Raw genomic sequence first — 115,343 nt, 5'->3', positions numbered from 1 at the left:
TTTTATCTCACTGGAAATTGTTGAAAGACCGGGGGCCTGACGCATGGGCGAGTTATGAGTTTTGACAGGATTTATCAGAACTGAATATGGGATTTTGGACGATATTTTTACCAATGACGGCAGGTGTGGCTGTAATATCGCTTTACCTGCTTTTTTATGTATGGAGAAAGGAGCATTTCCACAAGCTGAAGATCAATGAAAAAACAGCTCCGCCTTCAATTATGAAATGGGAAATAGGTTTTTCCCTGATTTCCTTTTTTGTATTTGCGCTGGCAGGGTGGGCAATGGATGTTGCGGTAGCAAAAGGCTATACCACTATCTATGTTGATGCCGATCAATATGGCTGGATTTATCTGGTAATTTCGCTGGCTTTGGCTTTTCTCATCCACGACACCTGGTTTTACTGGTCGCACCGGTTTTTACACTGGAAACCTGTATATCGTGTGGTTCATTCGTGGCACCATCGGTTTCACAATCCCAATCCTTTTACTGCTTTTGCTTTTCACCCGGTGGAAGCTGTGGTGCAGATCGGGGTCATACCGCTGATAAGTTTTATTTTACCGGTTTATGAAGGGGTATTGATCTTCTTTTCGACTTTCGTCTTTTTTATGAGTGTGTATGGGCATCTGGGTTTTGAGCTGAGAGCCAATAAGAAGGGGGTTTTTAAGGTATTTAACACTGCGATTCACCACAATCAGCACCATCGGTATTTTCACTGCAATTACGGCATCTATTTCAACTTCTGGGATCGTATGATGAAAACCAACCACGCTACGTATCCGCAGGCGTTTATTGATTTTGGGGAGAAAGTTGCCGGGGAAAAGCACAAAACTTATTCTCCGAAGGAATAAGTCATACTCAGCCGCAATCTGTTTCGTACACCAATATCCTGAATCAGCGGAGTCAATACACTGGCATCCATTCTGAAAAAACCTGCCTGGAAACCTATACCTGTAGTGATCTGATAAGTCGGGTTTCGGCCAGGATCCATTCTCTCTCGATAGGTTAGTCCCTGGCGAAGGAAAAATCGCATATCTTCTCCAAACCGGAAGCTTTCCTGTAAGCCAATGGAATGTACATGGGTGTAACCAGGTATATACGAAATCTGATATCCTAAAGACAGGGCGGAAAACACCCCTTCGTTTTTCTCCCAGTCCAACAATACGCCTGCGCGGTTGATCGGACCGATGACGGCCATGCCTGTATCTATCGGGAAAAAATCTATTGAAGGCCCGAGACCGGTTTGCGATACGGCGGCTCTAAGCCATAATTGCTGTAAACCAGACTGGTAAATGGGTTTCTGAAATTGAAGTCCCCATTGCCCTGAAAGTGCATGTGTGACATGGTTGTTGTCTTCACATATCCAGTTGAAATTCGAACGTAATGCTGAAAAACCCACTCCGGCAGTCAGCCAGTCATTGATTTTCCAGCTATATTGAATTCCCACTTTTCCGGATAGGGCAGAGGTAAAAAGCGGTCTGGAAAGTGGACAGGTTACGGTAAAGCCCGACCTGATGCCTGTATTAAATCCGCCTAATATTACGCTCATCCGGTGGCGGGGGCGAATGGAAAAATTGAGATTTCCTTCTATCTGGTTAAACCCGGAAAAAACCCGGGAGAACTGAGGGTAATAATGAATCTGAAAGCTGGTGGCGTCGTCTGGCCCATGTAACAATGCAGGATTCATCCGGCTGTGGTTTCCCATAAGATTTCCGGGCAAAACCACCCCTAATCCGCCCATTCCTTCGATTACGGCATCGGGGTTTGACTGAATGAGGGGCATTGTGGCCAGTATCCTTGTCGGACTATTTTGTGCGAATAATACTGCTTGAAACAGCAGCAGGAAAATTAATAAGTATTGTTGTTTCATGTGTCGGTTTGTTTAAGCTTCACATAAGACTTCCCGGTTGGCCGGAGATTCCATCGGCGTTTTGCAAAACGGACAAGGCCGGAGCGTGCCGTCATAGTCCAGCAAAAGGTACGAAATACCGCCCCCGCATTTCACGTACTTTCTGGAAATACCAGGATATGTCAATACAGGGTAGTCGTCAAATGGAAGCGAAAAGTTGTATTTAAAAAAACATTTATCCAGAATCTTTTTTTCTTCCTCCCGCAATTCTACATCCTGACCTGCAAAATGGCCTACGGCTCTGGGCTCAAGAATATTGACTGAAGGCACATTCCAACTGCGCATAAGTGCCATAAAATCATCCATTCCACCCGAAGAAATATATTCTCTCGAAGGGCAGATATTGACGCTAACAAAAAGCCCGGCTTCCATACAATTACGGACAGCATTTTCCACCCAGAAAAATGATCGAGAGTTACCCCGGAAGGCGTTGTGTTCTTCCGGAATATGGTGATCAAGGCTAACGGCTACACCTTCAAGACCGGCAAGTTTTAGCTGAACAGCTTTTTCAGGGGTAAGGCCATAGCCGGAAGTATAGATCCATTGGCTGGTTTGAGAAAATTTCTCAATCAGGCAGAGTAAATCTGCAAAGCGGTTGAGCGGTTCGCCCCCACTGTACACGATCTGGCTCACCCCATAATCGACCATGGATCGAATTTTTTGCTCATAATCTTCCCTGCTCAGAATATCCTTCTGATTGAGTGTATCCCACTCACTGCAATGTGCGCACTGCAACGGGCATTTTTTGGTAATGGCTACCAGCAGGCGGCGGAGTACCCCTTTGTTTTGGCCGGAGGGAAAAACTTCTTCCAGGTGATGGTGAAAAAACTTCCGGAAAGCCGGGGATGGCCAAAGCGGATGGAACATGTCCCAGCCATATTTCCCATTGATTTTAAAGCCTTTGCTGAGTTTTTTCCCGGCGAGCACCTGCGCACCATGTTGTTGAAGGGCCCGCAAGGCGCGAAAGGCTTTCACCGGATTTTTATACAGTTTCAGCCCTTCTCTGTAAATATCGAGAAACATCAGAACCTGAACGGCTCTGAATTCGAAGTTTCGAACGGGACGATAGCTCATGGTTTTGTACTTGTCAGGGCCTGGTTTTGTTGAATCTGATTTAGCAATACAGACAATTCCTGGGTTACCGTTTTTTGATGAGCCCGCATATAGCGGATAAAGGCTTTGTCCGGTTTATTTTCATAGTTGCGAATATGATGGTAGTAGCCTGTACCCCGAAGAACATAGATTTCTTCTGCGGAAGCTGTGTTGGGGAAAGTGAGGGTAATGGCAGAACCAGCATCTGGCTGAAGAGCGTACTGCTGGTCTATACTTTTGATTAATCCGCTGACATCTTCTCCCTTTTCATTGATGGCAGAAACCAGTGGTACTTCTTCAAAATCAGTTATTTCCGCCCAGTTATCTGCAATTCCAATCTCATCGATTTCCCAAAATTTGTAGGCGCATTCGAGCCGGATATTGACCATTTCTCCCGACACCTGTGAGAGGTCAAGCGGCAGGCCCATTCGCTTTTGTTTATTTACTCCCGCATTATGGAAGGTCCCTGCTTTTTGCCAGCCGTTGTCGGTTTCGATAAAGACATTCATGGAAAGTCCTCGTTCGGCGGTACGGGCTTCGTATTTTTCGCGGGGCACCTTGTCCATCATGGTATTCCAACGGTCAAACTGATCGCCAAAGGCGTTGAAAAAAACCTCAGCGATGGATTCGAGCCATTCGGTCTGACGGGCATTGATCACCAGGAGGGGTTGCCCGTTGGGGAAATCACTTTTGGAGAAGGAGAATGTGGCTGTATTGAGTTGGCTGCCCATCGGGAAGTCGGAGAAATCGAAGTGGCTGGTATCAGCGGCAGAGACCAGCGGAAGGAGGTTTTTCCCATTCAGACTGATGGCCGAAACTGGAGTATGGGGTTGGGAATAGGCGACCAGTTGGTCGTCGGTATTGATGGCGAATTCTGTATTGGGAATGCGTTTGGTGCGCAGAAGCGAAACCTGATTGATAAACTCTTCTTCGGGAAGTTCGTTGGCGACGGTAATTTCGATATTCGGGCCGGATCGGTTGAGATCGTGAAGAGGGAGGAAATCGGTTCGTTCGAGCGATTTTGAAATTGCCCCGGTGAAGAGTGAGCCTTGGCTGGTTTGTATGCCGTCGGGGGAAAGGGTATAGACTTGCGGGCAGTTGCAAGCAATCGCGAGTACAATGACGGATGCAGTAACAAAACTCACCACACCCAGAGCCGCATTGACATAAATATTTAGCCCAGTGGCGGGAAAGTAGATTCTTGCGGAGTCGATATGACCAATGGGAAGAATGACCGACTCTTCATCCATACCTTGATTTACATAAAGATTAGTAGCATGGAGGAATTCACTGCGATATTGTTTGGGAATATTTTTCCGGCGAAATACGTTGGACTCAGGGAAGTAGAAGGGGTAATTGACTTTTTCTGTTTTGAGATTAATATAATCTTCCTCGTATCCCAGTATGGAAAGATAATACACCCCCTCCGGAGTATGCGCTAAGGTGTAAGGACGAGTATTTTGTTGATTTGAGATGATAAAAGATTCCCAATCTGGAATTTCCTGATAGGGTATTTTTCCCAAGTCTGATTCCTGTATGCTTTTTTTCTTATAAAAAACGATACATCCGGAGAAAGACATAGGAAGGAAAATGGCCATAATAATGGTCCATGCCAGTGTTTGTGTTTGGGTTTTCATAAAACGTCAGTTAATACGCTACCTTATAAAAGTAGAAAACATGTCGTTGTCGTTGAGCGGAGAGGAGTTTTTCATCCGTTTTGGCAATTTTCTCATAACCCCAGGCCAGGAAATAATTACCGTACCAGTATTCGATATCGCTGTTGTAATCCTGTTTAATCCGGTCGGTCATAAACTCAGTCTGGATTTGTCGTATTTTTCTACTTTGAATGATTTCCCCGCCTTTGATCAATCTGGACTGGATCAGGCCTTCATTGTTGAAAACCATAGTAGTAGTAGAGTCTTCCTCATCATAAAACACCTGAACCCGCTGTTCGAGTTTGTCAGAAATGATATTCCAGATGGGGAAGGAATTGTCCCACCGCATCGTTCCTTTTAGCTTATCGAATCCCGCGGTGATGGCATGGGTATATCTGTATCCGAGGAGGACATTGCCTCTGCCGGGGCGCGAATAGCCCGTTTCGCCGCTGAGCGGATTAAAGGAGCTGTTCATCTCCTGATAGACCGGGTAATAAGCTTCGGCTACGAGGAGATATTCGTCGGGAGTTTCAATGATATCGTGAATGAGCAGGCTGACATCGAGGATCAACTCTTTGGTAGCTTTTTTCTTTTTGGCGCGTTTGGCAGCTTTTTTCTTCCTTTTCTGAGCCTTCTTTTTGACCTTTTTTTCAATTTTTTTGCCGTAGGCTTCAAAGAAGTTTTCAAACTCACTAAAGTTGTAATACTGAATGAATTTTTGAGAGCGGTAGGAAAATTTTGCGATATAGATACCCTGTGCTTCGCCCTCCAGCTTGGTATGGGTGATCCAGGCACCAAATCTTTTCCCTAGTTTCTGGTCAAAATAAGGCGCGGCATAGGTTCCGATTACCAAAAACTCTTCCCGGTTGATATGGCGGATACGCCCGGTAAGGAGTCGGTTGGGGCCTTTCGGATTGATTTCCAGATTTCTGATGAGCTTATCCTGTGCGTATTCTTTGATATATACCTTGTCTTTCTTCCGTTGGGGCGAATGATTGATGACTACACTCATACTTCTGGCGACCTCATTAGGGGAAAGACTTTGAACGGAGGAAGCCTTGTAGTAATCAAATTTTTCTTCCAGCGTTTTATCCAGATAAATATCAGAGCGCATCAGCACCATTTTGGGATTGTACTGGAGAATACCCAGGAAAATCGGGAAAACAGCGGAAACTGCAGCACCTCTGCCAATTTTTTCGAGTTTGCCCATTTCTGTTTCGCCACCGATGTAGGCCATATTTTTAATGACACTAAAATCGTTGATTTTTACCCTGTATGGAATTACCCCCTCGGTTGAGAAAATTTCGCCGGTTTCTGCGTTGAGGCTGATAATCTGGAATGGCGTTTTCATGCGGGACTTGGGGGGCATAAACAATGCATGAACAGCTACGCCGTCAAAATATTCACGTTGATAAATCAGGCCTTTGGATATGGATGCTTCCCTTTCCCAAATCTGCACAAAGTCAGTGGTAAACTTGGTGAAAGTCCAGATCGGATTTTTCTTTTCATCCGTTGTGTCGGACTGATGGTACAGGATGAGACCGAGATCTCCTGTTGCCGCAACATAGTATTTATCAGAATACCCTTCCAGTGCTATTTCCAACCTGAGATCTGGTTCCGGTTCCTGAGAAAAGCCAAATAAGCATCCGATTGTAGTAATCCCGAGTACAATAAGTTTTTTCATATTTCTAAAATAAGAAATCTTCATAAACCTAGATAATTTTGTTGAAAAGACTCGTAAAAGCTTAACTTTATTGGTACTAAACAACAGAAATCCTCAAAATGGAATACCGGCAGTTGGGAAAATCGGATTTGAATGTAAGTATCATTGGTTTGGGCTGTATGTCTTTGGGTTATGATCATAAACTAAATGCCCAAATCTTGCATCGCGCTATGGATTTGGGAATCAATTTCTTTGATACTGCAGATATTTACCAGACGGGTTTTAACGAAGAAACGCTGGGAAAAGCTATGAGGGGTGTTCGACAGCAAGTGTTCATTGCCTCCAAAGTTGGGAATGTACCCCGGCCTGATGGTTCCGGGTTGGACTGGAACCCCAGCAAATCACATATTATCGAATCTGTGAAAGGCAGTCTTCGGAGGTTGCAGACCGATTATCTCGATTTATACCAGCTACATGGTGGTACCATCGATGACCCGATGGATGAAACGATAGAGGCATTTGAGCAATTGAAGAAAGAAGGGCTGATTCGCTGGTATGGGATTTCTTCTATCCGGCCCAACGTTATCCGTGAATATGTCAGTCGCTCCGCAATGGTTTCCAATATGATGCAATACAGTCTGCTTGATCGGCGGCCAGAGGAGGAAGCATTGGACTTGTTGCACGAAAATCAGATCAGCGTAGTGGTGCGTGGTGCAGTTGCTAAAGGTCTTTTGGCGGGAAAACCGCCGGCCAGTTATCTGAGTGCGAGCATCAAAGACGTAACCCATGTGCAAAATTTTTTGAAGGAAGTTTCCTCCTCAGAACGAACACCTGCACAGTCGGCCATACGGTTTGCCCTGGCACATCCGGCGGTTGCCACCCTTGCTTTAGGTGCAAGTAATCTTGCACAATTGGAGGAGAATGCTGCCGCTGCAAAAAGCCCTGCCCTTAGCGACGCCGAACTTAAATTTCTGATGGAGCGGGCACCAATGGAGATTTATGAATTGCACAGGTAAGACCGAATGTAATTTGTCCGATAACATCAGGTAATGTAAATTTGCCTTTCAGGGATCGCAGCGGTTTGAAAACCAGATTTCCGTGATCCTTTTTTCATTCTCCCTAATAGATAATCATATACATCGAGATTCAATCATATGTCAGCAACCACATACGACGTTACCATTATTGGCTCAGGCCCAGGCGGATATGTTGCCGCTATTCGCAGTGCTCAACTCGGCAAAAAAACCGCAATCATTGAAAAATATCCCACTCTCGGAGGTACCTGCCTGAATGTGGGTTGTATTCCTTCAAAAGCCATGCTTGATTCTACGGAACATTACCATTCCGCCGTGCATAAGTTTGCCGAACATGGGATCAACGTACAGGGGCTGTCCTTTGATCTTGCTCAAATGGTAAAACGCAAAGGCGATGTGGTCAGTCAGACTACCGCAGGCGTAGCTTTTCTGATGAAAAAAAATAAAATCGACGTATTCACTGGCCATGGATCATTTGTCGACAAAAATACAGTCAAAGTAACCAAAGCCGACGGGACAGAAGAACTGGTTCGCTCTGAAAAAATCATTATCGCTACTGGCTCCAAACCTGCCAGTCTGCCCGGAATAGAAATTGACAAAAAATGCGTTATTTCCTCTACCGAGGCATTGGAGCTGACGACCCTTCCCAAACATCTGATTGTCATTGGCGGTGGTGTGATAGGGGTGGAAATGGCTTCTGTTTTTGGCAGATTAGGGTCGGCAGTGACGATCCTCGAATACGCAGACCGGCTGATACCTGGGATGGACAGCTCATTGGGCAAAGAGCTCAACAAGGCCCTCAAAAAAGAAATTACGGAATATCAGGCGCTATTTAACCACAAGGTAACCGGCACTGCTGTAGCAGATGGACAGGTTACGGTTACCGCAGAAAACCCCAAAGGCGATACGGTGACATTCACCGGTGATATCTGCCTGATGGCAGTTGGCCGCAGACCTTATACCGATAATCTCGGATTGGAAAATATAGGCATTCAGACGGAAAGAGGTCGTATTCCGGTCAATGAACATCTGGAAACATCCGTACCCGGTATTTATGCCATTGGCGATGTCATCAAGGGTGCGATGCTTGCACACAAAGCTTCGGAAGAAGGTGTGTTTGTCGCAGAAACTATTGCCGGACAACACCCGCACATCAACTACCGGGCAATTCCGGGTGTGGTTTATACCTGGCCTGAAGTCGCGGGCGTCGGCTACACGGAAGAAGAACTTAAAGCAGAAGGCATTCCATATAAAAACGGAAATTTCCCATTCAAGGCTTCGGGTCGTGCGAGAGCGAGTATGGATGATAAATTCGGATTTGTAAAAATCCTTGCACATAAAGAAACAGATGAAATGCTTGGAATGCATATCATTGGCCCCCGGGCGGCAGATATGATCATGGAAGGCGTATTTGGATTGGAGTTTCGCGCTTCGGCGGAAGACATTGCCATTTTCTCACACCCACATCCAACCTTTTCCGAATCAATCAAGGAAGCGGCTATGGGTGCAACAGGAGATCGGATGGTGCATTTATAAGAAGTCAGAAGTCCGATTTATCAGGGCAGAAGATCATTCACTTTTTAAATCGGATATATTACTTCTCAATCAGTTATGACACATGGCAGAAAAGGTAGCAGGAAAAGCATTTGATAAAAACGTCGCCAAAAGGCTGCTGCGTTATGTGCGGCCGTATAGCAGATTGTTTGCGCTGGCTTTGTTTATCACGGTACTGCTGGCAGTAATTTCTCCGCTGCGACCCATTTTATTCCAGTATATGCTTGACAACCAGGTGGTTGCAGGCGATTATGCGGGCTTGCGGTTAATGGTTTTACTTGTGGCTGGGCTGATCATAGTGGAGGCCGTGGTGATGTATTCCAATACGTATCTCACTGCGTGGTTGGGGCAGAGTATCATCCGCGATGTGCGCAATCAGGTATTTACCCATATACTCAACCTCCGGTTGAAATATTTTGACCAGACGCCCATTGGTCGTATGCAAACCCGTACCATCAGCGATGTGGAAACCCTCAACGATGTGTTTTCCTCCGGTTTGGTCCGCATCATGGGAGAATTGCTTCAGTTAATCGCCATCCTGATCGCGATGTTCTATGTGAGCTGGAAGCTGACAGTAGCAGTGCTTATTACGCTGCCATTACTGATTATTGCTACGATTGTATTCAAAAATAAAGTAAAAGTAGCATTCCAAAATGTGCGAAATGCCGTCAGCGAAATGAATTCTTTTCTGCAGGAACACCTTACCGGTATGCCTGTTATCCATATTTTCAACCGCGAGAAGGTGGAAATGGAAAAATTCAGACATATCAATCGCGACCTTCGGCGTGCAAATGTAAACTCAGTCTTGTATTACAGCATATTTTATCCCGTAGTGGAGATTGTTACAGCCATTACGTTGGGAGTATTGGTTTGGTATGGAGCCGGAAAGGTCATAAGTGCCGAATTGCAGTTTGGTGAGCTTGTCGCCTTTATCATGTTTCAGACCATGTTTTTCCGCCCGATCCGAATGCTGGCCGATCAGTTTAATGTCCTGCAAATGGGTATGGTAAGCGCGGAAAGAATATTCAATACGCTGGACACCGATGAGTTTATCCCTAATACCGGAAAATTAACGGAACTGGGCTCTGCATCAGAAGGAATAAATATAGAATTCCGGAAAGTTTCATTTGCCTATAATGAGCCAGAGTATGTTCTGAAGGAGATCGACCTTCGGGTGAATGCCGGTGAGAAAGTCGCGTTGGTGGGTGCTACCGGTTCTGGTAAGTCGACCATCATCAATCTGCTGAGTCGGTTTTATGAAGTTCAGCAGGGGAATATTCTGGTAAATGGGGTGGATATCAAGGAATACGACCTGAGTTTTTTGCGTCAGCTTACGGGAGTTGTTTTGCAGGAAGTGTTTTTATTTTCCGGGAGTATTTACGACAATATCACGCTCAACAACAACCAGATCCCGTTGGAAACGGTGATGGAAGCTGCCCGTAGGGTAGGGGCGCATGCGTTTATTTCCAATCTACCCGGGGGGTATGACTACCACGTTCAGGAACGTGGGGCGACCCTGTCTTTGGGGCAGCGGCAGTTGATTGCATTTGCACGGGTGATGACCTATAATCCGCGTGTCCTCGTCCTCGACGAAGCAACTGCCAATATCGATACAGAATCAGAAGAAGTCATTCAGCATGCCATAGATACTGTGCTCACGGGCCGCACGTCTATCATCATTGCCCATAGGCTCTCCACTATTCAGAAAGCTGACAAGATTGTTGTGTTGAAAAAAGGCCGGATTATTGAGTCAGGGTCGCACCAGCAACTCCTCGAACAGGGCGGGGCTTACTTTGCACTGCACCAAATGCAATTTGCTTCCTAAGCGGTTGTGCAACTGACGGGAATAGTTGTTTGTCTCTTATACTGAAACATCGGATCACGATTGCTCAGACATCCTGCACGGTTGTACATAGCAGGTGTTTTAAGTGAATCTGAACCGCGATATTTCCGATATAAACAGTATAAACCTTTTACAACAACAAACATGAAAATTTCCCAAACACTTCAATTCCTGGCCCTTGCATTGGTGCCTATACTGTTTACGTCCTGCGCTTCCTCGATTCACTACAGTGCGAGTACGCTGCTGGATGAAACCAGTCTTCATCATGAAATTGCCATCGTACCTGTGGAGATCAATTTTTCTGGTCCGGTTTCCACAAGACTGACATACGACGATTACCGCCAGCTTGATATACAGGAGAGCCATTTTTATCAGGAATCACTGTACAATTCCTTGCTTCGCAAAGCCAATAAAAACGTAAAAGTGGATATCCAGTCCATCGAACGCACGAATGCGATTCTCCGGGATCAGAAAATATCTGTACAAGACTCCTGGTCAATGGATCCCGCCAAACTGGCCGAAATTCTGAAAGTAGATGCCGTAGTAAAAGTACGGATAGAAGAAAGCCGTTATCTGACCAATGCAGCTGGGTTTGGGCTTGAACTGGGCAGAGCGGTGATATTTGGCCCATATAACGGACCACTGCCAGCCGGCCCTGTCAAAACCGCCGATGTTCGCGCAAGTTGTTCGATATTTGACGGCGACTCAGGAGATTTGTTGTGGAAGATGGGGGTAGATCAGGATGCAAACTGGAGCTATACACCCTCCGAAATCATCGAAAGCCTCAACCGGCGTATTGCCCGGAAGTTCCCCTACAAGTGGTAAATACCATAAGTTTTGGATCGCCAAAGCTGCTTAATCAAAGATGATACATTGTTTAAATAAAGAATTCGTTTCTCCCAACAGAGAAGCGAATTTTTTTGACAATCAGAGACTTTACCACTTAAGGTAACGGGTTTCTATTCTACCCTGCATTTTGTGAGCAGCAGCGCGGATGAAATTTGACTGATTTCGAAGGAGTGCATTTTATCGTTTTTAACGGTTTACAACGGTTTTCCAAAAAACAAAAACAAACCCAAAACCTCCGCGAAAATCTGCGTTTCCTCTGCGAAAATCTGCGTCCCATGTCTCTCCAGTTTGTCATGGACAAGGAAACGGTTTCCAAAAACGAACCCAAAACCTCCGCGAAAATCTGCGCTTCCTCATATGTTTGCAACTTAATGAAACTGATCTTCGATCTGAGATGATAGGGTTCACGCAGAGGACGCAAAGGAATCGCAAAGTAACGCAAAGGGGGTTGGGACTTCCGCGTTACTTACTGTCTGATCTTGCTGATGCGTGGTACTCTGCGGCTTCTGCGAAAATCTGCGTTTCCTCTGCGAAAATCTGCGTCCCATGTCTCTCCAGCTTGTCATGGACAAGGAAACGGTTTGCAAAAACAAACCCAAAACCTCTGCGAAAATCTGCGCTTCCTCATATGTTTGCAACTTAATGAAACTGATCTTCGATCTGAGATGATAGGGTTCACGCAGAGGACGCAAAGGAATCGCAAAGTAACGCAAAGGGTGTTGTGCCTTCCGCGTTATTTCCTGTCTGATCTTGCTGATGCGTGGTACTCTGCAGCCTCCGCGAAAATCTGCGTTTCCTCTGCGAAAATCTGCGTCCCATGTCTCTCCAGTTTGTCATGGACAAGGAAACGGATTGCAACCGTTTCAACCGGGTTTATCCGATTTTCTCTCAATCAGAATGTGGTTTGCAAAACTTGAATTTCATCCTCTTTACTGTACCTTCCCGTCCAATATTTGTTTCTTTCGTCTCTGCTTTTGAAGGCCATATAGTCTGGGGCCGGAGTACTTATTTCTCTCATCTGAAATATAAAATATATAGGCCTTGGCCTGGAGAATTGCTTTTTTCTTAGCTTCTTCAATTGCTTCCAATCATCATTTGAATGAAAAATCAGCAAGCCCTGATCGTGAATTTTTTGTTGCTGGTAAGTCCCGGATATTCATACTATATTATATCCCGACCGTAACTACTCTCACCCAAACCCCGCTACTAAATGGAAAAATACATTAACGCAGGCTATTTTCTTATTAAATCAAAACTTCTGCGTTTTGGAACGCTCGAAGGAACCGTTGTCAAAACGTGTAGTGGCTGTATCAATACCTCTGCCTTCGATATCTGGTGTTTGTCCTGGGTAAAAGATGCGCTCAATGAGGAAAGTAAACTTGAACTGGGGTTGTCTGATTCCCAAATTAACGATATCCATAAATGGACAGATATCAGGTTTGACCGTGGAGAATTAGGCTTTGGTAATGTATTTCCCGATCTGGAAACAGCACGTACATTTAAAGAATTATTTTTCGCCGGTAGAAATGATATCGAAATGCTTGGATTGTACCTTCCCCAAACAGATGCAGACCGGCTGACTGAAGACTTCAAAGAAGGAAACAATTCACTGCCTTTCAATCAAAATAATGGAAAATTTGGACTTAGGCTTAACCTGCTTAAACAGATCGAGGAAAAAGAAACTGAAGATGCTGCGTTTTTAGGTTATGACTTCATCGGGGTTGAAGGTGATGGATCATTCCATTCCTTTTATTGCCATAATATCACCGAAATCCTGATCGATATGTTCGCTTTAACACTCAATGAAAACGGACTTTTTGAGGAAATAACTCAGCCAGATCAAATACGTGAATATTTGAACAGCCCAAATGCTGGGGTTGAACCAGTGCCATGGTATATTGCGAAAGTGAAACGAATAACTACCTGACATCAACTTTTTTGTAACAACATCCGGATCGTCGTAGTTGTAATCCCTGCAATCAATTACTTTTCTTAACAAATGAATAAATCATCCTTATTTCAACCCGCTTCGATGGGTTCTACACATATACAAAACCGGATATTTATGGCTCCGCTGACCCGAAGCCGGGCTGCAAATGCCGATTTCGCTCCGACAGAATTGCATAAAACATACTATAGCCAGCGGGCTGGTGCTGGTCTTATCATTACGGAGGGCACTGTCGTATCCAGTCAGGGTGTCGGCTATCAAAATGTCCCGGGCATCCATACCGATATACAGACAGAAAGTTGGAAACAGGTCACCGAGGCTGTTCATGCCAAAGGCGGAAAAATATTCATGCAACTGTGGCATGTCGGCAGAATATCACATCCTGACTTACAAAATGGCAAAATCCCCGTGGCTCCTTCCGCCATCAATCCCAATATCGAAGTGTATACTCCGGCTGGTAAAAGACAATCTGTTGAGCCGCTTGCACTTTCTCAGGGCGAGATAAAAGCCATTGTCCAGGATTTTGCAAAGGCGGGAGCCAACGCAATGAAAGCGGGGTTTGACGGTGTAGAGATTCATTCCTCCAACGGATATCTGTTTCACCAATTCTTTAGCAATTGTAGCAATCAACGCATGGATAACTATGGTGGAACTTATGAAAACAAAGCCAGAATTCTGTTTGAAACAATCGACGCGCTTTCAGCAGTTGTGCCCTCTGATAAAATTGGCTTGAGACTTAATCCCATGATGCACGGCAGTATGGGAATTGTAGTCGATGAACACACCGCTCCCACTTTTGAGTATATTATAGATAAATTGAATAATTATAACCTCGCTTATCTTCATCTGAGCCGGCCATGGACCGCAAAAAGTGAGCAATATTTTATTGAAGATGTCATTGGCCATTTTCGTAAAATCTATCGAGGTTTCCTCATCGCTAATGGTAACTATAACCCAACCTCAGCCGCTGAGGAAATCTCCGCAGGAAGAGCCGATGCGATAGCTTTTGGAAGACCATTTATTGCAAATCCCGATCTGACTGATCGGATTAAAAACGATTGGCCGCTGGCTGTACCCGACCCAAAAACCTTCTATACGCCGGGAGAAAAGGGCTACACCGATTATCCATTGTTTCAATAATTAATTTCGCACTTTCTTGTGATTTTTACGTTAACTAAATACATTGTATTATTGATAATAAAATTATAATATAATAATTGTTTCGAAACCGAAAAAGGTGTGACTGTTCAGGAGAAAAAAGAGTTTTGCAGTAAATGGGCAGATAGCGAAGTAGCCCGCAAATCGCTGGAAGATCTTGATTATTTTTCCTGCCTATATGGGCGTTATGAGGCAAAAATGATCCGCTACATTCGGCGATTGGTTTTTGTGAGCCAGGAAGAAGCCGAGGATATCCTGCAAGAATCTTTTATCAAGGTATGGCGATACCTCAACAGCTTTGATTCCGCAATGAAGTTTTCCAGCTGGATATATCGGATCGTTCACAACGAAGCTATTTCGTTTTGGCGGAAAAAAAAGTCTTTTGGCAAAGACCAACAGGTGACTTTGGATGAAAACCTGTACAAAAATGAATCAGGCGAGACTGAAAATCCAGCGGAAACGGAATATAGGGACCTCCTTACACATGAAGTGCTGGATCTATTGCCATTAAAATACAGAACGGTTTTGGTACTAAGATTTATGGAGGGAATGAGTTATGGAGATATCTCTGATGTCCTGAAAATGCCGGAAGGCACGGTGGCAACACAAATCAACCGGGCAAAAAAAGCATTTGCTAAAATTGCCGGAAAAAAACATTATTCTTTTGATCTTCAATAAAACAGGTCATGGAAAATTCGAGAAAAATTGTTGAAACCATAAAGGGGAAAAACATAAAGCCAATCCCCCGGGGTTACTTTGTCGCAAAGGGCATATTGGCCTGGCTGGCTTTTGCCGTTTCGGTACTGATCGGTGCAGCAGCTTTTTCGGTAATTTTATTTTCCATTCAACAGACGGATTTTAACCTTATTTCTCATCTTCAGCACTCCCGTTTTTCTTTTTTCCTGGGAGTGCTTCCGTTTTTTTGGATTACCATACTGATTGTTTTTCTGATCGTTGGATTTTTCAGTGTCTATCATTCAAAAAATGGGTATAAACTCAGATGGTCTGTCCCTGTGGCAAGCAGTGTGGCGTTAAGTGTGCTGTTTGGTACATTATTTTTTATCTCTGGCGGCGCTGCCCGACTGGAAAAAACATTCGCCCTCAGGATGTCTTTGTATGAGAGTATTCAGGAAAAGAAAGTTAAAATCTGGATGATGCCTGAAGCGGGTTTTCTTGCAGGGAAAATAGATACGGTAAGCGATAGTTTATTTCAAATGACTGACTTTTCCGGCAAAGCCTGGCAAGTTGATTTTCGAAATGCTTTTGTAGCCCCCGTTGTTTTGCTGGAAAATGGTGAAACGGTAAAACTGGTAGGAAAACCTACCGGGACTCATCAATTTAGGGCTGAGGAAGTTCGCCCGTGGGGTGGTCCCGAACACCGAAAAAAAAGTGAAAGAAAATAAAAGGCTTCGCGTAGTAACAAATGAAACAGATTGAGAGGTTCAATTTGAAGTGTTACCATAAAATCATTTGTTATGAAAAAGTTGAGATATTCCGGCATACTGTTTATTACCCTGCTATTTTTAGCGGCTGGTTTTACTTCCTGTGGTCAGTCCAAGGAGAATGTGTTGCCTGAAAACACGTTGATGCTGACCGATATCGAAATCACTTCCTTGCAGTTTATGCACGAGGAAGAAAAGCTCGCTCGCGATGTGTACACTTATTTCAACCAAAAGTATAACCTGACTATTTTTAATAACATTTCTTCGAGCGAACAAAAACACATGGATGCGGTTCGCACCATCATGGAAAAATACGGCGTAGCAAATATCGCATCTACAGAGATTGGAGTTTTTACCAATCCTGATTTGCAAACTTTATATAACAACCTGATCGCTCAAGGCGATGTGTCGCTCGTAAGTGCGCTCACAGTTGGTGCCACGATAGAAGACGTTGATATCCGGGATCTTACAGCGGCCGTAGCCGCTACGGATAAAGCCGATATTGCCAATGTTTATGCCATGCTGACTTGTGGTTCACGAAACCATATGCGCGCCTTTACCAGCAACCTGAATTCGCGCGGAGAGACTTATACGCCTCAGTATATTACGGTAGATGATTATAATACCATTATCAATGGCAGCCACGAAATGTGTGGGATGTAACGAAGTGGAGGATTTTACATCTTCACAATACGAATAGTCGCAGCAGCGTCTCGTGTAGTGAGTCGGAGCAGATAAATGCCTTTGCAGAGGTCAGGTATTTCGTCAGGGGAAAACACCCACGAAACCTCTCCCTGCAAAGGCATTTTATTTTCTTTTTGGGCAACAAGACGCCCGCTGATATCAAAAATAGAAGCCGTAACCGGGCTGGGGGTGTTGATAAAAAACGACACGATGAATTGATCTTCGAAAGGATTGGGAAAAACAACCAGCCGTTGACGGAGTGCCAGGTCATCGGCTATTCCGACGGTCGTATTTATTTTGAAGTTATCCAGATACAGATGCTGCCCTTTACGGCTAATGCATTGGAAACGGATTCGCAGTGCGTCATTTCCCAGGTGATTTCCCAACGAAATCACTGCCGTACGCCACTCATTGGAATTGTTCGGGACAAAAGCTTTGTCTTTCTCGAACCCCGGCACGGTTGCCAGTTGTTCTCCTTTTTTTTCAAACAAAAGATAACCAAAAGAAAGCCCACAATCATCTGATAGCCAGACGCGGAAAATATCGGCCCGGTTGGTATCAGCACTTCGCGCTTTATATGCATAATCAAAACGCAGGCTGGCATTGGTGGCAGTGGAAAGGTTAATCACCTGAGAAATCAGGGCTTCCGAAGTTCCGCATGATGCTGTGGTAAAATTGGGCATAACGGCACACGATATACCTTCGCTGGAGGTCAAAGTTGTTTTAAGCCACGAGCCAGCTGTATCTTCATCTTCTCTTTTCCACCCAGGCGGTACAAAAACCAGGCCTTCAAACCCTTCATTTTGAGGGGGGATGGTGCCTGCCCCGGATACCTGAATATAGGAGGTGCGGGTAACCTGATCATTGCCACCAGTATTGGAGGCGGTAAGTGTAACCGGATAGACGCCCGGTATATTGTAAGTAATAAGGGGCTGTGGATCAGCAGAAACAGAAGGCGAACCTCCGGGAAAAGACCATAATAAAAAATCCACACAACCGTCTGACAAGTCGGTAAACCTTACTGATTGTCCGGCGCAAATTGTCGTGGTATTGCTGGAGAAGGCGGCTGTAGGTCTGGTGCGGATTACCTGGGTTGTATCACAGCCTGTTGCTGCAAGGTTGGCCGGAGTGAAGAAATTTGCCCGGGTAGATAGCAGGAAAAACCGCATTCTTGCTACCTGGCCTTTGGTAAAATGGTCCATGCAAACATCATCAGCGAAGTTCATATAATTGCTGACCAGATCATTTTTGTCACAGGGAATATCTGTGCAAGAGTTGACCGGGTCTGCCGGGCACCCAAATACTGCGGTCAGCTCGGAGGGGGTATCACAGATTAAATCTCCTTCCGAAAGACAATTGACCGCACTTGTCCCATTGCAGATTCCATCGGTTTCGAAGGTGTGAAACAATCCCATAAAATGCCCCACTTCATGGGTAGCGGTTCGGCCTTTGTCAAAAGGAGTGATCACAGATCCCGTCGTGCCGAAGTTTTTGCCGCGAATGACGATACCGTCTGCCACCGGGTTGGGGCTGCCGGGAAAGGACGCATACCCCAGCACGTCTTTCCCGGCATTATCGAAAATATTTTTTACCACCCAGATATTGAGATACATAGTGTCATTCCAGCTGATAATGGATCGCAGAATGGCATCATTGGTAAGGGTATGGTTGGTGAATACACTTTGCGTGCGCGTAATACCCGTAGTGGGGTTTCCGTTGGGGTCAATACTTGCGAGACAAAACTGAATACCAGCATCTTTACCCACCCCATACCCCGGAGATCCCAAAATCCTTCGGTAGTCTTCATTTAGCACCTGGATCTGACTGTGAATTTGTGCTGCGGAGATATTGGAAGTCGTGTCATTATAAATAACATGAACCACTACCGGGATAATCGCAACATCACACCCTGCACGTTGCCCATAATAAGCAGGCATATTCCCGGCATATCGGAGATACCGAAGGGACTGTTCCGAAAGTATCGGGGCAAATTCAGGATAGGCGTACTGGGTCTGCGCAAAATATTCGGAAAAACCACATCTTGAAATATCTGGCGATTGCGCGCAGATATGACTGACAAAAAGCAGAATAAAAAAAACGGGGGTGAGGGTACGTAAAGCCATAAAACGCAGTTGTGCAGCTACATGACAGCCTGGAGACAGAACGGAATTACTTGAGATTCCATACAGTATTATTCGCTAGTTCATATCCTACGATACCATCTTCTTTTGTGAAATAAAAAGCCACAGGGTCACTGGATCCGGCGGCATAGGAGCCTGGGTCTGCTTTACAGGAAAAAACCTTATTGAATTTTTTCCCGTTGAGCGTGACCGTTTCGGTCAGTATCCTTTCAGGGATGCCTGTGATTTCACAAATCAGTCGGTTATTGAAAGAGATAATAATCAAATCCGGGATATCCTGAGGATTATCACGAGGGGTAAACTGAATGAAATCTTTCTTTACTACAAGATTAAAGACAGATACCCCATTGGAAGAGATCATTTGAGTGTAGAGATACCCGCTTCGGAATGTTTCACAACAAAACCCACACTTTGATTCCTCATCGCAGTTGAATAATTGTTCTTCCAATCCCATCTCCACATCTTCCCAAACAAAAACTTCTTCCTGTCCGTTACTTCCTGAATAGACCCGTGTAGCGGCAATGGTAAATGCCGTCCAGCTATCAGATGATTCATCCAGCAAATAATCGCCCAGGTCACCTTTTTCACAGGTAGGGCAACAGCTCCCCAAAAATACCGCTGCTGCGGCCAGACACACTAAAATTCCAAATTTCATATCAAATATTTAAAGTATTTCAAATTAGCAATTTGCGTTTTTTTTTCAACTAAACTATCCTTATCATTACTGTTATGGCACAAACTCCTATCAAATATCTGGACCCGATTGCAGTCAGTAAGCTCAAAAACATTGAGGTAAAGGCAAAAATGATCGTGGAGGGTTTTATTACTGGTATGCATAAAAGTCCATATCATGGGTTTTCTGTAGAGTTTGCCGAGCACCGTCCCTACAACGCCGGCGAATCGCTTCGGAATGTTGACTGGAAGGTATACGGTAAGACGGATAAGTTATTCTCTAAGAAATACGAAGAAGAGACCAACCTGCGTTGCCAGGTAGTGCTGGATGTGAGCGATTCTATGCGTTATCCTCAACAAGGGATGACCAAACTGGAATATGGTGCCTACCTGGCTGCGGCACTGCAATATCTGATGATTGGTCAGCGGGACGCTGCGGGGATGACGCTTTTTGATGAAGAGATTTCTTTTTATGCCCCGGCAAAATCCAAATACTCCTGGCTGATACCTATTTTCCGCAAACTTGAAGAGGTGGCGGCAAGTAAAGAATATTTTACCAGAAAAACTGCCACCGCCCGCATCTTGCACCAGGTGGCGATGAAATTTCACAGAAGGTCATTTGTCGTATTGATCACAGACCTGTTTAATCACATGGAGGCAGAGGAGGAGCTTTTTAAAGCGCTCAGACATCTTCGCCATGCCAAACATGAAGTGTTGGTATTCCATCTGCTGGATCGTAAAACAGAGGAAGATTTTGAATTTCCTAACCGACCGGTCATTTTAAAAGATCTGGAAACCGGTGAAAAAATAGAAGTTTCTCCCCACCAGATCCGGGATCGTTATAAGGAAATGATGAAATCATACAAGGCGAGATTCAAGCAGCGGTGTTATGAGTTTAATATTGACTTTATTGAAGTCGATATTGCCCGGTCTTATGAAAAAGTTCTGACAGACTACCTTGTAAAAAGACGAAGTTTGAAGTAGTTTTGTAAATCATACATTATTTACCAAATTTTTCCCGGAAGCCATTCTGGCAGAATATGAAATTTTTTTTAACTACCATTTTCACTTGCTTTTTTTTCTCCCTGTACGCACAGTTTCAGACAAGTTCCAATAATCCGGAAGCTATGGCTTTCTACCGGAGTGGAGAAAAGCTGTTTCTGGCCAAAAACTATGACGAGGCAAAAAATTTTTACCGGAATGCCATCGCAGTAGATGCAAATTTTGTTGATGCCTACAACCGACTGGGTGAATCCTATCGGATTATGGATCAGATCGACAGTTCGTTATACTATTACCAACAATCCCTGGAAGTGTATCCGCGGGGGTTAAAAGCTCACCAGGAGCTGGCTGCCGCTTTTCAGCTTAAAGGAGACTTTGAGGCGGCGATTGATCAATACAAAGAATTGTTGCGCCATTATCCCGACTATCCGCAGGCTTATTATGGAATCGCCCTGGTTCATTTCAACCAGCGGGAGTTTCCTGACGCCATCAGGGCCAGTGAAGCCGCCATGCGCATATATCTCAGCGGAAAAAGTTATGAAAATGCTGCGGATGCCCGTATGCTGGCTGGCCAGGCTTACATGAACCTCGGGGATTACGAAAAGGCTGTTCAGTATTTCAAAGCCAGTAAAAAACAAGTGGGGGACAAACCTTATTACTATTATTATCTGGGCTTCTGCTATCTCCGAATGGGCAATAAGGATAAAGCCAGTGAAAACCTCGCGCAGGCTGAGGTAATGGGCTATAAAATTCCGGTAAACGTTAAAGATGAATTGAATCAGTAGCGGGTATTCATTATTCGACCAGCTGCCCGACGACTCTTAGCCTTCGGAAAACAGACGCTGTATGAGGCGCATCTTCTAATTCTTCCGTCAGATCCTGACCAGACCAGTGCCGGTAATGATAGCCATTGGGCCAGTGAAAATTTCCGGTAACATCGTAGATGAGACCTTTATAGGCAATCCAGACTTCTTCCCGGTCTGTGCCGTTGCGCAGTGCCAGTTGGGATCGGGTATAGGTTTCCATTCTAAAAAAAGAGGCTGCTTCATTTTTTTGAAGCAGCCTGTGCAAAGGTATAAAAGAAACGCAGATTAATGCGCCATTTCTTCCTGAAACAATTCCATTGCAATCTGGACGGCATTGGTAGCGGCCCCTTTTCTGAGGTTGTCTGCTACGATCCACATGTTCAAACCGTTTTCGACAGAATCATCTCTGCGGATGCGTCCTACAAAAACCTCGTTTTTGCCATGACTGATTTTAGGTGTTGGGTACACCAGTTTTCCTGGATCATCCATAACGATGATTCCCGGGCTGTTTGCCAGGAGCTCGCGAATTTCAGCAACGTCAAATGGTTTTTCTGTTTCAATATTCACACACTCCGAGTGGCCACCGATGACAGGGACCCTTACTGCGGTTGCGGTTATTTTAATGCTGTCGTCATTGAGAATTTTGCGGGTTTCATTTACCAGCTTCATTTCCTCTTTGGTGTAGTCATTTTCGAGAAACACATCACACTGCGGGATACAGTTGAGGTCAATCGTCGTCGGGTAAACGGATTTCACCTCCTTGTTACCCGCCCTTTCCCCAAATAATTGATCCACAGCAGCTTTTCCGGTACCGGTTACGCTCTGATAGGTTGAGATCACCAGTCGTTTGATTTTATATTTTGCGTGAATAGGAGCAAGCGCCACGACCATTTGAATGGTCGAGCAGTTGGGGTTTGCGATTAGTTTGCGGCCCTGAATGGCATCCATATTGACTTCGGGTACAACCAAAGGAATATGAGGTTCCATTCGCCATGCAGAGGAATTGTCAACCACAGTTGTACCCACCGCTACAAATTGGGGTGCAAATTCCTTGCTGGTGTTGCCTCCGGCAGAAAAGAGCGCAAGTTCGGGACGTTTGGAAATACCGGTCGCCATATCTACGACCTTATATTTTTTCCCACTAAAGGTAACTTCTTTACCTACAGACGCGGCTGAAGCCACTGGAATTAACTCAGTGACGGGAAAATTCATTTCCTCAAGGGTACGTAGCATTTCTGTACCCACAAGCCCTGTTGCACCAACAACTGCTACTTTCATGATGGTTTAAAAATTATGAGTGTTTAAAGGCGCAAAATTATGGAATAAAATTTAGGATAGTCAATAAAAAATAAATTTCCCTCAAAAAATGAGGGAAATTGTTATGGATTTTTTAAGAAAATCTACAATGTGTATCAAAATTCCAAGAAGGGTTATACAAATTTATCCCCTTCTTTGGTTTTTACATCGCTGACGATCTGTTTGATAAATTGTTCGTCATCCTTTTTACAGATGAGCAAAGCGTCATCGGTATCGACGATAATAAACCCATCCAGGCCTTTCAGTATGACCAGCTTTTCTTTATTGGTGGTTTTGATCACGTTGTTATAAGATTCGTAGGCAATCGCATTGGCCGACACAGCGTTTTCGTGATAGTCTTTTTCCATATTGTCATGGACGGAGCCCCAGGTACCCAGATCGCTCCAGCCAAAGTCGGCGGGGATAACAAATACATTGGGTGCTTTTTCCATGATACCGTAGTCTATCGAAATATTCTTGCACGTACCATATGCATTGCTGATGGCCGGTTTTTCCTCCTCTGTATAATAGGCATCTTCAATTCCTTTGAAAAGTTCTGCCATTTCGGGCAGATGGGTGGAAAAAGCATGCAGTATGGTACTGGCCGAGAAGAGGAAAATACCGCCATTCCATACGAAGTCGCCACTTTTCAGGAAAGTTTTGGCGAGTTCCAGCAGGGGTTTTTCTGTAAAGGTTTTCACCTTAAAGTACCCACGCTTTTCATCATCTTCGAGAAACTGTATATACCCATAACCCGTGTCGGGGCGGGTAGGGGTAATGCCGAGAGTCATAATGATCGGGTTTTGGGTGCAGGCATCAAGACCCAGGAGAATTTTTTCCCTGAAAATATCTTCCTTGGCTATGAGGTGGTCAGAGGGCGCAACGACAAAAACCGCGTTCGGATTGATTTTGTTGATTTTGTAACAGGCATAAGCAATACAGGGTGCCGTATTGCGGCCAATAGGTTCGAGCAAGACCTGGTCATCCGTGATATCGGGGAGCTGGGTTTTGACCAGGTCGTAGTAACGGTCATTGGTAACTACATAAATATTCTCCGCAGGGACGAAAGCCGCAAAACGGTCAAATGTCTCCTGGATCAGCGTTTTTCCTCTGCCGAGGATATCGTGAAACTGTTTGGGAAACTTTGTCCGGCTCATAGGCCAGAAACGGGAGCCGATTCCCCCTGCCATGATGATTATGTAGTGATTGTGATTATACATGAAGAGTTATCTATAAAATAAAATCTGAAAGTACATAAATGCCTGTCCTTTTATTTCCTCTCCAATGTGAATGGGTGAATTTGACTGCTCAATCGCAGCAATGGGGGGGAAATCTGCCTTCAGGCATGAGTCTCAAATATAGATGATTTTGGGGATTGAAAAACAGACAATTTCAATATTTCGGAGTCAGAACGAATCTGCATCAAACACTCTCAATTATTACACCCTTACTTTTTCGCAAACCGACAAGGACGGTCTATAGCTTACATGCCACGCATTGAATAAAACTATAATCGTTAATTTTATGTGTTACAAAGTTTTAGAATCCGTATTAATCCTGTTAAACCACAATCGCTATTCAATACTTTTACCAAACTGCTATGGTACAATCACCCGGCAAAACGCAAAGGAATACGACCATCGTATGTGTGTGGGCTATTACAATTCTGTTGCAGATAATTCCCCGTCTGGGGTATGCACAGGTAAATGCAAACTTTACAGCGAATACCCGATCGGGTTGTAGTCCGCTTACCGTAAGCTTCACAGATTTATCTTCAGGAAATATTCATACCTGGCTTTGGGACTTTGGCAATGGCAATACCTCCACATTTGACAATGTGATCGCCATTTACACAAATCCGGGAACTTATTCGGTATCGCTGACCGTGCGCGATACCATCAATGGGTTTGTCAGTATCAAGACCGAGACGGCTTATATTACGGTTTATGAAGACCCTGTCGCCGATTTCACGGCTGATTTACTCAGTGGCTGCGCCCCTCTTACGGTAGCCTTCTCGGACAATTCGACTTCAAATGACGGAAATATAACATCATGGACCTGGGATTTTGGAGACGGAAATCTTGGAACTGGTGCGAATCCCGGACATACTTATAATACTGGAGGGACATATTCTGTAACGCTGGTCGTCGTGGATGACAATGGTTGCCGCGATACCCGTATTGCCAATGATCTGATCGCTGTAACGGAAGTAGCCGCAGTCAATTTTACTGCTAACCGGCAAACGGCCTGTAGCGCCCCGCTGACTGTGCGGTTTACTTCTTCTGTGACGCCTTCAGGCAGTTATACTTATTTGTGGGACTTTGGTGATGGCACAACTTCTTCCGCGGCAAACCCCAATCATACCTATTCTGTCAATGGCGATTATACCGTATCGTTGACGGTCTCCGATGCAACGGGTTGTCAGACGGTGCAAACGAAAGATGATTTTATCATCATCAACCAGCCAAACTCTGATTTTGTGGTCCTCAATCCCGCTTCCTGTACAGGCATTCCTATTCAGTTTGCCAATAACTCCACGGGGGCAGATTCTTATCTCTGGACTTTTGGCGACGGCACGACTTCCACCGCCACCAATCCCACACATACTTATTCAATTCCTGGTACATATACGGTTTCTCTCACAGCCACAAATTCTGCGGGTTGTAGTGATTTTTCTGTCCAGACCAATGTGATTACCATTAACCCGGCACCTGCTGTGACCTTTTCTGCGACCAACAATATCGGTTGTAACAACCCACTTGTCGTACCTTTTCAAAGCAATACAGTGGGGAATATTGTATCATGGAACTGGAACTTCGGCAACGGCAATACTTCCAATTCTCCCAATCCGACAACTACCTATACTAATCCGGGTATATACACCGTGTCGCTTACCGTTACCAGCAATTTTGGTTGCCAGGCTACCGAAACAATCCCGGCATATGTGCAGCTTCGTGAGCCCACGGCACAATTTACCATGAGCCGTACCGAGGGTTGTATTCCCCTCACTGTTGATTTTATCGACCTGAGTACTTCGCCCGCAGACCCGATTGTCTCCTGGGTATGGAATTTTGGGGATGGAAATGTTGTGACTGGTCAGAATCCGAGCCATACCTACACAAATCCCGGTCAGTATACGGTGACGCTTACCGTTACGACGCAAAGTGGCTGCCAGGATATACAAATCTTCCAGTTTATCGAAGCCGGAACGCCTCCGATAGCCAATTTTGATGCAAATCCACTCCTAGTCTGCGTTGGGGCGGATGTGAATTTTACGGATCTCTCTCAAGGTACGGTAACAGCATGGTATTGGAATTTTGGGGATGGAAATGGATCCAATGTACCTAATCCGATTCATCAGTATCAGGATACGGGTTTATTCGACGTAGTACTTATTGTCGAATATTACGGCTGTTTTGATACATTGATCCGCAATGATCTGATTCGTGTGGTCGGCCCTATTGCAGATTTTACCATGTCACCCAATACCGGGTGCAATCCGCCCACGACGATTTACTTTTTTGACCAGTCTATCAATGCATCCAGTTGGTTTTGGACTTTTGGCGATGGTACAACTTCCAGCCAGCAAAATCCCACCCATGTATATACGACAACAGGTACATATACAATTACACTTGTAGTGGACGATGATATGTCGGGGTGTACAGACAATTTCCAGGATCAGATTACGATTACTGAACCCCAGGCTGCCTTTACCGCCAATCCACTATTTGGTTGTTCGCCTCATGTAGTAAACTTTACGAACAGCTCATCAGGCGCAACCAATTATTTCTGGAGTTTTGGTGACGGGGCAACCTCCACTGCCGCCAACCCTTCGCATACCTATACGCTCAATGGCGTGTATGATGTCAGGCTGATCGCTTCCGATGGCGTTTGTGCAGATACACTGATTCGGCAGAATTATATAGATGTCACCGGGCCTGACCCGGACTTTACTACGAATAACACTACCGGTTGTGCGCCGCTTCCGGTAAGTTTTACCAGTACCTCCACGCCAGCATCCGGAACGACAATTACAAATTATCTGTGGAATTTTGGCGATGGTGGCACTTCGACATTGCAGAATCCGGTTTATTCGTATGCTACCCCGGGTCTATATACTGTATCACTTACCGTATTGGATTCCGACGGATGTCTGGCAACGATATCCCGTCCGAATATTATTAATCCCACCTTTCCCACAGCCGATTTTACCTCGGCAGACACCATTGCTTGTCCGGGTGCATTTGTCCGGTTTACCAATCTCAGTTCAGGCAGTGGCCTTTCTTATTTGTGGGATTTTGGAGATGGTACGACTAGTACCGCAGTAAACCCCGTTCATTTGTTTCCGGCAAATTCGAGCTACACGGTAACTTTGACAGCGACAGATATCAACGGATGTGCGGATATAACGGGTAAAATCAATTTTGTCACCGTTGGCCAGCCTACAGCGGCATTTTTTGCGGACAATACGAGCGCTACCTGCCCGCCGCTTACCGTTCATTTTACGGATCAGTCAAGTGCAAATATTGTCACCTGGTTTTGGGATTTTGGAGATGGCAGCACTTCCATTCTGCCCAACCCCTCAAAGATTTATGCCACCGCAGGAAACTACGACGTTACACTGATTGTAACGACTTCCCAGGGTTGTAAAGATACACTGGAAAGAGCAGGTCTTATCAATATTTCGGGGCCGACAGGTGCTTTTACTTTTAGTCCTACGACTGGTTGTAAACCACTTGCTGTAAATTTCAGCGCAACTGCTCCCAATCCTTTGTGGACATATGAATGGGACTTTGGGGATGGTACCGGCAGTGTAGGCGCTTCGACTTCTCATACCTATGTCGTGGATACTACGGCAAGTCCCGTTATGATCATCGAAGATGAAAATGGATGTCGCGTACCCGTAACCAATAGCGACAGTATCAATATTCTCCCGTTGCCGCAGCCAAGCTTTGTTGCGGATATTACCCAGGTATGCCTTGGTCAAACCGTTTCATTTGCCAATACCTCTATATCCAAACGGGCGATTACCAGCTTTTTCTGGGATTTTGGAGACGGAACCAGTTCGACAGCGATCAATCCGTTCCACACCTATAGTGATACCGGAACCTACCAGGTATTACTACATCTGACAACGGTAGATGGTTGTTCCAATTTTTCGCCAACCCCTGTTTCAATTCGGGTAACACAACCCCCTACAGCTTTTTTCAGGGCTACGCCCAATGAAGGCTGTGAGCCTTATGCAGTTGCTTTTGCAGATAGTTCCTATGGCGTATATCCTTTGGTAAGCTGGACATGGAATTTTGGAGATGGAAGCGGAATTATGGGGGGACAGACGATTATTCCCCATATCTATACTACAGCGGGCGTTTATAATGCCAACCTGACCGTTACCGACAGCAAAGGTTGTATAGGCACTACCAGCAGATCGGTAAGGGTAAATCCGTTGCCTCCGGTCAATTTCAGTGCATTCCGCTATGGATGTGCGCCGATTACGGTGGCTTTTTCTGACCTTACTGTAGGTACCTCTCCTTCTGTCGCATGGTTGTGGAATTTTGGCGACGGGACAACGTCGACGTTAAAAAATCCGACACATATCTACCCGGTAGATGGCAATTATAGTGTCAGTCTGACTGTAACCGACAGTAAGGGCTGTTCCTTCACCCTTACCAAACCTGACTATATCAAACTGGAGCATCCTGTTGCGGCGTTTACTTCGAATGCAGGGATAAATTGCCCGCCTCAGACAGTGCGTTTCAGAGACCGCTCGGTTTCAGATACAACCATTACCTGGTTTTGGGACTTTGGGGATGGCACAACCTCCACGCAGCGAAATCCGACACATACCTATTATGCATCCGATACATTTGATGTGATGCTGATTGTAACCAATATTTTTGGTTGTTCAGATACGATTATCGCGCCCCATCATGTGATCAATTACCCACGACCCACCGCCAGCTTTACGGTTTCTGATACCGCAAACTGTGCCCCTCTGAATGTGGTCGTAACCAGTACCAGCATACCTAGTGGTGCTCCGCTTTCCGGTTATCAGTGGGACTTTGGGCTGGGTAGCGGGTCGGGCACGCCTACGGCCAGCTATCTTTACACTACGCCTGGCAATTATTCCATTCGCCTGATTATTTCTGATGTAAATGGATGTAAAGACACGGCCTCACATCCGGTGTATATAAATCCCAATCCAACTGCAGATTTTATTGCAGGTGATACCGTGGGGTGTTCTATTACAAGTATTGGGTTTACTGATCTTTCTTCAGGGACGAATGCACCCGTCTGGTGGTACTGGACTTTTGGCGACGGCAATGTCAGCACAGCCCAGAACCCGGTAAATACCTATTTTAACGATGGCACTTATACTGTCAGCCTGACGGTCATGGATGTCAATGGCTGCCGGGATTCCGTTACCAAAACAGACTATATATTTCTTGACCACCCAACGGCCAACTTTACTGCCAATGACAACCAGATTTGTCCGGGCGAAACCATCAATTTTACAGATGTTTCGACTGGTATGTCAAATTTTGCCACATGGAAATGGAACTTTGGCGATGGCGGGACATCGACCCTTCAGAATCCGTCTCACACCTATACGACGCCGGGTTTTTATAATGTAACATTGATTGTCTCCGACCTGCTCGGTTGTAGTGATACAATCGTAAAACCACTGTTTATCCGCGTATTTTCGCCTCCGGTGTCTGATTTTACTGCTTCACCTCCTCAGGGCTGTACGCCATTGACCGTGCTGCTTTCAGATGCTTCAATTACTGGTTCTGGCTCGATCGTAAACTGGAACTGGAATTTTGGCGATGGCGTAGGGTCTGCCGTCATTCCCAATCCGACTTATGTGTACAACAATCCCGGAGGTTATATCGTCAGACTTACTGTTACCGACGCCAATGGTTGTAGCAGTCAGTCCACGGAGATTGTCGAAGCGCTCGAATCTCCAGTTGTGGATTTTATCGCGAATCAGACCGTAGGATGTTCGCCTACACCGATATTTTTCTCCGACCTAACGACAACGGCTGCCATAAAGATTTCGTGGTTATGGGATTTTGGCGATGGTACGACTTCATCACTGGCTACGCCTACCCATACATACACCAGCGATGGGGATTATTCTGTAAAATTAGTCGTAACTGATCAGAACGGTTGTAAGGATTCGCTGACGAAGGTCAACTATATTCGCCTTTCTCATCCGGTGGCAGGTTATACTTTTGATCAGAACCGGGTGTGTCCCAATATTCCTGTGGGGGTGACTTTTACCGATGCTTCGGTACCTGATACGACAATTGTTACCTGGTTCTGGCAATTTGGAGACGGCGGTACTTCCAACCTGCAGAATCCCTCTCATTCTTACAGCAGCCCGGGTATCTACACGACGACGCTGACAGTTACGAATGTTTTGGGCTGTCAAAGTACATTTTCACAGGCCAACCAGATTGAGGTGTTGACTCCACCAGTCACACAGTTTACGATGTCGGACTCGGCAGATTGTAATCCATTTACCATCAGCTTTACGGATATTTCTGTACCTGGCGATGCAAATATAGTGGCATGGAGCTGGGATTTTGGAAATGGTGCAACTTCACTGGCGCCCAATCCTTCCTATACCTGGACAACTCCCGGTGTTTATAATGTGACATTGACTACTACGGATAACAATGGCTGCCAGACAACTTCCAGCAAGTCTGTCCGTTCGTGGGAAATTCCTGTCGCAGATTTTCGCAGTGCAGATACACTGGGTTGTGCCCCACAGACTGTACGGTTTATCAATCAGACTTCCAGCCCTTACAATATTGTCTATACGAAATGGTTTTTTGGAGATGGCGACAGTGTCGAATACATCACAAATCCTGTGCATACTTATGCCAGCGATGGCATTTACAGTGTCACTTTGATTACGGAAGACATTCACGGTTGTCGTGATACGCTCGTTCGGCCCAATTATATCCGCCTTTCCCATCCGACTGCACAGTTTAACTGGGATCAGAATACCGTTTGTCCGGGCATTCCGATCGGCGTTACTTTCACGGATCTTTCGATTGCCGACACGACGATTACCAGCTGGTTCTGGACATTCGGAGACGGCGGTACTTCCAATCAGCAGAATCCCAGCCATTCATACAGCCTGCCCGGAACATACTCGGTCACGCTGATCGTGAGGAATATTCTCGGCTGTGCTGATACAACCACGGTTGTGAATACAATCACTGTACTGAATCCGCCAGTGGCGCAATTTACGGTTTCTGATTCTGCCGACTGTCTGCCTTTCCCGGTAACATTTACCGACGGCTCTGTGGCAGGTGCGGCGCCCATTGTGTCGTGGAACTGGGACTTTGGAAATGGAGCCACTTCGCTGATTTCCAATCCGACCTATACCTACACGACGGCGGGAAGTTTTAATTCCAGCCTGACTGTCACTGACGCGAATGGTTGCCAGAGTATAAAAACAAAACGAATCGATGTTTTTGGCATTCCTCAGGCGGCTTTTACTGCCAATGATACCCTCGGTTGCGCACCGCTGCCGGTTGCATTTACCGACCTTTCCTCAGGCCCCAGCCCGATCAATCAGTGGTTGTGGACATTTGGAGATGGGAATACCGCCGTAGTGAAAAACCCCTTGCATACCTATAATGGAAATGGAAACTACACCGTTTCGCTGAAGGTTACGGATACGAAGGGTTGTACCAACACAGTCACCAAACCCAACTACGTAAAACTGACCAATCCGGTGGCAAATTTCACCTGGAACAGAGCTTTTATTTGCCCCGGTACGATTGTTGACTTTCGGGATGTTTCGCTAGCGGATCATCCGCTCACTACCTGGTTGTGGGACTTTGGCGATGGTACCACTGCCAGCACCCAACATCCCTCGCATATGTACACCACTGCGGGCATGTACACCGTAACGCTGACCGTTACCAACGCGCTGAACTGTTCTGATACAGAAGTCAAAACCGCCATTATTCAGGTGATCCAGCGGGCAACAGCACAATTTACTCCTTCCGTAGATCAGGGTTGCGAACCTTTACAGGTAGTCTTTACCAATACAACGGTTGCGGGCAGTACGCCAGTCGTCAGCTGGTTGTGGAATTATGCCGATGGGACAACATCTGCGCTGATGCAGAGTCCGCATACTTTTACGCCGGCAGGCGTGTACCCGGTCAGCCTGACGGCAGTAGATGCCAATGGTTGTCGCGATACATTTGTCAGGGATATCACGGTTTTTCTCAGACCTACCGCCAATTTTGTAGCGAGCGACAGCACCGATTGTGCGCCGACAGATATTACCTTCTTTGATCATACGAGCAGCAACTATGTCCTGACCAACTGGTTGTGGAATTTTGGCGATGGCAATACTTCCACTTCACCTGTTCCGGTCAATTCCTATGCAAATGACGGGGTATATCCTGTCTCACTCATTGTTACAGATGTCAACGGTTGTAAGGATACATTGGTCAAACCCAACTATATCCATCTTTCACACCCGGTGGCGAATTTTTCTGTAGACCAGAATAAGGTTTGCCCGGGAACCACATTGCAGTTTACTGACATTTCAGTGCCGGATACGACGCTTATGACCTGGCTGTGGGACTTTGGTGACGGTACGACTTCCAGTACCCAGAACCCCGGTCATGTATATAGTATTCCGGGATTTTATACGGTAACATTGACCATTACCAATGTCAATAACTGTAGTGATACCCGTGTCCGGACCAATATGATTGAGGTATTCACACCGCCCACACCTTCATTTGCCGCTTCGGATACTTCTGATTGTTTCCCGATGGAGGTAACGTTTAATGATCTTTCGGTCGGCAATTCTGCAGCGCTTGTCGGTTGGTTGTGGGATTTTGGAAATGGCAGCACATCTACCATCCGAAACCCGCATACTTCCTATCCAAATCCGGGTTCATACAATGTTACGCTTACAACTACAGACAACAACGGATGTACCGCAAGTCATTCGCTGGTTATCAATTCCCTGTACAGACCTACAGCCAACTTTATCAGTACTGACAGTGTCGGTTGTGCAGGCAGTGTAGCGTTTGCAGATCTTTCTACCGGAAATCAGCCCATTGTGGCGTGGTTGTGGAGCTTTGGAGATGGTACGACCAGTACGTTGAAAAATCCGGCGCATAGTTATCCTGGCACCGGCATATATACGGTAAGTCTGATTGTATGGGATATGGCGGGTTGTTCAGATACACTGGTAAAACCCGACTATATCAACCTGACCCGTCCGGTGGCAGCGTTTACACAGGATATAGATGTGACTTGTCCGGGGGGAATAGTTACCTTCCGCGATATATCCACGCCTGATTATCCGCTGATCGGCTGGTTCTGGAACTTTGGCGACGGAGGGACCTCGACGCAACAAAATCCGGTGCATATGTTCAACCAGCCCGGATTGTATACGGTCAGCCTGGTAATCACCAATTCTATGGGTTGTCAGGACACCGCATTTGGTCAGGTGGAAGTATTACAGCCACCTGTAGCGTCGTTTATTCCTTCGACGATAGATGATTGTACACCGGTAACGGTTTCATTTACCGACAACTCGCAGCCTACCAATTCTCCGATTATCATTTGGGAATGGAATTTTGGCGACGGAAGTCTTTCTTCAGCGCAGAGCCCGATCCATACCTATACAAATGCCGGTCAGTACACCGTAACTTTGCGTGTGACAGATGGCAACGGTTGTATCAGTGATACCAGTATGATGATCAATGCCCGTCAATTGCCTATACCTGATTTTGTGGCAAATAAACGTGTGGGCTGTGCGCCAGAGAGTATTCAGTTTACGAGCATTTCCACCAGCGCATTTCCGATTATCAGTTGGTGGTGGAACTTCGGTGACGGCAATACCGCTACGGGTCCGAATCCTTCGCATACCTATGCCAGCGACGGTCTTTATACCGTTCAGTTGGTTGTGCTGGATGCCAATGGTTGTTCTGATACCCTGACGCGCCCCAACTATATCCGCCTTACCCATCCTCAGGCAAACTTCACCTTCTCTCCAGGTACAGGTTGTCCGGGGCTGGTAGTGAATTTTACGGATGTATCCATTGCAGATACGACCTTGAACCAGTGGCTGTGGAATTTTGGCGATGGCACAACTTCCACATTACCCAATCCCCAGCATGTGTACAATAGTCCGGGTACATATTCGGTAAGCCTTACGGTTACCAATGTGCTCAACTGTACAGATACCGAGGTGAAAACCAATATTATCGTAGTTCGCACGCCGCCGCTGGCAGGTTTTATGCCCGCAGACACTGCGGCTTGTATGCCTTTTTCGCTACAGTTTTTTAATACTTCGGTTCCTTCGGGTGCAGCCATCACAAATTATAACTGGGACTTTGCCAACGGTAATACATCCACAACGCCCAATCCTTCGCAAAACTTTTCGATGTCGGGCAATTATGATGTAAGGTTGATTATTCGTGATGCCAATGGCTGCCGGGATACAGCTATCCATACCGTTACCGTACATCCGCTGCCGGTGCCCGATTTCAGTGCTACCGACAGTATGGGTTGTGCGCCGTTTACGGTGGTATTTACGGACCAGACGATTGGGAATGCACCATCGGTGAGTTGGTTGTGGGACTTTGGAGATGGCAGCACTTCGAGCCAGCCATTTCCGACACATACTTATACCAGCGATGGAAACTATACCGTATCTCTGACCATTGTGGATGCTAATGGCTGTAGCGGAACAACCACACGGCCTATGATCAGACTGGACCACCCTGTGGCAGATTTTACCGAAGACAAACATGTGATATGCCCGGCATCTCAGGTAAACTTCACCAATACTTCCCTGGAGGATACAACGATTGCCACCTACCATTGGAGCTTTGGCGACGGACAGACCAGCAGCCTGCCCAACCCTTCCCATGTGTATGCCAGCAGTGGGACTTATACAGTCAGCCTGACGATAACCAATATTTTCGGTTGTTCGGATACCCGTACCAAAGTGGACACGATCATTGTCAGAAATGGCCCCAATACGCTTTTTGTACCTGATGGTATCCAGGGTTGTACACCGTTTAATGCCAGCTTTACCGATTTTTCAACAGGTAATGGTTCACCTATAGTCAACTGGAACTGGAACTTTGGGGACGGTGGCATTTCTTCTGCACAAAATCCTAATCATACCTACCTGGCGCCGGGGACTTACAATGTTACACTGACAACCACCGACAACAATGGTTGTACCAGCAGTTTCAGCCGACCGGTTATTTCGCTTACCCTGCCCACCGCCAACTTCATGACTGTGGATACGATTGATTGTTCGCCGGTAACGATTATGTTTAATGATCTTTCGGGCGGTAACTATCCGCTGGTAGGATGGCTATGGAACTTTGGTGACGGGGGAACTTCGACCTTACAATTCCCCACCCACACTTACAATCATGATGGAAACTACGATGTAAGTCTGGTCGCAGTGGATGTAAACGGATGCCGCGATACATTGGTGAAACCCAACTATATCCATCTTTCCAACCCGCAACCTGCTTTTACCTATACTCCTGCGGTGGGTTGTCCGGGAATGATGGTCTCCTTTACTGATCAGTCCATTGCCGATACAACGCTGGTAAGCTGGTTGTGGACCTTTGGTGATGGAACGACATCGATCGTGAAAAATCCGACCCATGTCTATCACACACCCGGCCAGTACACTGTAACCCTGACCGTAACCAATGTGCTGGGTTGTACCAAAACGCACGTGATAAGTAATGCCATTACGGTTTCGACTCCTCCTGTTGCAGGATTTAGTCTGCCTGACTCCATCGGTTGTACACCTTTCAGCCTGAATATCAATGACCAGACACAAACAGTTTCTGCGCCGATTGTAAGCTGGCTGTGGGATTTTGGAAATGGTGATACCTCACATCAACAGGAACCGCTGTACACCTATATGGTTCCCGGGACTTATGTTGTTACGATGTTTGTACAGGATGCCAACGGCTGTACCGATGTGGTTTCCCGGACGGTGGTTTCTACAGATCAACCAGTAGCCGACTTCAACACCCGCGATACATTGGGCTGTGCACCGCATACTGCCGATTTCCGCAATTTCTCAACAGGTGCGTACCCGGTTACAGGCTGGTTGTGGGACTTTGGCGATGGGTCCGGATCTACTGACAGAAACCCAATCCACACCTATATGCAGGACGGCGTATATACCGTGCGACTGATCGTATTTGATGAAAATGGCTGTACAGATACGCTTACCCGCCTGAATTATATCCGCCTTTCTCATCCCGATGCAAACTATACGGCTGACATTGTGAATGGATGTGTGAATTCAACCGTACACTTTACCAGCACATCGCTCGCTGATACGACGTTGACCGGCTGGGTCTGGAATTTTGGCGACGGTACAGGATCCGTGCAGCAGAATCCTACCCATACCTATACACAAAACGGAGACTATACGGTCACGCTTATCGTTACCAATATTCTCGGTTGTAAGGACACAATTGTGCGGGATAATTTTATCGAAATATATGAGTCTCCGAATGCCGTGATTTCTGCCTCCGACACCACCAGTTGCGGGCCATTTACGGTCAATTTCGAGGACTGGAGTTCTAGTCCCTACGGCATCAATCAATGGCAGTGGATGATCAATAATACACCTGTTGCCATTTCCCAGAATATGTCCTACTTCTTCCAATCCGTAGGCAGTTATCGGGTTACACTGGTGGTTACTGATCAAAACGGTTGTGTGGACTCGACACATCAGATGGTGTATTTGCGTCCATTGCCATTGGCAGACTTTACCGCTTCCGATACGATCGGCTGTTCTGAGAAAACCATTACCTTCCGCGACCTGACGTGGCATATTCCTTCCGTATGGCAGTGGGATTTTGGGGACGGACAGCAGTCAAATCAGCAGAACCCTGTGCATACCTATACGCAGGATGGAATCTATACCATCAACCTGTATGTGGAAGATGCCTTTGGTTGTGCCGATGAAATTACAAAAATCAACCATGTGGTACTGGATCATCCAGACGCAGATTTTACTGTAGATTATGAATCGGGTTGTCCGCCTATAGCAGCCACTTTCCATGCTACGGGAAGCGGGTTGCGGGGAATAGCAACCTGGCGCTGGAACTTTGGTGATGGCAGTGCGGCCACTTCACTGAAAGACTCCGTCGTGCATGCCTATACACAGGCTGGCACCTATCTGGTTACACTGACAGCAATAGATTCGCTGGGCTGCGAGGTTGTGATTTCGAAACCCAACCTGATCAATGTATTGGGAGATATTGTTCCTTCTCCGATACGGATTCACGCAGTCTCTGTCGTAAGTGATGAGCAGGTAGAGGTAAAATTTGCCCCTCATGATGACGATGACTTCAAGTCCTATACCGTATATAGGGAGGATCCGGCTCTGGGTTATATTCCGGTATATACCACGGATTATATCAATGATACTATTTTCATCGACAAGGGGTTGCAGACTACGCAAAACAGCTACTGTTACAAAGTGGCCGTTACCAACTATTGTGGCTCTGAATCGAGCCTGAGCCTGACAAATAGCCATTGTACGATAGATGTTCTGGCCACGCCAATTCCAGGAGAAATTGTGATCTCATGGAATATGTATAAAGGATGGCCATCGGTAGAACAATATGAGATTTACCGGGTCAACTCCTACAATAAGCTGGACATTACATTCCTCGGCATCGTACCGGGCACAGTCAACCGTTTCTCTGACCCTGTGGAAACTTGCTTTAGCGATTATGCTTACCGCATCAAAGCCACGGGTGAACTTCCGGTGCAGGAGTCATGGAGTGATACGACCATGGCTGTCAACTGGAGTGGAGTAGTGGGGCGTTCGCCGGAAGTGCTGCGAGCAACCGTCGAAAACAACCGCGACGTGTTGGTCGAGTGGAAAGAAATCGATCTCCCGGGTGCGGTGATTATCCATCTGCAAAAAGCCGAACGGGGAGGCGCGTTCCAGACCATTGCGGCACTTTCACCCGATGATGAGAAGTTTCTCGATCAAAATGTGGAGGTAGCGTTTGAGTCCTACGCTTATCGAATCTCCGCCCAGGACAGCTGCGGCAACAACACCCCGATCAGCAATATCGGCAAAACCGTAGTGGTAGCAGCGGAGAAAAACTCTCAGGGCGCAGGTTCGAACAAACTATCGTGGAATTCCTATAAAGAATGGCGGCAGGGGGTAGCCAATTACCGGATTGAGGTGTATAATGATTCTGCCGGTAAATGGGATCTTGTCGCAATTGTTGACGGGACAGATACGACTTACACTGACGACAATACCACCCTTCCACAGGGATTGTATTGCTATCGGATCTGGGCTATTGAAAAAGGTGGCAACCAGGTGATGAGCCTTTCGAATGAAGTGTGTCTGGATGTAGAATTTATTCTCTACGCGCCCAATGCCTTTACCCCCAATGGTGACCAGGTCAATGATATTTTTGTTCTCAAAGGCTCGCGGATCGAAACGTACAATCTGCAAATCTTCAGCCGCTGGGGAATGAAGGTATTTGAAACCAACAATATTGAGGACGGCTGGGATGGCAGATATAACGGTAAAGATGTGGGAGAAGGCGTGTATGTATTCATTGCTCGGGGCATCGCATATAATGGCCGGCCATATCTGGTCAAAGGATCGATCACGTTGTTGAGGTAGATAAATAATCTCCGATCAACATCGCGATGGTTCACGCGAAGGACGCAAAGGAAGCGCAAAGTAACACAAAGGGGATTGTAGTCTCTGTGTTACTCTGCGTGGTACTCTGCGGTACTTTGCGTCAAAAAGCGGGGAACAGATCTCCGATCAACATCGCGATGGTTCACGCAGAGTACGCAAAGGAATCGCAAAGTAACGCAAAGGGGATTGTAGTCTCTGTGTTACTCTGCGTGGTACTCTGCGGTCCTCTGCGTCTAAAAGCGGGGAACAGATCTCCGATCAACATCGCGATGGTTCACGCCGAGGACGCAGAGGGATCGCAAAGTAACACAAAGGGGATGATTGTAACCTCTGTGTTACTCTGCGTGGTACTCTGCGGTCCTCTGCGTCTAAAAGCAGGGAACAGATCTCCGATCAACATCGCGATGGTTCACGCGAAGGACGCAAAGGAAGTGCAAAGTAACACAAAGGGGATTGTAGTCTCTGTGTTACTCTGCGTGGTACTCTGCGGTACTTTGCGTTCAAAGGCAGGGGATGATCTTCGATCAAGGTATCGAAGGTTTTTGGCATTTACCTTAGTTCTGGCTACATTTCCCCGAAATTAGCCAAATCTAAATTACCCAATATGATTCTCCGGCTTTGCCAATCCTTTTTGGGCTGCCTTTTTTGCCTGCTGACGTTTGTAGAACCAGCATTTGCAGCAGATACCCTGAAAACAGAAACACTCGTTTACAACTGGACAATTGCCGGAATTACCGATGCCAATGGTGCCGTAAGCGAAAAAACGGGAACAAAAAACCGGTTTTTAATCCAATCCGATGGAACATTTTCATTTATGGTGGCCGGGATGCCTGCCCCGGAAACGGGTTCATGGACATTAAATGGAGACAGCATTTCTCTATTTTACGAATTGGTGCCTGTAAGTAAAACCATTGACTCTATTACTTATTCGGCCCAAAATAACGCACCCTTACTCCAACTGTTTGCCGAAGGAGAAGTCGTCGCAACACAGACCGATAAAGGCATTTCATCCCTTCGGCGGGTACAAAAATTCAAAGCATCACTTGATGAAAAACACAAGCTGCGGCTGACCGGAACATCGAAATCATTCCTTCTTTTCAAGGCCGATCAACTGGTGATTCCCTCTTTCTCTTTTATGGATGTCGTAAGAGGATTGCTGGGGGTAGTATTTTTGCTGCTTTGTGCATGGCTTTTCAGCAGCAACCGTAAAGCGATTAACTGGAGGCTGGTCGGCACAGGAATGGGACTTCAACTATTCCTTGCGGTATTGGTGTTAAAAGTACCCGGTGTCAAAACGGTATTCGAACTCATCGCCAAGTTTTTTGTAAAGGTAATGGACTTCACCCACGCCGGAGCCGCATTCCTCTTTGAAGGATTGGTGACGAATGTAAATTCATTTGGATATATTTTCGCCTTTCAGATTTTACCGACCATCGTTTTCTTTTCGGCGTTGATGTCAATTTTGTATTATCTGGGGATTTTGCAAAAAGTCGTTTACGGATTTGCCTGGGTAATGAAACGCACGATGGGCCTGTCGGGAGCCGAAAGTCTTTCGGCAGCGGGGAATATTTTTATGGGACAGACTGAAGCACCCCTGTTGATCAAACCCTACGTAGCCAATATGACCCGTTCGGAGATCATGACCCTCATGACCGGAGGTATGGCCACGATAGCCGGAGGCGTATTTGCCGCGTATGTAGGCTACCTTGGCGGGCCAGACCGGGCAGCACAGGAGCTATTTGCCACGCACCTGCTCATCGCTTCCATTATGTCTGCTCCGGCGGCGATTGTGGCGGCAAAAATGCTGGTTCCCGAAACGGAAAAATTTAACGAAGAACTCGAAATCCCCAAAGAACGGATTGGCTCCAATGTGCTTGACGCTATTTCCAACGGAACAACTGACGGACTTAAGCTTGCGGTGAATGTGGGGGTTATGCTTCTTGTGTTTATTTCCCTGATCAAGATGATCAATTATTTTGTTGCTGACCTTTTTGGTGCTTCAGTGGGATTAAATGATTGGGTAAATGCTGTGACGGAAGGGCGATATGCACAGTTTAATCTGGAGTATATTTTTGGGTTGATTTTTGCCCCGGTTGCCTGGCTGCTGGGCGTACCTTCTGAAGACATGGTGATTGTCGGGCAAATGCTCGGAGAAAAAACCATTATTAATGAATTTGTTGCCTATGCTACACTGGGAAGTGTCAAATCTTCGGGGTTGATTCTTAATTATAAATCCGTCATCATCGCAACCTATGCCTTGTGCGGATTTTCCAACTTTGCTTCCATCGGCATTCAGATCGGCGGAATCAGCGCAATTGCGCCCAGCCAGCGGGTAACGCTTGCTTCGCTCGGATTTAAGGCACTGATCGGTGGAACGATCGCTTGTTTTCTCACAGCTACCCTTGCGGGAATGTTATATGCACTTTAAAAATGCCCAGTCGCCAACATGAAAGAATGAAGTCTGGTGCCTTCCATTTGCACCAGTGGCTGAGCCTGGATCTGGCCAGTCTTTCGCGCATCCGTCGATTTGTCAACTTTGCCAAATACGCGCTCCGTATGCCTTCGGACGTAGCGGCAGAGCCGCTGAAAATTGGTAAAATTCCAGCTGAGTGGTTGATTCCCAAAGGCGTAAAAAATACCAAAAATGCGCCAATACTCCTGTTTTTTCACGGTGGGGGGTATCTGGTCGGTTCGCTCGACTCACACCGGGGAATGGTTGCGCGCATTGCGCAGGAACTTGGCTGGTGTGTCATTCATGTAGACTATCGGCTGGCGCCGGAGCATCCATTTCCCGCAGCATTGGAAGATGCAATAGCAGCCTGGAAGTGGTTGCTGGAGCAGGGGTATGATCCTGCGAAGATCGCGATAGCCGGAGACTCAGCCGGAGGCGGGCTTGCCATTTCGGCCATGGTAAAGATGAAAGCGCTTGGCCTTCCTTTGCCGTTTTCGGCGGTATGTTTGTCTCCGTGGGTGGATCTGACATTTAGCGGGCATTCGGCGGTAGCCTTTGCCAAACACGATCCCATTATCATTGTGCCGCAGGTACACCGGTGGGCGCTGGCGTATGCTGGTCCGCACGAACTCGACTATCCCGAGATATCACCCCTCTACGCCGACCTGCGGGGCCTGCCCCCAACCCTGATCCAGGCCAGCGACCTGGAAGTACTCACCGATGACGCCCAACGCCTCAAAGACCAGATGGAAGCCGCCGGAGTTGAAGTTACGCTCCAGGTATGGGAAGAAACTATGCATGTCTGGCAATTATTCTGGCGCACTGTACCCGAAGCGCAGGAAGCGATTGAGGCTATTGCCAGATTTTTGAAGGAGGGGTAGTGGTGCGGAGGTCTTATGGCCGAATAAATGGTATATTTGCTAATTAGTTTTGGATGAATGGAATATTTTGCACATCTTAAGCACTTGGGAGTGTGCGATTTTTGTGACTTTACAATGCGTTTTATTATAGTTATTGCTTACTATTTGTATAGTGTTCTGTAACTCGAATGCATTTTTTTGTATATATTATTTATTACTGAAGCTTTTGCTTTTACTTAAAACTTTGAGATAAGACCTATTTCGTTTCGCATTTAATAGAATAACTCTAATGGCCATTACATTAAATTTTTCTGAATTTCATTCTGCTTGTAGTGAAAATAGAATTTATCAAGCATTTAATGACGATGAAAGATGGAGTTTATATAAGCTTGCTTTTAAAAAGTATTTTAAAAAGGGATCTGTTGTTTTTTATTCCTCGGAACGAAATAATGCCGAATTCTATATTGTAGAAAATGGAGAGTTAGAGTTAAACCTAAATAGTGGGAAGGAGAAACTATACAGGCGAGGTGATTTATTTGGAGAGATATCAGTTATCAACGGAAGTGCAAGAATGGGTACAATGACTGCATTATACTCAAAGCGTTTAGGAATGCGGAAGCCCAATGATTTGAAATTTGGGGGTAATGAGGGTTTTTAGTTTTTCTGCACAGGTGGCAATATTGTCAAAAAAAGCCCGGATGCCTGCGCGAAATTCCTGAAAGGTGGGGTAAAAAAAGCTGTTAATGACTTCCTTTTTCATGAATTTCCAGAGTCGTTCGATGGGGTTTAAATTGGGGGAATAGGGCGGCAGGTGGCGCAATTCGATTCGGTCCCTATGGTCAGCAATCCAGGTTTTGAGCGCAACGGCGTGGTTGTATTTTGCGTTATCGGCATAAACGATGAGCCGCTTGCCAGCGCGTGCTTCCAGCATTTTTGCAAACAATTCGATGTTCGCTTCATAGCTAATCCGCTCTGTCTCCACGCGGAATATGCGTTCGGGATGTTGGATGCAGACCGCCCCATTGAGGTTCAATCGCTGGCGGCCCGAGTTGGCCGGTAGTTCGTAGTCTTCCCCTTTTTTGATCCAGCCTGACTCGGGACGCGTGTTGTGCATCGGATGCACCCCGTCAATAAAGTAAATCTCCTCATCCTCAGAGAGTGCTGCCATTTCTTGATCAAATTGGTTCACCCACGCTTGCTGTTTTTCAGGATCTGCTTTGCAGGGAACGGGGCGGGTTTTCTTGTAGCGGAAACCCAACCGGTGAACCAAATCCCGCATCCCCTCCTTCGCGTATTTGACCGCATAGGTCTGATACACATAGTCCCGGATTTCCCCCAGCGTCAGGTACAGGTAGGTGCGGAGTTCCTCCGATAGAAGATCTAACTGATCGGACGAAAGCTTCGGGGCTTTCCCCACGTAGTTGTCCCGAAGGTAATCTTCGAGCGGAACTTCGGAATACCGCTTCAGGTACCGATTCACGGTATCCCCATCTATGCCTAATATATTGCCCACTTCTTCTGCACGATATCCTTGGTCAAGCAATAGGATCGCCGTCACCTTGATGTACACCCGTTTGTCTTTGTGGCCCTTCCGGAGGACCTGTAGCTTGCTTCTTTCTTCTTGACTTAGTTTTCCCATGGGGGTATATTTACATTCTCTGACTCACCGCAAATCTAAACGCCTTGAGTATAACAGATTGTGAGTTAATCGCTTTTGATGGGAGACTTCTATTTTCTGATAAAATTATGGATTCAAAGATTTCGCTTTCAATATTTAAAGGCTTAGTAAGTTATGTAATTGGTTATTTGGATGAGGAATACGTTTATGCAACTGAAAATATTATTAAAAAAGGTGAGGGAGTAACTATAGAATTCAAAGAATCAATGAGCAAAATTGGTAAACCTGATATTATTAAGACAATTTGTGCTTTTTTGAACACTAGAGGGGGGACAATTTTGCTTGGGATTAACGATGCTTCTAGGGTGGTGGGTATTAAGGTAGGATCTCTCAAAGAGATTGATAATTACAAGCAAAGTATTATTCAATTGATAAGAGATAAAGTAGGAGCTCCGTTTACTACAAACATCCATTTTAATACTGAGAAAATAGATAATAAAATACTTCTTAGGATTAATTGTATTCCATCTGGGGTTCCGGCCATTTTAGAAGATAATGGATTACAATTTTTTTATATGCGTTCAGGGCCTGCAAATATCCAAGCTCCTAATATTAAAGAGGTAATTTCCTATTATAAAAAAAGATTTGAATCAGTAAAGAATTGACAATCTCACTCACCCATGCCCCCCCTATACATACTGATCTTCTCGCTTCTTATTAGTTGCCAACTGTCCGGTGAGCATAACCCACACACTATAAAAGCGGAAATCGAACTGGTGGAATACCAATTGCTTATGTTGGAAGTGGAGGACGAATCGGAGGATAGTATGATCTGGGGGATTTCTGTGTTCAAAACGATCCGAATCGATCAAAATTCAAATAGAATAATACACTTTGAGCGGAACTGGGAGTTGAATTTTCAGATGGAGTGTTTTTCGTCAACAATCACGAATCTTGAGGTAGATAAAATCAATGAATTGCTGGATAAAATACCTGATGGGCCAAATTTCTATGACTTTCCTGTAAAACCAACTTATCTTTATTGCGGTCCTTCCTATTATCTGAGTGTTAGACAAAACTCAAACGAACAGAATTTGTTGGTAGGCATACCCACCGAAATGCCTCTGGATGTGACTGCGATGATCCATTCTCTGGATATGATCGCAAAAAACGGAAAGTTGATACATCCTACTGGTGAAGAATGCAACATTGATGAAAAAGAGATTATTGAACGGATCGGGGTAATCGATACTTCACTGAGCAGAATACCGAGGGTAATGCACCACTCTTTTGAGATACCTGCTCCTTGAAGAATTCCAGGTAACGGGTAAGGGAGTTCCATTCGCTCATTTGCTTTATAAAAACAAAAAGGAAGGCAATGTTGGTGGTTTCGGCTCCGCTCAACCACCGGACTTCGGAACATGAACGGTGGTTTTGGCTCCGCTCAACCACCGGACTTCGGAACCTGAACGGTGGCTGAGCGGAGTCGAAGCCACCTCCCTCTCCCACAAATCCCACCAAAATATCAGGTAACATTTTTTTGCGGCCGGATATTTGTGTAACTTGAGAAGTTTGGCTTTGTAAGCTTCGTTTTTTCCATAAAGAGAAGCGGAAAATCAGCCATTCATTGTTTATCACCCATCTTTTTATTTAACTAATCAAAAATTACATGGCAGACAGTTTCAGTAAAAAAGACAGAGAAAAAAAGAGAAAAAAGCGCAAAGAGGATAAAGCGGAGAAAATGGAAATGCGGAAAAGTGATGGAAAAAAGGGAAATGATATTATGTATGTGGATGAATTTGGAAACCTGACATCATCTCCTCCCGATCCCCGGAATAAAACAAAAATCAGAAAAGAAGATATTGACGTCTCTGTCCCTAAAAAAGAAACACTGGAATCTGTAGATACTGTGCGAAATGGGATGGTGAAATTTTTTAATTCTGAAAAAGGATATGGTTTTATCGTGGATGACGTCACCGGCGAAAGCTACTTCACCCACGTCAATAATCTTATTGACCAGGTAATGGAACAAGATAGGGTTTCCTTCGAAATTGGCAGCGGCCCAAAAGGTCCCATCGCCCTTGATGTGAGACTGAGAGGCGGAAATTGATTCTCTTTTCCACTCAGTAAAGACAATTGTATTAAAGAAGGGGTGTAACACACCCTTTCAAACCTCACCGGATTCTGTGAGGTTTGCAGGGGTTACACAAACCGCTTTTTTTGTCCCGGATTTCTCTGTGCCTATGTTACAATAATTACTTACTTCCCCTTCACCCGGACCTTCAGCGTGTAAGCTCCTTCGCTCAGACCTTCTGCTCCGGTAACACCAATAAGTACCTGATAGGGATTTTTAAGCGCGAGAATATCTTTAACCACCCGGGTCCCGGGTGCCTGGCCCTGTCGTTTTATATTAGAGGCATGGTCCACTTCACAGCGCACACAACGGTTGAGGTTCGGAACGGTGTTTTCTTCCGTGATCTCGCGCACCATATAAGCATACACACTCAGGTTGGTCTTTTTATCGGCCGGGACTACAGCGATTTCCATTTCGGAATAGGCGGGCAGGTCTATCGTGTATAAGACGTGATTGCCGGTAAAGTTTTTTTCATGGTTTTTGGGAAAACAAGCGACGGAACTGTTCCACGCCCAGTCCAGCGTGGGCATAGGCTGACCATCGGAAAGATTGCCGGAAACCTCCAACAGTTCGCCCGATTGGGCTTCAAGGGGGATGATTGACTCTGTCATCTGTGCGGAAAGGTTGCTGATGAAAAAAAAGGCGAAAAAAGCCAGAATGAGATTTTTCATAGTATGGGTGATTGATTTTCCCATTAGTTCCTCTCTCAACTCAAAACGTAACATCGACCCGATTACCACAACCCATGATTTTCCACATAACGGTATAGCCAGCTGTATTCTACTTCAATCTGGAACTTTTCTTTTAACCATTGCTGAAGATCTTCCAGCTTCGCCTTGGGGTAGATTTTCCGGTAACGACGGATTTCCTCCTGGTAAGGCAATAGGCGGGAGTCCCGGTTTTTGGGATAACGTTTTTCCGTAAGTGCGTCAAATCCTCCGTCGATAAACAGCCTGATCCAGGTGGTAACCGTCTTCTCACTGGCATCTGTCAACAGACTGATGTCTTTAATCTTATAGCCAAAATGACGAAGAGAAATTGCCAGCAACCTTCGGGACTGCTTTTTGCCTCCGGCCTGTTGCATTTTTTCTGCCAGAATATACGTTTGTTCGGTCGTAAGATGAATTTTATAACTCACCGGTATTTTCTTCGGATTTTTCTCCCGACGTTTCTCCCGGCTTTTCTTCTGCTTTTTGTTTTGCTTTTTGCCGCCAGGAATAAATTAAAATTCCTATTCCCCCAAACATAATCGACATATCCGCCATATTGAATACACCCGTTCGCACCAACCCAAGGTCAATATGCAGGAAGTCCGTAACTGAGCCGTAAGCAACTCTGTCGATAAGATTGCCGATACCTCCCCCAATCATAAAACACATAAAAAATATTACGGGTGTTTCTATTTTATCGCGAAAGGCTACCATTCCCAATAACAACAGCATGACGATACCCGGAAGAATGACCAGCGTAACTTTTCTGAGCGCAGGAGACAAACCCGATCCCGCACTTAAAAATGCTCCCGTGTTTTCTACCTTTGTGAGGATGAAATTTTCGCCAATCAGCTCAATTTGCTCGTATTCGTCGATTTTTTCTCTTACGATAGATTTTGTGATCTGATCACAGCCTACGTTTATCATAACGATCCCCAGAACCAGGGCCAGCCGAGCGAGTTTTGATAGTTGCATCTTCCTGAGCATTCAATTATTTGGAGGTACAAGGTAGTATTTTTTTGTATAAATGCATTTAAGTAGATTGTTGGGAGAATTATCATTATGAAACATTTTGGGTTCCTTTTTGCGATTCTCGCTGGTTTGTTAGTTTTTGGTTTTTCTCAGGAAAAGGTAAAACTTTCACCGGAAGATTATCAGCGGGCAGATTTTTTTCAGTGGAAAAACGTCCGAAATCACCTCTATACCTCCGAAGTTACCCCCCATTGGTTGCCAGACAATTCTGGGTTTTGGTACGAAGAAATAACCAGGGAAGGAACTCACCGAAAACGCGCAGACTTGCGGGAAATGGAAATTCTCGATTACCTGGCCGTGGATTCCACTTTTCGCACCTCCGTCGATCCGCTCATTTCGCGTTCTCCCGATGGAAAATGGCTGGCATTTGCCAGAGATTTTAATCTTTTTGTGCGCAATACCGAAACCGGTGAAGAAATTGCGCTCAGTACAGCCGGAAAGAAAAACTATGAATATGGTGCTACCTATGGCTGGTTTGACCTGATGGAAGGGGAAACCGAAAATCGCCCTCAAAATTTTAGTGTTCAGTGGTCCTATGATTCAAAAAAAATACTGACCCAAATCTGCGACTTTACCCGGGCCGAAAAAATGTATCTGCTCGACTGGGCTAAACCAGAATTGTTTCGTCCGCGACTTCTTTCCTATTATCGGGGTTCTCCGGGAGATACAACGCTTATTTATGAAATTCCGGTGATTTTTGATCTTGAAAAATTGACCGAGACGCGGATCGATATAAAACCCGTTCCTCATTTTATTCCGCTGAGACTGGAATGGTCGGCAGATGGACAAAGGCTTTTTGGGGGAACCTGGGAGAGAGGATTTAAAAAAATGGATATTCTTTCTGTGAATGCAACGGATGGGGCTGTCAAGGTTCTTTATTCGGAAGAAAGTCCCACACATGTGGACAACCGCATGTTTACGATGGTGATCAATGAACAAATACAAAAAATATTTTTCACTTCTGAGCGAAATGGATGGAACCAGTTATATGCAGTGGGAATAGCGGATGGTAAACTGGAAACAGTGACCCACGGGGAGTTTGTGATCTGGCGAATTGTCCATACTGATGCCGAGGAAAAGATGTTTTATTTCCTCGCTTCCGGGAAGGAAAAAGGTCGTAATCCCTATTTCTCTCATTTGTATTGTGTGGGTTTTGACGGCACAGGGATGAAACTGCTTACCAAAGAAGATGCTCACCATGAAGTAGACTTTTCTCCCGATGGCCGGTATTTTGTCGATAATTATTCTACTGTCGGCCAACCCACGATTTCTGTATTGCGCAATGCGCGAAATGGAAAAACTCTGATGGAGCTTTCCAAAGCCGATGCATCTGATCTGTACCGAAAAGGATGGAAAAACCCCGAACCATTTGTAGCCACCGGGCGTGATGGCAAAACGGAAATTTATGGCGCACTGTGGAAACCGACCAATTTTGATCCCGCCAGGAAGTACCCTATTATCGATGCCAGTTATACCGGTCCGCACACTCAGGTGTTTCCTAAAAGTTTTTTGGAAGGCCTGCGCAACAACAATCAGCCCCTGGCAGAACTGGGATTTATTGTCGTCGCAGTCGATGGTATGGGCACGATCGGCAGAGGACGAGCCTTTTCAGATGTTTCGTATAAAAATATGGGTTACAATTTGACTGACCATGTGCTGGCAATACGTCAGTTGGGGAAAAAATATTCCTGGATAGACACAACAAGGGTTGGGATTTTTGGCCATTCTGCCGGAGGATATGATGCCGCACACGGGCTGTTGCAGTTTCCCGATTTTTATAAAGTAGGCGTAGCTTCTTCCGGTGACCATGATTTCCGTATGGAAAAAGCCTGGTGGCCAGAGATGTATATGGGCTGGCCGGTGGATTCTGCTTACCATCAGCAGTCCAACATTACGATGGCGGCAAACCTAAAGGGAAAATTGCTAATTGTGCATGGCGGACTGGATCATAATGTAAATCCATCCACAACTTTCAAGCTGGCAGAAGCTTTTGTAAATGCCGGGAAAGATTTTGATATGCTCATTTTGCCCAGCCAGGAGCACGGATACAGAGGAAATGCGCAAGATTTTTTTACTAAAAAACGGTGGAACTACTTTGTCACTCATTTGTTGGGAGCAGAACCTGTCTGGGATTACGAAACTAAATCAAGGTGATAAAATTTTGACACACGGGCATCTGGTGTTGGAAAACCCGTTGCCATCTTTTATATTCACATTCGCGAGGTAGCTGTCGCTACCGACAACAGGAAGTTAGCCCGCGGAAGGACCAAAGGTGAGGCCTGTTGGCTATGTTTCACTTAATTGAAAGGAGGTACCCAAATGATTAGTTCCAATTGCTATTCTATCCAGTTCATCACCATTAAAGCCAGTCTGAGGTAACAGATTGCTTGTGATGAGTGAATGTACCTTCGTTAGCTTTAGGTGAATTTGCCGTAAAAGGCATACCAGTGAATTGGAAGTTGACAAGGAATACTCCGGTGTCGTAGCGGGCACCGGAATTTTTTTTGCCCCCAAATTACCTGTTAGTTTTCATGCAGAATAGGAATTGAGAAGTGTTGATTTCTGATTTCATTTGGCAATGATTCTAATGAACCTTCTGCTGAATGAAAAAATATAGCACTACCAGTCGCTATACGCTGATTGGTAGTGCGATTGGTCTTTTTTTCCCTCTTCTGGCTGCTATAGTTGAGATTAAAATTCTGGGGTTAGCCATCAACCCTTTGAATTTATGGGTGGCTCAAAAAGAACAACCATTACTCTGGATTATCGACCTTGCGCCCCTTTTCCTTGGTTTTCTCTCATGGATGGTCGGTAAAAAGCAGGACACACTCTCTGCATTAAATGATAACCTGGAAAATCAGGTAGTTCAAAGAACCAAAGAACTCATCCAGAAGAATCAAGACCTTCATCAGGAAATCACAGAGCGGGTACATGTCGAGGAAAACCTGATACGGGCGAGATTGACCGCTGAAAATGCGGCGAAAGCCCGCTCCGAATTTTTGTCTAATATGAGTCATGAGATCAGAACGCCGCTCAATGCAATCATTGGTTTGACCGGGCTGTTATCAGAGACAATTCTGGAAGCTGAGCAGGCAGATTTTGTGAATATTGTCAGAATGAGTGGAGAATCCCTGCTGTGTATCATCAACGATATTTTGGACTACTCCAAAATTGAATCAGGCAAAATGGAGTTGGAAGAACATCCTTTTGCACTGATTGACCCGATTGAAGATGCCTTTGATCTGTTGAGTACCAAAGCCAATGAAAAAAACCTCGAACTGATCTACGAAGTACAGGATTCCGTTCCAGCCTATATTTCGGGCGATATTACCCGGATAAGGCAGATATTGGTAAACCTTGTGAGCAATGCCGTTAAGTTTACTGACTCGGGTGAGATCTTCGTCCATGTAAAAAGTCTGGGTAAAAAAGGGGATTTGCACATTCTCCGGTTTGCCGTGAAAGATAGTGGAATTGGCATTCCTGCAGACAGGGTGGATAAATTATTTAAGTCTTTCTCCCAGGTTGATGCATCTACCACGCGCAAATATGGCGGAACAGGATTGGGGCTTGCCATTTGCAACAAACTGGTGAGTCTGATGGGCGGGGAAATCGGCGTGGAAAGTGTAGAAGGATCAGGCAGCACATTCTATTTTACACTTCAGGTTCCCATTGCGAAAGATGTCGGCAAAGGACTATATTTTCCCTCACAAACAATAAATGAGGTATTGATTGTCGATGATAATGAGGCCAATCTGAAAATTTTGACCTCCCGTCTGAAAAAATGGGGATTGAAAGTTAGCCAGACTAATTTGCCTCTAAAAGCGCTGAGTATGTTTTCAGATCCGCATTTTCAGCCCTCAGTAGTGATTGTGGACCTGAATATGCCTTTGATGGATGGCGTTACCCTGGCAAAAGAAATCAGGCAGATCCGGGGGGACAGTGTCAATCTGATTATGCTGAGTTCCAGTGGTAATCCCGAAAATCAGGATGACCGCCAATGGTTTAATTCCTGGCAAATAAAGCCTGTCAGGAACGAACAACTGTTTAACGCTGTATTTAGAACAGTTACTTTACCTTCCAAAGAAAAAACCAATAACGCCAGTCCCTCCCGTCCTGAAAGAGCAGTTGGTTCACTTCCAATCAGGATTTTGCTGGCGGAAGATAATACGATCAATCAAAAGGTAGCACTTCGGCTGCTCGATAAAATAGGCCTGAGGGCCGATGTGGCCAGCAATGGAGCAGAAGCCGTATTGGCTGCAAGTACCATATCTTATGACCTGATCCTGATGGATATGCAAATGCCGGAGAAAGATGGGCTGGAAGCTACACGCGAAATCCGAAAAAATCAGGGAGAAACCACCCTTCAGCCCATTATTATTGCCATGACTGCCAATGTCATGAACGAAGACCGAGTACGATGCATGGAAGCCGGAATGAATGATTTTCTGTCCAAACCAGTCAAATTATCAGAGATGGAAGCAATGATTGACAAATGGTTTTTGGATTCGGGTAAGGAAAATGTGGCACAAACTATTTCTTCAATCGCTCCTTCGACAGGCCAAATATCAGAATAATCTCTGCCGAAAAAATTGTGTTTAGATTGGCGCTTATTTCCTACATTTAGGCCAATCTGACAACAATAAATATGGGAAACCGCAGCCTTAGTTTTGGATCCATTCTGCTGGGTGCAGGTGTGATCTTTTTCTTTTTGATCCGCATGGAAATCATTCGTCCTGTTGAGTGGTTTGTCGATCCGGCACCAGCAATTATCGAAGCGCCTGATGAAGGCGGGTTTGTTTTGCTTACCAGTCTGAATCGCTCCCAGGGAGGGTTTTATGTTTCCCGTGCGGGTCAGGTCGTCAGAAACAGTGGACTGTTCAACGATTTAATTCAAAATCTTAACAAGGCCATTGTCTTACCCAAAAACATTTCCATCCTGGTTCAGCCTTGCGGAGCGGTAGATGCGCATTACGATCCGGCGAAATCGCAGATTTTATTTTGTGATGAGTTTTTCTATCAGGAAGAGCAAATTTTTAGTCCTTACTATCAGGACCAGGCTCAATTTACCGATGCGGTACTAGGTGCGACTGCCTTTACGCTCTTTCACGAAATCGGGCATGCCCTGGTTGATCAGCTGAAACTACCCGTGTTGGGCCGCGAAGAGGATGCCGCCGACCAGATCGCTACGTATTTGCTGGTGATGTCCGGTGCTTCCGAACAAGCCTTTCATGGCGGAGAGTTTTTTGCCTATCTGGCGCAAAACTATCAGCCAGGGCATAGTTTTCCCTACTGGGACGAACATGGGCTCAACGAGCAGCGTTTTTTTAATATCGCCTGCTGGCTCTACGGTTACGATCCGGGACGTTATGCTTTTCTCGTCGCCAATCAGGTATTGCCACTTGACCGGGCACAGCGGTGCCCGTCAGAATCAGCGCAAAGCGCGCAGACCATGGCCCAATTGTTGGGGCCATATATGAGGCAATAGGAGGTTACTGTACGGGAAACCAAACCCGCATTTCGACGCTGCCGCGATGGGCGCGGGCGTAGTAGGGAATAGCCGTAAAGGGCACTTCCATACCTTCCTGAATAGCAGTGCCGGTAACGACATTTATACCTCCCAGCAGGTCAGGCCTGAAATTTACCTCAAACTTACCTGCTTCAGGCATATTTAGATTGAGCGCTTTGCCGCCATTGTCTACACTTTCTGCGCAGTACACGATCGGGCCGCGCTCCAGTGCTACCTTGCCGCGGTCTTCGGCTACAGCTTCGTTGGCTACTACTCTTCGCACCGACATAGGGAGTTCCAACTCAACTTTGTCTCCCGCTTTCCAGCTTCGAATGATATGGGCAAATCCATTTTTCATCTGTGGATAAATCAATTCCCCATTCACCCGCAAAAACATATTGCGGTTGGTGCGGTTGGGATACTGATACAGGTCGCCCGGCACAGGCCGGTTATCAGCCCAGCCGGGGATTCTGATGGCAACGCTGAAGGTGTCTTCCTGCTCAGGTGTAACCGTGAAATTTACTTTTCCCGCCCATGGGTAATCCGTCTGCTGGTGAATAACCACTGATTGCTCAGGCATCTGAACAGTCGCTGTACTGCTGAGGAAAAGGTTGATATAAATTTCTTTGTCTTTGGAGGCGTAGGCATAGCCGGGTAAAGAAGGAAGAAATCTCACCACATTTACCGGACAACAGGCTGTGCTAAACCATGGCTGTCGCAGGTTGTCGCCTGCGGTTTCCAGTACATTCGGATAAAAAAATGAGTTCCCGTCCAGCGACACCCCTCCGAGGAAACCGTTGTAAAGAATTCGCTCAAATATATCCATATACTGCGCGTCTCCGTGTAGGAGAAACAGGCGGTAGTTCCAAAACATATTGGCGATGGCCGCACAGGTTTCATTGTAAGCGGTTGCGTTGGGTAACTCATAGTCGTCGCCAAAGGCTTCGCCATGGGGTCGGGAACCGATTCCTCCGGTGATGTACATTTTTTTATTGACTACATTCTCCCACAACCTGTCGATCGCCTGAATATAGGCCGTATCTCCAGTCAGCGCACCAATGTCAGCCATCCCCGAATACATATATCCCGCCCTTACGGCATGCCCTACGGCTTCCGACTGCTCTGTCACCGGCAGGTGATTTTGGATATAGGCAAAGTCTTTGCCTGTGGTATCTGTGAGGGCTTCTTTGCCTCTTTCGTCGAGGAAAAAACGGGCCAGATCCAGGTATTTTTTTTCGCCGGTGGTGCGATACAGTTTGGCAAGGCCAATTTCAATTTCCTGATGACCTGATACACCCGATTTCAGACCTGGACCAAATGTCCGGGTAAGTAAATCTGCATTTTTCAGTGCTACATCCAGCAGGGTGCGTTTTCCCGTCGCCTGAAAATGCGCTACAGCGGCTTCATACATATGCCCGACATTGTAGAGTTCGTGGTCCCTGTACATATTGGACCAGCGACCGGGCGTGGCATCGATCGGTTTGTCGGGATTGACCGTACGGGTGGTGTAGAGATATCCGTCGTCTTCCTGAGCTGCGGCAATTTTTACAATCAGCGAATCGAGATATGCTTCCAGTGCAGGGTCAGGATGCGTTTTGAGCGAATAGGACGCCCCTTCGATCACTTTATACACGTCAGAATCGTCGTATCTTTTGCCGCGAAACTCGCCTTTTATTAATCCGCCCGCGATGGCAAAATTATTGATCCGCCCGGTCTCCTCACATTTCTGGAAATCGTAGGGAATAGTTACCTTGCGGTTTGTGTCCAGCCGCGGGAGCCAAAACCCTCCGTCAATCAATACATTGGTAAAAGGAACCGGATGAATAGGGTAATCATGGGAAGGCGCAGACGATTGGGGGGATGGCTGACAGGCAATCAGAAAGGCTGAGCTCAACCAGAAACATAGTTTTTTCATGACTTCAATCGGTTTTCCCGAAGATAAGACTCCTTAAGATAATTCCATCATGAAATTCAGATTTGCGCGACATACAAACAACCTCGAAAAGCTAAAAAGCTTTTATACCGATGTGCTCGGCTTTGACTTATTGGGTGGTTTTGAGGATCACGACAATTATAACGGGATATTTCTGGGATATAAAAATGCCGGCTGGCATCTGGAATTTACAGAATCCGACCAGCCGGCAAATCATACATTTGACGAGGATGATATTTTGGTTTTTTACCCCGAATCGGAAGAAAAATATACCCGGCTTTTAGCACACCTTCGGGAACATCAGGTGGAATTTATCCAGCCCCAAAACCCCTATTGGTCGGAAAATGGCGTGATGATTCTCGATCCTGATGGTTATCGGGTGGTGATTGCAGCAACCCGCTAATTCACCTGACACAGCCGCGTAAACTCCATGCCTTTCCTCGATTTGAGGCAGGGGTAATTTGCTGCGATCATCCATTCGGCAGGAATGGCAGTAGCAGAGGAATAATCCTTCAGGCGAATGGTTTTACCTTTTAATGTCCATGTACCGCTGACATTTATCCTTTTTGAAGGATTGGAATTGTTGATATAATGAAAGGTAAAATCTTCGTTCAGGGTGAGCTGAACCTGAATGTTTTCAACCGCTATACCATCACAAACGCCCACGCCATAGGTACCAATGGGCAATTCCTCATGAGCGGGTGCAGGGTTGAGCGTAAAACCCGAAACGAGAATAAACAGGATGGGCAGTGCCAGAAAATTTTTCATTGTGTAATTGGTTTTAGGTGGAAAAATAGGGTGAAGGATATGGTGCAGTATTGCACTAAACATGAATCTACAACAATTATCCATATCACAAAATCAATTCTTTTTTGACAATGATATTCTATGATGCTGTTCTGTGAATAGGGAAGTACTTCAAACAGCCTTCAATCTACAATTTGATTTTTGTTGGGTGAACGGTTTGTATATGCGTAGTGCGACCGTTAGGGAGCATTATCGGATATACGGTGAGCTCGTTTATTTCTCTTCATTCCTATCTTTTAATATCTTTACTACCCTACTATATTGGACGGTTGTAGATGAAATCACAACGCCTAAGGTTCCTAACATTACTGAACCTAGAGTATTATTTGCATCCCAAGTTCCTGCGGACAGTTGGTAGATAAAATAAAAAAGATATATAACTACTAAACTACTCAATACCATTATAACACCCTTCAGAGTCTTTATTTTGGAGGTTAGTTGTTCGGTTGTTAATTCTCCAAGTACTTTCTTTTCCATGTCGTTAAATTTTAAGTGATAAAGTTTATAGATAACCATTCAGTTTTTGAGTCTGCATCGTTTAAATGTGCTACAAAATCTGTGCACCCCCAACATTGCGCCTATCCGCCAAACATCTTCGAGATTCCTATCCTCCTGCAAACCCCACAACCAATGCCCATAATAAATCTGCTGATATTTCTTCAACATCCCAAATATTTTATCGGACAGTATCACCTATCTGCCTTTTTTTTGTTTCGCGGTGGCGTGAATATTGGTTTTCTGGCAACACCGGAAACCGGGAACGCCGGACATGATACCGATACTTTTCGGCGAAAGTTGTTTGGAGACCGGTTGACAACTCTGATACCGGGTCAAAAAGTTCTCTCTTTGCCGTGATTTCTGGTTTTTACAGATTTAAGATTCGCAGTAGTTCTTCAAGGTTTTTGTCTTCATCAAATACTGCTTCAATCTCGATTTTAAAACCGTTCACAGGCACACAATCCAGCATTCCTTTGCGGGCTTTAAGAATTAACTCGTATTCGTTTTGGTCATTGAGGCGATATTGTTCCAGTATTTCTTTATCTGGGTCAATAATCCAATATTCCCGTATCTGATGAGCCTGATAATCCGAAAACTTGATTCCCCGGTCATTTCCGGCAGTTTTGGTGGATAGTACTTCAATCACAAGGTCCGGGGCGGGAAATAAACTTTGCCCTTTTTTAAAAGTTTGGGCTTTTTCATTTTGGAAGAAACAGATATCCGGCTCATAATCATTTCGGGATAAGGAAATCATGATTTTTTCATACCCCACATAACCGAGTTTCTTTTTTTTGACGTATGTATTAAGTAGTTGATATAAAGAACCGGTTACATCATTATGTTCTTTTTTTACCGGGGAGTGAATGATAATTTCCCCGTTGATAAATTCCGCTTTTTCAAACTCCGATATATTGTTGTAAAAAGTGTTTCTTCGAGTTCTTTCTTCTTCTAGTATGGCATTTATCTCTTTGAGAATTACGGGCGCGTCCGGGAGTGCCAGTAGCTCATTTATTAGTTGTTTATTATGGTTGGTTATCATATTATTTTTTCAATCTTATCGAAACTACAAATTACATATTTTCTCCGAATTTTAATCACATCCCATGAATTGGCACTATTTGTCGGTTGAAGAATCTTTGGAACTTACGGGTTCCTCCCCGGCAGGCCTTACCTCCGCGGAAGCAGCTGCAAAACTGGTAGAAATCGGGCCTAATACTCTTCAAGAAAAAAAACAAAAGTCTGCCTTCCTGATTTTCATCAATCAGTTTAAAGAGTTTATGTCCCTGGTGTTGATTGCAGCTGCGATTATTTCGGGCATTGTCGGCGACCTGACTGACTCGATCATTATCGTGATAATCGTGATTTTAAATGCAGTCATTGGTTTTGCTCAGGAATACCGCGCAGAAAAGGCTATCCAGGCTCTTAAACAAATGGCAGCACTTCAGGCCGTTGCCCTTCGGGATGGACAAACCGTAAAAATTCCCGCTGCCGAACTTGTACCCGGCGATATCGTTTTGCTCGAAGCCGGCAATGTTGTCCCTGCTGATATGCGCCTGACAGAATCTCATAGTCTTCGTATCGATGAGTCTGCACTTACGGGTGAGTCTGTGGCGGTGGATAAAACCAGCGATCAGCTTGCTTCCGAAGATATCCCTATGGCTGATCGCCTCAACCTGGCTTATAAAGGTACGCTTATTACCAACGGCAGAGGCCAGGCATTGGTATTTGCGACAGGTATGAAGACGGAGATCGGGAAAATTGCCGGTATGCTACAGGAGGAAGACGCCTTGACACCTCTTCAGGTCCGGATGGCAGACTATGCGCGAAAATTGTCTTTTATCGTATTGGGCATTTGTGCGGTTTTATTTGGTATGGGGTTGCTTCGGGGAGAAGATCCGATGAATATGTTGCTGGTTTCCATCAGCCTTGCGGTGGCCGCGATACCCGAGGCGTTGCCTGCCCTCATCACCATCGCCCTGGCGATGGGTGCCAGGCGTCTCGCCCGGCAAAATGCCCTCATTCGCCACCTCCCGGCAGTAGAGACGCTGGGTTCTGTGTCTTATATTTGTTCAGATAAAACCGGCACACTCACCCTCAATAAAATGCAGGTCGTTGCCGTGGAGGAAGCAGCATCCTCTATTCCCTCATTCAGCGATTCTACCCTCAGTCTGGGGATGGCGTTAAACCATGATGTGAGGACCACGGCTGAAGGTACGCTGGAAGGCGACCCAACGGAGATTGCCCTTGTCGAATACGCCATCGAAAAATCGGGCAGAGAGGGGTATGAAAAAATTCTCACAACCTTCCCCCGTATCGCGGAAATTCCCTTTGACTCCGACAGGAAGTGTATGACCTCAATCCACGCTTTCGGAGAAAAATATCTTGTATTTTCCAAGGGTGCGGTGGAATATATTTCGGCACATCTTCGGCCAGCGGAAAATACTACAGAGATTCTTGCGAAAAGTGAAAAATATGGCGCAAAGGGCCTCCGGGTACTGGCCTATGCCTGGAAAATCATGGATCATATCCCCGAACCGTTGAGCGTGGAAATCATAGAAAGCGAACTGGTATTTTCAGGCCTGGCGGGCATGATCGATCCGCCCAGACCGGAGGTAAAACTCGCAATCGAAGAGTGCCGCACTGCGGGTATCAAGCCGGTCATGATTACCGGAGATCACCCTGCCACAGCAGCTGCCATTGCCAGTGATATCGGTATTTTGGATGAAAATGGTCTCGTACTTACTGGTTTGGAGCTGCGAAATATGTCTTTTGAGGAGTTTGAGGAAAAGGTAGAGCGCGTATGTGTATATGCCCGGGTAAGCCCCGAGCAAAAAATCAACATCGTAAAAGCCCTTCAGGCCAAAGGCCACTTTGTATCGATGACCGGTGACGGAGTAAATGATGCGCCATCGCTTCGCGCGGCTAATATCGGTGTCGCCATGGGCATCAATGGAACAGACGTGAGCAAAGAGTCAGCCGATATGATTTTGCTGGATGACAATTTTGCCACGATTGTCAAAACCGTTAAAGAGGGGCGACGGATCTATGACAATATCCGCAAGTTTGTGAAGTACATAATGACCTGCAACAGTGCAGAGATCTGGACGATATTTCTCGCCCCCTTGCTGGGATTGCCGATACCACTGTTGCCAATTCATATCCTGTGGATCAATCTGGTCACAGATGGCCTGCCCGGACTTTCATTGGCAAATGAAGGCGCAGAAGCAGACATCATGAAACAACCACCCAGAAAACGCAGCGAAAGCCTGTTGGCAGGCGGAATCGCCTTGCATATTCTGTGGGTCGGAATATTAATGGCAGGCGTTACCCTTGGCGTGCAGGCATGGGCTATTGAGCAACAACATGTACACTGGCAGACAATGGTTTTTACGGTGTTGTCCTTATCTCAGCTTGGACATGTGATTGCGGTGAGGAGTGAGAAAATATTTTTATACAAACAGGGGATTTTCTCCAATAAACCGATGCTGCTCACGATCGTGTTCACAGGTATTTTACAATTGGGAATCATTTATCTGCCGGCAGCGAATGAAATATTTAAAACGCAGCCACTGGACCTGAATGAGCTGTTGATTTGTCTGGGATTATCGGCAGTGGTTTTCCATGCAGTGGAGTTTGAAAAATGGCTGAAGGCGCGAAATTATTTTTTCAAAGCCATCCAGTCTAAATGAGCGTTTATAGCTCTTCGGAAAACCAGGGAGATAAGCCATAAAAATGGGCGGGTCAATACGCTTTTGGGAAAAAGCTGAAAACTGCGCGTTACTTTTGTCCCTGTACCTTCCTGTGTAAATGTCCATTCTTCCAGAAAATGTGTTGCCAGCCGGTTGAGAGGCGGTGAAAATTCGCAGAGTTTCATGGTGATTTTTTCTCCGGGTTTCCACACCAGGATTTCCTCCACATGTCGGGAACCATCTGTATTTTCCACGGTGATTCTGGCACCAATCATATTATCCGTGCGTTTTTCATATTCAGCTTTTCTGATACCGGGCAAAAAGGCGTATCCTTTAAACTCACTCCATTTGCTTGTATCGGCAATTTCTGAGGCAATGGAAGCCGGGAGGACAGGGATGACTTTTTTACATTTGAAATGAATGGGAGCCATAAATGGACGATTGGTTTATCAGAAGTTTACGAATTACTAAATTTACATATTTACCCTGGCATTAGAATATGATGTGTTTAGTTAAATGTAGCACACATAAAACGTTGGAGAGTAAATTCTTTACTCCTTAATAAACCGCTGAATAACAGGCGTTGCGCTACCTTCCAGTCGAACCAGATACACGCCCGAGGGTATGGAACTCAGTTCGAATTTGATCAAATGTTCTCCCGGCAGGATATCTTTATGAAGAATGGTCCGGCCCTGAATATCCATCATCACTAAGGTCTTGTAATCTGCATCAAATGTTACTGTCAGCAGGTTCTGCGCGGGATTTGGAAATACCTTCACTACAGGTTGAGTATCTGGATTGGAAGTCCTGGCTGAGGATGAAGCGACTAAACCACAATCCTGGTTGACAACAATTGGAATATTGTTTGCCAGTTTAAAACTGCCTGTTCTGCCATTACTTTTACTGGCATCAGAATCAATCTCCTCATCATTCCCAATATTGACCAAGGTTCGCTTGTAACCAGGTACATCTTCGAATTCGAGTAGTAGGTTATTATTTTGAATTGCATTCTGAAAAAGTACCAGACCCTCCGAATTGGTAACTGCTGTCTGAAGAATACTTTTATTAGATGCTTTCAAAAGATTGACTGTGACACCCGCAATCCCTGTTGGCTCGTCGCAACTTTGCAAACCATCTCCGTTGATATCATCCCAAACTCGGGTGAGAATCATGGTGTGTCCCTGATTGTTTTTATCAGTAGGATATGGGTCAATGCTGTCAGGTAATTTATCATTATCGGAATCTACAATCACAATCTGGCAGACACAACTGCCTGAAGTTTTTGTCGGATCAAAGGGGCATCCATCCAGACAATCTGGAGTATTGTCCCCATCAGAATCTATATCTGAGGTGCCACAGCCACAGGTTCCCGGAGCCGTTTTTCCCGGATCATTAGGACACAGGTCAGCACAGTCGGGCGTATTATCGCCGTCAGAGTCTGTATCCGGATTACCACAGCCACAAGTTCCAGGCATAGTTTTCCCCGGGTCATTTGGGCAAAGATCGATACAGTCAGGTGTATTGTCGCCATCGGAGTCGGTCTCCGGTACGCCACATCCACAATTACCGGGAATTGACTTTCCAGGGTCATTGGGACACTGGTCTATACAATCCGGTACCAGGTCTCCATCAGAATCTGTATCTGGAGTGCCACAACCGCAAATACCCGGCACAATTTTATTCGGGTCATTGGGACACAAATCTGTAACCGTACACAGGGAAGCCGCTTCCGGAAGACTCACATTGTCTAGTGTCATTAATTCGCCATCATCCGTACTGAAAAAACATACACGGATTTGAATCGTATTTGCCGGAAGGCTAAAAGTAAAAAAATTGATAGAAGAAGTATGATCTGATCCTGCGGCGTATTGAATAGTGGCGGTACCGCCACCCTCGATATTTCCAAATGGTACAAATGGACCTCCATTATAACTGGTTAATACCGAGATATAGTCTTCCGGATCCAACCCAACCCATGATAAATCCAGCGAAAGCTGAAACCCGAATTGCCCCGGGGCAATACTAATTTGGGGGCTGGTCCAGCAGATTTCTGAATCTGTATCACCGGTTTCCAGCATGCCGGAAGCGGTAGTGCTGAAATAGTCATCAGATTCCCGTCCAACTGTCCAGGGGCTTAATGTCCAGTTCGCACCCGTAAGTTCATCTGCCATTCCGGTAAGATATCCTTTTCCCGGAGTATCAAAAGATTCAAGATAGGGGCCTGTGATATCGTATGTTTGTACTTCGAAGGAATCAGTAGTTGAACAACCGCCTGATTCCGTAACGGTTACTTGGTGAAATCCGCCGGGCAAACCATTGATAACAGAAGTGGTTTGTCCGTCAGACCATAAATAGGTGTATGACCCTGACCCACCAGTAGCGCTCAGGTCTATCGCGCCGTTACTGATACCACATAATGTATTGGTAATATTGGCAGACAGAACCGGTGGTGTGCAACTACCTGAAATAACAACTCCTGGCTCGGGTACAGAAACATTGTCAAACCAGATAATCTCAGATCCTCCGTCATTGTCAATGCAAATGCGAATGTCCAGCGTACTCCCTGTCAGACCGATCACCGAAAGCGTTGAATTTGCAAAATCATCAGCCGCCAATCCAAACTGAACAAATGCCCCGCCATCCAGACTGTATTCAGCACTGATATAGTCGTCGGGCTCCAGGGTTGCAAATTTTCCAATATTGAGAGAAATGGAAACAGGGCCTGCATTGCCAATATTAAGTGTTGGGCTTTCCCAGCACAATTCCCCGTCAATATCTTTTGCCTGGAATATTTCATTACCGGCAAGAGTTACAACACCAAAATCGTCTGGGCTGTTGTGATCAATTCCTTCAAAACTATTGCCTGTGATGGTCCAGTTTACCCCTGACAGATCAGGCGGAATGGTCGCACAGGTTGAAAGGTTATCCGTTGAGCCGGCAGTACAATTACAACCACAATCGTTGAGCCCTGTGGCAGGAGGCGGGCAAATGGCGCTAACCAATCCTTTGCCAGCCTGGCCGGTAAAATCTTCTGAATATTGGGCAACAGCAACCCCAAATACAAATAGCAAGAGCAAAGTTATGGCAGAACTTTTCATAACCGGATGTTAGAAGCGGGTGATATGTGTAGAATATTGTGTTTTATTATTCCCAATTACCCTTGGTTGTCTATAGTCTGGCAATTTTAAGCATTTAATTTTATTCTATTGTCTCTCGAATGTAAAAAAACAGTTTTTTTCGTGAGGAGAATATTTACCCTGTATCCAACCATTCATTTCCCAACTTTCTCTATATTGATCCTCCCATTTGGTACCTATAGAATCTAACTGCTATGAATCGGTTTTTTTATCCTTTTTTAAGATTTGCCATTCTCCCGATGGCCTTTTTCTGGATGGTTTCCTGCAACTCCGGATCGAAGATTGCCACTACGACTTCCCCTGCAGATTTTGTCGATCCATTCATCGGAACGGCAGATCACGGCCATACATATCCCGGAGCGACCGTTCCTTTTGGCATGGTACAACTTAGCCCCGACAACGGGACGCAGGGTTGGGACTGGTGTTCGGGTTACAATTATGTGGACAGTGTGATTGTGGGTTTTAGCCATACACACCTCAGCGGTACAGGTATCGGCGACCTCTGCGATGTGCTGATGATGCCTACGACCCGACCGGTAGATTTTACCAAAACAATCACCTCCCGCGATGATTACGATTATCGCTCTGCCTTTTCTCACGAAAAGGAGGAGGCTTCTCCCGGTTACTACGCTGTTTTTCTGGAAGATAGTAAAGTCAAAGCCGAACTTACCGCCACCCAAAGGGTGGGGTTTCATCGCTACACATTCCCTGAAAGTCAAGCTTCCGCAATTGTCATTGACCTGGGTTTTGCGATCAACTGGGATGCGCCCGTTGACACTAAAATTGAAAAAATAAGCGATGACATGATCACCGGTCACCGCCTGTCAACAGGCTGGGCCAAAGACCAGCGGGTATATTTTGCTGCAAAATTTTCCCGTCCGATGGCCGATGTGCAGATCGTAGCTGATACTTCTGCCACAGACAATGGGGAGCAGCGAATGAAATCCGCCGCTAAAATTTCTTTCCCGACAAAAGAAGGAGAACAAGTACTCGTGAAAGTAGGGATTTCTTCTGCCAACCCGGAAGGCGCACTGAAAGCATTGGATGAAATTCCGGACTGGGACTTTGACGCAGTCAGACAAAACGCCCGCAAAGCCTGGGAAGGTGAACTTTCTGTGATAAAAGTGGAGTCAGACAACGAACAGCTGAAAACCATTTTTTACACAGCCCTTTATCATAGCCAGGTTGCACCGGTTTTGTTTTCCGATGCCAATGGCTACTACAAAGGCGTAGATGGCAAGGTGCATAAGGCAGAAAATTATACGAAGTATGGCATTTTCTCCCTGTGGGATACTTTCCGGGCAGAAAATCCGCTGTTTACCATCACCCAATCCGACCGGGTTGATGATATGATCCAGTCGCTGATGGCTCATTACCGCGAATACGGCCTGCTGCCTGTCTGGTCGCTGCTGGGAAATGAAACCAATACGATGACCGGCTATCACGCAGTTCCTGTCATTGTGGATGCTTATCTCAAAGGCTACCGCGGATTTGATGCAGAGGAGGCGTTCGAAGCCATGAAAAAAAGCGCCATGCAGGATATTCGCGCTACCAATTTCCTCCGCGAATACAACTACATTCCGTATGATAAAGCCGGACAGTCGGTAACACGCACCCTCGAATACACTTACGATGACTGGTGTATAGCGCAAATGGCCAAAGCGCTGGGAAAAATGGACGATTACGAGTATTTTATGAAGCGGGCCGGCAATTTTCGCAACGTATTTGACCCTTCGACAGGTTTTATGCGTGCCCGGATGTCTGATGGAAAATGGAAAACTCCTTTCGATCCCAAATACTCTGATCACAATTTTGATGTGGCTGAATATACCGAAGGAAATGCCTGGCAACATACCTGGTTTGTTCCTCACGATGTTCACGGCATGATCGAACTTTTTGGCGGAAATGCCGCATTTATCTCCAAACTCGATGCGATGTTTACAGAAACTTCTGACATCAGCGGGGAAAACGCTTCGGCAGATATATCCGGGTTGATCGGCCAATATGCCCATGGCAATGAGCCCAGCCACCATATCGCCTACCTATACAACTATGCCGGCGCTCCATGGAAAACTCAGGCAATTGTCAGGCAGATTTGCGAGACGATGTACACCGATAAACCCAATGGTCTCTGCGGAAATGAAGACTGTGGGCAAATGTCTGCGTGGTATGTGTTTAGTGCTATGGGTATCTACCCGGTCAATCCGGCGCAGGGAATATATGTGATAGGCAGCCCCATGTTTGATCGTGCGGAGATCAGGGTAGGAGAGGGGAAATCATTTGTGATAACTGCTGAAAACGTATCAGGCGATAACAAATACATTCAATCGGCCAGGCTAAACGGACAGCCGTTGAGTCGCACCTATATTACCCATGAAGAAATCATGAATGGCGGGGAACTCGCCTTTGTCATGGGTGCAGAGCCTAACGAAATATGGGCAATTTCTCCCGAATCAGCTCCTCCCTCCATGAGCAATGATACGCAGGCAAAAGTCCGCATGGCAGAGAGCAAATAAATAACAAAATGAACTGGTACGAAATAAGTAATGCTGATCAGGTAGATACGCCTGCACTACTGATTTATGAGGACCGTTTGCGGGCCAACATTGCGGAGGCTATTCGGATCGCAGGCGGTACTTCCCGCCTGCGGCCCCATGTCAAAACCCATAAAATGGCAGAAGTAGTGCGGATGCATGTGGAATTGGGCATCCGGAAATTTAAATGTGCGACGATTGCCGAAGCCGAAATGCTGGCCCGCTCCGGGGCAGATGATGTATTGGTCGCTCACCAGCCCACCGGACCCAAAATCCAGCGTATCATTGCGCTGATAAAGCAATACCCTGCCGTTCGGTTTTCAACTATTGTCGATAATGATCTCACGGCAAAAGCGATCTCGGGCGTCTGTGGTCAGGCAGATGTTGTTTTGCCTCTGTATATTGATCTCGATTTGGGTATGCATCGCACCGGAATAGCTCCGGGGACGGAATCTCTGGCATTATATCAGTTGCTGGCAATGCTGCCCGGGGTGTCTCCGGCTGGTTTGCACGCCTACGATGGGCATATACGCGACAGCGATTTTGCTGTGCGGAAGGCCAAAAGCGACGCTGCTTTTCAATCGGTAAGCGATATGGCAGCGGCCATAAGGGGGGCCGGCGGCCATGTTCCGGCAATTATTGCCGGTGGCAGTCCGACATTCCCCGTTCATGCACTGCGCAGTGATGTGGAGCTTAGTCCGGGGACCTATGTGTTTTGGGATGCCGGATACGCGTCGATGTTGCCTGATATGAACTTTTTGCCCGCTGCACTGGTGCTTACAAGGGTTATTAGTAAACCAGGGAAAGATCTGGTTTGCCTCGATCTCGGCCATAAATCTATTGCTGCTGAAAATCCTCACCCACGGGTATCGCTTCAGGGCATCAGGATTGACGCATTTACAGGGCATAGCGAAGAACACCTGGTCGTCCAAACGCCTGACGCTGAAGGTTTGAAGCCAGGCGATTGTCTGTATGGAATTCCCCTCCATATTTGCCCTACCGTTGCGCTTTATCAGGAAGCATGGGTCGTGAATGACGGCGTAGCAAAGGGATGTTGGAAAGTCGTTGCAAGAGACCGGAAAATTGGCGTATAGTTTGCGTATTTGTTCAAGACAATATTTCCCTTTTATGGATTCTGCGAAAATTTCTCCTGAAACTCAGCCTCAGACAATTGATGAAGTCCTGAAAGAACTGGATCGTATCATTGCCGAAAACACAAGGAAAAATGAGTATTTAGGCATATTTGCCTATATCTACCGCCGCACCACTGCAGAGATCAAGCAGGGAATTCTGAATGGCGAGTTTGAAGATAATGAAGGGATGGAACGATTTGATGTAACCTTCGCCGGATTTTATATTGACGCATACAGGAAATTTCGCAGAGGCGAGAGGCCCAGCCGTTCGTGGATGGCGTCTTTTCTGGCCGAAAATCGCGAACTCAGCATCTTGCAGCACATTTGCCTCGGGATGAATGCCCATATCAACTTTGACCTTGGGCAGGTGGCGGCAAAACTTGCGCCTGGCGAAAAAGTATATTCGCTGGAAAAAGATTTTATGAAGGTAAATGATATCCTGCAAAGTCTGATCGACGAAATGCAGGATCGTCTGGGGCGCACCTCTTTTCTGGTTCGCCTGGCTGACTGGATGGGCGGGAGGCATGATGAATTCCTGATCGATTTTAATATGCGAAAATCCCGCCAGCGGGCATGGGATATCGCCTGTAAGCTGGCATTTCTCGAAGGAGATGAAAAAGCCGCGGTGATAGAAGAACTGGATTTGGAGGTCGAAAGTATCAGTCGGGAAATTCGCAATCCTAAAAACTATTTCCTCGGAGTCGCACTCCGGTTTATACATCGGTTTGAGGAAAGAAATGTTGAAAAAATTATTCATAAGTTGACAAAATAACCCGCCATACCGCAGGTTTTCCTTAGAAAAATCATCCAAACAGATAAATACAAATTCTGGTGTCAGATTCGTTGGTGGAAAACCTGAAAGCCGGAGAGGAAAATGCTTTCAGACAATTGGTAGAAACCTGGCAGGACCGTGTGTATAACACGTGCCTGGGTTTTTTGCGCCGCGAAGAAGACGCAGAAGATATGGCACAGGAGGTTTTTATGGAAGTGTATCGATCGGTTGGGAAATTTGAGTCGCAGGCGCAGCTTGGCACCTGGCTGTACCGTATTGCAGTCAATAAAAGTCTGGAGCTGATTCGATATCGGAAACGGAAGAAACGGTTTGCATTTCTTATGCCCATTTCCGGTGAAAATTCCTTTGATGAACCCCATTCGTCGGATCATCCGGGCGTGTCGCTGGAAAATTGTGAGCGGGCAAATGTCTTGTTGGAAGCGATGTCCAAACTCCCGGAAAACCAGCGGGTTGCCTTTACCCTCCACAAAGTGGAAGGGTTGAGTTATATTGAAGTAGGTGAGATAATGAAAATGAGTACATCAGCCATAGAGTCGCTGATGGTTCGTGCAAAAAAAAATCTTCAGAAGTATCTGGCGGATTATTATTATAAAGACTGATGAAAAACAGGGAACAATTATCGGAGGAAATCGATCAGACCATGAATAGCCTGGATGGGCTTTCGCGGGCTACGCCCGGGCCGTTTTTTTATACCCGGCTGAAAGCCCGGATGGATTCGGAATCAATAGCGGCGCGTACTGCTTCGTGGTATTCCTGGCTACTTAAGCCTCAATGGAGCCTCGCAATGGTGGCATTTTTGCTGGTACTGAATGTGGGGGCGATCCTGTGGTATCTGGAAAAACCCCAAAAAAGCCAGACAGATTATATTGAATCGCTTTCCGGTGAAATTTCGGGGAGTAGCAGTGATTATCAATCCTTTTACAACCTATAGGATATGAGAACTACAGGAAATACCCGATGGGCGGCTATCGCGATCATCTCACTGATCGTGCTGAACCTGGGCACTTTGACCTTTATGGTTTTACAAAACGGGGGAAGACCTTTGCCTGGTCGGGGTATGGGGAAAAACGATCCGGTTTATATATTTTTCCGGGATGAAATTGGCTTTGACGAAGCTCAATTCGCTCAATTTGATCAGCTGCGTGTAAAAAACCGGGCTGAAATGAAGGAATATAATGACCAGATGCGTAAGCTGAAAGATACATTTTTCAGATTGATGGCATCAGAAATAAAAGATCAGGCAGCAGTTGATTCGCTGGCAACATCCATCGGGCAGCTTCAGACCAATATTGACTTAACCGTCTTTGAACATTTTTCCAGTCTGCGTGAAATCTGCACAGACAAGCAGAAGGGAAAATTTGACCTGTTGATTGATGATCTGCTCAGGCGCAACCGCCCACCTCAGGGACATATGCCGGGAGGAAGAAGATAAAGGACTATTTTTTTACCACCATTTGCAGGTCAAAATGAATTTCTATTTCATCCTGAACGCGTATTAGGCCGAGCATCGTGGTAGGCGGTTCGATACCAAAGCTGGTCATCAGCAGGTTTTGTTTTCCATTGATTTGCAAACCATTCTGCCCCGATTTGCGGGCTTTCAGACATACAGTTGCAGGTTTTGATACGCCCGCAATCTTAATATTGGTTTGAGCCGTGATATTTTGCCATTCCCCTTCTTTCAATTTGGAAAAATCATCGGTGAAAGTCAGGCTGTTGAGCTGAATAAAAATATGGGGAAAAGTCTCTGCCTGTAGCGCTTCCTGCATATCCCGGTTGATCTCTTTTTGGCCACAATCCATTCTGTCGACGGTAAGTGTCAGAAACGTTGGGGTAAAGGTGATTTTTCGGAGCTTTTCATCTACCCTGTAAGCCACTTTCATCCGGGGATAAGATTCGGTGGAGTGGCAGGAAAACCGGTTGATATTGGTTTTACCTTTGAGATACAACTGACTGGCATTGGCGATTTCTACTTCTGCGGAGTCATATCCAATGATCGGTTGAGGCGTTGTGGAAGACAGAAGAAGCAGAGAGAAGAGAAGCAGACCGGTAAGATATAGGGCGGAAGAAAGCTTGTGATTTGTCATGCTGATAAATGTTTTTCAAAAAGATGGCGAGGGATACAAACCCCTCGCCTTTAAATTTACTGATACTATTTAACTTTTTCTAAGAAGAACATAAAGTCGGATGTTTCAGTTGTAAGATTAGAAACCTACTGCTGCTTCAAACACTACACCTTTGAAGAGACCACCACCGAATACTGAGGATGCTGCAAAGTTGGTGTAGGATTGGTTGACATATTCAACTTTCATCAGAACGTTAGGAGTTACAAACCATCCACCACTTACTTGAATTCTTTCGATAGATTGTGGGGCAGTTACGTCTTTGGTAATGTCTTTGGCTGTATTGTAACGAGCACCGATGAAGAGGCTTTCATTTGGGAGGAATCTGTAGATACCTTCGATGGCCATTTGATTCCAGGTTCTTTCAGTTCCGGCTGTAACTTCTGCTGCATTACCGCCTTTTGCTACTTCATACACACCAAATACTTCGAGACCTTGTACTTTGATGAATGGGTTGACCATGAATGCATTTACTTTACTTCTGAGTCCGGGGTTGAAACGACCTGATGTGAAAACGTCAGCTCCTCCGTCGGCGATCATAACACCATAGTATCTTGCTCCTGTGCGGTCGCCTCCGTAGAGTGTGTTGGAAGCAGATTTGGAAGTCGAGTAAACAGAACCTGTCAATCTTACGCGGAGGAGGTCATTGATTTGTTTGTCGAAGCCAACTTTTCCTATGAATGAAGGAGCCATTTTGCCTTCTACTTTTTCGCCCGTAACTGGATCTTTGTATCCTCCGTCAACGATGTTACCTTTGATTTCACCATTGGTTACACCAGCCATTGCGATAAAACCAGCTCTTTGGAAATAAACTTCAGTACCGATTTCTGTAGCAAAAGCGTCCATGATATAGTTTCCTACGAAAGGATTGTAAACCGTATTACCATTGTCTGAGCGGCGGAAGTGGGTATCACCATAGTTGATTTCCATGTGACCGGCCTTGATGGTTACGTTTTCCATGATTTTGTCAAGAACTTCGCTGTTGAAAGGCAGTTTGTCGATTTGCAGATATCCACCTTTTACCCATGTTTCCTGGTGGTGTCTGGATGACAGATACATAACCAGATTGAGTCGGATACCATCGGCCAGCTGCGCGTCAATGTTCAGGTTGGCAGTTGCAAGGTTGAAACCGGGAGTCAGCTTGTTGAGACCATTGACCAGTTTTTGTGTACCGTCTTCATCAACATAGCTGGGCGTATTTTCGTGAGAAAGAGCCTGAAACTGCTGGGTGAAGTTGCCACCTACGCGAACTTTCATTCCGTCAAATTCAGCGCCTGCTACTTTAGGAGTTTCGAATACATTGACTCCATTTTGGTCGGGAGATCTGAAATATTGTATTTTAAGATCCTGGGCTACGATGAGATTAACAAAGCCTAACATCATTACCACTAAGGAAAGTTTGGTGAGGAATGATAACTTTTTCATTTTTTTATAAGTTTTGGGGTTAGCTAATAACTTTAATATTGAATGATTTGAATCAACCGGCGATCAGTGAGTGATCAGGAATGGATTTGATTCATAGTGAGTGTAAATTCTATGGTAACATCTTTTCCGGTTTTAATTGTGCCGAAAACTGCTACGGGAGGCTCTATTTGATATTCGATCATGTCAAGTTTGTGGCTACCTGTGAAGGTGAGAGATCCGTCGGCATTTGTTTTTGCTTTTACCAGCATATTGACTGTTTTGGTTACACCGGCAATTGTCAGGGTTCCGACGGTGTTGAGTGAATAGCCACCTGAAGTTGGGGTGATTGTTTTGACTTCTTTAAGTTTGTAAGTGATATATGGGTTTGATTCTGATTTGAGTGCTTTGTAAGTGTTGCGGTCCATCATTTTTTCACCGGTATCAATGCTTTCGACTTTCATCGAAACCTTCAGTGAGGTCAGCGCAGTGAGGCCATTATCAGCGACTACAAATACACCGTCAGCTTTGGTTTCCTTTACATTGGCATGCCAGTCGTGAAGGGTAGAAGTGCCATTGATTTTGACTTCTGAATTTTCACTTGCTTTGAAAGTTGTCTGGGCAAAAGTTGTCTGCATCAGAAAACCTATGAGCAGGAGGGTTATGGAAGTGAATCGTTTCATTTTTCAATACTTTGTGAGAGTTAGATTGTTGTCTTCTTCTCTTGTTGTTTGATGATGCTAAGGTAGAGCAGATTTGTGGCGTCGGAATAGCTATTGGTCAGCGATAGCGGTGACTTTTATCAGGAGAAGGGGTGATATTTCTCGCTCAGAGAAAAAAAATCGATCAGTTTGTTTTGTAAGTGGATGATAAACAAGGCTTTGTGTTCATAGGGCCATTTCCCTGTGTTGTATTTTTTTAAAAATATTTTTTGAAAAAAAACTAAACTTGTGGCACAGGCTGGCACATGACATCAGGCCCGGTTAATGAAATATTCATTTTTTTCTTATGCGAAGACAATTACTGCTGCTACTTTTTATAGTTACCACCCCGATCGTGCAGGCTCAGCACGTATCCTTTGGCTGGAATACGGATACATTAGGTGTCTTTGATTTTGCGGAGGCTCTCATACAAATAAAGCGACCCGACTCCCGAATCAACCCCTTCACGGATATCCAGATTACAGGCTTGTTTTGGCAGGAAAATCAGGATACCATCCGTGTCGAAGGGTTTTGTGATTCTCAGTCTGGCGACCTTTTCCGACTGCGATTTATGCCTTCTCAAACGGGGACTTATCACTATGTAATCCGCTTTACGGCTCCGCGTTATTCCCGCACATTCTCCGGTGATCTGACTGCAATGCCCTCCTCACGAAAGGGGCCAATCCGGTTGGATTCACAATACCCTGAGCATTTTGTCTATGAAAAATCAGGTGACCACTATTTCTGGAATAGCACCACGACCTATTGGCTGCTGGGATGGAAGGATGAAAAAATTATCACTGACGCGATCGACCGGCTTGCCTCATATGATATCAATCGTATTCGTGTGGCCATCAATGGAAGGGCGCATAGTGGTGAACGCTGGAGTGAACCCACGGTTGTGGAGTCCGAAAACTTTACCTTCAAACTTAACCCCTGGCTGGCTGCACGCCCCGATGATCTGGACGATCCCGGTTTTGATGTGAGCCGAATGAATATCTCTCATTGGCAGAAGCTCGACAGAGCAATTGCTCATGCAAGAGAAAAAGGAATTGTCGTTTCCATTATTTTTTATGTGGATGGACTTGACCATGGGTGCGATCCTTTTAAAAAAGAGAATATGGGCGACAAGTACGAGCAACTGTATTACGCGTATGCTGCAGCCCGTTATTCGGCGTATGAAAATATTATGTGGGACATTGCCAACGAATATCATCTTTTCCGAACACCCGAATGGGCAGAGAAAATGGGGAGTTATTTAAAAAATAAAGACCCCTACCATCATCTGATATCCGTACATGGCAAAGCCGATTTTCCTTTTCGCCTTTCTTCATGGGTGGATGTAATCATGTATCAGAGTTGGGACGAATGCGGGGGGTATCCTTTTATCATGGACGCCAAAGCGATACAGGCAGCTACAGGGCGTATTCTGCCTACAGTCAACGAAGAGTATGGCTATGAAGATCATTATTCTCCCTGGGGATGTGGCCCTACGGCTGCTAAAATTCCGCCCGACGGTCGGTCTGCGCTCAATCGCAGTCAGCTGGCATGGGAAATCTGTATGGCCGGTGCCTATCAGACTACAGGTGAATCGGCCCGATACGGCACAGGTGCCGGGGAAGACACCGGGGGTGGCTGGATCAATGGCCGGGGTAATGAAAAAATGACCATGCTCCGGTACTATCAGATAATGAAAAATATCTTTGAAAAAACCAGCTACTGGCAATTGCAACCCGCCAATGATCTGGTAAGCTTTGGCAACTTATGCCTGGCTAATCCTGGCGATGAATATCTGATCTATACCCGTGTACAACACTGCCGGGTGAAGCTGGCTCCCGGCGAAAAATATTCAGTACGCCAGATTAATCCGCGTACCGGCGCAGAAACGATTCTCCCGGATGCCGACAGCGACATCGATAACCGCGCCTGGCAGTACAGACAAAACCTTTCGGAACCGCAGGTATTTATCCTGAAAAGAAAATAGTAACGGGAAATTTACCCGTTACCGCGACAGATACATATTCCGCTCATTGTAAGCCTTGACGAAAAATGGATCCTTCAAATCATTGATGAAGTAGATTTTTTCGCCCGTAGATTTCATTTCAGGCCCGAGCGCTTTGTCCACATTCGGGAATTTGTCAAAGGAAAATACCGGAACCTTGATGGCAAACCCTTTCAGTTTTGGCTTAAACTTGAAGTCTTTTACCTTATGCGTGCCCAGCATGATCTTTGTCGCGTAGTTAACATAAGGGATCTGATTTGCTTTCGCAATAAATGGCACGGTGCGGGAAGCGCGTGGGTTGGCTTCGATCACATATACTTTGTCATCTTTAATGGCAAACTGAATATTGATCAAGCCCTTGATCTGCATGGAAATGGCGAGTTTTTTGCAGGTTTCGGCCATTTCCTGCTGTATTTTTTCGCTGAGGTGAAACGGCGGCAATACGGCCATTGAATCGCCGGAGTGTATACCGGCAGGTTCGATATGCTCCATCATCCCGATGATATGGATGTCTTCACCATCGCAAATGGCGTCGGCTTCGGCTTCAATACCCCCATCGAGGAAGTGGTCAATCAGTACCTTATTGCCAGGCACTTCATTCATGATTTTGATCACATGCCGGGTAAGCTCATCGTCGTTGATGACGATCCGCATATTCTGTCCCCCCAATACATAAGAAGGCCTTACCAGGACCGGGTAACCCACCCGCCTGGCAATTTCGATCGCTTCATCTGCATTTTCAGCTACGCCAAAATTGGGGTAGGGGATTTCCAGTTTTTTGAGCAGATCCGAAAACCTTCCCCGGTCTTCTGCCATATCCATCATATCGAAGCTGGTTCCCATAATCTGAATGCCATGCCGGTGCATCTTGTCGGCCAGCTTCAGCGCAGTCTGACCACCGAGCTGCACGATCACCCCTTCGGGTTTTTCATGCTGAATTATATCGTAGATATGCTCCCAGAATACCGGCTCAAAATAAAGTTTATCAGAGATATTGAAGTCTGTGGAAACCGTTTCCGGGTTACAGTTGATCATGACTGTTTCAAAACCCTCTTCTCTTGCGGCAAGCACCCCATGTACACAACAGTAGTCAAACTCAATTCCCTGTCCGATACGGTTGGGGCCTGAGCCAAATACAACTACTTTTTTCTTGTCAGTAACAACCGATTCATTCTCCTCATCAAATGTGGAGTAGTAATAAGGGGTTTCTGCCTTAAACTCTGCTGCGCAGGTATCAACGAGTTTGAACACCCGTTTTACTTTAAGTTCTGCGCGTTTGTTGTAAACTTCACTTTCCAGGCAATTGACCAGGTGGGCGATTTGCCTGTCTGCATAGCCATTTTTCTTGGCTTCGAGCAGGAGATCACGGGGCATTTCGTCGATTGTAAACCGGGAAATCTCCTTTTCAAGGGTAACGAGATATTCGATCTGGCGCAGGAACCAGACATCTATTTTGGTAGCTTCGAATATGTCTTTCAGCGGCACACCGAGATGCATAGCATCTTTAATATGGAACAAGCGGTCACCGGAAGGCCGGCGGAGGCTGTCCATGATGCGTTCGAGGTCGCGAAGTTCTTTGCCATCTGCCCCCATGCCATTGCGTCCGATCTCAAGGGACTGGCAGGCTTTCTGGAGCGCTTCGTTGAAGCTCCGTCCTATGGCCATGACTTCTCCAACCGCTTTCATCTGAAGGCCCAGCAAAGGGTCGGAGCCATGAAACTTGTCAAAATTCCAGCGGGGAATTTTAACAATAACATAGTCAAGCGAAGGTTCGAAGAAGGCGGAAGTATGTTTGGTAATCTGGTTGGGCAGTTCGTCGAGGCGGTAACCTACCGCAAGTTTGGCGGCGAGGCGTGCGATCGGATATCCGGTAGCCTTGGAGGCCAGGGCAGAGGAGCGCGATACCCGCGGATTGATTTCGATGATGATGATATCACCGTTTTCGGGGTTTGTGGCAAACTGCACGTTACACCCACCGGCAAATGTGCCGAGTTCTTCCAGTACGCGGAAGGCATAGTTTCGCATCTTCTGGTAGATCGTATCGGGCAGGGTCATGGCCGGAGCGACAGTGATGGAATCGCCGGTGTGAATGCCCATCGGATCAAAGTTTTCGATGGTACAAATCACAATTTTATTGCCCGCACGGTCGCGCATGACTTCCAACTCGTATTCCTTCCATCCAAATATGCTTTGCTCAACCAGTACTTCGTGAATCGGACTCGCCTGAAGGCCTCGTTTTAGCAGCAAATCATAGTCTTTTGCCTCATGCACAAAAGCCCCGCCCGTACCACCGAGGGTATAGGAAGGTCTGATTACCAGCGGAAAACCAATGCGCTGAGCGATTTCTTTGCCTTTCAGAAAAGAATTGGCTGTTTCAGCCGTTGGTACCGGAATGCCTATTTCGTGCATCAGCTTGCGAAACAATTCACGGTCCTCTGCTTTATCTATAGCTTTGATATCTGCACCAATAATCCTGACCTGATACTTTTGCCAAATTCCGGCCTTTTCGCATTCCACAGCCAGGTTGAGCGCTGTTTGTCCGCCCATAGTGGGGAGAACGGCGTCAATCTTCTGTTTATTGAGGATTTTTTCTATTGATTCGACTTCCAGTGGCAGCAGATAAATATCGTCTGCCGTAACCGGGTCTGTCATAATCGTTGCCGGGTTGGAATTGATAAGGGCAACACGAATCCCTTCTTCTTTGAGTGCCAGGGCAGCCTGGGAACCACTATAGTCAAACTCACAGGCTTGCCCGATGATGATGGGTCCGCTGCCTATGATCAGCACGGATTTTATGGAAGGATCTAAAGGCATTTGCGCTAAATTTCGCGCAAAGTTAGAAGGATATAAGTTAAGTCAAAAGATAAATTCGGTGAAAAGACGAAAACATTATGCCACACTAGGAATTCACAGATATTCGCTTTCTGACATTCCCACCCCAAAAATCACTGCCAATTAAAAATTGACGATTGACTCTCATTTCCTTTTTCTTAGCTTTGAATAATACGCGACATATCGCATCCTTTTTTTTTACCTCAAAACACTACTTCGGCCCTCTCGAATACAATGGGGGGCTACGATTTTCTTCCCCATGCAGCATATCTTTTACTTTAATCGTCAGAAGGAAAAACAATGGAATGAAAAGAATTTTACCCTTTCTGATGATCTTTTTGGCCGCAGTGCCTACTGCAATCGCCTGTTCCTTTGCTGTACAGGATATTTCATTTTGTCAGTTTGCCAACTGGAACCCCGAATATACCATTGCCCGTGGCAAAATCGTCAAAAGAATCGACCACGGTCTGCGGCTTGAGTTATATGAAGTGTATCGCGGCAGTGAGACCCGCAGCGAGGTGATTCTCTGGGATCGGGAAGATGTGGATTGTAACGGAATCATCATCAGCTATTCTACCGATCATGTAGGGGAGGTCGGACAGACGATTCTTCTGGTGATGGAACAAATCGTTACGCCGGAAATTAGCTGGGAAACCTCTGGCGATTACCGGAATAGCTACAGTAGATTTCAGGGTTTTGATCCATTTGCCCGGCCTATGGTGCAAAGTGGAGACAAATTAAAGGGACTTTTCTCCGATGGGATAAATTCTGTGGATCTGGATGATCTCGCAGACAAACTAAATAATTGTACAGAGGATATTCTCTCCCCTCCGCGGATTGTCGGAGGCAGTACAGAACTCGTGATTTATCCCAATCCTGCCTATGATTTTCTGTTTGTGCAAAACGAAATTTCTCCCGAATCCGAAATCAATATCTTTGATATGAGCGGAAGATTAGTGCTCCGGCAAATGGAATACCTGATGGAGAGAGGCATCAGAGTCAATCTTCTTCCGGAAGGGATTTACATACTATCCATAAAATCGGAAGGTCTGATCGTGCGAAAAAAAATACGCATTATCCGCTGACAAAATAGCGACCAGGACGGTAATGCACGGGTCAAATGGTGCTGCGTGGAGGTTGGACCTACATATTAAGATTACCTTAAAATGCATATTTTCCATGGCTCTTCCTACTGATTTTTCTCTATCTGTCTGAAAATCCGGGAGAACGGTAGAAATTTCGTACCCGTTGGGCAGAAAAATCCCTTGATTATCTACTCCCGGGAAGCTATTTTTGCGGTTCGTTTTATCAAACCCTTAGATCCCGCTGAAAATGGCAATGAAACTATCGGCCTTTAACTTCGAAATCCCTGAAAATTTAACCGCTCTTCACCCCGCAGATCCCCGCGATTCCTGCCGTCTGATGGTTGCTCACCGCGATACCGGGAAAATAGAACATCGGAAATTTTCGGACATTCTCGAATATTTTGTTGAAGGAGATGTGATGGTCTTAAATGACACCAAAGTATTTCCTGCCCGGCTAATCGGCAAAAAGGAAAAAACCGGTGCCAAAATTGAGGTTTTCCTTCTTCGTGAGCTCAATGCCCGCCAGAAACTATGGGATGTGCTCGTTGAACCTGCCCGGAAAATCAGGGTAGGAAATAAACTCTTCTTTGGTGAAAATGATCTGGTAGCTGAAGTGGTAGATAATACTACCTCCCGTGGCCGTACCATTCGTTTCCTTTACGACGGAGAAAATGAAGAACTTCATCAACTCATAGATAAACTCGGCAAAACGCCTATTCCTCCCTATATCAGCGATGTGCGCAATGTAGAGGCTAAGGACCGGGAAAATTACCAAACCGTTTTTGCCAAAAATGTCGGAGCCGTCGCCGCTCCTACCGCCGGCCTGCACTTTACCCGTGAATTGCTCAAGCGTTTTGAACTCAACGGCGTTGAGCAGGCTGCCCTCACCCTTCATGTGGGAATCGGCGCTTTCAATCCGGTAGAAGTGGAAGATCTTTCCAAACACCGTATGGACTCCGAATATTTTGTGATTCCCAATGAAGCGCGTATGCTTGTAAATGAGGCGAAAACCAGCAAAAAAAGAGTACTCGCCGTGGGAACTTCTGTCATGCGGGCCCTCGAATCTGCGGTTTCCGCAGGTCGTATGCTGAATCCCGCCGATGGCTGGACGGATAAGTTTATCTATCCTCCCTACGATTTCAATATCGCCAATGCATTCCTCACCAACTTCCACCGCCCGAAGTCAACTCTCCTGATGATGGTTTCAGCTTTTATGGGCTATGAATTTATGATGGAATGTTATGAAACAGCGGTAAAAGAAAAGTATAAGTTTTACAGCTACGGCGACGCACTCCTGATTCTTTAGTGCTGCGGGTCTGAAGGTTTTCAGGTATAAGGCTTACTCAGGACGATGAAAAAATGTGTTTTGATCGTTGCGGGAGGGAGTGGGATGCGTATGGGCGCAGACATTCCCAAACAATTTCTGCCGTTGGCAGGAGTTCCTGTCCTGATACATACCTTACGCCGTTTTTTCCTGTGGGAAAATCGTCTTCCTGTAGGGCTGGTTCTTCCCGAAGACCAGTTTAGTTTTTGGGAAAAATTAGCAGCAGAATTTCTCACACCTTCACAGCGCGCACAGATCACGCTCAGCAAGGGCGGGAAAACCCGCACGGAATCTGTTCACAATGGACTGGAAAAACTGACTGCGCGAGTCGGAGAGTCCGAAGATGCCCTTGTGGGAATCCACGACGGCGTACGACCCTTTGTAACCAACGATATGCTGACCACAGCATTTGAGCTGGCTGCGGTACACGGAGCATCTGTCGTATGTGTACCGGTAAAAGCCTCCATCCGCGAGATCGGAGACGACGGACAAAGCCGGGCGGTGGACCGCGCCCGTTTTCTGGAAGTGCAAACGCCGCAGACTTTCAAGCTGAAAGAAATTCTGGATTGCTACCGCAATCGCGCCGCTGAAGGAAATTTTACCGATGACGCCAGCCTGTACGAACTTACGGGAAAAACCGTGGCCATTTGTCCCGGTTCCTATGACAATATCAAAATCACCACCCCTGAAGATTTGCTTGTAGCTGAAGGGATCCTTCGTGGAAGTCAGTAGGCAGATTTTAGAAGTCAAAAGTGAGAAGTAAATGAATGAATAAGTTGTTTCGGGTGTTTGGGGTTTTCATTGGCTGTTAGCTTTTGGCTTTTGGCTGTTGGCTGTTAGCTTTTGGCTGGTGGCCTTCGAAACGCTATCTTTCAATATTCCGTTTTGTCAGTTTTGTTTTCCCACATCCGGAAAGCTGTAATCGCTTCTTCGGGAAGTAGCTGGAGCATGGGGATTTTTCTGTCGGGTAGGGGCGCTGCGATTTCTCTGTAAATAAAACTGTCATCAAAACCAATACGGGCTGCATCGGTCTGGTTATTGCCAAAAAATACGCGGGCAGGCCTCGCCCAATAGATGGCACCCAGACACATCGGACAAGGCTCACAACTGGTATAAATTTCGCAACCCTCCAACTGGAAGGCGTGAAGTTCTTTACAGGCTTCGCGAATCGCCACAACCTCGGCATGTGCCGTAGGGTCAAAATTCTGCGTCACACGGTTATTTCCCCGGGCGATGATTTGCCCGTTTTTTACTACTACCGCACCAAACGGGCCGCCGCCATTTTTTACACTCTCCTCTGATAGCCTGATGGCTTCCCGCATAAATTTTATTTGCATTTCGTTCATGATTCAGTATAATGAATTTCTCAGAAACTGATGATTTTTATGAAAATTTTCCCACAGATTGTACTCGCACTGTTGTTTTTTCCTGCATTGACTTTTGGACAGGCAAATTACTTTGTTTATTTCAAAGATAAGCCTGCGGTTTCATTTGAAGATGTGCGCGCCGAATTTCACCCCAACGCACTGATGCGTCGAATCAAAAACGGATTGCCCCTGATCTCAGAAACCGACTTTCCGGTCAGTGATGATTATCGCTGCGAAGTAGGAGAACAGGTAATGAACGTGCGACATTCCCTTCGATGGCTGAATGCAGTTTCTGTGGAGGCGACAGAGGCGCAAATCCAAAAGGTCAGCAACCTCCCTTATGTAAAAAGTGTGGAAGCATTTTCATCAGAAGCACAGTTGGCATCTTTTCCGGTAAGTACTACCGATCGGCTGGATACGCTTTTGTCGCTGGTTCGCGGTCAAATGCACTTAGATATGTTGCTGGACAGCAATCTGACGGGCAAAGGGGTGAGAATCGCTATTCTGGATGCGGGCTTTGACGATGCTGACATTCACCCTGCAATAGACAGAGCCAGAAAATACAATCAAATTGTTGCTACCAAAGACTTTTATGATGGAGACGATAATGTCTATGCACATTCTCTGCACGGCATGCAGGTGTTGAGCTGTATTGCCGGAATGTATGAAGGCCGTCCGCTTGGAGCGGCGATGGACGCTGAGTTTTTACTCGCCCGGGTAGAACATGAGACTAAAGAACTTGCTGCCGAAGAAGATAACTGGATTGCCGCAGCAGAATGGGCTGACAAAATGGGCGCTGACATGATCAGCTCGTCGGTAACCTATACCGACAAACGATATACCTATGCAGATATGGACGGGAAAACGGCACCTGTGAGCCGGGCCGCCGCCATTGCCGTGCAAAAAGGTATGCTGGTTATTTGTTCTATGGGCAATGAGGGCGACGAAAAATGGCGGTATATGGGTGCTCCGGCTGATGTGCCCGGGGTTTTGTCTGTAGGTGGTTCTCTTCCCGTGTTACCGATGCGCAATCCCTTTTCATCCTTTGGTCCAAACGCACTAAACCAGCGCAAACCTGATCTTTCTGCTCCGGGGTTCACGCTCACGGCCATCAAAAAATTTAAGTACGGAGAGAATGCCGGAACTTCTTTTTCTACTCCCTTGGTTGCGGGTGTGGCAGCCTGTATGATTCAACGGTATCCGGAAAAAACCCAGCGGGAAATATTTGATTTACTGTGCCGTTCGGGACATTTTTATCCTTATTACGACTACGAGCTGGGGTATGGCATTGCAGATGTTGCCCGGTTTCTGCAAAAGCCAACAGATACCCTTTCCCCAACTTTCGAAGTGATCCATCAGTCTGATTCCGTGATTTTAAAGTTTGATACTGCCTATATGTATAAAGACAGCACCAATTTCCCCAATGGAAGAGTACTGTATTATCACCTGGAAAATGAAGCAGGATATCTGGGGGCATATTTTACCATTCGCCTGAAAAACAACACCCAATACTATTTTTTTCGGAGGAGGGAAACTTCCCATGGAATGCTCCGAATCTGGTTGGGAGGGTATTTGTATGAAGAGCGGATTTGAGGGGTAGGGGAGTATTTTGCAGGAATAAAGATAAATCCTGTTTTGCCACTTCCCATCCTCGTTTCGTTTTATTCCCCGCCGCCGTTTTCAGCTTTTTCCTGCCGTCTGCGAAGGATATTCCTCACGACCCGAACTTCAAAAGCCTGAATGCCATCGGCACCTTCGCCAAACTCTTGCCGTACATAAGTGAGGATTTGGGCAATTTCTTCATCTTTGAGGAAGTTATTTGCCGGCATGATTCCATCGTAGGCTTGTCCGTTGACGGTGATGGGCCCTTCGAGGCCGTTGAGTACGACTTCAATCGTTTTGTGTATATCTCCGGTTATCCATTCGGAGCCCAATAAAGGCGGAAAACGGTTTCCGTCTCCTTTTCCGTTTGGCTGATGGCAGGCGCTGCAATAGGTAGCATACAATTTTGCTCCGGCTTTTGCTCTTCCTTTGTCTAAGTTATCTTTGACAATGTCGGGCGTTTTGATATGGGGGAGGTTTTTGCGTTCCTCCATTTTTGCCAGCTGCGTTTCACCAAAGCTGGCCTTGTCGCCTTTATACATAATGCGCCAAATCTTTCCTTTTTCACTTTCGCTGACATATAGTGAGCCGTCAGGTCCCATCGCGATGCCCATCGGACGGGCAGCAGCATCACTGGTGTTGACAATGGTATCTACCTGTGCAAAGCCATCGGCAAACACTTCCCAGGGGCCTGAAGGGGCGCCGTCTTTAAACGGAACAAATGCCACAAAATACCCCGCCTGCGGATAGGGGCCGCGAATTGTCGATCCATGGAAAGCGATAAATGCGCCGTTTTTGTAACGGGCCGGAAACTGATCGCCTTCGTAAAAGTACAGGTCGTTGGGTGCCCAATGGCCAGGAAAACCGATCAGCGGTTGTTCGTATTCGGCTCCCTTCCCCTCCTTTTTGCCGTCGCCACCGTATTCGGGGTTCAGCAGCTTTTTACCCTGCATATCGTCGTAGTAATAATAAGGCCAGCCGCCATCAAATCCCTGTTTTACCCGGAAAAATTCTTCCGAAGGCAGGAGCGCACTTTGCCAGGTGTTGTACAATTCCGGCCATGTGCGTACCAGGTCATCGCGTCCATGCTGTAGGGCAAACAAATCATTTGCCTGATGATTCCAATCCATGGCAACGATACTCCGTATGCCCGTCGCATAATGCACACCGTCGGCCTGTACCTGATTGAGTTTGTTTGCGTCAAACTGCCATACGCCGCCGTGAAATTCGAGTTGTGGGCAGGGATCCTGACCGGGAGAACCGGGTTTACGGTTTTCTACCTGGCACATGTCGCCAGGCGCACCAAATGGCACATACATATGCCCGTCGTCGTCGAAGGCGAGCGGTTTTGCGATATGTTCGGAGCCAAATTTGGCATGTTTGTAGTCGTCGGTCAGGATCAGTTCGGCTTCGCCTTCGGGAATCAGTTGGCCTTTTTTCAGTTTTGTGCGATAGACTTCGCCGGCAGTGCTGAAATAGAGATAGCCATTGTGCAACTCCATGCCGGTACCGTAGGTGCCGGTTTCGGGATAATTTTCAAAGGGTTCGACCACATCCGCTTTGCCGTCATTGTCGGTGTCGCGAAGGGCGACGATGCCCTTGGGTTTGCCCACACGGATTTTGACATAGATATCGCCGCTTTCGCTTACTGCAAGATGGCGGGCGCGACCCACGCTGTCAATCACAACCACGGCCTCAAAGCCGTCGGGCAAAACCAGCCCGCCATTGTCCGGGTCACCGGGAGGCAGGGGTTTGTGGCTGTTACACTGAATCAAAAAACAACTGATTAGGATCACCATAATACCGGACAGAATATATCTGTGCCGTGGGGAGGAAAGGAGCAAAATCTGTTTCATCGTCGTTTGTAGTTACAGTCCGGGCAAAAGTTACCCATATATAATCCTGAAATTATTACGGGTGGTAATTTAGAAGAAATCGGGCAGTTGATCACAAATGAGCAAACCTTTTTATTCGCTCATTTGTGAGCGTCAGGTTGAGGGTGATCATTGCCTGCTTCATAAGACCGGACGTTTATCTGCAATCCAGACGGATGAACGGTTCAATCAATTTCGCGGTAAAATAAAAACTGGAGTTTTCTCGCGTCAATGTCGTCGCCAAATTTCTCCTGCAATTGTTTGGTCAGAAATATGGTGACCATACTCTGAATATCATTGTCAGGCTCCGCACTCACTACCTGGTAAGGGGAGTTGAGGTCTTCAATCGTATAACTTTCCTCATCCAAAAACAGTCCGCTTTCAGCCAGCGTTTTAAACACCGCCCGGATGACCGCCTCCGAGTACAATGCCTGCAAAGACTGTACACAGTGAGCAAGGATGTCGTTGATGGTAGCAAATTTCCCTTCTTCCAACTGATAGAGAAAAGTGCTGATTTGGCTGAAAATGACCTCTATTTTCTCAAGATCTGCATTATACCCGCATTCTCTCAGGTATTTTTTATAGACAGAGACCTGTGTGCTGAGGTCTACGATTTCTTTGATGAGTTCGAAGTTGTAGGGTTTGGTAGAACTTTCATATTGTACAACAAGCTTTTCCAATGGTTTGATAAAATAATCCGTGTTGTTGGTTTTCTTTTCTTCAAACAGTCTGATCATGCCCTTTTTTTCTATGTCTTTGAGCATGCCCTTTAATCCACTCGTATTGGAATATCCGTATTTGGGTAGGGAGTAATCTTTGTCCAGTTGCCTGATTCCCTGGGCCAGGAGATTTATATCCAGCCTTTGCTGTTGTTCTTCGGGATAAAGCTGAGTCGCCCAATAGATAAAATATTGAATATCAGGTTTTCCCTGTGAGTCGATCGGTGTGTTATGGTCTGTTTCCAGTTGGGAATATTCTCCCCGGTTTCCTGTTTGATATAAAGAAATTTCGTAGTCCCCGGAATTGGTTTCTGTAAAACTGATGATTTTTTCGGCAGTAGCTTTCCGCCAAAATTCGCCCAATGTACTGAACCCATATTTTTTTTCGTCAAAAGAAGAATCCAACTGACGCATATATTGTTTTACTCTGGAACCCAGCGTATTGGAGCCGGTATCTTTGAGCGCGATAACGGATCGGGTAAGCAGGTCAAATACCGGGGCAAGCTCCGCGATATTTCCGGAACTGGTGACATTACCGACAAAATTGCTGTAAAAATGTACCTCATCACAGTATCCGGCCAACAGCGAACTCATGTTTTTTTTATGGCCAATGACGATAACATACTTGTTTAGCTCCCGCAATTTGGAGATCAGAGGAGTATAATCGCTATCACCGGAAACTACCACAAAGGTATCAATATAGTCTTTGGTAAAGGCGGTTTCCAGTGCGTCAACGACCAGTTTGATGTCGGAAGAATTTTTGCCTTTGTTTTTATGGCTGGGCAGCTCGATCAGGTCTATAGAGTTTTCCAGCATGATCCGTTTGTCTGCTGCAAATCGCCCCCAGTCTGCATAGGCTTTTTTCAGTAGGATTCTGCCTTTTTCTTTGAGTTTTGTAATGATTTTTTTTGCGTCAAATTCACCGGAAGGGAAATTTTCAAAATCAATAAATACGGCAATATTAGAAGTGTTTTCCATGTAACTGCAATAGGTTATACTGAGGGATTTTATTGCAGGAAAGTACTTTAAATTTTCCCGTATTACCAAAAAATGGTTAATAATATTTGCAAAAATACTTCATATTTATTTTCCTATTCTGTCAGCGCCGTAATCGGCGTAAGTACCATCTTTCTGACCTCCACCTCTGAGCCTTCTGCCTGAAAGGCGATTTGCCCCTGGCTGGCGGTGCAATCATGCCCCCAGTTAACGAGGTCGCCATTTACCCAAACTTTGACATCCGTTCCCAGGCATTCGATCTTCATGGCATTCCATTCACCCACTGGTTTTTCCGATCCGTCGGTGAGGTTTAATATCCGTCGTTTTTTGCCTTCAGTAATTCCCCACTCTTCCTTTGGTCCTCGTCGGGCTTCCATATCGGGTACGCTGATATCTTCTACAATACACCAGAAGTCTCCGGCGTTTTCGTGAAACATCTGCACCTCCACAGATTTGGGAAACATGCTGTACAGCGCGCGAGGCGTGGAGGCGTGGACGAGTATGCCACAGTTACCGGGTTCTGCTGCAAAACGGTACTCGACCTCCAGCCGGTAATCTTTAAATACTGAGTCAGTGATCAGGTGGCCGTTGGGCGTACCCAGGCTCACCAGCATTCCCCCCCTGACAATAAAAGGATTTTCTACGTCGAGACTATCCATGTCCGGCACATCCACATGCCAGCCGGTAAGGTCTTTGCCGTTGAAAAGACTCACAGATGAAGGAGTTGGCTGGCAGGCAACGAGCGCCAGCAAGAAAAATAGGGGGAGGGAAAGGGAATGAGACATGGTTTTCTGAGATTATGGGTAAATATGGTTTTTATGATCAATAGCAGGTTACATATCCTCAAGCGAAAATCCCCGGTATCGAATTTCGTATCCGGCAAGTTTTCGCAAAATCTGGCTGGATTTGAGTTGGAGTTGTTCTTTCGAAAATTGTTTTTTGTTTAGTTTGACTTCACCAATCAGCACCGTTTTTTCCATTTCATTGATTGCTACAATATCAATTTCGTTAAGGTTTCCTTTTTCCCAGTAACGCCCAATGGAGGAATAAAGACCGGTGGCAGCCAGTTTTTCATGAAAATATTTCTCCAGAAATGGTCCGCTGAAAGTAGGAAAATCTCGATCCGTTATTCGTCTTAAATAATCAAAATTGCCAATTTCAACGGTGGTTGAATGTTTGTATAAAAAACGAAACCAGAACGCAAGGAAGTTGTCAAAAATATAATATTTGACTGTGCGACTCCCGGGCTTATCGAAAATGGGTTGGACACGTTGGATGATCCGGTATTCATTTTCAAGGCGATCGAGGTATCCGCCAATATCTTTTTGCAGGACCGATTGTATCTCAACACGAGAAGTTTTAGAGGAGGCGATAAGTGCAAGAATGGAAAAATAAACTGTATATTCTTTGCCAAATTCTTCAATCAGAAGGTTTTTGCCTTCTTCCAGGAAAAGTGAATTTTCTCTAAAAATTTCGTTGAGCATGGATTCATGGGACAATATTTGTTTATCTACAAAAATCTCTACGTACCGCGGAACTCCTCCGGTGAGCATATAAAAGGTCAGCAAATCGCGGGGCGAAAAATCGGGAGAATGTTCATTGAGAATCCCGGCTAAGGTTTTTACAGAAAAAGGTTTGATGTAAAGAAGCTCATTTGCCCTGCCAAAAAGCGGTTCTTTCATATTTTTGAATATTTTTTGCATCAGCGAATAAACAGAACCACTTAGAATCAGGTTCATGAATGTGCGATCTTTATTCAAATCCCACATTCGCTGTATATCACCATAAATGCTAGGATTTATTCGAAAAAATTCCTGAAACTCATCTATGACGAGTGTAAAAGGTGTTTGAGCTGCGTGATTGATAAGCAAGTCAAAGAGATCCTTAAATTGCCATATCTCTCCATATATCGTGATGTTTAGTACGTTTCGTATTTGTTCGGTAAATTCTTCACATAGAAGTCGTTCTTCTTTTCTGGAAATAAAAAAATACAGAAAGGGGCTTTGCTCCATGCTTTCCACGATGAGGCGGGTTTTTCCAATCCGTCGTCTACCGGTTAACACAGTCATGTGTGACTGGCTACGGCTTTGATTCCTGATCTTTTGCAAGAGTTGGAGTTCTGATTCACGGTTATAAAACTTCATGCTGTAAATATACATTTTTTCCGTAACCGTGGTTACCGTAACCGCGGTTACGATAGGTAAAAATGTCTAATTTCCTTTCCCCGGTACTCGATCTATTCCCAACCCAAAATACAACATCACTCCAACCGTTACCAAAGAGGAAGCTAAAAATGCCGCCGATACGCCAAACTGATACCAGATCACACCGGTGAGCGAACTCGCAAGCATCGTACATATACTCTGAAATCCGACATAAGTGCCAATAGCCGTGGCAGTGTCCTTTTTGTCGCTGATATTGGTAATCCAGGCTTTGGAAATCCCTTCTGTAGCTGCCGAATAGATGCCGTAGAGGAAAAATAAGCCGAAGTACACATACGTATTTGAACTCAGTGCCATACCCATATAAACAATCGCAAACAGGCCCAGTCCGGTAATATAGATCGTTTTGAGCCCAATCTTGTCGGCGAGTACTCCCAGCGGAAAAGCAAAAAGCGCGTAGATCAGGTTGTAGAAAATATACAACCCAATGACCATCGTATCATCAAGCCCCGACTGTTTGGCTTTGAGCAGCAAAAACATATCAGAACTGTTAAACAGCGTAAAAACCAATAAGCCGAACACAACCTTTCGGTAAATAGCCGGGCTTTCTTTCCAGTAAAAGATAAATGAAAAAATTCCCGTAGGTTTTACATCGTTTTTGGGTTTAGGCGATTTGTCTTTTATCAGCAGAGAAGAAAGAACAGCCAGTAGCCCGGGAATAAAGGCGATATAAAACAAGGTCTTGTAATCTTCCGGATAGAAATATAAGTACACCAATGCCAGAAGTGGCCCCAATACTGCTCCAAACGTATCCATGGATCGGTGAAATCCAAACACTTTGCCTTTGGTTTCGGGCGTGGCTTCGTCTGAGAGTAATGCATCCCGCGCCCCGGTGCGGATTCCTTTTCCAAAGCGGTCGATGGTACGGGCAAAAAATATCCAGAGGGGAAAGACAAACAGCGCCATCATCGGCTTGGAGATGGTACTGAGCATATAGCCAACCTGAACAAAAGGCGCGCGCCGGCCTATATTATCGGAGTATTTTCCAAAATAGCCTTTGCTCAGGCCCGCTATTGCTTCTGCAACCCCTTCCAGAATACCGATAAGCACAACCGAAAAGCCAATACTTTCCAGGTAAACGGGCATGATAGGGTAGAGCATTTCACTGGCGGTATCGGTAAAAAGGCTGACCAGCGAAAGAATCCAGATGGTACGGGTGAGGTATTTCAAGGCTTTAGGATTAATGTGGTGTTCCGGCTTGAAGCTTCTGTAATGTTGATTTTTTAAAAATACAGAACCTTTCAAACATACGGAATTCCTGATGATTTGCGTTAGAGGATAGAAACTCATTCCAAATTACCGAAACCTCCCTATGCAAACCTCTGGTCTTCGTTTCCTGTTGCCTCTATTTTTCTCTATTGTACTTTTTTCCCTTTTCCCTGTCCAAAAATCTTATGCGACTCATGCGATGGGGGTTGACCTGACCTACCAGTGTCTGGGGGGAAATCAATACCAGATTACCCTGGCATTTTATCGGGATTGTGCCGGGATTACCACACAGCCGACGTACTCCATCGGTATTCGCTCTGTGTCTTGCGGGGTAAATACTACCCTGACAGTAAATCAGGTCAGCGCGGTTGATATATCTCCGCTTTGCCCTGCCCAAAAACCCAACAGTGCCTGTCAGGGCGGATTCCTGCCCGGAGTAGAGCAGTATATTTATACCGGAGTCATAACGCTTCCGGCCAGTTGCAGTGACTGGGTTTTTAGCTGGTCGCAATGTTGCCGCAACAGTGCCATTACCAATGCACCGATTACCTCTATTTCCGGCGGTACTGAAACCTACGTCGAAGCAACACTCAACAATCTTGCAGCTAACTGCAACAGCTCACCTGTATTTACTTCTATTCCAACACCTTATGTATGTGCAGGTGAACCAATTTTGTACAACAACGGTGCGGTCGACCCTGATGGAGATTCCCTCGCTTATGAACTGATCAATCCGCTCGAATTGACGTTAGGCGTGCCCACTCAAGTATTGTATTATTCACCGTTTTCGCCTTCTTATCCGATCAGTACCACGCCCCCCAATAGTTTCGGGTTTGACCCTGCTTCGGGGCAGCTGTCCTTTACTCCAGGGAGTACCCAGCAGAGCATCGTCACGGTGCTGGTAAAACAATACCGCAATGGGGTACTCATCGGTACCACCATGCGCGACCTTCAGATTGTGGTGATCAACTGTCTGAATGATCCGCCGGTTTTAAACCCTCCCGCCGCTATCAGCGGGGGAAACCTCAACGGCCACACCTTTACCGTTTGTGCAGGAAATACGCTGAGTTTTTCCATTACCGCTACAGATAATAATGCCGTTGACCAATTGTCTGGGCTGACAAACCTGGCTTCCACTATTCCCGGCGCTACATTGACCATGTCAGGTACCAACCCCCTCACCGCTACATTTTCCTGGCCAACAACCACAGCAGATGTGGGTACGCATTCCTTTACGGTAACCGTCGCTGACAATGCCTGCCCGGTTTTTGGTCAGCAGGTAGTGGGATATCTGATCTATGTTCAGGATAATGTTTCTGTAACGGCTTCTGATACAACGGTTTGCCCGGGGGTAAATCAATCTGTCCAACTGGCGGCTTCGGTGAATGGTTCGCCGGGAAATGGTGCCTTTAGCTGGACGCCTGCTACGGGGCTTTCCAACCCCAATATCGCGAGTCCGCTAGCTACCGTTTCCGGTCCGGGGACATATACCGTGACTTATACCGAAGGGGTGTGTGTGTCCTCCGCAACTGTAAATATTATTTCAGAAGCCAACCTTGCGGTTACCCCTGCCAGCCCTTCCATTTGCCTGGGAAATTCCGTTGCGCTGAATGCTTCTCTGACTTTTAATGTGGCCCCTTCCTCAGCTACTTATTTATGGACGCCGGCAACGGGCTTAAGCAATCCGAATATCGCGGCGCCAGTGGCCAGTCCTGCTGTAAATACCAATTACGCACTGACCGTAACCACGCCTACCTGTGTGTACAGCGCCAACGTACCGGTAATTGTTTCTCAGCCGCCATCTCTCAATCAGTTTCCCGCATTGGCAATTTGTGCCGGAAGTACGATACCGCTGAATGCCAGCGGTACAAACCTGGCAAATTCGACATTTACCTGGACACCAGCTGCGGGGTTGAGCAATGCAACCGTTGCGAACCCGATTGCTTCGCCACCGGCGAGCACAACGTACTCACTTGCGGTCAGTAATTTGTGCGGCTCCGATGTGGAGACGGTGAGTATTACCGTCTTACCCAAACCAGCAGTTTCTCTTGTTGCTACCAATATTACCTGTAGTAACGCCAGTGATGGTTCTGTTACCGCTACGGTTTCGGGTGGAACGCCTGGCTATAGTTATGCCTGGACGCCCGCAGTGGGAATTACCCCGGTGGTAAATAATCTTTCTGCTGGGAACTATTCTGTGATTGTCTCCGATGTCAACAGTTGTGCTGATACCGCTCAGGTATTGGTGACGGCACCTCCGGCTTTGTTGATCTCCGTCATTTCACAAACCAACCCTGTATGTTTTGGCGATACTTCCGGTGCATTTACGCTTTCAGCCTCGGGAGGATCCGGAGGGTATGAATTCTCCGCTGACGGAGTTAATTATCAGCCAACGGGTGTCTTTAATAATCTTCCGGCAGGTTTTTATCCCGTATCCGTCCGTGATGCCAACAATTGTATTACCAATTCTTCCGTCACGATTACGCAGCCCGGCCCATTGACTGCGCTTATCAGTGAAAGTTTTGATTCGGATTGTCTGTTGCCAACCGGATCGTTTTCTGTTTCCGCAACCGGAGGGGGATTTGGGTATCAGTACTCGATTGACGGGATAAACTTTATACCAACGGGTACATTTTCAAATCTTGCTCCTGGTATTTATACGGTGACCATTCGGGATGGGAATAGCTGTGAAACACAGATCGTGACAACAGTTTCTGCGATAAATGCACCGACAGTAACGCTGACTTCCCAGACCAATCTGTTATGCTATGGCGCAAACAACGGTGCTTTCACTGTAAGTGCCAGTGGCGGTACCGCACCCTATCAGTTTTCCACAGATAACACTAATTTTTTTCCCACCGGGAACTTCACTGGTCTTTCTGCCGGAAATTATGTGGTGACAGTTACCGATGTTAATAGTTGTCCGGCATTTATCCAGACTACGCTTACTGAGCCGGTTGAACTATTTGCGAATATTTTTGCGACCACCCCTGCAGACTGTCCCGGAGCCGCTACCGGCAGTGTGGTAGGGTTTGGTTCGGGTGGCACCGGTGCGTGGCAATATTCGGTAGATGGGGTGAATTTTAGTTCGGGGAATGCTTTCTCCGGGCTTATGGCAGGCACCTATACTTTTACCGTACGTGATGGCAATAATTGTGAGGCAACGATTCCTTTTACGATAACTGAGCCTGCCCCCATCAGTGCCACGATTGCTTCCATCACTCATGTAGATTGCAATGGCAGTAATACCGGCTCGGTCACCTTACTGGGCACGGGGGGAAATGGAGGTTTCGAATATTCTGCAGATGGGATCATCTGGCAGACTTCAGGTACATTTACCGGCCTTGCAGCGGGAACGCCGGGCTTTTTTATCCGCGATGGCAATGGATGTATAGGAACCACAACTGTGTCTATTAGTGAACCTCTTCCGCTGAATGGCACCATCACTTCACTGGCAAACGTTGACTGTAACGGAAATAGCACCGGGAGTTTTACGCTTACGGGTACCGGGGGTACGGCTCCTTATTTGTATGGCCCCAATGGTGCAGGTTTTTCCGTCATTCATACCTTTAGCGGATTGGTTGCCGGTACTTATTCCACCACGATCCGCGATGCAAATGGGTGTGAGTCAACCGTTTCAACGGTGATCAACGAACCCGCTGTTATGACACTTTCCACCAGTGGGAGCAATGCCACCTGTTTTGGGCTGAGCAATGGCAGTGCTGCTGTCGTTGCAACTGGCGGAGTCGGGGGATATGATTATTTGTGGAACAATAATCCGGCGCTTAATAGCGCTTCTATTAATAATTTGCCCGCCGGCACCTATAATCTTTTGGTAACCGATCAAAACGGTTGTTCGGCTACAGCTTTTTATGTGGTAAATGAGCCTGCGGCTATTTCCATACAGACTTCCTTTGCCAATGAAACCTGTTCCGATGATAACGGAACGGCCTCTGCGATTGCGACAGGTGGAACCGGCGCATTCACCTATCTCTGGCAAACGAATCCTGTGCAGTCTGGTGCGTCCATTTCTGCTTTGGACGCGGGAACTTATACCGTGATTGTCACAGATCAGAACAATTGCGCTGATACAACCTCTGTAACCCTGGTCGATGAGGCCGCCCCCGCACTGACACCGGGAGTGATTACCGATGTCTCCTGTTTTGGTTTGAATAATGGGGCAGCACAGGTAGTCGCCACCGGCGGTACAGGAAATTATACATTCACCTGGAATACCGGGGGAAATGGTCCGGCCATCACGGGGCTGGTAGCAGGAACTTATACCGCAACGGTTGATGACGGACAATGTACCACTTCGCTGGATGTTGTAATCAGTGAGCCAGAGGCCCTGATCGCTGCGATAGATTCGTTTGGTGTACCGCTGTGTTTTGGCAGCACGAATGGGTTTGCCGTTGTCAGTTTTTCAGGTGGTACAGCGCCGTACACTTATAGCTGGAACAATGGCGCTTTGCCCAATACGCCGTCTGTCAACGGGTTGGGGGAGGGCACCTATCAGGTGATCGTCGGCGATGTAAATGGATGTGTAGATAGCGCTTCTGTTTTTCTGGATGATCCGCTTCCATTGGTCATCACCATGTCGCCCGAAGATGTAAAGTGTTTTGGTGAGGCCAGCGGTTCGGCAACTGCATTGGTTGGTGGCGGGACTCCCCCTTATGCGTATGACTGGTCAACAGGCGCGACGCAAGTCAATATTGGAAGCCTTGTGGCAGGGATATATTCGGTCTCCGTAACGGATTCCAACGGATGTGCCATACAGGGACAAACAACGATCAACCAGCCAGAAATTCTGACCATAGATGCCCTCCCTGTAGATGTGAAGTGTAATGGTGGAATGGATGGTAGGGTTCAGACGAGTGTTACCGGAGGCACGCCTGGCTATACCTATCAGTGGTCCAACGGTTCATTTACGCAGGACCTGACCGGAATAGGAGCCGGCAATTATCAGGCGATTGTTCGGGATACCAATGGTTGTGAGGCGGTTGTTTCTGCGATCGTTGGTCAGCCTGACCCGATTGAGGTTGAAGTTGTCGAAACGGAAGCTGCGTATTGTCTGGAAGCCAATGGCAGTGCCCTGGTGAATGCTTCCGGCGGATTTCCGGTGTTTACGTATCAATGGCAGACACAACCACCGCAGGAAGGACCATTGGCTACAGGTCTGGCAGGCGACCAAAATTATACGGTTGTGGTTACTGATGCTAATGGTTGTGCAACATCGCTGGCCGTAGCCATTGCTGCAGAGGCACCTGCAATTGCAGATTTTGTGACAAATATTCCTACAGACAAGCCCATATTACTTTCACAGGGGATGATCCGTTTTGTGAATCAGTCCCAATATTCAGTTGCTTACGAATGGATATTTGGCGATCAGTCAGGAATTATATCCAATCTTGAAAACCCTTCTCACCTCTACACAGAACCGGGAATTTATACAGTAAAACTTACGGCTTATGATCCCCGATTTTCCTGTCCTGATACCGCGACACTAACCTTTGAAGTTGTGCCGGATGGTGTTATTTTTATTCCAAATGCATTTACCCCCAATGGGGATGGAAATAATGATGTATTTTATCTGGTTGGAGAAGGGTTGGTCTCCATGGAGTTGAATATTTTTGACAGATGGGGTACAAAAGTTCGCACATTAAATAGTCTGAGTGATGGCTGGGATGGCTATAATAACCAGGGACTTGCCGTTCAGGAAGGCGTATATGTATATGCGCTGAATGCCGTACTGAATAATGGTACTCAAATATCCCGTGGCGGTACCATTACCTTAATTCGTTAATTAATTGAATAGATATGAGAAAACTACTGCTGATTTTACTACTATTAATGGGGCACATATATGCCCAGGACACAGTGAAAACCATTCACTTTAACGGTTATAAAACGAAAGTCGAATGGGCAAACAAAAGCAACAGGCTCGCTTGCCTGGTAAGAGCTGATGAACAATCCATGTTGTATTTTGTGGATCCGGTACGGGCTGGAATCTTACGGGAATTGAAGTTGCCTGCGGAGATGTATTTCACAACATTTACGTGGAGTACGGATGATAAAGGCATCATTTTGTCTAGTTGGGATCAGGAAAATTTCGAAACAAATGCCTACTACCTGAATATTACGAGAGGCATAATTACGGATACGCTTCCTCATTTAGGCGCATATATGCAGGTGGATGATATGGTAGGGCATGAAGGATTTCTGGCTGTATCATCCTCCGGAGAAGGGCATCCGGATATTTCTGTATATAAATGGGGCAATTATGAAGAGCTGTTTAATACAGAAGTATACCCGGGCGGTATTTCGCTCAATGGATGGTGTAAAGGTAAGTTGTATGTAGCTTCAGATATACGGCTGGAATGGGGGTTATCCCGTGAAGAGCGGTTGAAGTATATGGAAAAAACAGGCCTGGTAAAAGATATTGAGACCGCAGATTTATTTGCCTACCTGACCGAAGACTGGCGGGTATATGCGATTGATCCCAAAACGCGAAAAGCAAAAGTATCTGGTTTTCCAGCCGGTTGTGGGGTTTATTCTTATGATGGAAAATACAGTTTCACCTCCACGCTTGATGCTGAGGGGTTGCTGGAGTTTGATTTGACTCTGCTGAAAAGGTAGGGGACATACTTCTGTTTTTCGGATAAAATAGTTATATTAGGATAGAAGTACTGTTTTACAGTGCTGACAATGAGTCATCTGTCACTTAATTACTACTACTATGGACATTAAGAAATTTTCGCTGGCAACACTGGCCGGAGCAGTTGCGATTTTTTTTCTGGCCTATTTGTTTTATGAACCCCTGCTTGGCAGTTTTTTCGAAGCGCATGGTACCAATCCTACAGCAAGGGAAATGCCGCTCATGCTGTTATTGGTAGTTGCAAGCCTTATATGGGCAGCACTTTATACACTCATATTTATGCGATGGGCAGGCATCAGCACATTTATGGGAGGGCTTAAAGCCGGGGCGATTATTGGAGGATTGATTGGACTAAGTATGAATCTGGAATTTTTTGCCCTCAATACCAATATGGATTACCTTTCTGTCATCGTGGACACTATTGTTTGGGTGCTTCGTTTTGGACTTGCCGGCGGAGCGATTGGCTGGGTACTGGGTCGAGGAAATAGTTGAAAAGATTTATTCAACTAACATCGCTGCACCGAATACTCCGGCACTGTCGCCCAGTTTGGGCTTCAGGAAAAGGGTTTCCATGCGGGTGTTGAATACATACTTTTTCACTGCTTCTACTCCGTCTGTGTACAGTCTGTCAATATTCCCAACTCCACCGCCAATGACAATTGCATCAGGATCAAGAATATTGATAATAGGACCGAGACCTTTGCCAAAGAAGTGGATCAACCGATCGATTGTTTCGGTTGCTATCGGATCGGAGCCTTCCTGCGAAAGGGCATAAATGTCCCGGAGTTTACGGAAGGTTCCGGTTTTATTTTTGTAATATCTTTCTGAAGCGGGGCCACTAAGGAGTTGTTCGACACACCCAATTCTGCCGCAATAGCAGGGGCCGCCTGATTCGTCGAGAAAATTATGCCCCCATTCTCCCCCAATACTGTGCCGCCCGTTGATCACATGCCCGTTTACGACGACACCACCGCCTACCCCCGTTCCCATAATCACCCCAAAAACCACTTCAGCATTCGCTATTCTTTCCGGTACTGCGCCCATTTTTGATTCAGCCAATGCAAAACAGTTGGCATCATTGGCGAGGAAAAAAGGAATGCCTTTTTGTTTTTCCAGGTCATATTTCAGGGGTTTTCCTATAAGGGCGGTCGAATTACTATTTTTGATAGTTCCGAGATCCGGATCAATCGCACCGGGAGTCCCCATCCCCACCTTATGGGGTTTCAGGCCTGTTTCTTTTTCCACAAGCGTGAGCAAATGGAGAATACGGCTGACAATATGCTCATAGCCGTGGCTCGCCTCGGTATCAATGCGCATGCGGCTGATGACTTCATAATTTTTATCAGTGTCCAGAACTACGGCTTCAATTTTGGTTCCACCCAGATCGATTCCCCAGATAGGCTTCATAAGATGCTTTTTTTATTCTTGTACAAGGTTAGTGAACTTAGTTGAAAAAAAAAATCCCGCTACGGGTTGTAGCGGGATTTTATAAACGATATCATTTGTATTAGCGCTCTTCAAATATCCAGCCGGATTTAAGTCCAAGCCTTTCTTGTTTTGCGCCATATTCTTCCACTTTTGCCCGGATGCTGTTTCGATAAATACTGACCCGGTATGTTTGGGTAGTACCTTTCACAGGAAAAAGAATAATAGCATCAGCGCCTTCGCCTTTCATTTGATTTACAAATTTTTGTGCAGCTGATAGTGTGCCAAAGCTTCCGGCAATGAGGTGGTAGTTTTTAACTTCGGGCAACAGTCTGGCCGCGCTTGGTTCAGGCTGCTCGCGGGTCTGTTGTTTTTTTGCGGTATCAAGTACAGAAAGATTGGAAACGTTGCCATATCCATCGGAGGTTGAAGTTCCGCGGGTATTTCCCAGGTCCTGACCACGGGGACTACCAAGCGCTTCCTGAGAAAGCCGCGCATTGGTATTATCTGAAAATAAGCGTGAGTCATCGATCGCGGGAAGTTCCTTTTCCTGTTGACTTGCCAGGGGCTGGTCAATGGCAGGTTGTGACTCGGTTTGGGTCGAAGCAGGAGAACCTCCGTCAAGGACTTCTGTTTCCGCATCTGCCAGCGTACCATCGGGAAAAGTTAAAGCGAGTGAATCATCGCCATTCTCTGAAAGGAGATTGCGATGAAAACTACTTCGTGGCGGTTCTAACGGGCGAATGGCAAGCGCGCCATTTCCAATACTGGATCGGTGTTTAATAAAAGGGCCTTGATTAATAACGAGAAAGCCAAGGGTAAAAATCAGAGCAATGAGCAAGAAAGTTTTCCATCCAACAGTGCTGAAGTTCATCGTTTTTTCAGCGCTATAATCGTTTTTCATGTATGTTGGGTTTTCGCCTTGGTGAAGTACAAGCTGATTGTTTTGAGAAAATCGCACAGGTGTAAGCCCAAAAAAATCATCTGCCAGTACATTATCCTTAGAGTGATACGTAAAGAACTTCAGAATATGCTCCTGGTCTTCTTTGAGCATGCCAATTTTTGAAACCTCAAAGTAACCAAATTCTTTTAAACTTCTAAGAATTGTTTCATAAATGCTTTGAACAATTCTTTCAGCCTCATGAATTTCAATATGTATATGATCCCGAAGGTAATAAGTCAAATCCAGTCTGGGATCAGGAATCGGATGAAACTCTATTTCTACCTCCGGAGGAAAAACCAGCGAAGCGTCATCCGAAATATGCGCACCTTTCCTTATTTTCCTGAATGTCCCAATCTTAGGCAGCGCAAAAGCATCTAGCTCTCTGAAAGCACTGGTCAGATATACTTCTACGCTCAGTTCCATATACATAATGATCGGCAGAAACTACCTTTTGGGGTACCGACAATTTGATAACGAAGGAAATCGAAAAAGCTTTTAAAATGCCAGTGTAATTCCTCCTTTAATATCAATCGGTCGCTCAATGTAGTTGTTCCACCTCTGATATTTGGTACTCAGTAAGTTTTCAACTCCCAAAAATACAGAAAATCCGTCTGTTATTCTATAGTCCGCAGAAAGATTTATATCAATAAATGTATTTTGCCTGATTATTTCGCCAATTGAATCAATGCCCATCGGACGGGGGCCAAATACAAATACCTCTCCCTTGGCGGTCAGCTTTTTATCATAAGTATAAGCTGCAAAGAAGTCGAGTCTGACTGGCGATGCCCCATAATATTTGGCAACGGTACTGGTCGTATAATTGTTGATATTGAGGGCTACCCCCCCTTGGATATTGTCTTTCAGGTCGTAATTGATTTCGGCGTGAATACCAGCTACCGTCATGGAAGAATCATACACAGCGGCAAAGTATCTTCCGTCTACACTATTGTCATAAATCAGTTGGTTTTCAATTCGTTTGTAGTAGGCTCTGGCTGCGAAATCAATTTTGTTGTTGAGGTTCCCTTCGAGCCCAGCGTAGATATTCATCTTTTCAATTCCAGGTTTAATCGCGACGTTGGTAGCGACATAGGGATTTTCTTCAATCATCCCAAAGTAATGGTTGTTGACCATTCCGGAAGTATAACCTGCTACAATTGCGATAGCGTCTGGTACAAATTCGTAAGAAGCTTCGATTGCCGGGCCAAACTGAGATACCCCTGCCGAATCTGCGCTGTTGTTGAAGTAGTTTACCTGCACACCTCCGGTGATCATGAGGTCGCCATTGTCATAAGTAACGGCTGGCCGGGCTGAAAGCAGTACCCGGTTTTGATTTGCCCGGTTGATTTTGCCTCTTACAAAGTTAAAACCTGTTTTGGCTCCAACCATGACATCTGGCGTAATGCGGAAACCTCCGGTTGGTGCCAGGTCAAAGTGAAACTCTGAGTTGTCGCGGCGGTCGTTGTGAAACTTAATGCCTGTGCCTACTTCAAATTCGTAATTGCGGCTTCTGTCATAATTGCTGGCAAGTATGCCTTGTATACCAAAATGGGTAAATCCCATCTGAAGTGAATCTTTCAAGCCATCGGAAGGAATAGTATCCGTATTGGCATAATTAAAGTAGCTGGAATTCAGCAATTTGGCCTGAGCGGTAAAGGTATTTTCTTTGGCGACCATACTTGCCTGGAGACTTCCATAGTCCCTGCGAAATTCCCGCAGTGGGATGAGGTTGTCCTGATGAGCCGAAATATGTCCAAACTCAAAGCCATAGTCCACATCCCGATTCTCGCCATTGTTGATGTAAATGTTGGCAAAAGGTGTGGCAAACCGGCCAAATCCCAGTTTGACCATATTGTTTTTGAGTTTTTCTTCTTTGTCTTTCTCTACTTCCCGGATATCGGGTGGTGCAGGTTCAAAGTCGGTTTCGACGTAGAAGTCGCGGGAGTCAAATTTCACTTCTTCGGTCTTGGCTTTCTCCAATTCCTGATAAGGGGGTTTCAGAAATGGCTTTGTGCTTTCGATCACATCCTCAATTCTCTCATTTTCAAGTGTCAGTGTATCTTTTCCTCCCAGAGGATCTCCAACCTGTGCCTGTATTGCCCCCCAGGCCATAAGCATAAACGAACCGGCAATGATATATTTTCTGACTTTCATTTTTTTTGAATTAATAACTAAAACTCTTCATGAAACAGATGGTGCGGGATATCGCGCTTAGTTGCCTCCTTCTTTTGCCTGTATTTCTGCAAGGATTTTTCTGGCTTCAGCTTTGACATCGTCATAGGGCGCCTCGTTGATCAAACTTTCGAGTGTGCCTTTGGCCTGAAAGACGTTTCCTAATTCATAATAGGCGCTGGCGGCTACGATAAAAGTTTTTGCCTTTTCGTAGTTGAAGCTTGAATAGTTGTTGGCCATGTAAATGGCTGCGTCTTTTACTTCTTCAAACTTTCCGGTGGCAAGGTCATTTTGGCCTTTTGCCTGAAACTGTTTGCCCTGATCAAAGAGAATTTTTGTGATCATATACTGGCTTTCAGCACCAAAGGCATTTTTAAATTCTTGCTCAACTTTGGCAAAAGTCTCTTTTGCCGACTGAAGTTGCCCTGCGAGATATTGGCACTGCCCGATTTCCACCTGCGCTTTGGTTCTCGAATAAACTGCGACTTCGTTATTATTGGCGATCTGCACCAATGCGTCCTGCGCAAGCTTGTAATCGCCCAGCGCGCGGTAGTTTTTGGCTACGCCAAATTTTGCCTGAACTTTATTTTCAAGTTTTCCCGCCTGAAGGTCAAGGGTCTGGTATAGCTGAAGACTCTGTGTATAGTCTTTTTGTTCGTATTTGATTTCTGCCGCTTCGAGTAGTGCGATATTGGAGAAATCATTTCTGGTCGTCGCTGTATATATCTGCTTGTAGTCGTCCAATGCAGAGATAAATTTGCCTAGTTCCCGATACGCGCGTGCCCTGAAAATCAGAGATTCGAAGTAATCCGGCCCGTTTTTATAGTCGTTGATATAAGTCGTAAACTGATCGACTGCGGAACTGTAATTCATCGCAAAAAACCGGTCTTTCCCTGTATTAAACACCAATTGTGCGAGGTTGTTATCCATATTGGGATTCTGGTTCCGGTAGTCGCGAAGGATTTTGTCAAACTCGGATTCTGAAACAAGTCCCGCCAGGTTGTCAAGTGCACTTTGTGCATTTTTTTTGTCTGACGCATAGTCGGTTACTACTTTTTTGAAGTAACGGATCGCACCGTCTGTATCGCCTGCATTGTAGGACGCCAACGCCAGTCGGTTGTAACCATCTGCTGCAAGCGGACTTTTGGGGTATTCCTCCACCAGCATTTTGGAATATTTAATCGCCTGGGCGTTGTTTTTTATCCAGGTTGCATAAACCTCGGAAATGCGGTCAAGCGCATCATCGCGAAGGTCAGAGGTGCGGAAAGTTTTGATCAGCAGGTCAAAGTTTTCCACGGACTTCTGATAATTGCTCTGGCGGTAAGCCGCTTCACCCAACTGATAATAAGCATAATCTCCCTGCGTATAGCGGAAGTTGATCACCTGCTGATAGTAATTGGTAGCGCCGGCATAATTGCGCTGGAGAAACAGACAGTCTCCGGCACGAAGGTGTGCATCAACGATCAGATTTTTTTCTGCTGTACGGCCACCTTTCTGAATAAAACTATCAAAAGCCTGGCGGGCGGCGGTATAATTTTTCTCTTTAAAATACGCCCAACCCTGTCCATAGTAGGCATTGGCGTAGTATTCATTGGCAGCAGCGCCTTTCATCCCGAGATAGGTATTGTAGGCAGAAAGCGCTCCTTTGGTATTTTCATTGCGATATGTGGCTTCGGCGAGCCAGTACTGCGCACTCACCGCCATATCTTTATCAAAATCATTGGCAATGGCTTTCTGGAAAAATGGGACGGCGCTTTCAAATCCTCCTCTTTCATAGAGATCGAGACCATAATAATAACATACCAGCTGATAGGCTTTTTTTGCGCGGGAGGTGTTGCGTGGCACGGATTCGAAGTATTTGATAGACCGGGGATAGTCGCGGGTCATCAGATAGGTCTCTCCGATCATCGATTGGATTTCGTCGATATAGGCAGCCCTTGGATACCTTTCGGCAAAGGAAGTCAGGGCTTTCAGCGCATTTGAATAGTCGCCTGTCGCAAATGCGACCTTTGCATACTGGTACAGCGCATCCTGGCTGATTTCCTTATTGCCAGAAGATTCACCCTGAGAAGCTTTCTGGAAGGCGATTTTTGCGTTTTCATTGTCTTTGAGTTTCAAATAACAAAATCCCAGATAGTAGGATGCGACCTGAGTCAGCGAGTCTGTCTGGATCTGGATCAGCGCCTTCTGAAAATTGGGGACAGCATCAGCATATTTGTCCTGTTTATATTGGGCAAAACCGTATCGAAAATAATCGGTACGGTTCATCTTTCCCTTATTTGTTACGTACTGGCCAAAAAACTCTGTCGTACGGGGATAGTCATATCTTTCGAAACTGGCATTAGCGACGATATAGTAAATCTGCGCATCTTTGCCTTTTACCCGCGGACGGGCAATCAGGTCATCAGCCAGAATGTACAATTCGTCATACTTTTTGAGTTTAAGCATGGTATTGGCGAGATATACCTGCGTCTCTTCCCCATACTTTTTCGAAGTGGTCAGGTCTTTGAATGCGAAATAGGCCTCATTATATTCCTGATCCTGATAGAGGATAACTGCCCGGTAATAGAGGGCGTCTTCCTTATACTTGTTTTCGGTAGTGGAGACAAGCTCAAAATAGTGGATTGCCTGGCTATTGTTGCCTTCTTTAAAATAGGCATAAGCCAAAATAAACATGGCCTCCGTCAGCTGGTCCTGGGGGAGAGCCCCGGAATTGTAGGCATTCACCAGCGGCTGAATAGCCAAGCCGTATTTTTTATGGTCAAAATGATATTTGCCCAGATAATAACCCATCAGGGCAGCTTTAGTATTTTCGTCAAATTCGAAAATATATTGCTCCATCAGCGACACCGCATCGTTTCGATCGAGGTGGTAGGCACTCACTGCCTGGATAAAACGCGCGTTGGCGTGGAGATCGTTGTCGCGATCTTCCCCACGGATGTTTTGCTCAGCCAGGAGAAAAGCATCTACTTTTTTTTGGGCGGCGCCAAACTTTTTCTTGTCAAAAAGTTCCGTAGCATCATCATACAGATACTGAAACTCAAAGTAGGGAGAAAGCTGGGCCTTCAGATCCAAAACAAATATGGGAATAATGAACAGGAAGGACAGAATAAGTTTCTTCATTGCCAGTAGTTATTGATTAATCCAAAGGGGGGTATTCAAATTACCAGAACCCGAAATTATGGTTTATACTACAATTTACGAAACCGGGAAAAGCCGGTTGAGTCAAAATAATAGATTTATGTTTTTGTAAGTGACCATTGGGGAGGTAAAAGGGATGCGTAATTCATTTCTTATTTGCAACAAACCAAGTGCCAAAGTCCGGAAAACGTTTCTGGTTGCATTTTGGCTGTGAAATCCGGGCTTTCATCGAACGTCGATCGTCTTCGGGCGAATAAAGTTGTATCGAAAGAAAGCGGGCGGTAATTTCTGTCAGGTTTTTAATTTTTATCAGTCAAAAGGCTTTCATTATTCGGAGATCTTCATTTTCTCAACGTTTCAAACTGAGTACGTATATGAAACCTATTGTCCGGATTGTCCTTCCATGGCTGATTATTTCTTTTTCCCTGCTCCCAAACCTTCAGGCTGCCTATCCTTCAGATGATCTGATAGATATTCAGCGCACGCTGAACTATTATTACGAAGGTGCCGCGCTTCACTCGGTAGAAGTTCTTGCCAGAGCATATCACCCTCAGGCGAGAATGGTATATGTGGATACAAAAACCGGAAGGTACGAAAAATTTGAAGTAGGCGATTATCTCCGTACGCTGGCGGACTCTCATCCGGTTGTGCATGAAAAGAGTATTCGTATTCTGAGTCTGGACATCACCGGGAACACCGCACTTGTCAAAACCTGTATCACATTTAGTGGAAAGGGGATGCGAATCATAGATTTTCTCACCCTGCACCAGATGGAAGGAGAATGGAGAATTGTCAGCCGCACTTCGTTTAAAGAATATGCGACTTTTGAAAAAACGAAGACATTATTGTGGGACAAAGCGTTTGCCCAGGATCAGCGGGAGGTGAACGATGTGCTAAACACATATCTGCTTGGTGGCGACCGTAGTGACGCCACTGTATTGAGAACGGCTTTTCACCCGCAGGCAGATGTTACTTATACGGATCCCCGCAAAGAAACCTGCTATATCGTATCACTGGCTGACTACCTGCATATGTATGACAATCAGGAAAACCGGGATTTGCAAAAGCGCAAACATAAGGTCCTTTCCGTCGATATCACCGGCAATATGGCTGTCGCCAAGATTAGCATAAAGTATAAACGTTTTCAGGGAATGGTTACGGACTATATTACTCTGGTAAAAACTGACGGCAAATGGTCCATTATTCTCAAAGCAACAGACAAGGAAAAAAGTGCTTTTCTGGCACCGGTTTGATTGATTAATGTTCATAAAAAAACCCGGAATTGTCTTCCGGGTTTTTGGTACAAAGCGTTTGCTTTGTATTCGTTGTACTTATCTGATGTCCTAGTGTAAAGTGAGAACCCGCTCAACCGTGGCAGTAACTCCATTGGTAGCGCGGAGCATATAAACACCCGAAGGTAAATTGCTCAAATCGAATGTAAGGGTCTGTGAGCCTTTTTCCAGTAGTCCTTTGAACAATGGTTTCACCATTCGGCCCATTCCATCATAAAGTTCTACCGAAACCTGCTGGCGCTCATTGTTGCCAATGACAAGGTTCACCATGCCCGTGGTAGGATTGGGGTACATATACATTCCCAGCATTTCAGCTACTACGGTTGCGTTTACTCTTCCGGAGAAGGTATAGGTGCCGTCATAGTCTATCTGCCGCAGGCGGAAAATATAAGTTCCGGGTTTTCTGCCTCTGACGAGGTATGAGTAGTTTTGTCTTTCACTGGTAGTTCCTGCTCCCTGCACAAATCCCAGTGTCTGAAACTCCTGTGTGGTATTGTCAGGTGAAAGCATTTGCACCTCGAATCCATCGTTGTTGAGTTCAAATGCGGTTGTCCAGTCAATCCGGATATCGCTTCCCTCTGCGGTTGCATTCAGGGTAAGAAGTTCGACCGGAAAACCACCTGTATTGTTACCTGTAAGGATTTCAATTGCATTAATCATTGGGTCGCCTACCACCCGCAGGAAGTCAATATCCAGTTTGCCATCGCCATCCACGGTTACATTGTAGGAAACCATTCCTGCAACCTGGTGGCCAAAGGTACCCGTGATATCGAAGTTTTTGGCAACAGTATCACCCTCGATGCGGATATTGAATACGCGCTCTCCGGGATCATTGCTACAAATACAGGCATTGGCAAAATAAAGGTGCACTTCGTATTTGGTTCCGGCAGCACCCGCGACCGGGAATTCCCATTGCATTTCCTGTCCGGCCGCAGGGTCATAGCGCTCTTTTCGGAAAAGCTTTTCGGGTGTTCCTGCCGGAAGTGTTGCTCCCATAAAAAGGGTAGGGGGTTGTACACCTGTTCCCTGATTATTGCCGCCGGCCACTCTGTACGAAGACGGGCTGGTATTAAGGTCAACCGCCCAGTCCGGGCCACCATTTGTCGAAACTACCATAGAATCTGCATTGTTGATCCGGTAAAGGACGGTTTGCGCAGCAACGGTAGCTCCTGTTCCGGTAAGTGCAACAGTGAGTGGCGAATTTACCCCTGTATGAGTCAGTTCCAGCGTGGCAGTTTTAGCGCCGGTGGAGGTGGGGGTAAAAGTAACTTCCAGTGTTTTGGGAGAGGAGATGATAATATCATCAATCGTGGAAACGGCAGGAGAAAACATTGCGGCATCAGGTCCGGTTACCGAGATGTTGGTAACATCGATGCTAAAGTTAAGTGCGGTTGCCACATCAAGCGTCAGCGTATTGGGGGTCCCCACATTTACATTGCCAAAGGCAAGTGGATCGGGGGTTGCTGCCAGGATTTCACGCTGGCTTACCGTGTACATTTCCATAAAATCCCAGCTGGCGATAAAATCTGTACCTGCTCCTGATGAGGCCAAAACGCCGGTTGCCAGGGCTATATTTTGTCCACCTATCTGATACGTTCCCTGAATGGCTGCCAGGAGGTTGCCACTTGTGGATACCGGTGCGCCCAGTACGGTGATGGCACCATTGCTGGCAGAGTAGGAGGGAAGGACTTCCCCATTGGATGGATCTACCTGAAGATAAAGGTGAATGACAGAAGATGAAAGGATATTGGCCACTGGATAATCTGTAGAAGTGACCACTCCGGCAATTTCACGAATCACCCGGAAGCCGCCATTTCCGCTACCCAATCCCACCAGTGCCACCAGGACATAATTGTCCTGATCACCCGTGCCAATATATACGCCCTGAAGATAATCTGTATCACTGCCTCCGTTGAAGAAATTTCCATTCATCTGAGTACGGAATACTACGGGTTCGGAAGCGCCACTGATATCAATACCAAACTGGTAAGAATTAATCAATTGATTGTCTAAAGTACTTCCGTCTTCGACTGTCGGATTGGTGAATGTGCCGGTTGCTCCGCCTGCAATCAGATCTTCGTCAGGATTGAGCATGTTGAGATAATCGGTAACACCATTGACCATCAGACCGGTGAAACCCAGTCCGAAGAAACCTGTACCCGGGTCAGCGTTGAAGAATGGGTAAACCAAAGGAAGGTCTGCCGCGGTGATGTCCGTGCCATTATTGGGGTCTATACAAAATGGGTCGATGGTATCGATAATTCCGTCGTCATCATCATCCGGATCATTCCAGTCAGACACTTTGAAACCACCGATCAGGGTACCGTCATGGTCAGATGGTCTGCTGCCACCGCTGCACGGGTCAGTACCATTTCTGATATCCAGTTCGTCTGCATTGGTAAAGCCATCTCCATCTTCATCGATGAGCGGGTCATTATTGCCGTTGCAGATAGGTGCCGGGCCACTATAGTCTGTAGGTTCGAAGACCGTGATGGTGTTTGAACCGTGGTTGGCTGTCCATATGGTGCCAGGGTAAATACCCGCATCTCCCAGAGACGTTACATCGAGTGGAAGAGAGGTGAAATTTGTGAGGAAAATACTGGAACCGGTAACATTTCCGGTAGTCTCGTCTACAAACATGCGGAAAATCCGCCCTTTGTTGTTGCCGAGATAGGCTACACCCAGAAGGTCGCCCGTCATTACACCGCCGAAATTGGATGCCGTGTATTCGCAGATGCCATTTACCGGAGGGCTAAAGGTAAGCTGGGCGCCATTTGCCGGGCCGGGCTGCTTGAAATCTCCTTCAATAGGATCTGCCATAGCAGCAGGCACGGGAGGCCATGCTGCCGGGAGTGTAGGACTACCGGTCGGGTAATAAACGCCATCTTTGTACAATCCGGCTCCGGTGGGGTTTGCTCTGATGGGGTTGGGGTGGCCGGCGTAGTAACCCTGCGCGAATTTGTGGAGGCCATTTTGGTTATTGACCTGTGCGTCCCCGCTCTGGTTGCAGGCTGCATCTCCGGGGCCACTGGAGCCGCCTTCGCCGGGGCAGTATTCGTTGGTAGCGGAGGAAACGCCTCCGACAGGTGGGCCTTCTCCCCATGGGTGGCCGCCCCAACCCTGATTTGCACCATTGTCGCAGCCATACATATTGCCAGCCTGAGTGATGACAAGATCATATACATTTCGCCAGCCGGAGGAAAAAATCTGAACGGGTCCGCCTTGTACAAGCATGGCCTGATTCAGCCCGTCGTTTCCACCCCAGGGTACATGAGATCCGCTGATATCCCCGCCACCTATAGTTGTGGGGTGATCCAGGGTCGGGAGGTCGTATTTATATTTTTGTCCCTGTGCATCTGTTTTGGTGGGGAGAGCCTCGATTACATTGAGGTCAACGGAAAGAATCGCCGCTGAAAGCGCATACTCACAGGTAAATGCAAAAGCAATGCAAGGACTGCCTGCATTGGTAAATCCACCGATGGGGAGATACGCAATATTCGCTGTTACGTCAACGATAAAGTCGTTGTTGGCGTGGTTTTCTTCAGAGCGGGGCATTCCTCTGACAAGATGCACCATGTCCCAGTATCCCGCAGGATCATTGATATTTGCCCCGATCCAGGTAAGTTTGGAAAGAATCCCGCTATTAGTATCCAGATTGAGGTCTCCGCTCTGACCGGAGCCGGCTCCGGCCCCTTCTCTAGGGTCGCTGGATGTTACATAAATAATCGGGTTATTGGCGGTACCAGCGACAAAAATACCTGTTACCTGCCTGTCGGTAATATTCGCAGATACGTTGCCAAAATCATCGTGGTTGGGGATTTGTTTGACGCTGAGGATCGTGTCAATATCAGTTACCGAATAGTCGGCGGCATTATTTCTTACAATTGTAAGAATATAAATTTCGCCATGTTGCTGGGTTACATATAACCGGTTGTCTGGCCCAAACTGAAGAGAAGTAGGATTGAGAAGGGTCAAACCTGAAAGTATGCCCTGATTAAAACTCTGTGCAAGAAGTAGACGCGTGTTACCCAATAGAAAAACGATACAGAAGGTCAGGATATATCGTAAAACTGGGTTCATAAGATTCTGGAGTGGTCTCATAATTTGTAGGAATTTGCCGAGCAGTTATTGTGTTATGAATTGTTCAAAAATGGTTTTGAGATGGTGTTGTCTGAGAAATTTGTGGCATAAAAGTAATATACCTGCCTGACTCTTTTTAATAGATTTTTGCGAATCGAAAAAACGGGCGCATGAACGGCGGTTTGTATGCATTCATCGGAATAAGTAAAACAGGTTGAAGAAACAGGCACGTTTTTAGCTATGAGACGATACACTTCAATGGTAACACAACCAGGCAAATAAAGTTCTTTTCAATAATGGGCGGAAAAAGTGATTCCCCGGGAGACAAAAATAAGAAATTTGAAATGCCTGCAAACTTGAAATTTATGATGAACGGGGTATTTTCTTCGGATTCTTGAAATGACCGGAATACTACTGTTCGGGGAATAATTTTTGCAGTTCACCGACTCTCCATCACACCTGTAAGGATTTTGCTTACTTTGCGTCCGAATACAGCCCCAAAGAGGATATCTTGACAACATTATTTATTTGAGTTCCACAGGGTTCTGTTCGTAAAAACTGTGGTGTCAGCGAGGCTGGATTTTCATAAAAACTTTGAATGATTGAGGATTTTTTAATGTGTGGCAAAAGGCCCAATCAATTAAGAATATTAGTATAAAACAGAAATGGCAGAAAACATCCATCCGATTTTTGACCGGATATTATCCAGAGAAGATAAAGAAAACATGCTCAACCAACGTGCAGTAGTGGTATGGCTGACGGGCCTTTCGGGTTCGGGTAAAAGCACCATTGCACAGGCACTGGAAGCTACGCTTCACGAAGAAGGATTTTTTACCAAGCTCCTCGACGGCGACAATATCCGGGTAGGTTTATCCAATAACCTTTCTTTTTCCGAAGAAGACCGTACCGAAAATATTCGCCGCATTGCCGAGGCCGCCAAATTGTTTTTGGACGGCGGCGTAATTTGCCTTTGTTCTTTTGTAAGCCCTACCATTGAAATCCGCGAACTGGCAAGAAAGATTATTGGTGCAGAAAACTTTCTGGAAGTATATGTTAATGCACCATTGGAAGTATGTGAAGGGCGCGATGTGAAAGGGCTGTACAAAAAAGCCCGCGAAGGCAAAATTCCTCAGTTTACAGGCATTGATTCTCCGTTTGAAGCGCCGGTGGCGCCGTTTCTGGAGCTTCGGACTGACGAAAAAAGTCTGGAACAATGCAGGGCGGAGTTATTCGAAGCGCTGTTACCAGTCATTGAAAAATCATAGGTTAGACTCTTTTTCCGACTAACAGGATTATATACTCGCACAGGATTAATTTAAATATTTTACCATCACTAATAGTTTGCAGACGAATGGACTATAGACTTAGTCATCTTCAACAACTTGAATCGGAAGCAATTTTTGTTATCCGGGAAACTGCGGCCCAGTTTGAGCGGCCCGTATTGCTCTTTTCCGGAGGCAAAGATTCCATTACGTTGGCTCACCTGGCTCGAAAAGCTTTTTATCCGGCAAAATTGCCGATGCCCATGATGCACGTGGATACAGGACACAATTTCCCCGAAACCATCGAATATCGCGATCGGTTTGTCGCTGAAATGGGTGCCCGTCTGATTGTCGCATCTGTACAGGACTCGATCGACAGCGGCCATGCCGTCGAAGAAAAAGGTCCTAATCCCAGCCGCAATGCGCTTCAGAGCATTACATTGCTGGAAGGAATTGAGCAGAATAAATTTGACGCCTGCCTCGGCGGCGCCCGTCGCGACGAAGAAAAAGCTCGCGCCAAAGAGCGCTTTTTCTCTCACCGCGATGAATTTGGACAGTGGGAACCCAAAAATCAGCGCCCTGAACTCTGGGATCTTTACAATGGATATCTCAATCAGGGCGAAAATTTCCGTGTATTCCCGATCTCCAACTGGACAGAACTCGACGTTTGGATGTATCTCTACAATGAAAAAGTAGAGCTGCCCAGTCTGTACTTTGCCCACAAACGCAAGGTCGTCAATCGCGGAGGTGTATTTTTGGCTGAAAGTCCTTTCATTACACTTCTCAATGGCGAAAAATATGAGGAAAAAGTGGTGCGTTTCCGTACCATCGGCGATGCTACCTGTACAGGTGCTGTTCTTTCTGAAGCTGACAATATCCCCGCGATCATTGAGGAGGTTGCCGCTACACGTGTGACGGAAAGAGGTGGCCGTACAGACGACAAGCGTTCTGATTCCTCTATGGAAGACCGTAAGCGTCAGGGGTATTTTTAGGTCATCCCTGTTTTGTCAGGTTTTAATTATTTGAATATTTTAGTCTTTAAAAAAATACATGGACTTACTTAGATTTTCTACAGCCGGCAGCGTCGATGACGGAAAAAGTACCCTGATCGGTCGCCTGCTCTATGACACGAAATCCATTTTCGAGGACCAACTCGAATCCATTGAACGCACCAGTTCTAATCGGGGTGATGATTACCTTGACCTCGCACTCCTCACCGATGGTCTGAAAGCAGAGCGCGAACAAGGCATTACGATCGATGTCGCCTACCGCTATTTTGCAACACCACGCCGTAAGTTTATCCTCGCCGATACTCCCGGACATATCCAGTACACACGTAATATGGTGACGGGTGCCTCGACAGTCAACCTGGCTATTATTCTGATTGATGCCCGCCATGGCGTTGTGGAGCAAACCCGCAGACACTCATTTATCACTTCTTTGCTTCAGATCAAACACCTGATCGTTTGTGTAAACAAAATGGACCTGGTGGATTACTCTGAAGAACAATACAACAAAATTGTAGATCAGTACGAAGAGTTTTCATCTAAACTGAAAGTGCCGGACATTCGCTACATTCCTATCAGTGCCCTCAAAGGCGACAACGTAGTGAATGACTCTGAGCGTATGCCCTGGTACAAAGGTTCTTCTCTTCTCTACACACTGGAAACTGTTCATGTTGACAATGATTACAACCATGTTGACAGCCGTTTTCCTGTGCAGTATGTGATTCGGCCACAGTCCGATGGCAACCCTGACTACCGTGGGTATGCAGGCAGAGTTTCCGGAGGTGTATTTAAGCCTGGAGATGATGTCGTGGTCTTACCATCCGGTTTTTCCTCCAAAATCAAATCGATCGATACCTATGAAGGGCCACTGGAGGAGGCTTATACGCCTATGTCAGTAACCATCACTTTGGAAGATGAAATCGATATCAGCCGTGGAGATATGCTGGTTAAGCCTGAAAACCAGGCAACCGTAGATCAGGATATCGAACTGATGATATGCTGGATGTCGGAGAAAAAACTGACGCCCCGCAACAAATATAAAATCCGCCATACTACCCGGGATGCAAGATGTATCGTCAAGGAAATTCGCTACAAAGTGGATGTCAATACCCTGCACCGTGTAGAGGACAATTCAGATATGGGCCTCAATGACATTGGTCGTATTCTGATCAGAACTACAGTGCCTTTGCTGCACGATAGTTATGCCCGTAACCGTACCACTGGCAGCATCATCCTGGTGGATGAGTTTACCAATGAGACAGTTGCTGCGGGGATGATTATCTGATTCCGACTGCCGGTCGCTGCAGAATCGCTGCGGTAACCGTATTGACCCCCACGAGGGCTTTGTATGGAGAAGTAGATTCACCTGCAAAGCCCTTTCATTTACAAGATCATTTTAAAATTATCCTATTACTATTCGGGAAATAATATTAGCTGTTCACCACAAAGCAAATACTTCTGGCCCTATTTTGGCTAACTTGTTGGTGAAATCGTAGTAAACACTGTATCATGAAAAAACATTTTGTACTTCTCTTGGTCACTGGAATTACTTTACTTTTATCCTCCTGTATTTCAAATAAAAATACTATTCTCTTTCAGAATGGTGGTTTTCGCTATGACGCTTCGGTCTCTATGGAGAATAAGGCGCCGCTATACAAAATTCAACCCAACGACGTACTTTCTATTAAAGTAAAAGATCTTAACCCTCAGAATACCCAGTACCTTAATGCGATGCCTGATGGCATTTTTAATATCAACGAGGTAGGAGTGTATCTTTATGGCTACTCTGTCAGTGATTCGGGGTATATTTACCTTCCTGATATTGGCAAGATCAATGTGATGGGTATGACAGTCAATGAGGCCCGGGCCGTAATTCAGGAAAAAGTCCGGGATAAAGCATTTGTTAATGCCACAGTTTTTGTGACGCTGGTAAGTTATCGGATCTCCATCATTGGGGAAGTAAACAAACCCGGCTATTATTATGTGTACAACAACTCGGTGAACCTCCTGGAGGCAATGGCTTTGGCCAGCGACTTTAAAGAGTTTGCAGATAGAAAAAATATACACCTGATCCGCAATGTAAGAGGCGGTTCGGAAGTAATAAAAGTGGATCTGACCAATCCGGAAATTTTTAAATCACCCTACTATTACCTGTTGCCCAACGATATCTTGTATGTGCCCAACATGGAAATCAAAAACAACCGGTCGAACCTATCAAACCTTCAGCTGTTGTCTGTGATTTTCAGTGGCGCTGCAGTAACTTTAACAGCGATCAATATTGCCAATCAAATTCAGATCAGAAAGCAGCAGTAGTAGTCATCTTTTAATTTTTGTATCATGTTTCAGTCTTCCAAAATGAACAACCAATACAGCGACGACACGATCGATGTAAAAGCACTGCTGGGGCGGTTTGTTCGCAGATGGTATTATTTTGCGATTGGGGTAACTCTTGCATTGGTTCTGGCTTTTGTTCAGATCAAGTTTTCTACCAAAATATACCGCGTAAAAGCCAAGGCAATCCTCGGTAACCAAAACGCTGCTACAGTAGTGGAAGATTTGGGTACCGGCGTGTTTATGGAAAAGTCAGACCTGGCAGATAAAATCGGGGTACTGCAATCTTTTAACCTCATCCGTGAAACGGTTCAAAAACTTGACGTAGGTGTTTCTTATTTCAGTTATCAAAAGCTGAAGGCAAATCCCGAATACAAAGATGTGCCTTTTACCGTTACGGTGGACTCCTCCCAGCAACAACTGGTCGGCATCGAAATTTTTCTCGAAAAAGTGAATGATGTCGAATACCGGGTCAAAGCCAAAGGTGAAGAAGTCAGCCTCTACGATATTAAAAATGCTGAAATCATCCGTGAAATTGAAACAGTGGACATTGATGAGAAAATACGGATTGGTGAGCCTTTTAAAAATAGTATGCTCAGTTTCAGCGTCAATTTTAAAGAAGATTACGAAACCTATACCCGGGGTCAGTACTTCTTCAAAATTAATACCCTCGACGGACTCGCTGAGATGTTTCAATCCTCAATTAAAATTGAACCGGTAAGTGATGAGTCCAATATTCTTTCTATTTCATCTGAAGGTCCGCTGATTGAGGTTCAGAAAAAATTTATCAATACCCTGCTCGAAACCTACCGTCAGGGAGAAATGCGCCAGATGAATGAACTCGCTATGCGCACCATTATCTTCCTGGACTCTCAGATTCAGGAATTTACCGGGCAGGTAGAAAGTACTCAGACAGATCTTACTTCTTCTCTTGTAAGAAGCGGAGTTGTGGATGCAGGTATCTCCGAATCACAGATCGGCCAGCAGATATCGGTACTGGAAAGAGAGCGAAATGACATCTCTTCTGCCGTTAACTATTATGAACGTACCCTTTCCAATATCGAAAGTGCCGGGCCCGATGCGCATATTGAACTCGCAGCACCTTCGATGTTTAATATCAACGAAGCGGTACTTAATTCGCTGATCATCAAGCTCTCACAGCTATATGAAGAAGAAGCAGATCTGATTTTCCAGACCAATAAAAAAGGCCCGCTGTGGGAAGTCAACCAGTTGAAAATTAAAAACACCCGCCGTGATATCACTGCGAATGTAAGGTCTGGATTGGAAGCTCAAAAAAACCGGCTTCAGGGGGTGGAAGAACAATTGCGCAGACTCTATGGAAAAAGAGGGGCCATCCCTGTAGGGTTGGCGGATAAATACGATCTCGAAAGAAAGCTCGCTGCAGGCGATGCGCGACTTCGCGATCTGCTCGACAAACGCGACCAGGCGTATATGGCTATGCAGTCTCAAACGGTAGATATTGAGATTATTGAAAACGCCAAAATGGAAGGCCGCAAGCCAATTGCACCGCAAAAATCGCTGATTATCCTGATCGCACTTTTTGCCGGACTTGGGCTCCCTGTCATTGTAATTGTCGTGAAAGACTTCCTCAATGACAAAATCTCAGGCCATGCAGATATAGAGTCGAGTACCAATATTCCTGTACTCGGGTTTGTGGCCCGCCATGACCGAAACAGTAACTATATTGTCCCCAAAGATTCCCGCACAGCATTGGCCGAGTCTTTCCGCTCCATCCGTATCAAAATGCAATACCTCAATGACAATGCGGTTCAGCAAATTATCGGACTTACGTCTTCAAGTTCTGGGGAAGGAAAAACCTTTTGCGCTACCAACCTGGCAGCGGTCATGTCGCAGGCGGGTAAACGTACACTGCTGATCGATATGGACCTTCGTCGCCCCCGTGTTACCCGTTATTTTGAAAATGGCGACGGACGTGGTCTCTCCTCCTACCTTTCCGGAGAAGTGGCCGACCATAAAGAAATGATTCATAAGACCCATATCGAAAATCTGGACGTCATTCACTCAGGGCCTGTGTGTACCAATCCGCTGGATCTTATTGCCACAGACCGTATGAGAGATCTGATACAGAAACTCCGCGAACAATACGACCATGTGGTATTTGATACGCCTCCTGTGGGGCTGGTCTCTGATTATCTGGTGATTATGAAGATGACAGACTTCAATATCTATGTAGTTCGCGACAGTACGACCAGTGTTGAATCCCTGAAGTGGATCAATGAATTGTACGATACAGAAAA

At 46.0% G+C, this 115,343-nt stretch carries 80 protein-coding genes (2 of these 80 cut by a window edge); 46 read left to right on the top strand and 34 right to left on the bottom strand.

Annotation, left to right across the window (positions count from 1 at the left end):
* Together R3D00_20820 and R3D00_20815 are read left to right on the top strand one after the other, a co-directional pair.
* Nucleotides 1–65: the 3' end of an acyl-CoA desaturase gene (locus R3D00_20820; GenBank protein MEZ4775642.1), read on the top strand. 1,036 nt of this gene lie to the left of the window's left edge; the window shows 65 of its 1,101 coding nt (coding positions 1,037–1,101); its start codon lies off the left edge, out of view; its stop codon occupies nucleotides 63–65.
* A gap of 21 nt (nucleotides 66–86) precedes the next feature.
* Nucleotides 87–851 (top strand): sterol desaturase family protein, encoded by a 765-nt coding sequence (locus R3D00_20815; protein MEZ4775641.1) that lies wholly within the window; start codon nucleotides 87–89, stop codon nucleotides 849–851.
* Here the strand turns inward: R3D00_20815 and R3D00_20810 are convergent.
* The 4 genes from R3D00_20810 to R3D00_20795 are packed head-to-tail and all read right to left on the bottom strand — an operon-like array spanning nucleotide 833 to nucleotide 6,340.
* A complete protein-coding gene (locus tag R3D00_20810; protein ID MEZ4775640.1) occupies nucleotides 833–1,870 on the bottom strand; it encodes a hypothetical protein in 1,038 nt (345 codons plus the stop codon). The genes R3D00_20815 and R3D00_20810 overlap by 19 nt on opposite strands.
* 12 nt (nucleotides 1,871–1,882) lie before the next feature.
* Complete coding sequence (locus R3D00_20805) at nucleotides 1,883–2,983, bottom strand: radical SAM protein (GenBank protein ID MEZ4775639.1); 1,101 nt, start codon at nucleotides 2,981–2,983, stop codon at nucleotides 1,883–1,885.
* Nucleotides 2,980–4,638 (bottom strand): hypothetical protein, encoded by a 1,659-nt coding sequence (locus tag R3D00_20800; GenBank protein MEZ4775638.1) that lies wholly within the window; start codon nucleotides 4,636–4,638, stop codon nucleotides 2,980–2,982. Before R3D00_20800 ends, R3D00_20805 begins: the two co-directional genes overlap by 4 nt.
* Nucleotides 4,639–4,648: 10 nt before the next feature.
* The gene (locus tag R3D00_20795) at nucleotides 4,649–6,340 is read right to left on the bottom strand and encodes a hypothetical protein (GenBank protein MEZ4775637.1); all 1,692 of its coding nucleotides are present in this window, start codon (nucleotides 6,338–6,340) and stop codon (nucleotides 4,649–4,651) included.
* Between the two features lie 98 nt (nucleotides 6,341–6,438).
* Here R3D00_20795 and R3D00_20790 point away from each other — a divergent pair, with 98 nt between their 5' ends.
* From R3D00_20790 to R3D00_20750, 9 genes are all read left to right on the top strand, one after another.
* Nucleotides 6,439–7,335, top strand: a complete 897-nt coding sequence (locus R3D00_20790) for an aldo/keto reductase (protein MEZ4775636.1) — start codon at nucleotides 6,439–6,441, stop codon at nucleotides 7,333–7,335.
* Between the two features lie 138 nt (nucleotides 7,336–7,473).
* Complete coding sequence (gene lpdA / locus R3D00_20785; protein MEZ4775635.1) at nucleotides 7,474–8,889, top strand: dihydrolipoyl dehydrogenase; 1,416 nt, start codon at nucleotides 7,474–7,476, stop codon at nucleotides 8,887–8,889.
* Between the two features lie 82 nt (nucleotides 8,890–8,971).
* A complete protein-coding gene (locus tag R3D00_20780) occupies nucleotides 8,972–10,732 on the top strand; it encodes an ABC transporter ATP-binding protein (protein ID MEZ4775634.1) in 1,761 nt (586 codons plus the stop codon).
* A gap of 162 nt (nucleotides 10,733–10,894) precedes the next feature.
* Nucleotides 10,895–11,575 (top strand): hypothetical protein, encoded by a 681-nt coding sequence (locus tag R3D00_20775; GenBank protein MEZ4775633.1) that lies wholly within the window; start codon nucleotides 10,895–10,897, stop codon nucleotides 11,573–11,575.
* A 1,234-nt stretch (nucleotides 11,576–12,809) separates the two neighbouring features.
* Complete coding sequence (locus R3D00_20770; GenBank protein ID MEZ4775632.1) at nucleotides 12,810–13,526, top strand: hypothetical protein; 717 nt, start codon at nucleotides 12,810–12,812, stop codon at nucleotides 13,524–13,526.
* A 72-nt stretch (nucleotides 13,527–13,598) separates the two neighbouring features.
* A complete protein-coding gene (locus R3D00_20765) occupies nucleotides 13,599–14,687 on the top strand; it encodes an alkene reductase (GenBank protein ID MEZ4775631.1) in 1,089 nt (362 codons plus the stop codon).
* A gap of 99 nt (nucleotides 14,688–14,786) precedes the next feature.
* A complete protein-coding gene (locus R3D00_20760) occupies nucleotides 14,787–15,383 on the top strand; it encodes an RNA polymerase sigma factor (protein ID MEZ4775630.1) in 597 nt (198 codons plus the stop codon).
* A gap of 8 nt (nucleotides 15,384–15,391) precedes the next feature.
* Nucleotides 15,392–16,108 (top strand): hypothetical protein, encoded by a 717-nt coding sequence (locus R3D00_20755; protein MEZ4775629.1) that lies wholly within the window; start codon nucleotides 15,392–15,394, stop codon nucleotides 16,106–16,108.
* A 72-nt stretch (nucleotides 16,109–16,180) separates the two neighbouring features.
* Entirely contained in the window at nucleotides 16,181–16,810 is a 630-nt protein-coding gene (locus R3D00_20750) for a DUF2202 domain-containing protein (GenBank protein MEZ4775628.1), read from the top strand.
* 14 nt (nucleotides 16,811–16,824) lie between these two features.
* On the opposite strand, the gene R3D00_20745 is transcribed toward R3D00_20750, so the two are convergent.
* Nucleotides 16,825–18,954 carry a M43 family zinc metalloprotease gene (locus R3D00_20745; GenBank protein MEZ4775627.1) on the bottom strand — a complete coding sequence of 710 codons (2,130 nt, stop codon included), beginning with the start codon at nucleotides 18,952–18,954 and terminating at the stop codon, nucleotides 16,825–16,827.
* Between the two features lie 46 nt (nucleotides 18,955–19,000).
* The gene (locus tag R3D00_20740; protein MEZ4775626.1) at nucleotides 19,001–19,627 is read right to left on the bottom strand and encodes a hypothetical protein; all 627 of its coding nucleotides are present in this window, start codon (nucleotides 19,625–19,627) and stop codon (nucleotides 19,001–19,003) included.
* Between the two features lie 74 nt (nucleotides 19,628–19,701).
* Between R3D00_20740 and R3D00_20735 the strand changes: the two genes are divergently transcribed.
* Nucleotides 19,702–20,628 (top strand): DUF58 domain-containing protein, encoded by a 927-nt coding sequence (locus tag R3D00_20735; GenBank protein MEZ4775625.1) that lies wholly within the window; start codon nucleotides 19,702–19,704, stop codon nucleotides 20,626–20,628.
* A 56-nt stretch (nucleotides 20,629–20,684) separates the two neighbouring features.
* Complete coding sequence (locus tag R3D00_20730) at nucleotides 20,685–21,431, top strand: tetratricopeptide repeat protein (protein ID MEZ4775624.1); 747 nt, start codon at nucleotides 20,685–20,687, stop codon at nucleotides 21,429–21,431.
* Nucleotides 21,432–21,441: 10 nt separating this feature from the next.
* Here the strand turns inward: R3D00_20730 and R3D00_20725 are convergent, their stop codons facing one another.
* The 3 genes from R3D00_20725 to R3D00_20715 all read right to left on the bottom strand — a co-directional run bounded on the left by R3D00_20725 (nucleotide 21,442) and on the right by R3D00_20715 (nucleotide 23,968).
* Nucleotides 21,442–21,672 carry a cytochrome b5 domain-containing protein gene (locus tag R3D00_20725; protein MEZ4775623.1) on the bottom strand — a complete coding sequence of 77 codons (231 nt, stop codon included), beginning with the start codon at nucleotides 21,670–21,672 and terminating at the stop codon, nucleotides 21,442–21,444.
* Nucleotides 21,673–21,737: 65 nt separating this feature from the next.
* On the bottom strand, nucleotides 21,738–22,730 hold the full coding sequence (locus R3D00_20720) for an aspartate-semialdehyde dehydrogenase (protein ID MEZ4775622.1): 993 nt from the start codon (nucleotides 22,728–22,730) through the stop codon (nucleotides 21,738–21,740).
* A gap of 152 nt (nucleotides 22,731–22,882) precedes the next feature.
* A complete protein-coding gene (locus tag R3D00_20715; GenBank protein ID MEZ4775621.1) occupies nucleotides 22,883–23,968 on the bottom strand; it encodes a mannose-1-phosphate guanylyltransferase in 1,086 nt (361 codons plus the stop codon).
* Between the two features lie 380 nt (nucleotides 23,969–24,348).
* Here R3D00_20715 and R3D00_20710 point away from each other — a divergent pair, with 380 nt between their 5' ends.
* The 4 genes from R3D00_20710 (at nucleotide 24,349) to R3D00_20695 (ending at nucleotide 42,439) form a co-directional block, all read left to right on the top strand.
* Nucleotides 24,349–38,448, top strand: a complete 14,100-nt coding sequence (locus tag R3D00_20710; GenBank protein ID MEZ4775620.1) for a PKD domain-containing protein — start codon at nucleotides 24,349–24,351, stop codon at nucleotides 38,446–38,448.
* 625 nt (nucleotides 38,449–39,073) lie between these two features.
* Nucleotides 39,074–40,897 carry a nucleoside transporter C-terminal domain-containing protein gene (locus R3D00_20705; GenBank protein MEZ4775619.1) on the top strand — a complete coding sequence of 608 codons (1,824 nt, stop codon included), beginning with the start codon at nucleotides 39,074–39,076 and terminating at the stop codon, nucleotides 40,895–40,897.
* Nucleotides 40,898–40,899: 2 nt separating this feature from the next.
* Nucleotides 40,900–41,802, top strand: coding sequence for an alpha/beta hydrolase (locus R3D00_20700; GenBank protein MEZ4775618.1), 903 nt, complete (start codon nucleotides 40,900–40,902; stop codon nucleotides 41,800–41,802).
* Nucleotides 41,803–42,070: 268 nt separating this feature from the next.
* Entirely contained in the window at nucleotides 42,071–42,439 is a 369-nt protein-coding gene (locus R3D00_20695) for a cyclic nucleotide-binding domain-containing protein (GenBank protein MEZ4775617.1), read from the top strand.
* Here R3D00_20695 and R3D00_20690 read toward each other — a convergent pair.
* Nucleotides 42,386–43,420: an IS630 family transposase gene (locus R3D00_20690; GenBank protein ID MEZ4775616.1), complete on the bottom strand. Its 1,035-nt coding sequence runs from the start codon at nucleotides 43,418–43,420 to the stop codon at nucleotides 42,386–42,388. The two genes, R3D00_20695 and R3D00_20690, sit on opposite strands and share 54 nt — an antisense overlap.
* A gap of 44 nt (nucleotides 43,421–43,464) precedes the next feature.
* Here R3D00_20690 and R3D00_20685 point away from each other — a divergent pair, with 44 nt between their 5' ends.
* The 3 genes from R3D00_20685 to R3D00_20675 all read left to right on the top strand — a co-directional run bounded on the left by R3D00_20685 (nucleotide 43,465) and on the right by R3D00_20675 (nucleotide 45,509).
* The gene (locus tag R3D00_20685; GenBank protein ID MEZ4775615.1) at nucleotides 43,465–44,064 is read left to right on the top strand and encodes an ATP-binding protein; all 600 of its coding nucleotides are present in this window, start codon (nucleotides 43,465–43,467) and stop codon (nucleotides 44,062–44,064) included.
* Between the two features lie 15 nt (nucleotides 44,065–44,079).
* Complete coding sequence (locus tag R3D00_20680; protein MEZ4775614.1) at nucleotides 44,080–44,709, top strand: hypothetical protein; 630 nt, start codon at nucleotides 44,080–44,082, stop codon at nucleotides 44,707–44,709.
* 359 nt (nucleotides 44,710–45,068) lie between these two features.
* A complete protein-coding gene (locus tag R3D00_20675; GenBank protein ID MEZ4775613.1) occupies nucleotides 45,069–45,509 on the top strand; it encodes a cold shock domain-containing protein in 441 nt (146 codons plus the stop codon).
* A gap of 149 nt (nucleotides 45,510–45,658) precedes the next feature.
* On the opposite strand, the gene R3D00_20670 is transcribed toward R3D00_20675, so the two are convergent.
* The 3 genes from R3D00_20670 to lspA form a co-directional block, all read right to left on the bottom strand.
* Nucleotides 45,659–46,204, bottom strand: coding sequence for a hypothetical protein (locus R3D00_20670; protein MEZ4775612.1), 546 nt, complete (start codon nucleotides 46,202–46,204; stop codon nucleotides 45,659–45,661).
* 62 nt (nucleotides 46,205–46,266) lie between these two features.
* A complete protein-coding gene (locus R3D00_20665; protein MEZ4775611.1) occupies nucleotides 46,267–46,671 on the bottom strand; it encodes a hypothetical protein in 405 nt (134 codons plus the stop codon).
* Complete coding sequence (gene lspA / locus R3D00_20660) at nucleotides 46,661–47,218, bottom strand: signal peptidase II (GenBank protein ID MEZ4775610.1); 558 nt, start codon at nucleotides 47,216–47,218, stop codon at nucleotides 46,661–46,663. Before lspA ends, R3D00_20665 begins: the two co-directional genes overlap by 11 nt.
* Before the next feature lie 87 nt (nucleotides 47,219–47,305).
* On the opposite strand from lspA, the gene R3D00_20655 reads away from it, so the two are divergent.
* From R3D00_20655 to R3D00_20645, 3 genes are all read left to right on the top strand, one after another.
* Nucleotides 47,306–49,429, top strand: a complete 2,124-nt coding sequence (locus R3D00_20655; protein ID MEZ4775609.1) for a prolyl oligopeptidase family serine peptidase — start codon at nucleotides 47,306–47,308, stop codon at nucleotides 49,427–49,429.
* Nucleotides 49,430–49,878: 449 nt separating this feature from the next.
* Nucleotides 49,879–51,849 carry a response regulator gene (locus tag R3D00_20650; GenBank protein ID MEZ4775608.1) on the top strand — a complete coding sequence of 657 codons (1,971 nt, stop codon included), beginning with the start codon at nucleotides 49,879–49,881 and terminating at the stop codon, nucleotides 51,847–51,849.
* 71 nt (nucleotides 51,850–51,920) lie between these two features.
* The gene (locus R3D00_20645; GenBank protein ID MEZ4775607.1) at nucleotides 51,921–52,760 is read left to right on the top strand and encodes a DUF4344 domain-containing metallopeptidase; all 840 of its coding nucleotides are present in this window, start codon (nucleotides 51,921–51,923) and stop codon (nucleotides 52,758–52,760) included.
* Nucleotides 52,761–52,764: 4 nt separating this feature from the next.
* Here R3D00_20645 and R3D00_20640 read toward each other — a convergent pair whose 3' ends face one another.
* Nucleotides 52,765–54,696, bottom strand: a complete 1,932-nt coding sequence (locus R3D00_20640) for a glycoside hydrolase family 127 protein (GenBank protein MEZ4775606.1) — start codon at nucleotides 54,694–54,696, stop codon at nucleotides 52,765–52,767.
* Nucleotides 54,697–54,745: 49 nt separating this feature from the next.
* On the opposite strand from R3D00_20640, the gene R3D00_20635 reads away from it, so the two are divergent.
* Nucleotides 54,746–55,117, top strand: a complete 372-nt coding sequence (locus R3D00_20635) for a VOC family protein (GenBank protein ID MEZ4775605.1) — start codon at nucleotides 54,746–54,748, stop codon at nucleotides 55,115–55,117.
* On the opposite strand, the gene R3D00_20630 is transcribed toward R3D00_20635, so the two are convergent.
* Entirely contained in the window at nucleotides 55,114–55,482 is a 369-nt protein-coding gene (locus R3D00_20630) for a hypothetical protein (GenBank protein ID MEZ4775604.1), read from the bottom strand. The two genes, R3D00_20635 and R3D00_20630, sit on opposite strands and share 4 nt — an antisense overlap.
* Nucleotides 55,483–55,734: 252 nt before the next feature.
* Nucleotides 55,735–55,998 carry a hypothetical protein gene (locus R3D00_20625; GenBank protein MEZ4775603.1) on the bottom strand — a complete coding sequence of 88 codons (264 nt, stop codon included), beginning with the start codon at nucleotides 55,996–55,998 and terminating at the stop codon, nucleotides 55,735–55,737.
* A 153-nt stretch (nucleotides 55,999–56,151) separates the two neighbouring features.
* On the opposite strand from R3D00_20625, the gene R3D00_20620 reads away from it, so the two are divergent.
* Nucleotides 56,152–56,376: a hypothetical protein gene (locus R3D00_20620; protein MEZ4775602.1), complete on the top strand. Its 225-nt coding sequence runs from the start codon at nucleotides 56,152–56,154 to the stop codon at nucleotides 56,374–56,376.
* 10 nt (nucleotides 56,377–56,386) lie between these two features.
* On the opposite strand, the gene R3D00_20615 is transcribed toward R3D00_20620, so the two are convergent.
* Nucleotides 56,387–57,058 (bottom strand): Uma2 family endonuclease, encoded by a 672-nt coding sequence (locus R3D00_20615; protein ID MEZ4775601.1) that lies wholly within the window; start codon nucleotides 57,056–57,058, stop codon nucleotides 56,387–56,389.
* A gap of 64 nt (nucleotides 57,059–57,122) precedes the next feature.
* On the opposite strand from R3D00_20615, the gene R3D00_20610 reads away from it, so the two are divergent.
* Complete coding sequence (locus R3D00_20610) at nucleotides 57,123–59,708, top strand: cation-translocating P-type ATPase (GenBank protein ID MEZ4775600.1); 2,586 nt, start codon at nucleotides 57,123–57,125, stop codon at nucleotides 59,706–59,708.
* On the opposite strand, the gene R3D00_20605 is transcribed toward R3D00_20610, so the two are convergent.
* Nucleotides 59,678–60,139, bottom strand: coding sequence for an SRPBCC family protein (locus R3D00_20605; GenBank protein MEZ4775599.1), 462 nt, complete (start codon nucleotides 60,137–60,139; stop codon nucleotides 59,678–59,680). The two genes, R3D00_20610 and R3D00_20605, sit on opposite strands and share 31 nt — an antisense overlap.
* Nucleotides 60,140–60,259: 120 nt before the next feature.
* Complete coding sequence (locus R3D00_20600) at nucleotides 60,260–62,806, bottom strand: SdrD B-like domain-containing protein (GenBank protein ID MEZ4775598.1); 2,547 nt, start codon at nucleotides 62,804–62,806, stop codon at nucleotides 60,260–60,262.
* Nucleotides 62,807–63,039: 233 nt separating this feature from the next.
* Between R3D00_20600 and R3D00_20595 the strand changes: the two genes are divergently transcribed.
* The 6 genes from R3D00_20595 to R3D00_20570 are packed head-to-tail and all read left to right on the top strand — an operon-like array spanning nucleotide 63,040 to nucleotide 68,737.
* Entirely contained in the window at nucleotides 63,040–65,361 is a 2,322-nt protein-coding gene (locus tag R3D00_20595; protein ID MEZ4775597.1) for a GH92 family glycosyl hydrolase, read from the top strand.
* 8 nt (nucleotides 65,362–65,369) lie between these two features.
* Nucleotides 65,370–66,473, top strand: a complete 1,104-nt coding sequence (locus R3D00_20590) for a D-TA family PLP-dependent enzyme (protein ID MEZ4775596.1) — start codon at nucleotides 65,370–65,372, stop codon at nucleotides 66,471–66,473.
* Between the two features lie 34 nt (nucleotides 66,474–66,507).
* Entirely contained in the window at nucleotides 66,508–67,284 is a 777-nt protein-coding gene (locus tag R3D00_20585) for a DUF5995 family protein (protein MEZ4775595.1), read from the top strand.
* A gap of 59 nt (nucleotides 67,285–67,343) precedes the next feature.
* Nucleotides 67,344–67,904: an RNA polymerase sigma factor gene (locus tag R3D00_20580; protein MEZ4775594.1), complete on the top strand. Its 561-nt coding sequence runs from the start codon at nucleotides 67,344–67,346 to the stop codon at nucleotides 67,902–67,904.
* A complete protein-coding gene (locus R3D00_20575; protein MEZ4775593.1) occupies nucleotides 67,904–68,236 on the top strand; it encodes a hypothetical protein in 333 nt (110 codons plus the stop codon). The genes R3D00_20580 and R3D00_20575 overlap by 1 nt, the downstream gene beginning before the upstream one ends.
* A 3-nt stretch (nucleotides 68,237–68,239) precedes the next feature.
* Nucleotides 68,240–68,737, top strand: a complete 498-nt coding sequence (locus R3D00_20570; GenBank protein MEZ4775592.1) for a periplasmic heavy metal sensor — start codon at nucleotides 68,240–68,242, stop codon at nucleotides 68,735–68,737.
* Between the two features lie 4 nt (nucleotides 68,738–68,741).
* Here R3D00_20570 and R3D00_20565 read toward each other — a convergent pair whose 3' ends face one another.
* The 3 genes from R3D00_20565 to R3D00_20555 all read right to left on the bottom strand — a co-directional run bounded on the left by R3D00_20565 (nucleotide 68,742) and on the right by R3D00_20555 (nucleotide 71,509).
* On the bottom strand, nucleotides 68,742–69,389 hold the full coding sequence (locus R3D00_20565) for a YceI family protein (GenBank protein ID MEZ4775591.1): 648 nt from the start codon (nucleotides 69,387–69,389) through the stop codon (nucleotides 68,742–68,744).
* A gap of 117 nt (nucleotides 69,390–69,506) precedes the next feature.
* Nucleotides 69,507–70,850, bottom strand: a complete 1,344-nt coding sequence (locus R3D00_20560) for a hypothetical protein (protein ID MEZ4775590.1) — start codon at nucleotides 70,848–70,850, stop codon at nucleotides 69,507–69,509.
* Nucleotides 70,851–70,924: 74 nt separating this feature from the next.
* Nucleotides 70,925–71,509: a YceI family protein gene (locus tag R3D00_20555; protein ID MEZ4775589.1), complete on the bottom strand. Its 585-nt coding sequence runs from the start codon at nucleotides 71,507–71,509 to the stop codon at nucleotides 70,925–70,927.
* A 325-nt stretch (nucleotides 71,510–71,834) separates the two neighbouring features.
* Here R3D00_20555 and R3D00_20550 point away from each other — a divergent pair, with 325 nt between their 5' ends.
* Nucleotides 71,835–73,511, top strand: a complete 1,677-nt coding sequence (locus R3D00_20550; protein MEZ4775588.1) for a DUF5060 domain-containing protein — start codon at nucleotides 71,835–71,837, stop codon at nucleotides 73,509–73,511.
* A gap of 18 nt (nucleotides 73,512–73,529) precedes the next feature.
* Here R3D00_20550 and carB read toward each other — a convergent pair whose 3' ends face one another.
* Entirely contained in the window at nucleotides 73,530–76,343 is a 2,814-nt protein-coding gene (gene carB / locus R3D00_20545) for a carbamoyl-phosphate synthase large subunit (GenBank protein MEZ4775587.1), read from the bottom strand.
* Between the two features lie 323 nt (nucleotides 76,344–76,666).
* Between carB and R3D00_20540 the strand changes: the two genes are divergently transcribed.
* From R3D00_20540 to R3D00_20530, 3 genes are all read left to right on the top strand, one after another.
* Complete coding sequence (locus R3D00_20540; GenBank protein MEZ4775586.1) at nucleotides 76,667–77,446, top strand: T9SS type A sorting domain-containing protein; 780 nt, start codon at nucleotides 76,667–76,669, stop codon at nucleotides 77,444–77,446.
* 253 nt (nucleotides 77,447–77,699) lie between these two features.
* Nucleotides 77,700–78,752 (top strand): tRNA preQ1(34) S-adenosylmethionine ribosyltransferase-isomerase QueA, encoded by a 1,053-nt coding sequence (gene queA / locus R3D00_20535; protein ID MEZ4775585.1) that lies wholly within the window; start codon nucleotides 77,700–77,702, stop codon nucleotides 78,750–78,752.
* A 45-nt stretch (nucleotides 78,753–78,797) separates the two neighbouring features.
* Nucleotides 78,798–79,502 (top strand): 2-C-methyl-D-erythritol 4-phosphate cytidylyltransferase, encoded by a 705-nt coding sequence (locus R3D00_20530; GenBank protein ID MEZ4775584.1) that lies wholly within the window; start codon nucleotides 78,798–78,800, stop codon nucleotides 79,500–79,502.
* Between the two features lie 140 nt (nucleotides 79,503–79,642).
* On the opposite strand, the gene R3D00_20525 is transcribed toward R3D00_20530, so the two are convergent.
* Entirely contained in the window at nucleotides 79,643–80,116 is a 474-nt protein-coding gene (locus tag R3D00_20525; protein ID MEZ4775583.1) for a nucleoside deaminase, read from the bottom strand.
* A gap of 39 nt (nucleotides 80,117–80,155) precedes the next feature.
* On the opposite strand from R3D00_20525, the gene R3D00_20520 reads away from it, so the two are divergent.
* Nucleotides 80,156–81,730 carry a S8 family serine peptidase gene (locus tag R3D00_20520; GenBank protein MEZ4775582.1) on the top strand — a complete coding sequence of 525 codons (1,575 nt, stop codon included), beginning with the start codon at nucleotides 80,156–80,158 and terminating at the stop codon, nucleotides 81,728–81,730.
* A gap of 68 nt (nucleotides 81,731–81,798) precedes the next feature.
* Here R3D00_20520 and R3D00_20515 read toward each other — a convergent pair whose 3' ends face one another.
* The 5 genes from R3D00_20515 to R3D00_20495 all read right to left on the bottom strand — a co-directional run bounded on the left by R3D00_20515 (nucleotide 81,799) and on the right by R3D00_20495 (nucleotide 88,720).
* Nucleotides 81,799–83,538: a PQQ-dependent sugar dehydrogenase gene (locus tag R3D00_20515; GenBank protein MEZ4775581.1), complete on the bottom strand. Its 1,740-nt coding sequence runs from the start codon at nucleotides 83,536–83,538 to the stop codon at nucleotides 81,799–81,801.
* A gap of 260 nt (nucleotides 83,539–83,798) precedes the next feature.
* Nucleotides 83,799–85,310 carry an NYN domain-containing protein gene (locus R3D00_20510; protein MEZ4775580.1) on the bottom strand — a complete coding sequence of 504 codons (1,512 nt, stop codon included), beginning with the start codon at nucleotides 85,308–85,310 and terminating at the stop codon, nucleotides 83,799–83,801.
* A 113-nt stretch (nucleotides 85,311–85,423) separates the two neighbouring features.
* The gene (locus tag R3D00_20505) at nucleotides 85,424–86,113 is read right to left on the bottom strand and encodes a DUF1080 domain-containing protein (GenBank protein MEZ4775579.1); all 690 of its coding nucleotides are present in this window, start codon (nucleotides 86,111–86,113) and stop codon (nucleotides 85,424–85,426) included.
* A 48-nt stretch (nucleotides 86,114–86,161) separates the two neighbouring features.
* Nucleotides 86,162–87,472 carry an ATP-binding protein gene (locus tag R3D00_20500; GenBank protein ID MEZ4775578.1) on the bottom strand — a complete coding sequence of 437 codons (1,311 nt, stop codon included), beginning with the start codon at nucleotides 87,470–87,472 and terminating at the stop codon, nucleotides 86,162–86,164.
* Between the two features lie 66 nt (nucleotides 87,473–87,538).
* A complete protein-coding gene (locus tag R3D00_20495; protein MEZ4775577.1) occupies nucleotides 87,539–88,720 on the bottom strand; it encodes an MFS transporter in 1,182 nt (393 codons plus the stop codon).
* Between the two features lie 142 nt (nucleotides 88,721–88,862).
* On the opposite strand from R3D00_20495, the gene R3D00_20490 reads away from it, so the two are divergent.
* From R3D00_20490 to R3D00_20480, 3 genes are all read left to right on the top strand, one after another.
* On the top strand, nucleotides 88,863–94,562 hold the full coding sequence (locus R3D00_20490) for a gliding motility-associated C-terminal domain-containing protein (GenBank protein MEZ4775576.1): 5,700 nt from the start codon (nucleotides 88,863–88,865) through the stop codon (nucleotides 94,560–94,562).
* A 14-nt stretch (nucleotides 94,563–94,576) separates the two neighbouring features.
* On the top strand, nucleotides 94,577–95,395 hold the full coding sequence (locus tag R3D00_20485; protein MEZ4775575.1) for a hypothetical protein: 819 nt from the start codon (nucleotides 94,577–94,579) through the stop codon (nucleotides 95,393–95,395).
* Nucleotides 95,396–95,495: 100 nt separating this feature from the next.
* A complete protein-coding gene (locus tag R3D00_20480) occupies nucleotides 95,496–95,906 on the top strand; it encodes a hypothetical protein (GenBank protein MEZ4775574.1) in 411 nt (136 codons plus the stop codon).
* A 6-nt stretch (nucleotides 95,907–95,912) separates the two neighbouring features.
* Here the strand turns inward: R3D00_20480 and R3D00_20475 are convergent, their stop codons facing one another.
* From R3D00_20475 to R3D00_20460, 4 genes are all read right to left on the bottom strand, one after another.
* Nucleotides 95,913–96,821, bottom strand: a complete 909-nt coding sequence (locus R3D00_20475) for an ROK family protein (protein MEZ4775573.1) — start codon at nucleotides 96,819–96,821, stop codon at nucleotides 95,913–95,915.
* A gap of 100 nt (nucleotides 96,822–96,921) precedes the next feature.
* Nucleotides 96,922–98,205: an SPOR domain-containing protein gene (locus R3D00_20470; protein ID MEZ4775572.1), complete on the bottom strand. Its 1,284-nt coding sequence runs from the start codon at nucleotides 98,203–98,205 to the stop codon at nucleotides 96,922–96,924.
* Between the two features lie 72 nt (nucleotides 98,206–98,277).
* Nucleotides 98,278–99,933, bottom strand: coding sequence for a TonB-dependent receptor (locus tag R3D00_20465; protein ID MEZ4775571.1), 1,656 nt, complete (start codon nucleotides 99,931–99,933; stop codon nucleotides 98,278–98,280).
* Between the two features lie 57 nt (nucleotides 99,934–99,990).
* Entirely contained in the window at nucleotides 99,991–103,074 is a 3,084-nt protein-coding gene (locus R3D00_20460; GenBank protein ID MEZ4775570.1) for a tetratricopeptide repeat protein, read from the bottom strand.
* 392 nt (nucleotides 103,075–103,466) lie between these two features.
* Here R3D00_20460 and R3D00_20455 point away from each other — a divergent pair, with 392 nt between their 5' ends.
* Nucleotides 103,467–104,345 carry a nuclear transport factor 2 family protein gene (locus tag R3D00_20455; protein ID MEZ4775569.1) on the top strand — a complete coding sequence of 293 codons (879 nt, stop codon included), beginning with the start codon at nucleotides 103,467–103,469 and terminating at the stop codon, nucleotides 104,343–104,345.
* Between the two features lie 90 nt (nucleotides 104,346–104,435).
* Here R3D00_20455 and R3D00_20450 read toward each other — a convergent pair whose 3' ends face one another.
* Nucleotides 104,436–108,485, bottom strand: coding sequence for a malectin domain-containing carbohydrate-binding protein (locus tag R3D00_20450; protein ID MEZ4775568.1), 4,050 nt, complete (start codon nucleotides 108,483–108,485; stop codon nucleotides 104,436–104,438).
* A 644-nt stretch (nucleotides 108,486–109,129) separates the two neighbouring features.
* On the opposite strand from R3D00_20450, the gene cysC reads away from it, so the two are divergent.
* The 5 genes from cysC to R3D00_20425 all read left to right on the top strand — a co-directional run.
* Complete coding sequence (gene cysC / locus R3D00_20445; GenBank protein MEZ4775567.1) at nucleotides 109,130–109,729, top strand: adenylyl-sulfate kinase; 600 nt, start codon at nucleotides 109,130–109,132, stop codon at nucleotides 109,727–109,729.
* Between the two features lie 86 nt (nucleotides 109,730–109,815).
* Nucleotides 109,816–110,718: a sulfate adenylyltransferase subunit CysD gene (cysD, locus tag R3D00_20440; protein ID MEZ4775566.1), complete on the top strand. Its 903-nt coding sequence runs from the start codon at nucleotides 109,816–109,818 to the stop codon at nucleotides 110,716–110,718.
* 58 nt (nucleotides 110,719–110,776) lie between these two features.
* Nucleotides 110,777–112,018, top strand: coding sequence for a sulfate adenylyltransferase subunit CysN (cysN, locus tag R3D00_20435; protein ID MEZ4775565.1), 1,242 nt, complete (start codon nucleotides 110,777–110,779; stop codon nucleotides 112,016–112,018).
* Between the two features lie 224 nt (nucleotides 112,019–112,242).
* Nucleotides 112,243–113,046 (top strand): polysaccharide biosynthesis/export family protein, encoded by an 804-nt coding sequence (locus tag R3D00_20430; GenBank protein MEZ4775564.1) that lies wholly within the window; start codon nucleotides 112,243–112,245, stop codon nucleotides 113,044–113,046.
* A 24-nt stretch (nucleotides 113,047–113,070) separates the two neighbouring features.
* Nucleotides 113,071–115,343 carry the 5' portion of a polysaccharide biosynthesis tyrosine autokinase gene (locus tag R3D00_20425; GenBank protein MEZ4775563.1) on the top strand. The gene runs 88 nt beyond the window's last position, so 2,273 of the gene's 2,361 nt are visible here — the first part of the coding sequence; it begins with the start codon at nucleotides 113,071–113,073; its stop codon lies off the right edge, out of view.

The sequence above is a fragment of the Bacteroidia bacterium genome (assembly GCA_041391665.1).
Taxonomy (GTDB): Bacteria; Bacteroidota; Bacteroidia; order J057; family J057; genus JAGQVA01.
This window is presented reverse-complemented; position numbering and strand designations above follow the sequence as displayed.

Excerpts from the sequence above, each read along its gene's own strand:
- R3D00_20735 (MEZ4775625.1), top strand. The coding sequence starts at position 19,702 with ATGGCACAAACTCCTATCAAATATCTGGACCCGATTGCAGTCAGTAAG.
- R3D00_20805 (MEZ4775639.1), bottom strand. The coding sequence starts at position 2,983 with ATGAGCTATCGTCCCGTTCGAAACTTCGAATTCAGAGCCGTTCAGGTT.
- R3D00_20725 (MEZ4775623.1), bottom strand. The coding sequence starts at position 21,672 with ATGGAAACCTATACCCGATCCCAACTGGCACTGCGCAACGGCACAGAC.
- R3D00_20740 (MEZ4775626.1), bottom strand. The coding sequence starts at position 19,627 with ATGAAATTTGGAATTTTAGTGTGTCTGGCCGCAGCAGCGGTATTTTTG.
- R3D00_20590 (MEZ4775596.1), top strand. The coding sequence starts at position 65,370 with ATGAACTGGTACGAAATAAGTAATGCTGATCAGGTAGATACGCCTGCA.
- R3D00_20605 (MEZ4775599.1), bottom strand. The coding sequence starts at position 60,139 with ATGGCTCCCATTCATTTCAAATGTAAAAAAGTCATCCCTGTCCTCCCG.
- carB (MEZ4775587.1), bottom strand. The coding sequence starts at position 76,343 with ATGCCTTTAGATCCTTCCATAAAATCCGTGCTGATCATAGGCAGCGGA.
- R3D00_20790 (MEZ4775636.1), top strand. The coding sequence starts at position 6,439 with ATGGAATACCGGCAGTTGGGAAAATCGGATTTGAATGTAAGTATCATT.
- R3D00_20700 (MEZ4775618.1), top strand. The coding sequence starts at position 40,900 with ATGCCCAGTCGCCAACATGAAAGAATGAAGTCTGGTGCCTTCCATTTG.
- R3D00_20720 (MEZ4775622.1), bottom strand. The coding sequence starts at position 22,730 with ATGAAAGTAGCAGTTGTTGGTGCAACAGGGCTTGTGGGTACAGAAATG.
- R3D00_20430 (MEZ4775564.1), top strand. The coding sequence starts at position 112,243 with ATGAAAAAACATTTTGTACTTCTCTTGGTCACTGGAATTACTTTACTT.
- R3D00_20475 (MEZ4775573.1), bottom strand. The coding sequence starts at position 96,821 with ATGAAGCCTATCTGGGGAATCGATCTGGGTGGAACCAAAATTGAAGCC.
- R3D00_20715 (MEZ4775621.1), bottom strand. The coding sequence starts at position 23,968 with ATGTATAATCACAATCACTACATAATCATCATGGCAGGGGGAATCGGC.
- R3D00_20645 (MEZ4775607.1), top strand. The coding sequence starts at position 51,921 with ATGGGAAACCGCAGCCTTAGTTTTGGATCCATTCTGCTGGGTGCAGGT.
- R3D00_20680 (MEZ4775614.1), top strand. The coding sequence starts at position 44,080 with ATGCCCCCCCTATACATACTGATCTTCTCGCTTCTTATTAGTTGCCAA.
- R3D00_20695 (MEZ4775617.1), top strand. The coding sequence starts at position 42,071 with ATGGCCATTACATTAAATTTTTCTGAATTTCATTCTGCTTGTAGTGAA.
- R3D00_20600 (MEZ4775598.1), bottom strand. The coding sequence starts at position 62,806 with ATGAAAAGTTCTGCCATAACTTTGCTCTTGCTATTTGTATTTGGGGTT.
- lpdA (MEZ4775635.1), top strand. The coding sequence starts at position 7,474 with ATGTCAGCAACCACATACGACGTTACCATTATTGGCTCAGGCCCAGGC.
- R3D00_20745 (MEZ4775627.1), bottom strand. The coding sequence starts at position 18,954 with ATGGCTTTACGTACCCTCACCCCCGTTTTTTTTATTCTGCTTTTTGTC.
- R3D00_20755 (MEZ4775629.1), top strand. The coding sequence starts at position 15,392 with ATGGAAAATTCGAGAAAAATTGTTGAAACCATAAAGGGGAAAAACATA.
- R3D00_20800 (MEZ4775638.1), bottom strand. The coding sequence starts at position 4,638 with ATGAAAACCCAAACACAAACACTGGCATGGACCATTATTATGGCCATT.
- R3D00_20555 (MEZ4775589.1), bottom strand. The coding sequence starts at position 71,509 with ATGAAACGATTCACTTCCATAACCCTCCTGCTCATAGGTTTTCTGATG.
- R3D00_20670 (MEZ4775612.1), bottom strand. The coding sequence starts at position 46,204 with ATGAAAAATCTCATTCTGGCTTTTTTCGCCTTTTTTTTCATCAGCAAC.
- R3D00_20565 (MEZ4775591.1), bottom strand. The coding sequence starts at position 69,389 with ATGACAAATCACAAGCTTTCTTCCGCCCTATATCTTACCGGTCTGCTT.
- cysD (MEZ4775566.1), top strand. The coding sequence starts at position 109,816 with ATGGACTATAGACTTAGTCATCTTCAACAACTTGAATCGGAAGCAATT.
- R3D00_20515 (MEZ4775581.1), bottom strand. The coding sequence starts at position 83,538 with ATGGTGATCCTAATCAGTTGTTTTTTGATTCAGTGTAACAGCCACAAA.
- R3D00_20775 (MEZ4775633.1), top strand. The coding sequence starts at position 10,895 with ATGAAAATTTCCCAAACACTTCAATTCCTGGCCCTTGCATTGGTGCCT.
- queA (MEZ4775585.1), top strand. The coding sequence starts at position 77,700 with ATGAAACTATCGGCCTTTAACTTCGAAATCCCTGAAAATTTAACCGCT.
- R3D00_20650 (MEZ4775608.1), top strand. The coding sequence starts at position 49,879 with ATGAAAAAATATAGCACTACCAGTCGCTATACGCTGATTGGTAGTGCG.
- R3D00_20630 (MEZ4775604.1), bottom strand. The coding sequence starts at position 55,482 with ATGAAAAATTTTCTGGCACTGCCCATCCTGTTTATTCTCGTTTCGGGT.
- R3D00_20450 (MEZ4775568.1), bottom strand. The coding sequence starts at position 108,485 with ATGAGACCACTCCAGAATCTTATGAACCCAGTTTTACGATATATCCTG.
- R3D00_20710 (MEZ4775620.1), top strand. The coding sequence starts at position 24,349 with ATGGTACAATCACCCGGCAAAACGCAAAGGAATACGACCATCGTATGT.
- R3D00_20770 (MEZ4775632.1), top strand. The coding sequence starts at position 12,810 with ATGGAAAAATACATTAACGCAGGCTATTTTCTTATTAAATCAAAACTT.
- R3D00_20525 (MEZ4775583.1), bottom strand. The coding sequence starts at position 80,116 with ATGAACGAAATGCAAATAAAATTTATGCGGGAAGCCATCAGGCTATCA.
- R3D00_20810 (MEZ4775640.1), bottom strand. The coding sequence starts at position 1,870 with ATGAAACAACAATACTTATTAATTTTCCTGCTGCTGTTTCAAGCAGTA.
- R3D00_20465 (MEZ4775571.1), bottom strand. The coding sequence starts at position 99,933 with ATGAAAGTCAGAAAATATATCATTGCCGGTTCGTTTATGCTTATGGCC.
- R3D00_20640 (MEZ4775606.1), bottom strand. The coding sequence starts at position 54,696 with ATGAAAAAACTATGTTTCTGGTTGAGCTCAGCCTTTCTGATTGCCTGT.
- R3D00_20610 (MEZ4775600.1), top strand. The coding sequence starts at position 57,123 with ATGAATTGGCACTATTTGTCGGTTGAAGAATCTTTGGAACTTACGGGT.
- R3D00_20615 (MEZ4775601.1), bottom strand. The coding sequence starts at position 57,058 with ATGATAACCAACCATAATAAACAACTAATAAATGAGCTACTGGCACTC.
- R3D00_20795 (MEZ4775637.1), bottom strand. The coding sequence starts at position 6,340 with ATGAAAAAACTTATTGTACTCGGGATTACTACAATCGGATGCTTATTT.
- R3D00_20585 (MEZ4775595.1), top strand. The coding sequence starts at position 66,508 with ATGGATTCTGCGAAAATTTCTCCTGAAACTCAGCCTCAGACAATTGAT.
- R3D00_20730 (MEZ4775624.1), top strand. The coding sequence starts at position 20,685 with ATGAAATTTTTTTTAACTACCATTTTCACTTGCTTTTTTTTCTCCCTG.
- R3D00_20575 (MEZ4775593.1), top strand. The coding sequence starts at position 67,904 with ATGAAAAACAGGGAACAATTATCGGAGGAAATCGATCAGACCATGAAT.
- R3D00_20485 (MEZ4775575.1), top strand. The coding sequence starts at position 94,577 with ATGAGAAAACTACTGCTGATTTTACTACTATTAATGGGGCACATATAT.
- R3D00_20550 (MEZ4775588.1), top strand. The coding sequence starts at position 71,835 with ATGCGAAGACAATTACTGCTGCTACTTTTTATAGTTACCACCCCGATC.
- R3D00_20560 (MEZ4775590.1), bottom strand. The coding sequence starts at position 70,850 with ATGAAAAAGTTATCATTCCTCACCAAACTTTCCTTAGTGGTAATGATG.
- R3D00_20470 (MEZ4775572.1), bottom strand. The coding sequence starts at position 98,205 with ATGGAACTGAGCGTAGAAGTATATCTGACCAGTGCTTTCAGAGAGCTA.
- R3D00_20460 (MEZ4775570.1), bottom strand. The coding sequence starts at position 103,074 with ATGAAGAAACTTATTCTGTCCTTCCTGTTCATTATTCCCATATTTGTT.
- R3D00_20540 (MEZ4775586.1), top strand. The coding sequence starts at position 76,667 with ATGAAAAGAATTTTACCCTTTCTGATGATCTTTTTGGCCGCAGTGCCT.
- R3D00_20490 (MEZ4775576.1), top strand. The coding sequence starts at position 88,863 with ATGCAAACCTCTGGTCTTCGTTTCCTGTTGCCTCTATTTTTCTCTATT.
- R3D00_20595 (MEZ4775597.1), top strand. The coding sequence starts at position 63,040 with ATGAATCGGTTTTTTTATCCTTTTTTAAGATTTGCCATTCTCCCGATG.
- R3D00_20635 (MEZ4775605.1), top strand. The coding sequence starts at position 54,746 with ATGAAATTCAGATTTGCGCGACATACAAACAACCTCGAAAAGCTAAAA.
- R3D00_20815 (MEZ4775641.1), top strand. The coding sequence starts at position 87 with ATGGGATTTTGGACGATATTTTTACCAATGACGGCAGGTGTGGCTGTA.
- cysC (MEZ4775567.1), top strand. The coding sequence starts at position 109,130 with ATGGCAGAAAACATCCATCCGATTTTTGACCGGATATTATCCAGAGAA.
- R3D00_20500 (MEZ4775578.1), bottom strand. The coding sequence starts at position 87,472 with ATGAAGTTTTATAACCGTGAATCAGAACTCCAACTCTTGCAAAAGATC.
- R3D00_20505 (MEZ4775579.1), bottom strand. The coding sequence starts at position 86,113 with ATGTCTCATTCCCTTTCCCTCCCCCTATTTTTCTTGCTGGCGCTCGTT.
- R3D00_20570 (MEZ4775592.1), top strand. The coding sequence starts at position 68,240 with ATGAGAACTACAGGAAATACCCGATGGGCGGCTATCGCGATCATCTCA.
- R3D00_20750 (MEZ4775628.1), top strand. The coding sequence starts at position 16,181 with ATGAAAAAGTTGAGATATTCCGGCATACTGTTTATTACCCTGCTATTT.
- R3D00_20480 (MEZ4775574.1), top strand. The coding sequence starts at position 95,496 with ATGGACATTAAGAAATTTTCGCTGGCAACACTGGCCGGAGCAGTTGCG.
- lspA (MEZ4775610.1), bottom strand. The coding sequence starts at position 47,218 with ATGCAACTATCAAAACTCGCTCGGCTGGCCCTGGTTCTGGGGATCGTT.
- R3D00_20620 (MEZ4775602.1), top strand. The coding sequence starts at position 56,152 with ATGCCCATAATAAATCTGCTGATATTTCTTCAACATCCCAAATATTTT.
- R3D00_20510 (MEZ4775580.1), bottom strand. The coding sequence starts at position 85,310 with ATGGAAAACACTTCTAATATTGCCGTATTTATTGATTTTGAAAATTTC.
- R3D00_20705 (MEZ4775619.1), top strand. The coding sequence starts at position 39,074 with ATGATTCTCCGGCTTTGCCAATCCTTTTTGGGCTGCCTTTTTTGCCTG.
- R3D00_20780 (MEZ4775634.1), top strand. The coding sequence starts at position 8,972 with ATGGCAGAAAAGGTAGCAGGAAAAGCATTTGATAAAAACGTCGCCAAA.
- R3D00_20520 (MEZ4775582.1), top strand. The coding sequence starts at position 80,156 with ATGAAAATTTTCCCACAGATTGTACTCGCACTGTTGTTTTTTCCTGCA.
- R3D00_20765 (MEZ4775631.1), top strand. The coding sequence starts at position 13,599 with ATGAATAAATCATCCTTATTTCAACCCGCTTCGATGGGTTCTACACAT.
- R3D00_20655 (MEZ4775609.1), top strand. The coding sequence starts at position 47,306 with ATGAAACATTTTGGGTTCCTTTTTGCGATTCTCGCTGGTTTGTTAGTT.
- R3D00_20625 (MEZ4775603.1), bottom strand. The coding sequence starts at position 55,998 with ATGGAAAAGAAAGTACTTGGAGAATTAACAACCGAACAACTAACCTCC.
- R3D00_20530 (MEZ4775584.1), top strand. The coding sequence starts at position 78,798 with ATGAAAAAATGTGTTTTGATCGTTGCGGGAGGGAGTGGGATGCGTATG.
- R3D00_20455 (MEZ4775569.1), top strand. The coding sequence starts at position 103,467 with ATGAAACCTATTGTCCGGATTGTCCTTCCATGGCTGATTATTTCTTTT.
- cysN (MEZ4775565.1), top strand. The coding sequence starts at position 110,777 with ATGGACTTACTTAGATTTTCTACAGCCGGCAGCGTCGATGACGGAAAA.
- R3D00_20690 (MEZ4775616.1), bottom strand. The coding sequence starts at position 43,420 with ATGGGAAAACTAAGTCAAGAAGAAAGAAGCAAGCTACAGGTCCTCCGG.
- R3D00_20675 (MEZ4775613.1), top strand. The coding sequence starts at position 45,069 with ATGGCAGACAGTTTCAGTAAAAAAGACAGAGAAAAAAAGAGAAAAAAG.